This window comes from Tenacibaculum salmonis, assembly GCF_041053065.1.
Taxonomy (GTDB): domain Bacteria; phylum Bacteroidota; class Bacteroidia; order Flavobacteriales; family Flavobacteriaceae; genus Polaribacter; species Polaribacter pacificus_A.
Genome location: NZ_JBFCVV010000001.1, coordinates 462,501 through 577,843, shown reverse-complemented (window position 1 = coordinate 577,843; position 115,343 = coordinate 462,501). Strand labels below are relative to the sequence as shown.

Below are 115,343 nucleotides of genomic sequence, written 5' to 3'. Positions count from 1 at the left end.
AATCATTTGCTTGTAAAGTTTTAGGAATTGATGTTCCTCAAGTATATGCAACTTCTAAAGAAGTATCTATTGATGGACAAGGTTTAACAGCTGTTGAAAAAATATTCAATAAAAATGCAGTAGGAACTACACCTGGTAAAATTTTACACGCAGGCTCTAACGTTCGTATAGAGGTAAACATTGTAGGGTCTCAAGATACTACAGGTCTAATGACTTCTCAGGAATTAGAGATGATGGCAGCTACTGTAATTTCTCCAATTGTTGATACAGGTTATCAGTCAGGATGTCACACAGCTTCTGTTTGGGATGATAAGTCAAAAGCTAATATTCCAAGATTAATGAAGTTTATGAATGACTTCGGATTAGTTACTGCACGTCACCCTGAAGGGAAATATCATGCAATGACAGATGTGATTCATAAAGTATTAAATGATATTGCAGTTGATGATTGGGATGTTATTATTGGTGGAGATTCACATACACGAATGGCAAAAGGTGTTGCTTTTGGAGCAGATTCAGGAACAGTTGCTTTAGCATTAGCTACTGGTGAAGCTACAATGCCAATTCCAGAATCTGTAAAAGTAACTTTTAAAGGAGAAATGAAATCTTATATGGATTTCCGTGATGTAGTTCATGCTACTCAAGAACAAATGTTAAATCAGTTTGAAGGAGAAAATGTTTTTCAAGGAAAAATTATTGAAGTTCATATTGGTACGTTAACTTCAGATCAAGCTTTTACATTTACAGATTGGACAGCAGAAATGAAAGCAAAAGCTTCTATCTGTATTTCAGAAGATGAAACTTTAATTGAATCATTAGAAATATCTAGAGACCGTATCCAAATCATGATTGATAAAGGTATGGATAATCCGAAACAAGACCTTAAAGGATTAGTCGATAAAGCTAATAATCGTATTAAAGAAATTAAAACAGGAACTAAATCAGCATTAAAACCAGATGCAGATGCTAAATATTATGCAGAAGTAGTTGTAGATTTAGATAAAATTTCTGAACCTATGATTGCTGATCCAGATGTAAATAATGAAGATGTATCTAAACGTTATACACATGATAATATTCAACCTTTATCTTTTTACGGAGGAACTAAAAAAGTAGATTTAGGTTTTGTTGGTTCATGTATGGTTCATAAAGGAGATATGCAAATATTAGCACAAATGCTAAAAAATTTAGAAACGCAACAAGGTAAAGTAGAATTTAAAGCTCCTTTAGTTGTAGCACCACCAACATATAATATTGTTGATGAATTAAAAGCAGAAGGTGATTGGGAAGTATTAGAAAAATATGCAGGATTTGTATTTGATGATAATGCTCCAAAAGCAATTGCAAGAACTAAATATGAAAATAAATTATATTTAGAGCGTCCAGGTTGTAGTCTTTGTATGGGGAATCAAGAAAAGGCTGAAGCAGGAGATACGGTAATGGCAACTTCAACTCGTTTATTTCAAGGAAGAGTTGTAAGAGATACTGATGCTAAAAAAGGTGAATCTTTACTTTCATCTACACCTGTTGTTGTTTTATCTACAATACTTGGAAGAATTCCTTCTCTTGAAGAATACATTACAGCAGTAAAAGGAATTAACTTAACTAAGTTTAAACCTTCTAATAAATTATTAGTAAAATAAATTTCAAGTTGTTTTTTATAAATTAACTTAAAATTTGTAAAATATTAAAAACCAGTAATTAGCTTTACTGGTTTTTTAATGATATTTATTTTATTATTTATGTTTATAAAATAGAAGAAGTAAGTATACAACTATGAAAAAAAATTATATATTTGTAAAGTTACTACTTAATAAATTTTAGCCTATAACTAAACTTTATTATTTAATAAGATTATTTTTAAAAAATAATTTAGCCTATAACTAAATTATTTGGATACTATAATCACTAATTTTTTCGTAAAAAATAACACGAAAAAAAAATAAAACATAGATTATTTATACTTTATATTTATTAAGAGTATTAACTAAGTTTTATTTTTATATTTGATTTCTTAAAATAATAAATTACATGAAACTTTTAAAAGATAAAACAGCAATTATTACAGGAGCTACTAGAGGAATAGGTAGAGGTATTGCATTAGAATTTGCAAACCAAGGATGTAATGTTGCGTTTACTTATAGTTCATCAGTTGAAGCAGCAAATGCTTTAGAAAATGAATTATCAGATTTAGGTGTAAAAGCTAAAGGATACCAATCTAATGCTGCTGATTTTGATGCAGCTCAAGAATTAGCAAAAAATGTTTTAGAGGAATTTAAAACAATTGATGTACTTGTAAATAATGCGGGTATTACAAAAGATAATTTATTGATGCGTATTTCTGAAGATGACTTTGATAAAGTTATTAATGTTAATTTGAAATCTGTCTTTAATTTAACAAAAGCAGTTATTAGACCAATGATGAAACAACGTGCTGGTTCTATTATTAACATGAGTTCAGTTGTTGGGTTAAAAGGAAATGCAGGTCAAACAAATTATGCAGCTTCTAAATCTGGAATTTTAGGTTTTTCTAAATCGGTTGCTTTAGAATTAGGTTCAAGAAATATTAGAAGTAACGTAGTTGCTCCTGGTTTTATTGAAACTGAAATGACAGCAAAGTTAGATGAAAAAGTTGTAGATGCTTGGCGTAGTGAAATTCCTTTAAAAAGAGGAGGTACTCCAAAAGATATTGCAAATGCATGTGTATTTTTAGCTTCTGATATGAGTGCTTATATTACAGGACAAACATTATCTGTTGACGGAGGAATGTTAACTTAATTAAAATATATCAATAAAAAAAAGCGTAGCAATTTAAAATTGCTACGCTTTTTTTTATTGATTAAATTCATTGAAACTACCGTCATTATATAGTAAAACAATTTTTACTAATTTTTTACTGTTTTTTATTTCAGTTTCAACCGTTTTATCTGTTGAAACTTCTATATCAGAGAGTAGAGTAGGGCTTTCTTTTTTATTAATATTAACTTCTTTTGATTCTATTTTTTCAGGTTCAATAACTACTTCAGCTATAATTTCTTTCTTTTTTTCTTCTTTAGGGAAAACACCTTCACCATATAAAAACCAATATAAATCAACTTCAGGAAATTTATTGACGGTTTTCATAATAAAATCTAAACTTGGTTTATTTCTTCCTGATAAAAGGTGAGAAATACTAGATCGTTGAACATCTATTGTATCAGCAAAGGTTGATGATGTTAAATTATAATGAGAAAGTATTTTTTTTAATCTAGTTAAAATTTCCATTTCCATAATTATAGTGATTACAATTATTATATTTACTTGTTTGATACAAATATACACAAATGTAAAAGAAAATCAATGGTATTATTACATTTATTTTAATATACATATGTAAAGCGCATCGAAAGAGTGTTAGTTTTACATTAATCTTATTTTGATAGAGTAGGGATTATCATATAAAAAACATAGTTAAAACGTTGATTTACTTATGTAACATAGTCAATTACTTAAATAATTTACAATTATGTTCATTAGTTATGTGTATGTAATTACACATTTGTAAAATAAAAAAGTGGTTGCATTTTTGTATTAAAATGAATTAAAAAAAGAGTTGCAGTTACCTATTATAGACAAAAGGAAACAAGTAATAAATTCTGGTTCTGTATAAAGATATTGATTGAATTCTTTCTCTCATACTATTAATTAATAAGGAAATAAGGAAACGAAAAAAAAAAAAAGTGCTTAAAAATAATTTGTTTTTGTCTTCTAAATAAAAAATAATAATTGAGTTCAGTAATAACTTTATTTAAATGAGATATTAGATATCTTATCATATAAAAAACACCAACAACGTTAGTTTACCAATGTAAAGCAAAAGATACTCTGTATTAATGTGGATGAATTACTGAAAAGCAATTTAATATTGATTTACAATTGTGTCTGATTAATTTTTATACATTTGTAAAATGAAAAATTCGTTATATTTTTATCTTGTAAATTAATTAAAAAGGAAGAGGGAGTTGTTTATTAATTAGCTACTAGAAAGAAGTGCATGAAGAATAAATTAAAGTATGTAGGAAGATATTTAGTTCTCTCATAATTTTCTTATTAAGAAGTAAATAAAAAATGTAAGAGTTAAAAGAGTTAAGATTAGCGTAATAAAACATAGATTCTGTAAAAAATTTTAAGGCACTATTTTTTAATAAATTTATCAATTCAAAAACAAACAGATGTAAAAAAAAACAGCTTTTGAGAATTCAAAAGCTGTTTTTAATAAATAATAAATAGAATTTATTTCTTGTTTTCAATCCAAGTTTTAGCATTTACAAATGCTTCTAACCAAGGTGAAACTTCGTCTTTTCTTCCGGCAGGGTAGTTTGCCCAGTTCCATTGAAAAGTTGAACGTTCAATATGTGGCATTGTTACTAAATGACGACCTGTAGCATCACATAACATTGCTGTGTTATAATCTGAACCATTAGGATTATTAGGATAACCTTCATATCCATATTTAGCTACGATACTATAATTTGTTTCTGCTTCTGGTAAGTTAAATTTACCTTCACCATGAGAAATCCAAACACCTAATTCAGTTCCTGCTAAAGAAGATAACATTACCGAATTATTCTCTTGAATTTTAACAGAAGTAAATGAGCTTTCATGTTTCTTAGAATCGTTATGAACTAATCGACCATGTACTTTATGATCAGGATTAATTAAATCTAATTCCATCCATAATTGAGCACCATTACAAATTCCTACAGATAAAGTGTCTTCACGTTTAAAGAAATTCTTTAAAGCTGTATTTGCTTTTTCATTATATAAAAATGCTCCAGCCCAACCTTTCGCCGAACCTAAAACATCAGAATTAGAAAAACCACCAACAGCTCCAATAAATTGAATATCTTCTAGGTTTTCACGACCAGAAATTAAATCTGTCATGTGAACATCTTTAACATCGAAACCAGCTAAATACATTGCATTTGCCATTTCACGTTCAGAGTTAGAACCCTTTTCACGAATAATAGCTGCTTTTGGTCTGTCTTTTTTATCCGAAGAACCTAAAATATCTGCAATTTTTCCTGTAAAATTAGCAGGGAAAGTATATTTTAAAGGTTGATTTTTATAGTTGTCAAACCTATTTTTAGCTAAACCATTTGCAGTTTGTTTATCATCTAATAAATAAGAAGTTTTATACCAAGTATCTCTAACTTCAGAAACATCAAAAGAGAAATTATCTTCATTATTTTTAATGGTAACTTTACCTGAATTATTTGCTGTTCCAATAGTAAAGAACTCAATATTATTTTCTGATAAAATTGTTTCTACTGAAGCATCAGCTTGAAAAACAATTCCTGCATTTTCAGCAAATAAAACTTTTAATGAATCTTCTTCGTTTAAAGAAGAGATATCAAAATCAGCTCCTAAATTAACATCAGCAAAACACATTTCTAATAAAGTAGTTAATAATCCACCAGAAGCAACATCGTGTCCTGCAGAAATTTTATCAGCTTTAATTAAGTTTTGAATCGTATTAAAAGCATCTTTTAAGAAGCTAGCATTCTTTACATCTGGCGCTTCATTTCCAATAGTATTTAATACTTGATTGAAAGAACTACCACCTAATTTGAAAGAATCTTGCGAAATATTGATGTAATAAATGCTTTCTCCATTCTTTTGTAAAACAGGTTCTATTACTTTAGATAAGTCATTACAATTTGCTGTTGCAGAGATAATTACAGTACCTGGAGAAATCACTTCGTCTTCTTTGTATTTCTGCTTCATTGATAAAGAATCCTTTCCTGTTGGCACGTTGATACCTAAATCAATAGATAACTCAGAAATAGCTTTTACCGCTTTATATAAACGAGCATCTTCACCTTCATTTTTACAAGGCCACATCCAATTTGCTGATAAAGAAACCGAAGCTAAATTATCTTTTAAAGGTGCCCAAATAATATTTGTTAACGATTCTGCAATAGAATTTCTACTACCAGCAGCTGGGTTAATTAACGCAGAAATAGGCGAGTGTCCAATAGAAGTTGCAATTCCTTCTTTACCGTTATAATCTAACGCCATAACTCCAACGTTATTTAAAGGGATTTGTAACGGACCAACACATTGTTGTTTTGCAACTTTACCACCAACACATCTATCAACTTTATTGGTTAACCAATCTTTACATCCTACAGCTTCTAGTTGTAAAACTTGCGCTAAATAGATGTTTAAATTTTTAGTTTTATATCTTGAGTTTTTGTAATTTCTTACAATAGTTTTATCAGTTAAAACAGTTTTAGGAGAACTACCAAACATATCTTCTAAAGCTAAATCCATAGGTTTATCACCTTTAGTTTCAGATTCAAAAGTAAAACGATTATCACCAGTAACATCACCAACAGTATATATTGGAGAACGCTCACGTTCAGCAATTTTTTGTAAAGTATCAATATGTTTTTCAGCGATAACTAATCCCATTCTTTCTTGAGATTCGTTTCCGATAATTTCTTTTGCTGATAAAGTAGGATCTCCAACAGGTAAGTTATCTAAATTGATTTTACCTCCAGTATCTTCAACTAATTCTGATAAACAGTTTAAATGTCCACCAGCACCGTGATCGTGAATAGAAACGATAAAGTTTTCATCGCTTTCTACCATACCACGAACCGCATTAGCAGCACGCTTTTGCATTTCAGGATTAGAACGCTGTACAGCATTTAATTCAATTCCTGAAGCAAATTCACCAGTATCTGCAGATGAAACCGCAGCACCACCCATACCAATTCTATAATTTTCACCACCAAGAATTACAATTTTATCTCCTTCTTTAGGGGTGTCTTTTAATGCTTGCTCAGCTTTACCGTATCCAATACCACCAGCTTGCATTATTACTTTATCAAAACCTAATTTTCTAGGTTTTGCATCACTTGAAGCAGTGTTTTCTTCGTGTTCAAAAGTTAATACAGAACCTGTAATTAACGGCTGACCAAATTTGTTTCCAAAATCAGAAGCTCCATTAGATGCTTTTATTAAAATATCCATCGGAGTTTGGTATAACCAATCTCTAGCTTCAAATTTATTTTCCCAGAATCTTGTATTTTTAACTGAATCTATAGAAGCTTCTAAACGAGAGTAAGAAGTCATATAAACTGCTGTTCCTGCTAAAGGTAAAGAACCTTTTCCACCAGCAAGTCTATCTCTAATTTCTCCTCCAGAACCTGTTGCAGCACCGTTAAAAGGCTCTACAGTAGTAGGGAAGTTGTGAGTTTCTGCTTTTAATGAAATTACAGATTCAAACTCTTTAGTTTCATAAAAATCAGGCTTATCTGCTGTTTTAGGAGCAAACTGAGTTACTTTAGGTCCTTTTATAAAAGCAACATTATCTTTATATGCTGAAACAATATCGTTAGGAAATTGTTTAGATGTTTCTTTTATCAATTTGAATAAAGATGTTGGCATCTCTTCACCATCAATAACAAAAGTTCCGTTAAATATTTTATGACGACAGTGTTCTGAATTTACTTGGCTAAAACCAAAAACCTCAGAATCTGTTAATTTTCTTCCTATTTTTGTTGCTACTCCTTCTAAATACTCAACTTCTTCTGAACTTAAAGCTAAACCTTCTTTTTCATTGTAAGCCGCAATGTCTTCAATATTTAAAATTGGTTCTGGTTGAATATCAATCGTAAAACTATCTTGATTTAAACCATCGTATTTTTGAGAAATCATCGGGTCAAAATCAGAATAATCGGCTGAAACAACGTCAAATTCTTCTATTCTGATAATATCAGAAATACCCATATTTTGTGTTATCTCTACGGCATTGGTACTCCAAGGAGTAATCATTGCAGCTCTTGGACCAACAAACGAGAGTTCTAAAGATGTCTCATTTATTTTAGGTTGCTCCCCAAATAACCAGGTAAGTTTTGAAATAGTTTCTGTAGATAATTCTTTTGTTGTTTGAACAGTAAATATTTTACTGCTAACGTTTCCAAAGAAATGAATCATTATTTTGCTGTATTAGTGCTGTATTAATAAGTTATTTTCAATCTGCGAATTTACTTATTTTCAATTTAATATAAAATTAATTAAAGAGATAAAAAAACCAGCAATATTTGCTGGTTTTTTTTATTTAATTTCTAGTATCAGGTATTCGGTTTATTTCAATTTTACCTTTTTTAATAGCTTTATGATTTTCGTAGCAATTTAATACTGCTTCAATTATTTGTAAATCGCTTGCTTTTTTTATAAAATAATCTGAATATTCACAATCTATTAGTAATTTATTCAGTTCTTGCCTGTCCATTTCTAGGTATTCCATCATTACTTCTCTATCAAACTTACCTGCTAACATCTTACGTAAATCATCATCCTTTTTAAGTTTTTTGATTTTTTTAAGTTGATTAGGCTTTCTTCCGAAGAGATTATAGACTAAATCAACAGGGTTTAGTAATTTAGCAATAGGTGATGATATTTTTTGAGGTTTTCCAATTTCGTAAGTTTGTGGCAATCCGTTAATATGAATCCTTGTAAATCTATCTTGAGGAACTTGTTTAACATCAACTTCTAAAACACCAATTAAATCTGTTGATTTTATAACAACTTCTTTAACATCTTCAGGTTTTTCTCTTAATGATATTACTACTTCATTTCCTTTTAAAAGGTCGTTTGTCACTTTTAGCTTAATAGAAGAGAATCCTAAAAAAGAAACTAAAACAGTATCATTTGCTTTTGATGTCAATTCAAAAAGTCCTTTTTCATTAGTAATAGTACCAGTAACTGCGTTTAAATTTAAAATATGTGCAGCGCTCAAAGGTTTTTTAGTTTCCGAATCAATAACTTGTCCTTTCAGTTGTTGAGAGTAACTTGAAATTGATATAAATATAAATACGATAAGGGATAGGTAGTTTTTTTGCATGTTACAATAATAAGGATTATTGATATGAAATTAGTTAATAAATTGTGAAATTGAAATCAACAAACAAAAAGTAGTATAAAATGATATTTATTCCTGTTGAAGATAAAAAATATTAAAAAAGAGATAGGAGGTATTTTATATTTGTGCACGTAACAAGAGTCGAACTTGCACATTCTTACGAATACAAGCCCCTCAAGCCTGCGCGTCTACCAATTCCGCCATACGTGCTAAAAAATAAAAAAGCTAAGCAATTATGCTTAGCTTTTTGTGACCGGGCTGGGGCTCGAACCCAGGACCCTCTCCTTAAAAGGGAGATGCTCTACCAACTGAGCTACCAGGTCATTGTTGCTTATTTGTCTAAGCGGTTGCAAATATACAACTGTTTTTTGAATCTAAAAACATTTTTTGTAATTTTTTTTTAAGATATTTGTAATCGTTTAATTATTTATTTTTATGAAAACAGTATTAATAGGGTATATGGGGAGTGGTAAGTCTACTATTGGTAGGTTGTTAGCCGAAAAAAAGAACTTTTCTTTTATTGATTTAGATGATTATATCGAGGAAAAAGAAAATATGACCGTATCTGAAATTTTCGAAAATAAAGGAGAAATTTATTTTCGAAAACAAGAACACCACTATTTAAAAGAGATACTTGCATTAAAACAAGATGTAATTTTATCTTTAGGAGGTGGTACACCTTGTTATGCAGGAAATATGGACATCATAATAGCTGAAGATGATACAGATACTGTTTATTTAAAAACAAGTATCGAAACCATCGTACAGCGATTAATGAATGAAAAAAGCCAAAGACCTTTAGTGGCTCGATTAGAAAAAGGTGATTTACATGAGTTTATAGCTAAACATTTATTTGAGCGAAGTCATTTTTATAATCAAGCAAATCATAAATTAACCGTTGACGCTAAAAAAGTAACGGAAATTGTTACCGAATTAGCGCTTTTATTAGGTTAGATATACTACTGTTTCATTATTATCAAACTCAACAACAACGTGTTCTTTTGTTGATGTAGAAAGAGAAATCCCTTTAAAATCTGCTTTTACAGGGTATTTCTTGTGGTTTCTATTCACTAGCACAGCTGTTTTAAATCGTTTTAACGGAACATCTAAAAAATGCTTTATAGCATATATTAAGGTAGTTCCTGAACTTAAAACATCATCAATTAAAACTAACGACTTATTTTCGTATTCAGGAATAGTTAAAGAAGTTGTAATAGGTTTTCTGGGCTTTTTCTTATCAATAAAAACCTTACAAAGTTCAATTTTTAAAGGTGAAATCTCTAATAGTACTTTGTGTATTTTTTCAGCAAATAAATAGCCATTATTAGCAATTCCTGCAATTACAATTTCTTTTTCATTGCTATTGCTCTCGTAAATTTGAAAGGCAATACGACGAATTTTTTGTTCAACTTGTAAATTGTTTAATATAATAGAATCTGATACGTTCATTTTTTTATTTAAAAATTTAAAAAGAAAAGATAAAGATATTACAAATTAATGTCATTTTCTTCAGAATCGACACCATAATCATCAATATCTCGTCTATCTTTTTTGGTAGGTCTTCCTGCGCCTTTTTTTCTGTAATAATCTTTTGAATATTTTAATAAAGCTGTTTTATCAAACTCTTCTTTCGGAGTTAAATTTTTTCTGTATAAATCAACTAATTTAGCGCCAACACGGCTAGGAGGTATATCTAATATTTTTATTTTATAATTTATTTGATCTTTTCGAATTGTTATCTCTTCATTTCCAAAGATCTCTTTAGATGGTTTTAATTTGATACCATTAATTTTTATATGTCCTTTTTTACAAGTATCTGTAGCGATACTTCGTGTTTTAAATAAGCGGATGCACCACAAATATTTGTCGATTCTCATATTAAAAGTTAAAATTTATCTTTTTAGTTTTTACAAAGGTATAAAAATGGTAAATTGCAAGTTAAAATTTCAGAATTAAATGATAAAATTTAAACATCTTTTTTATTTCGTATTGGTAAGTATTTTTTTGTACTCATGTAGTTCAAATAATAATACAAATATTCCTAATTTCGATTATGAAGCACAGGCTGTAAAAGACAAAGATACTATTGTTAAGTTTTTAAAATCTCATTATTATAAAGATGATGTTGATTCAATTAAGCCTTTAATTACAGGTAAAACAGCTTTGTTTACAGATAATAGATTAAAAATGCAGACTGTAAATGAATATGATTTAGATTATACATATTATTACTTTGTGAAAAAACAAGGAATATCAGCTAAAAAACAAACGACTGTTGTTGATTCTGTTTTCACAACTTATAGACTAAGCTCTTTTGTTGATTCTGATGAATTAGTTAAAGAAAGTGATTTAGAAACTCCAACTTGGTTTAATGGTGATTACACAAGATTAATTAGAGGTTGGCTATATGGATTTTCACATTTTAAAGGAGGTACTTTAAAAACAAATGATGATGGAACTCCTATTAATGGTCCTGTTTCTTACAATAATATTGGAGAAGGTTTTTTCTTACTTCCTTCTGGTTTAGCATATAGAAATAATAATAAAAACTTATTATATATTATTAATTTACATGATATCGTAGAAGATACAGATCATGATTTAGATAATGTTCCTTCTATATTGGAAGATGTTGATGGCGACGGTAAACCATGGAATGATGATACTGATAGTAATCAAGTAGTAAATTATCTTGATAATGATGATGATGGAGATAGTAAATTAACAAAGAATGAAGTTGATAAAGAAGGTGGAAATCCACTTAATAACTTTAGCGACCCTAATAAACCATCTACTCCAGATTTTTTAAATAGAGATATTTACAAGTAAAAACTCACTAGGAGAAAATAAAAAAAGCCTGAATAATTAATTATTCAGGCTTTTTTTATAACTTTTATTTATTAGAACTTATAAGATAGACCTACAATTATTTGATTTATTCTTGTATCAAAACTTACTTCACTAGCATCTGTTTTATTAAGTAAACTGCTTTCGGTATCAGAAAATGCTCTTTCCCAACGTACATCAATACCAAATTTACCTAAATCAACACCAGCACCTAATTGTATTCCCATTGAAAAACCATCTGCTTCTACATCTTTAATTTCATCTGTTCCAAAATCTCCATCAATAATATATTGAAAAGCAGGTCCTGCAAAAACACGTCCAAATTTAAAAATTTTCTTACCTAATAACACAGGAACATCAATTTTATTTAAGGTGTATGATGTTTTTACAGCTACATATGATGTATTTGGCTTAAAAATTACATCGCTATTTAATTGTGTGTACACTAATTCTGGCTGAATATACATACCTAATATTGGTATTTCTCCTCGTAACCAAATACCAGCATGAAAACCAGTTTTACTTTCTCCTCCTGAAAGAACATCATCTTTTACATCTGAAAAAGAATTTGAATTATAATTAACACCAGCCTTTATACCGTAATTTATTTGACTTTGAGAGAACTGAATTCCTCCTATAAAAAGAAGAGTCGTTAAAATAATTTTTTTCATCTTTTTTGTTTTAGTTTGTTAGTTTGTTTTAAGATGATATAAAAGTAGTAAAATAGAATATATTGGCACATAAAAAAGCATCATTTATAATTATAAATGATGCTTTTTTATATATGTATAAAATATTATTTTCTAGAAATAACTTTTTCTACAGCTTTAACGATAGCTGCATCATTTAAACCGTATTTTTCCATTAATTGATCAGGAGTTGCAGATTCACCAAAACTATCATCTACAGCAACAAATTCTTGTGGAGTAGGTGTGTTAGTTGCTAAACAACGAGCAACACTTTCACCTAAACCTCCGTATTTATTATGCTCTTCAGCAGTAACGATACATCCTGTTTTTGCTACAGATTTTAAAATAATCTCTTCATCTAAAGGCTTAATCGTATGAATATTTATTACTTCAGCAGAAATTCCTTTAGTTTCTAATTGCTCAGCAGCTTGTAATGATTCCCAAACTAAATGACCAGTAGCAACAATAGTTACATCAGTTCCTTCAGTCATTTTAATTCCTTTTCCGATGATAAAAGGCTCATCAGTCATAAAAACAGGTACTTTTGGTCTACCAAAACGTAAATATACAGGACCTTCATGTTCAGCAATAGCAAGTGTTGCAGCTTTTGTTTGACTGTAATCACAAGTATTAATTACAGTCATACCAGGTAACATTTTCATTAACCCGATATCTTCTAAAATTTGATGCGTAGCACCGTCTTCACCTAATGTTAATCCTGCGTGTGAAGCACAAATTTTTACATTTTTATCTGAATACGCTACAGATTGACGAATTTGATCATAAACACGACCTGTAGAGAAGTTTGCAAATGTTCCTGTAAATGGAATTTTACCTCCAATAGTTAAACCAGCTGCAATACCAATCATGTTAGCTTCAGCAATTCCTATTTGAAAGAAACGTTCTGGGTGATTATTTTTGAAATCTCCCATTTTTAAAGACCCAGTTAAATCTGCGCATAAAGCAACTACATTAGGATTTGTCTTTCCTAATTCAGTTAAACCATCACCAAACCCAGATCGGGTATCTTTTTTTTCAGTATAAGTATATTTTTTCATCAGTTGTGTTGTTGTAAATATGTGTCAAAAATAATCTTTTAAAAAAAAATAGAACTACAAATTTATTAATTCTTTGTAAAGTTTATGAATAGGAAAGCCCATTACGTTAAAATAACTCCCTTCAATTTTAGTAATTGCTATTTTACCCATCCATTCTTGAATACCATAAGCACCCGCTTTATCAAAAGGTTGGTAATTTTTTATATAATAATAAACCTCATCATCAGTTAATTTTTTAAAAGTAACAGTAGTGGTATCATTAAATATTTTTTTGAAGTTTTTATTCGATATACATATAGAAGTAATAACTTGATGTGTATTATTCGATAAACTTTTAAGTATTTTAAAAGCATCATTATCATTTTTAGGTTTACCAAGTGCCTTATTATTGTGCCAAACAATGGTATCCGAAGTAATTAATAAATCTTTTTCTGTTAATTCATCTTCAAAAGGCTTTGATTTTAAATCAGAAAGAAAATCAGTAATTTCCGAAGCTTTTAAGTTTTCGGGATAAATTTCTTCAACTTCTTTTGTTTTAATGGTAAAAGGTACGTCTAAGTCTTTTATTAATTCTTGTCTTCTAGGTGAATTTGACGCTAAAATAATGTTGTAGTTTGATAATTTATTTGATAACATGTTTAAGGTAATAAGAGATTATGGGTATTGTTATAAAAGCGATAAAAAAAACAATCTTAAATATTTTAGATAATGTTTTGTAATCATCAGAACTTGAAGCATTCATTAAATAGTAAATAAAAACTAAATTCGGAACTGTGCCAAAAAATATGACTAAATAACGTATAGAAATATTATTCACGTATAAAAAAGTGATTGAAAAATAAATAAAACAAATAATAGTACTGATTATTATGGCTGTTTTTTTAGCTCTATTTCTACCTAATAAAATAGGTAAGGTTTTGTTATTGTTTTTATTATCGTGATTGACATTTTTTATATCTATAATTATTTCTTGAATAATATTAGCTAAAAAAGATGTAATTACATATAACGAAATAATTACCTGTATTTTAATAAATAAATCAAGATCTGATGATGAGGTTATATCTACAGGAGAATCAAACCAACAAACAAATAATATAAGAAAAGACCTTAAAAAAGGCCTTAATATATTACTCATAAATGTTTTTCCTACAATTTTCTTAGAATATATAAGTATAATAGGAAAACAAATAATAAACAGTAAACTATAAATTGGTTTTTGAATTTTAAAAGATAAAAAGGTACTTAATAAAAGACCTAATATCCCAAAAATAATAGCGTATTTTTTAGCGTATGGTAGAAAAAAATTATTTGTTATTGATTGTTGCTTTTCTGAATAAAAAACCACTAAATAATTAGAGGAAATAAATAGGAGTATAGCTATTGTTAAAATAGCTAAATCAAAAAAAGAAAGTATTGTTTTAAATCCATAACCGTATAAAAAAGAATATTTAAATAAAAAAAACACAAACCCTAAGTATAAAAGCATTTTCCAGCGAATAACCTTAAGTAATGTGCTAATCATCATTAATTAAAATCCTTTTTTATACGAGCTAAGTCTTTTTTATTATCTCTATCTTTCATTGTTTGACGCTTATCGTGATTCTTTTTTCCTTTCCCTAAAGCGATATCTAATTTTGCCCAACCATTGTCATTTAGAAACAATTTAAGAGGCACAATAGTATTTCCTTTAGCTTCAACTTCTCGTTCTAGTTTTCTTAACTCTTTTTTATTCAGTAATAAACGACGTTCACTAGTTGTTTTATGATTAAAGTTATTACCAAAAGAATATTCTTCAATATACATATTGATAACAAAAAGTTCTCCTTGCTCATTAAACTCACAAAAACTTTCAGTTATTCTAGCTTTACCAAGTCTTATTGATTTAATTTCAGTACCAGTAAGTTGAATTCCGGCAGTGTACTTATCTAGTATCTCGTATTCGAAACGAGCTTTTTTATTCTGTATGTTAATTTTTTTTTGCATAATAATGCAAATATATAACAAAAAAAGTCGGTGTTTTTAAAACACCGACTTTTTTAATATATAGATATAAAGAACAATAATTTTAATTAATTATTATTACCAATATTACTATCTGATTGATTTCTAAAAACTAATACCTCATCAAAAACATCTAATAAAATATTACTATCTGTAGTTACAGCACCTGATAATATTTCTTTTGATAATTGATTTAATACTTCTTTTTGAATAACACGTTTTACAGGTCTTGCTCCAAATTCTGGTTGATATCCTTTTTTAGCTAAATAGGTGATAGCTTCATCCGTAGCATTTAAAATTATATGTTGTTCAGCAATCATCTTTTTAATACTATTCAATTGTATTCTTACAATTTGTTCGATATCTTTTTCTGATAAAGGAGTAAACAAGATAATATCATCAATTCTGTTTATAAACTCAGGGCGTACGGTTTGTTTTAATAATCCTAAAACTTCCGTTTTAGCAAGTTCCATTGTTGCATCAACATCATCTTTTAAAATATCAAAACCTTCAAATTTCTCTTGAATTAAATGACTACCCATATTTGAGGTCATAATGATGATAGTATTTTTAAAATCAGCAACACGTCCTTTATTATCAGTTAAACGTCCTTCATCTAAAACTTGTAGTAAAACATTAAATGTATCAGGGTGTGCTTTTTCAATTTCATCTAACAAAACAACAGAGTAAGGCTTTCTACGAACTGCTTCTGTTAATTGTCCACCTTCATCATAACCAACATAGCCAGGAGGTGCTCCGACTAATCTACTCACTGAATGACGCTCTTGATATTCACTCATATCAATACGAGTCATCGCATTTTCATCATCAAATAAATAATCGGCTAATGCTTTTGCTAATTCTGTTTTACCGACACCTGTAGTTCCTAAAAACAAGAAACTTCCTAAAGGTTTATTCGGGTTTTGCAAACCTGCTCTTGAACGACGTACAGCATCAGAAACCGCTACAATTGCTTCTTCTTGTCCTACAACACGTTTGTGTAATTCATCTTCTAGTTTTAATAATTTTTCACGTTCTGATTGAATCATTTTAGTTACAGAAACTCCAGTCCATTTCTCTACAACTTCGGCAATATCATCATAAGTAACTTCTTCTTTAATTAAAGAATTTTCACTTTGATTCTCTAAAGCTTCTTGTTGAACTTCTAATAATTTTTGAGCTTCTTTTATTTTACCATATCTTAATTCTGCTACTTTACCGTAATCACCATTACGTTCGGCTTTATCAGCTTCAATTGAATAATTTTCAATATCTGTTTTTAATTGCTGAACAGCATCTACAACGGCTTTTTCTGATAACCATTTCGCACTTATTTCATTACGTTCTTCTTTAAGATTAGCAACATCTTCATTTAATGATTTTAATTTAATGGTATCATTTTCACGTTTTATAGCTTCAATTTCAATTTCTAATTGCATTATTTTACGATCAAGAATATCTAAATTTTCTGGTTTAGAATTCATTTCCATACGTAATTTAGAAGCTGCCTCATCCATTAAATCAATAGCTTTATCAGGTAAAAAACGATTGGTAATATAACGTTGCGATAATTCTACTGCGCCAATAATTGCTTCATCTTTAATACGAACTTTATGATGTGCTTCGTATTTATCTTTAATTCCTCGTAAAATAGAGATAGCGCTTTCAGTATCTGGTTCATCAACAATTACCTTTTGAAAACGACGCTCTAAAGCTTTGTCTTTTTCAAAATACTTTTGATACTCGTCTAAAGTAGTAGCTCCAATTGCTCGTAATTCACCACGCGCCAAAGCAGGTTTTAAAATATTAGCAGCATCCATAGCTCCATCACCGCCACCAGCGCCAACTAAAGTATGTATTTCATCGATAAACAAAACAATATCTCCATCTGATGAGGTAACCTCTTTTACTACGGATTTTAAACGCTCTTCAAACTCTCCTTTAAATTTAGCTCCAGCTATTAAAGCTCCCATATCTAAAGAGTAAATTATTTTACTCTTTAAGTTTTCAGGAACATCACCTCTAATAATTCTGTGTGCTAATCCTTCGGCAATAGCTGTTTTACCTGTTCCTGGTTCCCCAACTAATAGGGGATTGTTTTTTGTTCTTCTAGATAAAATTTGTAGTAATCTGCGGATTTCTTCATCTCTACCAATTACAGGATCTAATTTTCCGTCTTGGGCTAATTTATTTAGATTATTAGCATATTTATTTAATGAATTATAAGTTTCTTCAGCGCTTTGAGAAGTAACACGTTCACCTTTTCGTAATTCATCAATGGTTGCTGTTAAGCTTTTTTCAGTAACACCTTGATCTTTTAAAACTTGAGTTATCTGACTTTTTGATTTAAAAATAGCTAAAATTAAATGCTCTATCGAAACATATTCATCAGTCATTTTTTTAGCAATAATAGCCGCTTCGTTTAATGTTTTATTCGTTTCACGAGAAAGCATTAATTCCGCTCCAGAAACCTTAGGAAAGCTTTTTAATTGCTTTTCTAGAATCTGTTCTAAAATACTAATATTAATATTTAGTTTCTTTAATATAAATGGTAACACATTTTCATCAATAGTAAATAATGCTTTAAAAATATGCTCATTTTCTATTTGTTGATTTCCATAAGATTGCGCTAACTGTTGCGCCTGCTGTATGGTTTCTTGTGATTTTGTTGTATAATTGTTGAAATTCATAATTTTTTATTAATCGTTAACTTAACTTTTTCAGATATAAGGATAAGGTCAAAAGTAATACCAAGGATTTACACTTGCTAAAAGCAGACAAAGTGTCTTTAAATAAGTTGTTTTACTTAATTTAAAATGACGTTATGTCTGTTTCTTGTCAAAAAAAAGTAAAAAAGAAAGGTTTTAAAGAAAATATCGACAAATTTAAAAAACAATTAGTATGAGTATATTAAACACATTATTTGGAAATAATAAAGAAACTAAAAAAGAAAAAATTTCTTTTTTAAATTGGATTCCATTAACCTCATTAGAGCAGTTAGAAGAAATAAAAAATCAATCAAATGAAGAACCTATTGCTATTTTTAAACATTCAACACGATGTAGTATTAGTAGTGTAGCAATTAATCGATTTGAAAAATCTTTTGATGAATCATTAGAAGATTTTAAAGTCTATTATCTTGATTTGATTTCTTATAGAGAAGTTTCTAATGAAGTAGGATACAAATTTCAAGTAGTACATCAATCACCTCAGCTCTTAATTATTCAAAAAGAAGTAGCAATAGCACATGCTTCTCATTACGAAATTGCTGAAATTGATTTAAGAAAATTCTAAAAAAGATACCGTTTTTAACGGGATTTATTTAAATACGTCGTATTTTTGCGTACTACAAAAAAGCATAAAATTGAGCAACGAAAACACACCTACACAAGAAACCAAAGGAAAAAATTTATACGATTATCAGAAAGAAGCATTGTTTAAAATATTTAAATGTTTTGAGAATGCTCCTGAAAATTTTCACTTATTATACCAATTACCAACAGGTGGAGGTAAAACAGTGATTTTTTCAGAAATTACACGTCAGTTTATTAAACATTATCAAAAAAAGGTATTGATAATGACGCATCGTATTGAGTTATGTAAGCAGACTGCAAAGATGCTTGGCGAATTTGGTGTAGAGAATAAAATTATTGATAGTAAAGCTGATTTAGAAGATCAAGATAAATACGATTGTTTCGTTGCAATGGTAGAGACTTTAAACAATCGTTTAAATGATGAGATGTTAGATATATCTGATGTAGGCTTGGTTATTATTGATGAAGCACATTATAATTCATTTACGAAATTGTTTAAGTTTTTTGATAAATCGTTTGTACTTGGTGTAACAGCAACACCGTTAAGTTCGAATATCAAATTACCAATGAAAGACAATTATGATGATTTAATTGCAGGTGAAAGTATTGGTACCTTAATACAAAACGAATATTTAGCAAGAGCAAATGTATTCTCATATAATGTTGGTTTAACATCTTTAGAAATAGGAGCAAACGGAGATTACACCGTAAAATCATCAGAAGATTTATATACAAATACAGATATGTTATCGAAGCTTCTACAAGCTTACGAAGAACGTGCTAAAGGAACAAAAACATTGATTTTTAATAACGGGATTAACACATCGTTACACGTGTACGATACTTTTAAAAGAGGAGGTTACCCTATTGCGCATTTAGATAACACGAATACTAAAAAAGAACGTGATGCTATTTTGAAATGGTTTCATGAAACACCAGACGCAATTATTACCTCTGTAAGTATTTTAACAACTGGTTTTGACGAACCTTCAGTAAAATCAATTATTTTAAATAGAGCAACAAAATCATTAACTCTTTATTATCAAATGATTGGTAGAGGGTCTCGTATTTTTAAAGGAAAAAATGATTTTAATGTAATTGATTTAGGAAATAACTTTCATCGTTTTGGACCTTGGGGTGCTGATTTAGATTGGCATAAAATGTTTAGAGCTCCTAATTTTTATTTAGATAATTTATTATCTGATGAGGAAATTGAAAATGAATTTAGATATGAGTTACCAGCTAACGTTAGAGAAGAGTTTTCAAAATCTGAAGATTTATACTTTGATGTAAAAAAGGTTTATATCGAAACGATTCAGGCAGGACAATCTTCAAAAAAGGTTTTAGAAAAGTCAATAGACCATCATGCTAAAATTTGTGTAGAAAATAGTGAAGATGTTTTTGATGCTTTAATCTTAGCGAAAAAACTAGGAGGAGAAATTGATGATAGAATACATCGATATTCTAAATGCATCTGTAAGAGTACTCATAATTTTATTGATTGGTTACAAGATGACTATAGAAAGAAGTTAAATTCTCATTTACGTTCAAACTTTGATGAGATATATGAAGATATTTTTGGTCATCCGCCACCAGAAGAAGAGGATGAAGACGAAGAATAAAAAATAAAAAACCAGTTCATATTTTGAACTGGTTTTTTATTTTAAAATAGGGAATAAGTTGAGGTGTATTTAAATTAAAATTCAATAGCTGGTAAAACTTTACCTGTACATTCTCCAAAACCAATACGAACCTCATCATTTTCAGAGTATCCACGCATAATAACAGTATCATGATCGTTGATAAATTTACGCTCAGAACCGTCATTTAATTTTAATGGGTTTTGACCTCTCCAAGTTAATTCTAACATAGAACCAAAACTATCTTTAGTAGGTCCTGAAATGGTTCCAGACCCCATCATATCACCAGCGTTTATAGGACATCCATTTATAGTATGATGTGCTAATTGTTGTGCCATAGTCCAATACATATATTTAAAGTTTGAATTACAAACAACAGTTTCTTCTTTTCCCTCTGGTTGAATCGCCATTTGTAAATTAATATCAAAACTATCTTTTCCTTCTTTTTTCAGATAAGGTAAAGGCTCATGTACTTGCTTTGGGTTATCAACTCTAAAAGGTTGCAAAGCATCTAAAGTTACAATCCAAGGAGAAATAGTAGAAGCAAAGCTCTTTCCTAAAAATGGACCTAAAGGCACATATTCCCAAGCCTGTATATCACGAGCAGACCAATCATTAAATAAAACCAATCCAAAAATATATTCATCAGCATCTTCAATAGGAATTCTATCTCCTAAATCGTTTGCAACGGTAGTTATAAATGCCATTTCTAGTTCAAAATCTAATAATTTTGAAGCTCCAAAATTAGGTTTTGTTTCTCCTTCATTAGGTCTTTGTTGACCAACAGGACGACGAATAGGTGTACCTGAAGCGATAATAGAAGAGCTTCTACCATGATAACCAATAGGAATATGTAACCAATTTGGTAATAAAGCATTTTCAGGGTCACGAAATAAAGAACCAACATTTGTAGCGTGTTCTTTACTTGCATAAAAATCAGTATAATCACCAACTGCTACAGGAAGTTGCATTTCAACATCTTCCATTCTAAAAATTACTTGATACTTATGTTCTGCATTATCACGTAATTTACCATTAGTTACATCAAAGATTTCAGCAATTTTATTACGAACTAAACGCCAAGTTTTACGTCCATCAGCAATAAAATCATTTAAAGTATCTTGTAAGAAGATATCATCAGTTAAAGGAATATCTTCAAAATACCCTAATTGATGCAAAGCACCTAAATCGATAGCAAAATCACCAATTCTAGTACCAATAGTAATAATATCATCTTTCGTTATAAATACTCCGAAAGGAATGTTTTGAATAGGAAAATCTGATTTTTTATTAACAGTTAGCCAAGATTTTCTATTCGGATTATTTGCTGTTATTTTCATTTAGTGTTCTATTTAGTTTCCTTCAAACCTACATATTTTTTCAATTAAAACCAATATTCATTATGAAAAAAAAGTTAAAATAATACATTTTATAATAATATAGTATTAGTTCATTGTTATTAATAAAATTATTACATTTGGATAATTATTTAACAAAAGATAAGATGCAAAAAGATCATCAAATATTTGATTTAATTCAAGAAGAAAAAGAACGTCAGCTAAATGGTTTAGAATTGATTGCTTCTGAAAACTTTGTAAGCGAACAAGTAATGGAAGCTCAAGGTTCTATTTTAACAAACAAATACGCCGAAGGATACCCTGGTAAACGTTATTACGGTGGGTGTGAAGTTGTAGATGTTGTAGAGCAAATAGCAATTGACAGAGCTAAAGAATTATTTGGAGCTGAATACGTAAATGTTCAACCACATTCAGGTTCACAAGCTAATACGGCAGTTTTTGCGGCATGTTTAAACCCTGGAGATACTATTTTAGGCTTTGACTTGTCTCATGGAGGACACTTAACACACGGATCACCTGTAAATTTTTCAGGAAAATTATATAATCCTGTTTTTTATGGAGTAGATAAAGAAACTGGTCAAATTGATTATAATCATTTAGAACAACAAGCTAAAGAACATAAGCCAAAATTAATAATCGCAGGAGCTTCGGCATATTCTCGTGATATGGATTTTGCAAAGTTTAGAGAAATTGCTGATAGTGTTGGTGCTATTTTAATGGCAGATATTTCTCATCCAGCAGGTTTAATTGCTAAAGGAATTTTATCTGATCCAATACCTCATTGTCATATTGTAACGACAACTACTCATAAAACATTACGTGGACCACGTGGTGGAATTATTATGATTGGTAAAGATTTTGAAAATCCTTTTGGATTAAAATTAAAATCAGGAAAGTTAAAGAAAATGTCAACATTGATAAATTCTTCTGTTTTCCCAGGAAATCAAGGTGGACCTTTAGAACACGTTATTGCTGCTAAAGCTGTTGCTTTTGGTGAAGCATTAACTGATGAGTTTTTAGAATACCAAATTCAAGTAAAAGAAAATGCACAAGCAATGGCGAAAGCTTTTGTAGCAAAAGGATACAATATTATTTCTGGAGGAACAGACAATCACTGTATGTTAATCGATTTAAGAAATAAAGATATTACTGGTAAAGATGCTGAAATAGCATTAGGAAAAGCAGATATTACTGTAAACAAGAACATGGTTCCTTTTGATACTCAAAGCCCATTTGTTACTTCAGGTATTCGTATTGGTACTTCTGCAATTACTACTCGTGGTTTACAAGAAGAAGATATGCAAGTAGTTGTTGATTTAATTGATGAAGCTATTCAAAATGCAACAAACGAAGAAAAACTTAGTGAAATTAGTGAAGATGTTCATAATTTAATGCAACACCGTAGATTATTTATAATGTAAGGTGTTAAACACTTATTATAATCATAACTACTACTAAGTACAAAATAAAAAAAGCACTGATTTTAATTAAATCGGTGCTTTTTTGTATTGAATGAAAATTAAACACTTATTTATTAATACATATATATGAATTTTAACTATGAATGATATTTACATAATTTCAACTGTGCTAATTTTTTTATCCGCAATATTCGGATATATAAATGTTCGCTTTTTAAAGTTACCAAATACAATTGGTTTAATGATTTTAACCATCTTATTTACCTTAGCTGTTCTTTTACTTAGTACTATAGATCCAACATTATTAAACTTTGAGAAATCGATTATTTCTCAAATCGATTTTAAAACCTTATTATTAGATGAAATGCTAAGCTTCTTGCTATTTGCGGGAGCATTACACACTAATTTTGATCAACTTAAAATACAGCGTTGGCCAATATTGTTATTTTCAACATTAGGAGTATTAACCTCAACTTTTTTAGTAGGTATTGTTATGTTTTTTGCACTACAACTTATTAGTTTAGACGTTAGCTTTATCAATTGCTTGTTGTTTGGAGCATTAATTTCACCAACCGACCCAATTGCTGTGTTAGGTATTCTTAAAAAAGCAGGAGTTCCTAAAAAATTAGAAACTAAAATTGTTGGAGAATCTCTTTTTAACGATGGTGTAGGTGTTGTTATCTTTTTAACTATTTTTAAAATTGCAGAATCAGGTACAGCAAACGTAAGTACAATTGACGTATTACAGCTTTTCGGACAAGAAGTAATAGGAGGTATTGGTATTGGATTAATTTTAGGTTGGGTTACATATCGCTTGTTAAAATCTATTGATGATTTTGATATTGAAGTAATCATCACTTTAGCAACCGTAATGGGAGGAACAGTATTATGTCACAAATTTCATTTATCAGCTCCTTTAGCGATGGTTACTGCAGGTTTAATAGTAGGAAACGATACAGTAAGAGCTAATTCTATGTCTGAAACTACAGAGAAGTATGTCGATAAGTTTTGGGAATTACTAGATATCTTATTAAACGCCATTTTATTTGTATTGATAGGAATGGAAATGTTAGTGTTAGTAATAGAAGGGAGATTTGTTTTAGCAGGTTTATTAGCAATTCCTATCTGTTTAATATGCCGTTATATTTCTTTGTTTCTGCCGATAAAAATCTTTGAAAAAAAATTAGATTTCGTGAAAAACACCGATGTAATTATGACATGGGGAGGTTTGAGAGGCGGAATATCAATAGCTTTAGCTTTAGGATTATCTGTAAGTATGGAAAGAGATTTATTTCTAGTAATTACTTATATTGTAGTTGTATTTTCTATTATAGCACAAGGTTTAACAGTTGATAAATTAGTAAAACGGTTAAAAGAATAATTTTATTAGAGTGATAAAAAAACCTCAACTTTATATTTTTAAGTTGAGGTTTTTTTAATTTCAGGAGGATTTAATTTATTTTGGTTATTCAAATGAAATATTTTAATTTAAATTTTTGCCTGCGCTCTATTTAAAATACTATCAGGTAATGATTTTTTAGTTTTCACTCCCATTTTCTTTATTTTTTCAATACGATTGATAAGATTACCTGTACCATCTACTAATTTATTCATGGCGCTATTATAATCTCCTTTTGCAGCATCTATTTTTTTACCAATACCTATTAAATCTTGTAATAATCCGTAAAATTTATCATACAAAGCACCTGCTTGCCTAGCTATTTCTAAAGCATATTGTTGCTGTTTTTCATTATTCCACATAGTATCAATAGTACGTAAAGTAGCTAATAATGTTGTAGGAGTAACAATAACAATGTTTTTTTCAAAAGCTTTATTATATAGTGAATTATCTTGATTTAAAGCTATTGCAAATGCAGGTTCTATAGGGATAAAAAGTAACACGAAGTCAGGAGATTCAACTTTATAGATATCTTCATATTTTTTTTCGGACAATTGCTCTACATGACGACTTAAAGAGTTAATATGCTGTTTTAAGAATTGCTCTTTTCGAATATCATCATCTTCTGTATTTACAAATTCTTCATAAGCTTTAAGCGATACTTTTGAATCGATAATCATCTTTTTATTATTCGGTAAATGAATAACAACATCAGGTAATACTCTTTTTCCTTCATCATTTATAAATGATTGTTGTACGAAATATTCACTACCTTTTTCTAGACCGGATTTCTCTAGAACGCGCTCTAAAACTAATTCCCCCCAATTTCCTTGAATTTTATTATCACCTTTTAAAGCCTTTGTTAAATTAATGGTTTCTTTACTCATCTGTAAATTCATTTCTCTTAAACCAACAATTTGTTGACGTAAAGCAGCATGATAATCGATACTTTCTTTATGAGTTTTATCTACTTTATCTTCAAAAGTTTTAATTTTTTCATGAAGAGGGTTTAATATATTGTCGATATTTTCTTTATTTTGAGCAGTAAATTTAGTTGATTTTTCTTCTAATATTTTATTTGCTAAATTTTCAAATTCTTTAGTGAATTTATCCTGTAGCTTTGTCACTTCTTCTTTATTCTCATTAAATTTTAGTTGAAAATTTTTTAGTTCTTCCTTTTTAATGACTAGTTGAGTACTAACAATTTCCTTTTCTTTTAGAGCCTCATTTAAATGGTTTTGAATATCTTCTTTATGAGTTTCTAAGTTTGAAACATTAATTTTTAAGCCAGTTAATTCCTTTTCTAAATCAGTTGTTAATTGTTTGGCCTTTAATTTAGATAAAAGGTTTCCGATAATAAAACCAAAAAGCAAAGTGCTTGAGGCGATTAAAATAGATGTATTCATTAGATTTTCAGGTTTTTACGTGGTTAACCAAATATAAACTAAGATTTTTTATTTTTATCACATGAAAGTAGAAAAAATAGGTGCTAACGATGTAATAATAACATACTAGATCAATCGTGACCCATACCATTGAATAAAGCCGTATTTTTGACGTTTATTTATAAAATATGATATCAAAATTTATATTTACAAAAGTTTTAGGTTGGAAGTTTAATGGCGAATTTCCAAAAGAACTTAAAAAATATGTATTAATAGGTGCTCCACATACAAGTTGGCAAGATTTTATGGTTGGTTTGTTTTCAAAAAAAATTACAGGTACAAAACTTAACTTTGTAGGAAAAAAAGCACTATTTAAACCACCGTTTGGTTGGTTTTTTAAATCGCTAGGAGGTGCGCCAATCGATAGAAGTAAAAGTACTAATGTAGTTGAAGCAATTGTTAAAGTTTTTAATGAAAATGATGAGTTTCGTTTAGCAATATCACCAGAAGGAACTAGGCAATTTGTTGATAAATGGAAAACAGGTTTTTATTACATCGCAGAAGGTGCAAATGTGCCTATTGTAATGCTTGGTTTCGATTTTGAAAATAAAGAAGTAAAACTTTCAAAACCTTTTTACCTTACAGGGGATATCAAAGAAGATTTTGCTCATTTTTATCAATTTTATAAAAATATTAAAGGAGCAAAGCCTGAATTATTTAATAATCAATCTTTTTTATAATTTTCTGATAAAAAACTAAAATAAAAAGAAGTGTATTTTCCTATAAAGTGTGATTATCTTTGTCGAAAAATATTTTTATGCCAAAACAATTTTCAGATTTAGGAATTAATAAACAATTACAACAGCGTTTAGTTGATTTAAAAATTACTGTTCCAACAGATGTACAAGAAAAAACGATACCTGTTATTCTAAATCAAAAAGAAGATGTTGTTGTTTTAGCAAAAACAGGAACAGGTAAAACTGCTGCTTTCGGATTGCCTTTATTACAACTTATTGATACGGATAATACAACCATACAAACCTTAATATTAGCTCCAACAAGAGAGTTAGGGCAACAAATTTATAATAATTTAGTATCTTTTTCTACAAACCCTGAAGTAAGTATTGCTTCTATATGTGGAGGTATTCCTATAAAAACTCAAATTGAGCGTTTAGCTACTACTACGCATATTGTAATTGCAACACCAGGTCGTTTAGTCGATTTAGTAAAGCGTGGAGCTATCAATATAAAAGAAATAAAGTATTTTGTTTTAGATGAAGCAGATGAAATGGTAAGTGCTTTAAAAGATGAGGTAGATACTATTATTAAAGGAATTCCAAAAAATAGAAGAACTTTATTATTCACGGCAACCATGTCTGGAGTTATAAAACAACTGGTTCAGAATTACATGTCTAAACACGTAGCGCATATCGAAGCTGATATGACAACTGTTGGGCATCAAGGAATAGATCATCAATATGTAGTTGTAAAGCCTATTGAAAAATTAGAAGTATTACTTCATTTTTTAAACTCGAAAGAAGGACAGCGTGGTATTATCTTCTGTAAAACGAAAGCGGCTGTTAATAAATTAGCGAAGAACTTAGCTATTAATAAATTTTCATCAGGAGCAATTCACGGAAGTTTAACCCAAGGGATTCGTGATAGAATTATGGGACAATTCAGAGAAAGTTATATTGATATTTTAGTCGCTACAGATTTAGCTGCTCGTGGTATTGATGTAAAAGATGTTTCTTATGTTGTTAATTATCATCTACCTGATACTTATGATGCTTACGTACACAGAAGCGGAAGAACTGCAAGAGCAGGAGCAAAAGGGCTTTCTTTAACTATTTTACAAGAAGATGAGGTTAAAGACATTGCTGATTTCGAAAAAGAATTAGGAATCGTTTTTAAACCTTTTAAAAAGGCAGATGCTAAAAGTATCGAAGAGAATAACGGTTTAATTTGGGCTAAAAAAATATTCAAAACAAAGCCAAATAGAAATGTTTCTGAAGATTTTAAATCAAAAGTAAAAACTATTTTTCATCATTTAACAAAAGATGAGTTAGTTGATAAAATTTTAGCAAATTACTTAGCAGAATCAAATACAGTAACTCCAAAAAAGGAAGTTAAGAAATAAAAATGAACAAAATGTGTCATATGTGAAAATATGGTAGCATCTTTGCAAATAGATAAGTAAGTTTATAAATTATTTAATTACATTACAATGAATAAAGGAATAGTAAAATTTTTCAATGATACTAAAGGTTTTGGTTTTATCACTGAAGAAGGCGTAACAAAAGATCACTTTGTACACATTTCAGGATTAATCGATGAAATCAGAGAAGGTGACCAAGTTGAATTTGAATTAGAAGAAGGTAAAAAAGGACCAAATGCAGTGAACGTAAAAGTGATCTAAAAAAAATATTTCAAGTTTTAAAAGTCCATCATTTTTGATGGACTTTTTTATTTTATTATAAGCAGAAAAGCTTTTATTTTATTTTATAAAACACGAATTTTATAAAAATAAATAATAAAAATCACAAAAATTAACACAATTTGGGGTATATTGGGGCAATTCTAATGATTCCCTTTAAAAGAGGGCTTCATAATCTTATTCTAAATTAAAACTAGTAGTATAATTCTATATTAAATATTATGGCAAAATCTCAGCAATCATTTAACAAGAATGAAAAAGAGAAAAAGCGTTTAAAAAAACGTGAAGATAAAAGAAAGAAAATGGATGCTCGTAAGGCAGACATAAGAGAAAATGGTCCAACAGGAATTGAATTCGCATATACTGATGCTTATGGGAATTTATCTTCAACTCCTCCTGATCCAGATCAAAAACCAATAGTTATTAACGCTGAAGACATTCAAGTTAGCGTTCCTAAAACTTTAGAAGGCGATAAAGAAGCGTTTGATCCTATTAGAAAAGGAACTGTTTCATTTTTTGATTCATCTAAAGGATTCGGTTTTATTATCGATTCAGCAGATCAAGAAAAATATTTTACACACGTAAGTGGTATTATTGATGAAATTTCTGAAAATGACAAAGTAAGTTTCGAACTTGAAAAAGGGATGAAAGGAATGAATGCTGTAAAAGTTACTTTAGTTAAGTAGTTTTTTATTGATTTAAAATTAAACAAAAAAGAGATTAACCGTTAAGGTTAATCTCTTTTTTGTTTAATAAATTATGTTTTAGATGAGGTTTTAAAAGTAAATTTAGAATGATGATGATATCTAAATGTAAAAACTCGTTAAAAAGCAGTAATTTCGCGCCCGAATATAAATTATCGTCATAAAGACATTGTTTTATATCAAAAAAAATATACGTAAAACTAAAAAAACTAAAAAGTAGTTTGATATGAGTGAACAAAAATCGAGTATAGATATAGCATCTTGTATCGCTACATTACAACAATTATTAGCAGATACAAATCAGCTTTTTGAATTACCTGAAGAAGAAAGAGTCGCTCTTTTTAAAGCAGCAGGGGAATTAACAAGACCTAATAGAGCAGAGTTTGAGCGCAGAAGAAAAGACGCTAAAAAAGCTGCAAAACGTAAAATGATTGCCAAAGATACACATGCTAGAAAATCAACAGGAATTCGTTCAGCAAGAGAATCGGCATTATTTGTTGCTCCTAAATTATTGGCTGCTGCCGATTTATCCGAAGATACCTTAGAATTAGAATCGCCTAGAAATTGCTACGTTTGTAAAACAGTTTATACAAAATTGCATCATTTTTATGATACGATGTGTAAAGATTGTGGTGATTTAAATTATGCAAAACGTTTTCAATTAACAGATTTAACCGATCAAGTAGCTGTTATTACAGGTTCTCGATTAAAAATTGGATACCATATTACGTTAATGCTATTGCGTTCGGGGGCTAGGGTAGTTGCAACAACTCGTTTTCCTGCGGATTCAGCAATTCGTTTTTCTAAAGAAGAAGATTATAAAGATTGGAGTGATCGCTTACATATTCACGGACTTGATTTACGTCATATTCCGAGTGTAGAGATTTTCTGTAATTATATAGAGCAAAAATACGATAGATTAGATATCTTAATCAATAATGCGGCACAAACCGTAAGAAGACCTTCAGGTTTTTACTTTCATTTAATGGAAAATGAAAAGCTTCCTGTTGATAAACTTCCTAAGTTAGCCCAAACTTTATTAAAAGATCACATTAGCTGTTTAGAGGAGTTATCAAGTTTAAGTGTTCCTACGGATAAAACAAGTAAAAATAATGTATTACCAGTTACTTGGCACGGTCCTGAACCTGGAATTGGATTACGTAATTCAGCAGCATTATCTCAAATTCCATATAGTTTTGATAATTCGTTACAAACTGCTGAGGTTTTTCCAGAAGGTGAATTAGATGCCGATTTACAACAAGTAGATTTAAGAAAAACGAATAGCTGGCGTTTAAGATTAGGTGAAATTGAAACTACCGAAATGGTAGAGGTACAGTTAGTTAATGCTGTTGCTCCATTTGTGTTATGTAATCGTTTATCTAATTTAATGATGAAAGAAAACACAGGTAAAAAGCATATTATAAATGTAACAGCAATGGAAGGTAAGTTTCATCGATTTAAAAAAGTAGATAGACATCCGCACACAAATATGGCAAAAGCGGCTTTAAATATGTTAACACATACTTCAGCATCTACTTTTGCAAAATCTGGTATTTATATGAATGCAGTGGATACTGGTTGGGTTACTGATGAAGATCCTGCTGAGTTATCTAAAAAGAAAGTAGAAACACACGATTTTCAACCGCCTTTAGATATTGTGGATGGTGCGGCACGTGTTATGGATCCATTAATTGATGGTATAAATACAGGAAAACATTGGTCTGGTAAGTTCTTAAAGGATTATTTTCCTATTGATTGGTAAGACTTTTATAGTTTCTGGCATCATCTTTGCAATCTAGTTAGTAATTATTAAAATATTAAATAGAGTAACATTATGAGTATAGGAACAGTAAAATTTTTCAACGAAACAAAAGGATTTGGATTTATTACAGAAGAAGGAGTTGAAAAAGACCACTTTGTACACATTTCAGGTTTAATCGATGAGATTAGAGAAGGTGACGAAGTTGAATTTGATTTAGAAGAAGGTAAGAAAGGACCAAATGCAGTGAACGTAAAAGTAATCTAAGCATATATCTTTCATATATCTTTTCAAGTTATTTATAAAAAAGCCCATCATTATGATGGGCTTTTTACTTTTTATAAAATTATCAAAAAAGAAAATATTTTAATTTGAAGCAATTCCCCGCTTTCCGCACTCGCTTTTTTTGTTTTTTCGAAAAGAAAAACAAAAAAGAGCTCAAACAATGCTTCAATCGGGGCTAGGCTTTTTTACTTCATTTTAAAAATTGAAATTATTTTAAGCTTTCTAATAATTTTTCGGCAACTAATCAGAAGATGCTGGGTTTTGCCCTGTAATTAAATTACCATCTTGTATTGCATAAGCATTCCAATCTTCTTTTTTAGAATAGATTCCACCATTTTTAGTTAACATATCTTCTACTAAAAAAGGAACAACATCAGTAAGACCAACGGCAGCAGCTTCTTCTGTATTTTTACTTCTTTTAAAGCGGCAGGTGCGTGGCATACAAAAGCAATCGGTTTCTTTTGATTGTTGACTTCAATCAAAGTAATATGTTTGCTAATACCTTAGTTTAAATAAGGTTTGTTTAGTACGCCATTGAACTACTATTTCTTCTTGTTTAATGCTGTTTTATTCAATTACCGTTACTAATTCTTCCATAGGTTTTCTGACTTTTACTAAGTTTACCAACCAATCTTTGTCTTCAGCTCTGTATCCGATAGGTAACAAAACAGCACTACGTAATCCTTTTTCACGTAAGTTTAAAATTTCATCAACTGCTGTAGGATCAAAACCTTCTACAGGTGTAGCATCAACACCTTCATAAGCAGCGGCTGTAATTGCTTGAGAAAAAGCAATGTATGCTTGTTTAGCTGCATGATTAAAGTTTTCTTCTGAATCTTTCTGCGGATAAGAACTCAATAACATTTGACGGTAATTCTCCCAACCTTCGTTTTTAAAACCTCGAATTTTGTTTGTTAAATCGAACATATGATTAATTCTTTCTTCGGTATAGGTATCCCAAGCAGCAAAAACAATTAGGTGAGAGCAGTCTGTAATTACGGATTGATTCCAAGCGATAGGTTTAATCTTTTCTTTTATCTCTTGGTTTTTAATCACAAAAATCTCAAAAGGCTGTAATCCGCTTGATGTTGGTGCTAAACGAGCAGCTTCTAAAATACGAGTTATTTTATCTTCTGAAACTTTTTCACCGTTCATTGCTTTAGCGGCATATCTCCAATTTAATTTATCTAATAATTCCATAATTTTAATATTTATTTTAGTTGAGGTAATTTATCTACTACAAACTTTTATACTATTCCAAGCTGATTGGTAGGCTTCTTCAATATGAGTTTTATCTAAAGTAAATGCGCCACGTTTTTGAGAAATAATTAAAAATGATAAGGGGTTAATTGCATAAGCATATAATATGTAATCAGACATTGGTTTTATGATTCCTTCTTTTTTACCACGCCTCCAAAGATCTAGTAGGGGCTGTAAGTGTTTAATTCCTTCCTGACGACTTAGCTCATCAATCATTGGTGTATTATCGCATTGTGCTAAAAACATGGCGTTTTCACACTCTTTTAGTTTAAAATCGGCAATACGTTTCCATATGACTTCAAAACCAATTTCTACAGATACTTTATCGTTATAAGTTGCAAAAGCATAATCGGTATATTTTGATTTTACCTCTATGTAGGTTTGATTTACTAAATCTTGCTTATTTTCAAAATACAGATATATAGTTGCTGGAGATACATTTGCCATTTTAGCAATTTTACTCATCGGAGTTGCATGAAAACCGTTATTGTTAACTAACTCAATAGTTGCTTTTACAAGTGCATTTCGTTTGTCAATACTTTTTTGAAGTTTAGCCATTTTATTCTATTATAAATACAAAGGTATATAAATAAAAATGAATATTCATTCTTTTTTATTCGATAAGAAATAAAAATAATTTAAGAAGAGGAGAAAAGTACTTAAAAATGAGGTTTTAAATATGAAAAGGTAATCAGGAGTTTAAATTAAAACCTTGCTTATAAAACTGTGCAGGTTTTTTATTGCTCTCTGAAATATAATATATTGATTTACAAAGTCCTTTAGTAAGCGTAAAACATAAAAATACAAGTATTATTTATGGTAAAAAAATCACCAAAAGGGCAATAAGGCTGTGTTATAGTTAGTTAATTTTATTTTTTTTAGATAAAATAGAGTTATATCCTGCCATACTTTAGATTAATGGAACTATATTTGCAGTATTAATAAGTACTAACAATATAATTTACATTACAATGAGTAAAGGAATAGTAAAATTTTTCAACGACACTAAAGGATTTGGATTTATTACAGAAGAAGGTGTTGAAAAAGATCACTTTGTACACATTTCAGGTTTAATCGATGAGATTAGAGAAGGTGACGAAGTTGAATTTGATTTAGAAGAAGGAAACAAAGGACCAAACGCAGTGAACGTAAAAGTGATCTAATATATAATCCATATATTTTCAAAAAATCCCCATCATAAGATGGGGATTTTTATTTCCCCTAATTTAATTTTTATTTAATTTGTGTTGTTGAGGTTTTTAAATATTTATTATTATAAATGATATTCTGTTTTATCTATAATTTCTTTAAGAACAAAATAACTTTCAAGAATGCCAATATTATCAATTTTAGAAAGTTTTAAACGGACAAAATCATGATAATCTTCTAAATCCTTTAGGTTTATCTGTAAAAAAAAATCTACTTTTCCTGCCATATGATAGCATTTCTGAACCTCTTTTAGCTCTTTTATTTGTGCGTCAAATTTATCAATAAAACCTTCATCATGGTAACGAAGCGAAACCATACAGATAGCTGTAACCGGTACTTTTATGTTTTTTTTATCTAAAATAGCGACATACTTTTTAATGATACCTAGTTTCTCTAAGCGTTTAATTCTTTCATAAATAGGAGACACCGTTAAATTTAGTGTTTCGGAAATTTCTTTAGCTGTTTTTTTACAATCTTGTTGTAATATTCTTAATATTTTTAAATCAGTTTCATCTATTTTTATCATAATTGATTAGAAATTTGCAGTTAAAATTACTTTTTAAAATAAGTAAAACTATTTTTAAAAGTGATAAAGAATGTTTTTGTAGTTAAAAGTAGGTAAAATTACTTATTTTATATCAAAATAAAGTGTATTTTACTTTGAAATAGCTTGTATGTGTATTTTTGCACTGAAACAAAAATCGTATAAGATGAAAGTATTAGTTACAGGAGCAGGAGGGCAATTAGGTACGGTATTAACAAAATCTTTAAAAGAAAAATATGGTAAAGATGCAGTAATAGCATCAGATATTCGTACTATTGATTATGATGGGATTTTTGAAATATTAGATGCCACAAGTGAAGCTGATTTAGCAAAAATTGTAATAAAACATAAAGTTACTCAAATATATCATTTAGCAGCAATATTATCTGCTAATGGAGAAAAGAACCCTATTCAAACTTGGGACATTAATTTAAAATCACTTTTTAGTGTTTTAGAAGTTTCAGTAAAACATAGACTAGATAAAGTATTTTTTCCGAGCTCAATTGCTGTTTATGGAATTAGCGCACCAAAAGTCGACACAAAACAAAACGCATATTTAGATCCGACAACTGTTTACGGAATCAGTAAAGCAGCTGGAGAAAATTGGGCACAGTATTATTTCTTAAGATATGGCTTAGATGTACGTTCTATAAGATATCCTGGTGTTATTGGTTATCAATCTTTACCAGGTGGAGGAACTACAGATTATGCAGTTGACATCTATCATAAAGCAATTAAAAACGAAGATTTCACCTGTTATTTAAAAGAAGATGCTTGTTTGCCTATGATTTATATTGATGATGCAATTAGAGCAACTTTAGAAATCATGGAAGCTCCAAAAGAAGCTATCAAAATTAGAACATCTTATAATTTAGCAGGAGTGAGTTTTACGCCAAAAGAAATAGCTACTTCGATAAAAGAGTGGTATCCTGATTTTAAGATTAGTTACAAACCTGATTTTAGACAAGCTATTGCTGATTCTTGGCCTGATTCTATAAATGATGATGATGCCAGAGAAGATTGGAATTGGAAACCAAACTATTCTCTAAGAGAAATGTCTGAAGAAATGATTATCCAGTTAAAAAAACAATAGTAATAAATTATTTATAAGTTTTTTAAAGTTAAAGAATGAAAACAAATTTAATCAACATAAAAAAACAAATAGGTGCTGAACTAAAAAATTACGCACTTGTTTTTGTAGGAGCTCTTATAGTCGCTTTAGGATTTTCTTTATTTATAATACCTTATAATATTGTTCCAGGAGGTGTTTTTGGACTAGGTACTGTTCTTTTTGAATTAATTGGTATTTCATCTATTGGTATTATAGCTTTGTGTATTAATATTCCTTTATTGCTTTGGGGCACTAGCTTACTAGGAAAAAAAACGGGGCTTAAAACAGCTTTTTTCATGATTTTATCATCATTTTTATTAGATTTATTATTATCGATAACAAAAAGTCGTGTTATTGTAGATGATATCTTATTATCAGCAATTTTCGGAGGAATATCTATCGGTATAACTATTTTCTTAGTTAAAAAAGCAGGTGCTACAACTGGTGGTCAAGATATTTTAGCCAGAATTTTATCAAGCAAAATTAATATTGGATTCAATCAACTAATACTTATTATTGATGCTTTAATTATAATTTTAGGAGTTCTTACTTTTGGTAATTACACTATTGCTATTTATTGTTTGATAACGATTATCGCAACAAGTAAAACAATTGAATATTTTTTAAAACAAGACGTACAGAACAAAACATTGCTTATTTTTTCTAAAAAGAATGATTTAGTTCAGAAAAGTATTACTGATAATAAAAGTATGTATCAAAATACGATAAAAATAATGCATCAAGATTCTAGTGAAAAAATGATTTTGATTACAAAGAATAATAAAAATCTATCTGTTATTGAATCAATTATACACAATACAGACCCTGATGCAGAGATTATAACACTTCAATCTAATTTTAGTTTAGGAAACGTATAATTATCAGAACAGTAGAGTAGTAGTTCTATTTTTAAAACAAGAATGAGGTCATATATATGACCTCATTCTTGTTTTATGATAAAAAAAAATAATTATTTTACGCTACGCTAATTACTTTCGCGTATTTCATAAAATAATCTTCGAAACGTTTTATTGTTGGATTCATTTTATCAGAATATAACACAAATTGACATTTATTAATACTTTGAGTAATTGCCATTAATGCAGCATATGAGTTGTTGTCTTTTAAGAATTCTGCATCATCTATGTTGAAAATTATTAATTGAGATGGACTTATTCCGTTTAATAAGAATAATTTATTCATTCTTTTAGGAGTAGATATAAGAATATCGACACCTTCAAAAATTTCTGATTTTTGTAAATCTACATGCTCTTTTTCATCAGCAACATAAACACGTATAGATTTATATCTAGTATATACAGAAAAGGCATTATACACTTCTAAAGCTCTTTCGTTATTTTCTACAAGAACAAAAGCTCTTGGACTGGTACCGACATCTTGAAATTTTAATTTATGTAAGGTTGTAAGTACGAGTGTGGTTGTTTTTCCGCTACCTTCAGGACCTGTACAGTAAATATTAGCACCGCTTTTTATAGCAGGAATACTTTTTGTCTGTAAAGGTGTAGGTGTTATTATTTCTAGCGATTCTAACTTTTCTTTTATTTCTGGATTTAATTTTTTAAAAGGCATAGGAATTAAAAATACTGTTTTAGCGTTAGCGTGGATATGAAAACACAAATATACAATTAACTAAGTGAAACTATTTTTATTTAGTTAATCAAACACACACACAGATATAATAAAAAAAGAAAAAAAGTGAAGGGGATGAAAGAATAGACCAAAAACAAAAAAACAAACAAAATAAAAACCCTATTTAACATAATATTAATTATAGGACATGATATACATATCATATATCATATATATAATAGAAATAAATTAATGCTAACTAATATTAATGTTATGTTTATGTTTTTTTGTTTTATATGAAATTATATGAAAATGAAATGAAAATATGAAAAATGTTTTTTTGTTTTATTTATTTATGTTTTTGATTTATCAAAAAAACATAAATATAGATTAATTATCAATCAACAATCAATCATTCATATATCTTTGCTTTTTTTGACAAAAAAAAATAATTATTTATTATGAGCCTTACTATTCTTTTTGAAGATGAATATATAATCGGTGTTTCTAAGCCGAACAACATAGTTGTTCATCATGCCTATCACTCAAGAAATGTTTCTGAAGAAGATTCATTACTGCAATTACTGTTTAATCAATTTGGAGCTAAATTTTACCCTATTCATCGCTTAGATAGAAAAACTTCTGGTGTTATCTTATTAGCAAAAGAAACAAAATACGTTTCTAAGTTTCAGGAGCTTTTTACAGACAATGAAATTCAGAAAACCTATTACGGAATTGTAAGAGGACATTCTCCTGAGTCTAAAGTTATTGATTCTCCTGTAAAAGGAAGAGATTCTGATGTTTATAAAGAAGCTGAAACGCATTTAAAAACAGTAGCGAAAGTTATTGTTGATATTCCTGTAAAGCCTTACGAAAGCTCAAGATACAGCTTAGTTGAGATGAAACCTACAACAGGTAGATTACATCAATTACGTATTCATATGAATAAAATAAGTCACCCTCTTATCGGTGACCCAAAGTATGGTGATAAGAATCATAATACGATGTTTATTAATGAGTTTAACTGTGAAAATTTGTTTTTACATGCGTATTCACTTGAATTTACACATCCTTTTTCAAAAGAGAGATTGTTACTTAAATCAATTTTACCAAGTGATTGGAGTACTGTTTTCAATAGATTTAAATGGAGTCTTTAGTTATCTTTTTATTAATTTAAATAAAAAAATAAAAATCATAAAAAAAGGACTGTTGGATAGTCCTTTTTTTATGATTTTTAAAACACTTAAAAATTAAAAAATATTTTTAAATATCTTGAAAAATAGCGTGCATCAAACGTTTTTTATCATTAATGCTTTCTTCTAAAGAAATCATTGTTTCAGTACGATTTACTCCAGTAATATCATCTATTCTATAGATAATATCTTTAGCATCATTTGTGCTTTTTGCTCTTACTTTACAAAAAATATTGTATTTACCAGCTGTTACATAAGCAACAGTTACGTTTGGTATTAGTCTTAAATTATCTAAAACGTGTTGAGTCATAGATGATTTCTCTAAATAGACACCAACGTGAGCAATAAAAGTATATCCCATTTTATCATAATTCAACGATAATGTTGAGCCCTGAATAATACCTTCATCTTCCATTTTTTTAACTCGCACATGAATAGTACCTGCTGATACTAATAATTTTTTTGCAATGTCAGTAAAAGGAGTACGCGCATTTTCAATTAAAATGTCTAAAATTTGATGATCAATTTCATCTAATACAAACTTCTTCATTCTTTTTTTTTCTAATAGTATCACTTAAAATACAGTTTTTTATAATTTTAAAAGCCTTTTGTTGATTAATGTTTAAGGTTTACTCTTTTTTATTGAATTCTTGATGACCTAAGAATAATGATAAATCTCCTTTTTTCTCTTCAACTAAAGTTAGTGCAAATTTACTGTTTTCTATTTTCTCAACATACTGAAAAGCTACATCTTTTTTATTATTTTTTGATCTATAAATAACATCATAGAAATTCTTGATATTGTTAGGGATAGCAAAGTAATCTAAATACTTTGTGAAGTCTTTTTCTTTAGAAATATGATAAATTCCTTGTAAAAGAGCGTAAAAATTATATTTACGTACTGTTTCACGCTCATAATCATCAGGAAAATGACCAGCTTCAATAAGTACTGTATTATGTCCTAACTTCTGAAAATTATCTCCTGTTGCAGTCGGATAAAACTCATCAGTATATCTACCAATGTGATTCGGTATAAATTTTTGTAATAAATTATTCATTGAAACAATTACATTCATTGTTTCTTCACGACCCTTTGTCATTTTACGAGTAATTTCTTCTGATGGCGCTAAAAATGATATAGTTGCAGGGTTTTTAGTTCCTTCAACTCCAAAAATAGTTCTTTGATCATGAAGATTAAAACAAAACTGAGGATTTACAGTATCTAAAATTTCACGCAACAACTTACTTTCTTTAGCTTTTAAATCAACAGCATCTCTATTTAAATCAACTTGATTAGCATTTACACGAGTGTACACTTCTGCCCCATCAGGATTTAGCATTGGAACAATTGTAATATCACAATTAGTTAAAATTGATTTTACAACATCCGTATTCGCATATAACTTTATGAAATTTAAAAAATCAAATACAGCTTTTGTCCCTGTACTTTCATTTCCGTGCATCTGACTCCAAACAAGTATTTTTGTTTTTCCCGAACCTAACTTTAACTGATAAATATCTCTATCTTCTTCAGATTTACCTATTATTTTTGATTTAATATTTACATCTAAATCATTATAAAGTGGCTCAATATCTTTAAAAGTAACGTGCCTTCCTGATATTTTTGTTTCTTTTATTTTCGGGTAATTCTCTTCTAAAAAATCGGTACTTAGTAAATTCATATTATAAGGTAAACCAATCTGCTATTAATAATTTTTCAATAGGTTGGGCAGATATGTGTGTATAATCGTTTTTAATTATATTATATTGATAGTCTTTTGACCATTCTTCAATATTTTTAGTCAATGTAATTAATGAATTACAAATAAATTGCACTTCATCATCTGTAATAGTCGGATGTATTGATAAACGCACCCAACCTGGTTTGTCAGTATTACATCCTTCTAGGATTTTATCTTTAATTTTGTTTGAAGTATTTTGATCTACGTTTAATAAAAAATGCCCGTACGTACCCGCACAAGAACAACCTCCTCTTGTTTGAATACCAAATCTATCGTTTAGTAGCTTTACAACTAAATTAAAATGATGTTTTTCATAATAAAAAGAGAAAATACTTAAACGCTCTTTATGATTTGGTGCTAATATTTTTACACCTTCTAGGTTTTCTAAACACTTAAACATAACGAGATTTACCTCATCTTCACGTTTTTTAATATTATCAGTACCCATTTGATTTTTGACTTGAATAGCCAATGCAATTTTTATCGTTTGTAAAAAAGCAGGTGTTCCGCCATCTTCACGAGTTTCAACATCATCAAAATAATCATGACCACCCCAAGGATTTGTATAACTAACTGTACCTCCGCCTGGATTATCAGGAATCATATTTTTATATAATTTCTTATTGAAAATCAATACGCCAGAACTACCAGGTCCTCCTAAGAATTTATGAGGAGAAAAGAAAATAGCATCTAAATACTCATCTTCTTTCTTCGGATGCATATCTATATCGACATAAGGTGCAGAACAAGCGAAATCAACAAAACATAAACCACCGTATTTATGAATTAAAGAAGCTACTTTATGATATTTAGTTTTAATACCTGTTACATTTGAACCTGCAATTATAGACGCTATTTTGATAGGTCTATTGGCATATTTCTTAATGGTATCTTCAAAAGTATCTAAACAAATTAACCCTTCTTCGTTACAAGGAACTACAACTACCTCAGCAATAGTTTCTATCCATGAAGTGTGATTTGAATGATGCTCCATATGACTCACAAAAACAATAGGTCTTTTTTCATCAGGAATATTGGTGTATTCTTTTAAGTTTTCAGAAACCTTTAAACCTAAAATTCGTTGTAGTTTATTAACAACACCTGTCATCCCAGAACCTTCTGTAATTAACACATCGTCTTTAGAAGTGTTTACATGAGCTTTAATAATACTTCTTGCTTGGTTGTATGCTAAAGTCATAGCAGCACCTGCTGTTGCCGTTTCTGTATGTGTGTTAGCAACAAAAGGACCGAATTTATGCAACAATTTTTCTTCTATCGGTATATATAATCTTCCGCTTGCAGTCCAATCTGTGTACATCATTTTTTGCTCACCATATGGTGATTTATATATTTGATTGACACCTACAATTTGTTTTCTAAATTTTTGGAAATGCTCTTCTAAATTATTATTCATAAAAATAGATTTTTTTAATTGTTTTTAAATTCGGTTCTCGGTTCTTTTTTTTCCTTTCTATCTCTTATTTTTTAAAATTAAAGATTGAACTTACCTCCTATTAAAAGAGTGTTTTCAATGAAGAAAAAACTTTGCGAAGCACTATCCGAAGAATTATTTGTTGTTCTAATATCAGACATATATATATGTCCTCCTTTTAAATCAGCTTGTACAAAAAAGTGCTTTAAGAAAGTGATGTTTACACCAGCTCCTATAGAAGCTCCATATCCTGATAAATGAAATTCATCACTTCTATTGTTTCCTAACAGTTTTGAATTTGTCTTAGGATATAAAATTCCAACACCAACGCCTTCAGTTAAATTGATTTGTAAGTTTTCTAAATCTAAACCAAACCAATGACTAACATCATCAAAACGCTTAACCTCAACGTTTACATAATTTAAACCATCAGTATGTTCGAAAATTAAAAAATCATCAGTTAAAGTGATGTTATCGTTATTGTATGTTCCGTCGTATTTTGCGTTTCCTACGTTTATATCACCATTAATTTTAACATCTTGATCAGCAATCATAACATATTTCATGTGATCAACACCAATAGAAACGGTATAATTCTCTTTAAAGAAATATCCTATTCTGTAATTTGTTTGAGGAATGGTAACGTTAGCAGGATTAAAGTATTTATTAAAAGAAAATTTAGTTTGCCTATCCTGTGCTTTTACATCAGATAACGTAAAATCATAATTATCTCCTTTAAATCGAATATCAGAATCACTATAACTAGACCAATTCCATCCCCAATATGCAAAAAACTTTCCCTTATTAGTTACTTTGTTTTTTTTAATAATGAAATTCTCTTCATTATTATTACTCTTTTCTACCTCTTGTCCTATTACTGATGATGCCGTTAAAGCCGTCATCAGTAAACTCAAACTAATTGTTCTTAAATTCAAAATTTGTTGTTATTTTATTATTTGTTCTATTTCTGTAATGAATCTTTCAGCAAGTTTATCAGCCTTCTTTTGACTAGTACTTTCTGTGTAAATTCTTATAATTGGTTCCGTATTCGATTTACGTAAATGAACCCATTCTTTTTCAAAATCAATTTTTACACCATCAATGGTATTAACGTCTTCGCTTTGATATTTTAAAGTCATTTTTGATAAAATCTCATCAACATCAATTTTCGGAGTTAATTGAATTTTATTTTTGCTCATAAAATAACTTGGATACGAATCTCTTAATTCTTTACAAGACATTTTCTTTTTCGCTAAATGCGATAAAAACAAAGCAACACCAACTAAAGAATCACGTCCGTAATGAGATGCAGGATAAATAATTCCACCATTTCCTTCACCACCGATTACGGTATCGGTATCTTTCATCATTTGAACTACGTTTACTTCACCTACGGCAGATGCTGTATAAGTTCCACCATGTTTTTCGGTAACATCACGCAATGCTCTTGATGACGATAAATTAGAAACAGTATTTCCTCCTTTTAATTTACCTAATACATAATCCGCACAAGCAACTAAAGTATATTCTTCACCAAACATAGAACCATCTTCTGATATTAAAGCTAAACGGTCAACATCAGGATCAACAACAATTCCTAAATCGGCTTTCTTTTTAACTACTAATTTAGATATATCAGTTAAATTCTCTTTTAAAGGTTCAGGATTATGAGGAAACTCACCATTAGGTTCACAATATAATTCGATGCACTTAACGCCTAACTCTTTTAATAAAGCAGGAATAAAAATTCCGCCAGTAGAATTAACACCATCAACTACAACTTTAAATTTTGCTTTTTTAATAGCTTTTACATCAACTAAATCTAAGTTTAAAACTTCTTTGATGTGTTTCTTTAAATAACGCTTATTCTTTCTGTAAGTACCTAATTCATCAACCTCAGCAAATGTAAAATCTTCATTATCTGCTAAAGCTAAAATTTCTTCTCCATCTGCGCCGTTTAAAAACTCTCCTTTTTCATTTAATAATTTTAAAGCGTTCCATTGCTTCGGATTATGAGAAGCTGTTAAAATAATTCCTCCTTCGGCTTTTTCTAAAGGAACAGCAATTTCAACAGTTGGTGTTGTAGATAAACCTAAATCAACAACATTAATTCCTAATCCAACTAAAGTATTTGCTACTAAGTTGCTAATCATTTTACCAGAGATACGTGCATCTCTACCAATAACAACTTTAATTTTTTTAGCTGTAGGGTTTCTTTTGATGATAAAAGCTCCGTAAGCTGCTGCAAATTTAACAGCGTCTAATGGTGTAAGGTTTTCACTAGGCTTTCCTCCTATTGTTCCTCTAATTCCTGATATTGATTTTATAAGTGTCATAGTGTATTTTAAATTTTAGTACAAATATAAAATTATTTAAGTATTTATTGATTCCTAACACTTTCTTTAACACATCCTTTTAAAACTGTTTTATTTGATGAGGTTATTATTTATTAAAAAATAAGACATAAAAAAAACCCGCTACTTTCGTAACGGGTTTTAAGATTTTATGATAAAGAAATATTATTTCCCTTCCATTTTTCTTTTTAATTCAGCTAATCCACCAATATCTCCTAAAGTAGTTTTTTCTACGTCAGCAGCTTTTTTAGCAGCAGCCTTGATGTTTTTCTTTTCTTCTTCTTTGAAAAGAGAAGTATGAGAAACAACAATTCTTCTGTATTCTTTACTAAATTCAGTAACGATGAACTTTACAGCATCACCTTTTTCTAATTTAGAACCGTCTTCTTTTTCTAAGAAACGAGTTGGAGCGAATGCTTCGATACCATCTGCAAAAGTTACAGTTGCACCTTTATCATTCTTTTCCTTGATAGAACCTTCGTGAGTAGATCCGATTGCATACGTAGCTTCATGAGCATCCCAAGGGTTATCTTGAGTTTGCTTATGACCTAAGTTTAACTTACGGTTCTCAACGTCTAATTCTAAAACTTGAACTTCTAATTTATCACCAACAGTAACAAAATCAGAAGGATGCTTAATTTTCTTAGTCCAAGATAAATCAGAGATATAAACTAATCCGTCAATTCCTTCTTCTAATTCAACAAACACACCAAAGTTAGTATAGTTACGTACAGTACCAGTATGCTTAGAGTTTACAGGATACTTAGTAGTAATATCAGTCCAAGGATCTGGATGTAATTGCTTCATACCAAGAGACATTTTACGGTCTTCACGGTCTAAAGTTAAAATTTGAGCTTCAACCTCATCACCAACTTTTACGAAATCTTGCGCAGAACGTAAGTGAGTAGACCAAGACATTTCAGAAACGTGAATTAAACCTTCAACACCTTCTTCAACCTCAACAAAAGCACCATAATCAGCTAAAACAACAACTTTTCCTTTAACTTTATCACCAACTTTTAAATCAGTATTTAAAGCTTCCCAAGGGTGAGAAGATAATTGTTTTAAACCTAATTGAATTCTAGATTTGTTATCATCAAAGTCTAAAATTACAACATTTAATTTCTGATCTAATTCAACAACCTCATTCGGGTGGTTAATACGAGACCAAGATAAATCAGTAATATGAACTAAACCGTCAACACCACCTAAATCAACAAAGACACCATAAGAAGTAATGTTTTTAACAACACCTTCTAATACTTGTCCTTTTTCTAATTGACCGATGATTTCTTTCTTCTGATCTTCTAAATCAGCTTCAATTAATGCTTTATGCGATACTACTACGTTTTTAAATTCGTGGTTGATTTTCACAACTTTGAATTCCATAGTTTTCTCTACATACTGATCGTAATCACGGATAGGCTTCACATCAATTTGAGATCCTGGTAAGAAAGCTTCAATACCGAATACATCAACGATCATACCTCCACGAGTTCTACACTTAACAAAACCGTTAACGATTTCACCAGTTTCGTGTGCGTTATTAACACGTTCCCATGCTTTAATAACACGCGCTTTTTTGTGAGATAATACTAATTGACCAGAAGCATCTTCTCTTTTGTCAACTAATACCTCAACACTATCTCCAAGTTTTAAACCTGGATTGTAACGGAATTCGTTTAAAGAAATTGCTCCTTCTGACTTAGAGTTGATATCGATAATTGCATCTCTATCAGTAATTCTTGTAACTGTTCCTTCGATAACATCACGTTCGTTTACGAAACCTACTGTTCCTTCTAACGCTTTTTCGAATTCTTGTAATTTAGATTCATCAACTTCATCAATACCTTCTTCGTATTTATGCCAGTTAAATGTTGCTAAAAATTCTGCTGGGTTTACTGTTACTGCCTCAGCAGCTGTGTTTTTTTCTTCAGACATGTCTGAACTAGTTTTTGTATCTTTCTATTGATCAGATTCTTAGCGATATCAATATAAAAGAGAATTAAAATATAAATTTGTTTGCTGCCTTTGTTAAATCTGTTCTCGTAAAAAGGCGTGCAAATTTACGATGTTTAATTTTAAAAACCTATAAAGACCTTTGGTTTTAAGTAAGTTAAATATTGTGTTATTTATTTAATTACGATATTCTTAGTTTTTAGAGGTTTTATTTACGGTATTTAAAACACCTCTCCGAGCGGTGTTAAGGATTTCGTAAAATAAAAGAATATAAGTTCTTCTTGTTATTGATTTTTAAAACGATGAAAAAGGTTTTACGCTCCTATTTTTTTATCGTTTTAAATATTTTATCCCAAAAAACAGTATAAAACCCGTAATTACGATAGCTTAATTGATGATGTTTCTGATGAAAACTGTTTGTTGTGAATATCAAAAGGTCTTTTTCTTTTTGTACGTTTAAATGTGTAATGACTCCGTAAAGCCAGTTAAAAACAAGAAACACTATAAAACTATATAAATTAAATGAAAACAAGATTGATACCATAGTTAACAATAAACCAAACAAGACAGCTTCCCAAAGCGACATATAATACAAACTAACAGCATTGAATTCAATAGTGTGTTCGTGATGTTTTGCATGAATCGTATTTAAATAAGGTATATTATGAGAACACCAATGTAATATGTACATTAAAAAATCCATCAATATAAAAAGTCCTATAAAGGAAGTTGTAAAGTTATCCGAAGAAAAATTTATGATATCTATTTGCCATAATATATAACCAGGAATAGCAATAAGAATGTTTATCAATAATATTAGTAACGAATAAAGCACTTCTTTTTTAGAAGTGTTTGTATGATGTTTATGTCGCTTATCCCAAACTTTACTTATAATGATATTAAAAACATATCCTATTATATTTGCTGATATGAGTAATGAGAAAAATATAATAGGTTCTTTCATGATGATTTTTTTAATTAAAAACGAACTACTTTGTAACAAGGGGTTTAAACCCCTTGTTTTTTTGTTTTCGGTTGAGGTTAATCTTCTTCATCCATTCTTTTAATACTAACTTTAAACAGATTATCAAAAATATCAAAAATAGTTTGTGCGTCTTTTTTACGAACCGATATTGTGTATTGACAATCCATTTCTAGTTTTTGAGCTGTTATATTTAAGTTTCGTTCTTTAATAACACGTTGCACTTTATTCATCATATCGTAACCAAAGTTCAATTGATATTCAATATCGATTGTTTTTTCTTTGATATCAGAAGCTTCTAAAGCAATTTTTGCTGAGGTTCTGTAAGCGTTTATCAATCCGCCAACTCCTAGTTTTGTTCCACCGAAGTAACGAACCGATACAATTAATATGTTTGTTACATCAAAAGCTTGAATTTGTCCATAAATAGGCATTCCTGCCGAGTTACTTGGTTCTCCGTCATCGTTTGCTCTGAAACGCATTTTTTCTGCTTCAATTCCAAATTGCCAAGCGTAACAAAAATGACGTGCCGTATGATGTTTTTTTCGTAATCCATCTATTGCTTCTTTAACCTCATCTTCTGATGAAACAGGAAAAGCATATCCGAAGAATTTACTATTTCTATCTTTAAACAATGTTTCTTCGGATGAAACATCAATTGTTTTGTAGGTATCTTTTATTTCGTTTATATCACTCATTATGCTGTGGCTACTAATAAAATACTAATTATTGCTAATCCTATTCCTATCCAATTCTTTTTAATTAGCTTTTCTTTAAAGAATACCAATGCAAAAATGGTTGTTAAAATAACCACTGATACATTGTTGATGGTAAATAATGTAGAACTTTCTAAGCCTTCTGTTTTTAGAGCTTTTAATAAAAACGCCATAGAATAGTAATTCGGAATTCCTAAAGCTATTCCTGCTAATATGTTTTTCCAATGAATTTTAAGTGTTCTTTTATATAATTGTGTTATCATAAAAAAACATCCGAAGATAAAAGCGAAACCAAAAATAGTTGTTAAAAACAGTGGAATCTCGTTTTTAGAAACATGATTTGTTTCTATATATTTTAATAAAGTATCAATACATCCTGAGCCTAAAAACAATAATATAGGATATTTTAAGTTTTTTAAGCTAACTGAATTTATATCGTTGTTTTTTACAGATGATAAATAAACAGCTATAAGTGCTAATAGCACTCCTATTATTTTTAAAGCACTAATGCTTTCATTATATAGATATACACCAAAAACAATAGGAATAGCTACAGACATTTTACCAGCCACAGAAGCAACCGTTAATCCATTTTTTTGCGCTGTAATTCCCATCACATTAAATATCGAAATAAATAATACTCCCAATATAAAAGCGCCAATAAACCAAGGTCGATGAGGTATTTCAGAAATTGATGTTTCTGTATTTGAATACAATCCAAATAACAAAGCAATTGCATAGTTAATAACAATTGCTTGTAAGGTGTTTATTTTAAATATTGCAAATAATTTGAATATTACAAATAATAAACTTGATATTAAAATACTTATGATGAGGTATGTCATTTAAAACTCTTCTCTTTCTAATAACGAAACTACATCTTCTTTTCCAGGAATTAAATTCCAAACTTGAATTCCAGATTTTTTAGCACTATCAGTGTTTTCTTTTAAATCATCAACAAACATAGTTTCTGAAGCTATTAAGTTATTTTCATTTAAAACAAACTCGTAGATATTTGCATCTGGTTTTCTGAAATTTATTTCATGTGACAAATAAAATTTTTCAAAACAGTTTTTAAACTCATTGTATAATTCTGCTCCCCAATTATTTTGAATCCATGAAATATGTAAATCGTTTGTATTACTCAATAAGAATAATCTATATTTTTTTGATGCTGAAAGTTCTTTTAAAAACGCCAATCTATTTTTAGGGAAATCTAATAGAATAGCATTCCAAGCATTTATTAAGTCGGTACGACTTAAATTCGAAAATTTACTTTGATAAAAAGCAACAAATTCATCCGTAGAAATTAAACCTTTTTCATATTGATGATATGTTGTAATCATATCATCAGAAATAGTTGTTACTCCTAGTTTAGCCATTTCTTTATAAGTGGCTTCTTTATCTAAGTTGATGAAAATATCACCAAAATCGAAAATTATATTTTTAATCATTTATATATGTTTTTAAAACATCTCCTTCGATGTTTTCTTTTTTCTTTAACTTATGTAAGCTTCCTTTTAAACTAGGCGCTACTACTCCACTTTCAAACATTGTTTTACCAACAAACACAAGTGATTCATCCCATAAATTTTCATCAATAAAAGTTTGAAGTGTTTGTGTTCCGCCTTCAATAATTACAGATTGAATTTTATGTTTTTGTAAAACTTCACAAATTTGTTCCGCTACGCGGGATGAAAAATTTATTTGTTGATATAGAATATCATTAGCGTTTTTTTCTTCGGATAAAACCTCATCTTGTTTTTTTGTTATTTTTTCTGTTAAAACGAGTGTTTTTACTTTTTTATCAAAAACAGTTGCGTTTAAAGGAATTCGATTATTTCTATCTAAAACAATTCTCACAGGATTATTTCCAGCCCAACTACGAACCGTTAAAGATGGATTATCTGCAATAGCTGTATTTGTTCCGATTAAAATAGCGTGTTCTTCGCTTCGCCATTTATGAACTAGTTGTTGTGAGTATTGATTAGAAATCCAAATAGGTTTTTGTGAATCTTTTTTTCGCGGAGCGATAAAACCATTTGCAGTTTCTGCCCATTTTAAAATAATGTACGGACGTTTTTTATTCTGAACAGTAAAAAATCGTTTATGATGTTTTTTACATTCATCATTTAAAACTCCAACGGTTACGTTTATTCCTGCATTTTTTAAACGTTCGATTCCTTTTCCTGCAACTAAACTATTTGTATCTACAGAACCGATAACAACATTTGGTATTTTATGTTTTACGATTAAATCGGCACAAGGTGGTGTTTTCCCAAAATGCGAACAAGGTTCAAGAGTGACATAAATAGTTGCATCTTTTAAAAGCGTTTTATCTTTTACAGAATTTATAGCATTTACCTCAGCATGACTTTCTCCATACTTACTTGTGTAGCCTTCTCCTATAATAGTATTTTCATAAACGATAACAGCTCCTACCGAAGGATTAGGTCTTGCTGTTCCAATTCCGTTTTTAGCGAGCTGTAAACAGCGTTTTATATATTTTTCGTTTTGATTCAAGAAGTCAGTTTTTAGAATTTTATTTTAATATCTTCTGTTTTATCAATAGTATAGACGTGAGAAAACCCTAAAACTTTATAACGTAAATCTCCTTTAAACTGAACTTTTACACTTTTGTTTAATAATGAATTTAATAAACCGCCTAAGATTCCGTTTTTATTATTTTCAAATACTTTTTTAGCAGGAATTGCTACATTTAAAGGAATTGAAAACTCATTACGTGCAGGAACTTTAAATTCTTCGGATGAAACTTGTGCTAATTGAGTTCCGTTTACAATTACTTTTATTTCGTCTGTGGCTAGTTTTCCGCCAATATCATTTGGATTCTTAAAAAAGGCGTTTGCTTTTAAGCGAATTGTATCCGATGCTACAGACATCACTTTGATATCATCTACTTTTAAAAATATTGGTTTCTTTTTTACAGAGCAACTTACAATACTTAACGAAATGATAAAAAACAGTAATTTCTTCATATGGGTTCTTATTTTTTTAGGTAATTTGCGACACAAAAATAAGTTACTTTAATTTATTAAATCCGTCAAGCTGAATTTATTTGAGTTCACACATTTTTAAATTTACATATTTTCCTTTTGATGAGGTTTTTTTTCTGATAATTGATAAATAAAAGATTTATTTATCAGAACTATATTTTATATAAAAAAATTATAACTTTTATAAATCTTTATGAATTTACAACATTTTAAAACTATTTTTTCTGATGATTTAAAATCTATTTATCCTCAGACAGAAATAGATACTTTTTTCTTTTATATAATCGAAGATTATTTAGGTTTTCAAAGAATTGATGTTATCATGAAATCTGATTTTAAAATTACTAAAGAAAAACAACTACTGTTTAACAATGTAATTCAGAGATTAAAAAATGAAGAACCGATTCAGTATATTTTAGGAAACACTGAATTTTATGGATATCCTTTTTTAGTAAATAAAAACACCTTAATTCCTCGTCCAGAAACCGAAGAATTAGTAGAATGGATTCTTTCTGAATTTTCTAATATTAAAAACTTGCAACATGATGAGGTTTTAAAACCCCTCACTATTTTAGAAATTGGTACAGGAACGGGGTGTATTCCTATTAGTTTAAAAAAGAACTTATCTAATTCTGATGTTTCAGCAATTGATATTTCTAAAGAAGCTTTAAAAATTGCGAAAGAAAATGCAAAATTAAATTCTGTTGATGTTAATTTTATAGAACAAGATATTTTAAAAACTGATGATTTGAATTTTGTAAGCTCTACTTCTACTGATTTGAAGTTTGTAAGCTCTACTTCTACTGATTTGAAGTTTGTAAGCTCTACTTCTACTGATTTGAAGTTTGATGTTATCGTTTCTAATCCTCCTTACGTTAGAGAATTGGAAAAAGTTGAAATCAAAAATAATGTATTAAAAAATGAGCCACATTTGGCGTTGTTTGTTGATGATAATAATCCATTAATTTTCTATGATAAAATTGCCGATTTAGCTAAAAAACATTTAACAAAAAATGGTTTATTATTTTTTGAGATAAATCAATACTTAGGAAAAGAAACCGTAAAGATGTTAACTGATAAAGGATTTAAAAATATCGAATTGCGTAAAGATTTTTCTGGAAACGACAGAATGATAAAAGCAAGTTTTTCTAATAAATCAGCATAAAAAATATCAATATTGAATACAACTATTTTACATAAAGAGCCACAGGAATTTATTGATAATAATTTAAATTCGGACATCACAAAATTAATTTTAAAAGGAAGTCCTTTTGATACTATTTCAATACAAGAATTATCAAATCAAATTATTAGTAAGCAAAAATCAAAAACAAAATTACCTACTTGGTTTAATAAAAAAAACATTTATTATCCTGCTAAAATTAGTATTGAACAAACTTCTTCTGAAGCAACAGCGATTTATAAATCAAATTTAGTTTCAGGGAAATTATTAATTGATATTACTGGCGGATTTGGAATTGATACTTTTTATTTTTCTAAAAAATTTGACAAAGTAATTCACGCTGAAATCAATGAAAATCTTTCTAAAATAGTTACTCATAATTATAAGAAATTAGAAGTAAATAATATCGAAACAATTGCTGTAAATGGATTGGATTATTTAAAAAAATCTTCTCAAAAATTTGACTGTATTTATATTGATCCATCTCGCAGGGATGAAATAAAAGGAAAAGTTTTTTTATTAAAAGATTGCTTACCAAATGTACCTGAAAATCTTGATTTTTTATTTGAAAAATCAGATACAATTTTAATTAAAAACTCACCGATGCTAGACATCAAAGCAACCTTAAATGAGTTGAAATTTGTGAAAGAAATTCATGTTGTAGCTGTAAATAACGAAGTAAAAGAGTTACTTTTTTTGTTATGTAAAAAATCTAATGTAATAATTGAGATAAAGACTATTAATATACTGAAATGCAACACTCAAAGATTTAATTTTTACTTAGAATCTATATGTAAAAAACGATACTTATCTCCTGTTAATTTTTTGTATGAGCCGAATTCTGCAATTTTAAAATCAGGTGGTTTCAATCAAGTTTCAAATTCTTATGATGTTTATAAATTACATCAACATTCACACCTATATACTTCAGAGAAAGTTGTAAGTGATTTCCCTGGAAGAACTTTTAAAATAATACAGGTTTATCCCTATAATAAGAAAAAAATAAAGAAAGTTTTAACAATGTTAAAAGCTAATATTACTACACGAAATTTCCCAAAAAGTGTTACTCAAATTAGAACTGAAACAAAGTTAAAAGACGGCGGAGATACTTACTTATTTTTCACAACAAATAGTGATAATGAACTCATCGTAATTCAGTGTTCTAAAATACTGGAATAGTTTAATTTTAAGCATGATTTAAATTTATAAACTCACCTATTTTTAAATATATTTGTTACCATATGAAACAATCAAATGTTTACGAATCTATAAAATTATCAGAAAATACATCTTTAAAAATAGATGATAATCTTGTTATTGAAGCACCACTTCAAATTAATATAAATAGTGAATCTTATACTGTTGTAATGAGAACTCCTGGTGATGATAATGAATTAATCAGAGGTCTTTTGTATGCTGAAGACATTTATAAAAGTAGCGATAAATTAGAGATTATCGTTATTGAAATAAACACAGATACTTCGGTTATTTTAAATGTTATAATACCTATCGATAAATTAAGAAAAGGTTATTTAAATAAACGCACACTTTTATCAGTTTCTTCTTGTGGTATTTGCGGGAAAAAAGAACTAAAAGACTTAAAAACAACTGATAAACCACTTATAAATAAATATGATAAATCAATTAACGTAACATTTGATATGTTTTTAAAAATGAGTGACTTACAATATCTATTTAAAAAAACTGGAGGAAGTCATGCTTGTGCTTTATTTAATAATAAAAAAGAAATATTAACGATTAAAGAAGATATTGGTCGTCATAATGCTGTTGATAAATGCATTGGAGATTTAATCAATAAAAAGCAATTAAAAGAAGTAAGTTATATGCTTGTTAGCGGACGTGTTTCCTACGAAATTGTTTCTAAAGCTTTTTTTGCTAAAATCCCTATTATTATTGCTGTTTCCGCCTGTTCTTCTTTAGCTGTTGATTTTGCAAAAGAGTTCGGGATTTGTTTAATTGGCTTTAGTAGAAATAATAAAATGACGGTTTATACAAATCCTCAATACATAGATTATGAGTGATAAAAAACAAAACATACAACAGGCACAACCTACTGAAACTTTAACAGGAATAAAACTTATTGATATACCTAAAAAAGCAGTTGGAACAAAAGCAATACAATCAGCTTTAAATCATGTATTTACTGAGTCTGGAGTTGTAAAAGGTATTCAGCTACTTAAAAACATTAATCAACTAGATGGTTTCGATTGCCCTGGTTGTGCATGGCCAGACCCTGATCAAAAAAGAGCTTTTTTAGCAGAATATTGCGAAAATGGCGCAAAAGCAATTGCCGAAGAAGCTACGACAAATCGAGTGTCCCCACTATTTTTCGCAACACATACGGTTCAGGAATTATCTGAATGGTCAGATTATGAAATCGGAAAAAGTGGACGTATCACACATCCCATGATTTTACGAGAAGGTGCTACTAATTACGAAGAAATTTCATGGAAAGATGCTTTTGATACTATTGGTAGTGAGTTAAATAATTTAAAAAACCCTAACGAAGCAATATTCTATACCTCTGGTAGAACAAGTAATGAAGCTGCTTTTTTATATCAATTATTTGTACGTAAATTCGGAACAAATAATCTGCCTGATTGCTCAAATATGTGTCATGAAAGTAGCGGAAGTGGACTTTCGGAAACACTTGGTATAGGTAAAGGTTCCGTTACGTTAGATGATTTCAATCACACTGACTTAGTGATAGTTATAGGTCAGAATCCTGGAACAAATCATCCTAGAATGCTTAGTGCTTTACAGAATACAAAGCAAAATGGTGGTAAAATAATCACAATAAATCCATTACCAGAAGTTGGATTGATGAATTATGTTGATCCTCAGAATCCTTTAAAATGGTTTGGCTCTGGTGATAAGTTAACAGACTTATTTCTTCAAGTAAAAATCAATGGAGATGTTGCTTTACTTAAAATTATCTTGAAGATAATGAAAGCTCAAGAAGAAGAAAAAGGTGGAGTTTTTAATCATCAATTTATAAAAGAAAAAACACACGGTTTAGATGATTTTTTAATTGATTTAGAATCTTATACAATTGAAGAACTACTTCCTCAAACAGGTTTATCTTTAGAAATAATTAAAGAAGCTACTGAAATAATTATCAATAATGATAAGATAATTATTTGTTGGGCAATGGGATTAACTCAACATAAAAATGGTGTAGATAATATTCGTGAAGTCGTAAATTTATTATTATTAAAAGGAAGTATCGGTAAAAAAGGCGCAGGAACTTGTCCTGTTCGTGGGCATTCTAATGTACAAGGAGATCGTACGATGGGGATTTGGGAAAAACCAAAACCTTCATTTTTAGATAGTTTAGAAAAAGAGTTTAAATTTAAAGCACCACGTAAAAATGGTTACGATGTTATCTCAGCTATTGAGGCTATGTATCAGAAAAAAGCATCCGTTTTTGTAGGTATGGGCGGTAATTTTATCTCTGCAACTCCAGATACTGAATACACCGCAGAAGCATTAAGAAATTGTGATTTAACAGTGCAAATTTCTACAAAATTAAATAGAAGTCATTTAATCCATGGAAAAAAAGCGTTGATTCTTCCTTGTTTAGGACGCTCAGAAAAAGATATTCAAGAATCTGGTGCGCAATTTATTACCGTAGAAAATTCGATGGGAGTTGTTCATCAATCGAATGGACATTTAAAACCTAGTTCTAAACATTTATTAAGCGAACCCGCAATTGTAGCAGGTATTGCCAAAGCAACTTTAAAAAATACCAAAATAAATTGGTCGTTATTTATTACTAACTATGATTTCATTAGAAATAAGATTGAAGCGACTATTCCTGGGTTTGAAAATTACAACGAAAAAGTCAGAATAAAAGGTGGTTTTTATCTTCCAAATAATGCTAGAAATAATGACTACACTCCTACTTTAACAGGAAAAGCGAACTTTTCAAAGAATTTACCTTCGGATATTATTTTAGATAATAATCAATTTATGATGATGACAATTAGAACTCATGATCAATATAATACGACTATTTATGGTTTAGATGATCGTTATAGAGGTGTTTTAAATGAGCGAAGAGTTATTTTTATGAATCCTGAAGATATGAAAAAACAAGGATTATCAAAATTAGATAAAGTGAATTTAACAAGTCATTTTCAAGGAGAAAAAAGAAATGCTTTTGGATTTTTAGTCATTCCTTATAGCATTCCTAAGCAATGTACAGCTACTTATTTCCCTGAAACAAACGTATTAGTTCCGATAAAAAGCAAGGCTAGAATTAGTCATACACCCGCTTCTAAAACGGTGATTATTACTGTAATTAAACAATAGTAAAAAAAGATTTGTACTTTAGACAAAATTTAAATTAACATTTAAAATAAATTTACATTATGCCTTTTATAGAAGAAGAAAAGCTTGTTTTAATGCAAGAAGACTTAGATAACAACAAGTTAAAAAGAGAAGAAGCTGAAAATGAATTAAGTGAAACGCAAAAAATATTAACATCTTCTCAGAAGAAATCTAAAATTACGACAATTTTATTAGGTTTATTACTAGGTCTTTCATTAGGAGCTTGTTATTATTTTTATACTAATACAGGAGGAGCTACTTCTTTTAGTGAAGATGATATTGCAGTTATAAAAAACAAAGAAAATAGTAGAGTTTTAGATAGTGTTAAAAGAGCTAATATAAGAGCTTTAAGAGCTTTGGAAAATTCTAGTTCAACAAATTCAAATTCAGGAATTGACTCTGAAAATCTAGAAAATACTATTGATGAAGTAAAGAATAATACAACAGGTGAAACAATGTACTCTGTTCAGATAGGGGTTCTTTATGATAAAAAATTCCCTTTATTATCATCTAAAACAATACCATCGATAATTACTTCTAAAGACGGGTATTTTAAATATTCATTAGGCTTATTCACTACTCTAGAAGAAGCAAAAGAGTTAAGACAAGAACTAATTACACTTGGAATTGAAGATGCTTTTGTTGCTTCTTATATTGATGGAAAACGTCAAAAAATACACGATTAAAACACTTTTTAACAACATAACAATTAATAAAATGTTATTTAAATTTATTAAACGAACACTTATAGTAGCATTTACTATGAGTGTTCATTTTTTTTACGGACAAAAAACACCTAAAAAAGAAACTCAAATAGGATTTGGACAAGTTGATTTCTTATCAATAAAAATGCCTGATAATGAAAAAAACATGGGTTTTACTGGTGTTCATTATAACTTAAAACTAAATGATTGGAGTTATGCAGGTGCTGGTATTTATGGAGCTATAAGCGGAATCCGTGGTGGTTTTTTTACTTTGGGAGTTAATGCTGGTGTACAACAAAAAATCACCGAAAACCTATTTATTGATGCTGGTTTTCATTTTGGCGGTGGTGGCGGTGCTTCTGCTCCTGATGGCGGTGGTGCTTTTATTTTGCCTCATCTAAATTTAGGTTATAATTTCAAGTATTTTTCAACAACTGCTGGGTATAGTTATATTGATTTCTTTGATAAAGGAGCAATTAAAAGCAGTCAATTTAACGTTGCTATTCAAATACCTTTGTCTTTTGAAACAGTAGATTTTAAAGAACGTGAAAGCTCTTTTATACTAGATGATTTAAAAAATACTCTTTGGAATAACCCTAGTAATAGAGTTTCTTTACTAGTTCATTTAAATAATTTAGATGTTACTAAAGGTAGTTATAAAGATAAAACAATACGCTTAGCTGGTTTTGAATTTAACTCTTATTTGAATAAAAACATCTTCTATTTTATAAAAGCTGATGGTGCATATCATGGAATAAAAGCGGGTTATATGGATGTTTTTTTAGGTGCAGGATATCATACTTCAATAAACAAAAACCGTACAAATATCCTAGCTAAATTTGGTATTGGAGCAGGTGGTGGCGGTGGTGTTGATACTAAAGGTGGTTTCTTAATCTATCCTGATATTTCTATAGAACAAAAGTTATTTGATAATATATATGTATCAATTAATAAAGGGTTTTTAATGAGTCCTGATGCTCACTTTAGCTCTTCTACCTTAGGTTTTGGATTGAAATATTATATCGATAAAGACGGAACTAACTCTTCTACACAACAGAAAAAAACATTTTCAAAAGCTAAATTGAAAGGTTTAGAAGCAATCATAAAACAAGATTTATATATGAATGCGGCAAGAGATGATGATAAAGGTGGTTTTACTCAAGATATGCATCAAATATCGTTACAAATTAACTTCTTCTTGAGTAAATATGTGTACGGAGCAGGTCAAACTTCGTTTGCGAATTTTGGTGCGGCAGGTGCTTATGCAGAGGGTATTGTTGGTTTAGGAGTGCAATCAAATACTTTTTTTAACGATACAATATCGATATTTGCACAGCTTTTAGGAGGTGCTGCTGGTGGTGGTGGAATTAGTACAGGGCAAGGTTTAATCGTAAAACCGAGTATTGGAATTAATTATAAACTGACAGATAAATTAGATATCCGTAGCGGTTTAGGTTATGTAAAAGCACGTGGAGGTAACCTAAGTAATGCTTACTTTAACTTAGGTATTAATTATCATTTTTCATTTTTAAGTATTAAATAAATAATATAAGTATTTTAAATTACTTTTGTTTTGATTGATTATATTTGAAAAAATCACATCAAAAAACGGCTTTATTTTTACCTGTTATTTTTTAGCAGATAAAAATAAAGTCGTTTTTTTTAGATAAATTTAGATATATGTTGTTATCAATAAATAGTAATATGATTATAATTATCTCGGTAATATTCTATTCAATTGTAGTTTTAATAGCTTTAAAAAAATATGCAAACATGCCTTTTTCGGGTAACGAAGCTGCTGGAAATGCAATAGCTAAAGGTTTAACTTTCTTCTATGGATTAGGAATTATTTTTTTAATTGCAGTTTTTTTGACAATTATAAATGCTTTTTTCTATAAAGGAATTAGTAATAATTGGATTAAATTTCTTTTTTTCATCCCTATAGGATTCCCTTTATTAATTCTTACGCTTATGTTTTTTAACGTAAGACTCCCCCCATTTCAACGTTGATATTAGTAGTTCAAAAGATAAGAAATTAAAAGAGAATTGGTTTTTGAAATCAGAACAAAAGAAAATTTAAATAATACTGGTTTAGTATTTTATACTATCAAAATAAATCTGTATTCATATATGTTAGCTAAAAAAATAGAAAACGGTTTCTATATATATGAACATAAAAATGTCTTTATAGAAATAACTCATTTTATATTAGCACCGATAAATACAGGACAACCGTTTCTTATTTATCAATACCTAATGATTTTTTAATCATTCCTTTTTTTACTTCTTGGGAAAGAATTTATGAAATATAGATGAAGAAAATAAAAACTCTGTTGACTGTTGAATTAAAATTTAAACGCAAAAGTAATTTTTTTTAAAATCAGTATCTTACTTGACCAGGATCAATTCTTTTTACAAAAGTAATCAATCTCTAACTCTGTGTGACCACCATTTTTTGAAAATAAATTACTTAAAAATAAAAGTTTAAGTAGTGTTACATTTGTTAATCGTGTGATTTCTGAGTGTTAGTAAACTTTTTAATTTAATCATTCACAAATATATAAACCCTAATAAAATAAACCGGCTACAGCTAATAAATAAGATGAAATAAAGTTCCCTACTCTCTTTCTTTAACTCGAGCAGTTTCTAGCCTTTTAGGGTAGGTCAAGGTTTGAAAAAACAATATAAGAGTAATAAAATTTCAAACTTATTTTTATACATATGTAACTTATTGCGATTTTAGATAATTCGATACGCTAATGACAATAGTAAACAGGAGTAAGATGTGTTAAATGTTAACTAGTAATGTGTTTTGGTTGATATTTGTAAATATCAGTAAGTCAGCGATTATGTTATTTTTGTTTTTAAACTTAAAAATACAAACTCCTCTGCTCTTACTTACACTTATCTTATCTTGGTTTGTTCATTTAATTTAATTTAGATAAAATAAGTACTTCCATTCATAAAGAAGGTCTATTTATTTTAGACAATTTAAAGAGTTCTTAATAATCTAGTGTTTTGAATACTCATCTCTTATTTAAAAAAAAGAGTACATCTCTACCCTACCTTATTTTATAATGAAAATATAATTTTATAGTAGATGAATGAGATTAATAAAGTAGTAAATAAAATAAGTTCAAAAAAAGTATATTTGCTTAAAACAGTCACTCTATTTTGAACACACATTTTCAATATTTTTCTAGTCCTATAAATGAAATACAACTTCCTAAGAAATTTACTTTCCCATTTTATTATGAACCACACCCTTTATGTAAATTAGCTACAAAAGAAATAATTAATTATTTAAAAAATCAAACTGATTTTGAGCATAACTTCGGGTTAAATTCATCTAAAAAAGGGATTCCTATTGGTAAAATGTTTGGAGTTTTAGTTGTAAAAAACAAAGAAAATGAAATTGGATATATTACAGCTGTTTCAGGGAAATTGGCTGAGACAAATACACATGTAAAATTTATTCCCCCTGTTTATGATATGCTTTCAGAAGATTCTTATTACTTAAAAGAAAAAAAAACATTAATAGAAATAAATTACGAATTAGAATCTTTAGTTGCAAATATTGAATACAAAAAATTAGTTATTGAAAATGAATTAGAAAGTAAAAGAGCTATATCTGATATTCAAGAAAAAAAAGAAGCACTACAAATTGCTAAGAAAAATCGAAGTTTAAAAAGAGATAAAGCGATAAACAAACTATCCCCTGAAGAATTTATTGTTTTAAAAAGTAAATTAAGTAAAGAAAGTATAGAGTCTAAACATTTTTTTAATAACGTAAAACGTTACTGGGAACATACTTTAAAACCTACAAAAGAAAAACTTTTACTTTTTACACATAAAATAAATAGTCTAATAGATAAACGCAAAGCTAAATCCATTGAATTACAAATGTATATAGCGAAACAGTATCAGTTTTTAAATTCAAAAAAAGAAACAAAAAATTTAACTGAATTGTTCTCAGGAGTTTCTCTTCACAATTTACCGGCTGGTTCTGGAGAGTGTGCGGGGCCTAAACTACTACAGTATGCTTTTTTACATGATTTAAAACCAATTTCAATGGCAGAATTTTGGTGGGGAAAATCACCAAATAAAGAAATCAGAAAACATCAGCAATTCTACCCTGCTTGTCAAGGAAAATGTAAGCCTATTTTAACACATATGTTATCTGGAATTGAAATGGACACAAATCCTTTGTTAAAAAATCCTGCTATTGGTAAAGAAATTGAAATTATTTTTGAAGATAATGAGCTTATAGTAGTATATAAACCTGAAGATTTTTTGTCAGTACCAGGAATTCATATTAAAGATTCTGTATATACTCGAATAAAACAACAAATAAAAAATATTTCAGGACCTATTATTGTACACCGTTTAGATATGGCTACTTCAGGTTTATTAGTTTTAGCTAAAAATAAAGAGTCTCATAAATTTTTACAAAGTCAGTTTATTAATAGAACAATTGAAAAAAGATATACAGCTTTATTAGATGGAATTGTTACTAAAAATAAAGGCACAATTACGCTTCCTCTTCGTGTAGATTTAGATGATAGACCCAGACAATTAGTATGTTATGAGTACGGAAAACCCACAAAAACAAACTGGGAAGTTATAGAACGAAAAGAAGGGAAAACAAAAATTTACTTCTACCCTATTTCAGGAAGAACACATCAATTAAGAGTGCATGCCTCTCATAGTTTAGGTTTAAATACTCCTATTGTTGGAGATGATTTATATGGGAAAAAATCAAAAAGATTACATTTACATTCAGATACTTTAGTCTTTTTACATCCAATAACTAAGAAAAAAATGTATTTTAATAAAAAATCTGAATTTTAGACAAAAAAAAGATTAAATAGATGTGTTTTTTTTCGATAATTATAAAAATTTAATACAATGATATATTAAATATATTAAAGTCCTAAATAACGAATATTTTTAATAAACTAATAATTATACACTTTTTATTGTTTTAATCTTAAATAATTTATTACAATAATAAATATTTATTAAAATTTAATTATCAATAACATTCTGTAATATTGTGTTTTAAAAAATATACAAAATGAAATTTAAAGAATAAGCTTACTATACTTTAAATAAAGTAAAAATGAACTGGAGTATTAAAAACTCTTATTTATTGATTTAAAAGTATTTTTTGAATATGCTAATTTTTTTTAATATTTATTTCACCACTAATATTAACCGTTAAAAATCAAAAAAAACCTCTCAAATATTTGAGAGGTTTTTTTAAAAAAAAGTATTTAATCTAATTTCTTAGCATTTTTTACTTTTTGCTTTGTAAGTGCAATATCAATTACTTCATGCATTTCAGTTACATAATGAAAAGTTAAACCTTTTAAATAACTTTTCTTAATTTCTTCAATATCCTTTTTATTATCAGCACATAAAATAAGTTCTTTAATATTAGCACGTTTAGCTGCTAATATTTTTTCTTTAATTCCACCTACTGGTAATACTTTTCCTCGAAGCGTAATTTCACCAGTCATTGCTAATCTATTTTTAACTTTACGTTGTGTAAATACAGAAACCAATGAAGTTAACATAGTAATACCAGCACTTGGTCCATCTTTAGGAGTTGCTCCCTCTGGTACATGAATATGTACATCATTTTTTTCTAAAACTTCAGGATTAATACCAAATTCTTCTGCATTTGCCTTAATGTATTTCATTGCTATTGTAGAAGATTCTTTCATTACTTTACCTAAATTACCAGTAATAGAAAGTGCACCTTTTCCTTTTGAAATAATAGATTCGATAAATAAAATATCTCCACCAACACTTGTCCAAGCTAAACCTGTTACAACACCAGCAACATCATTATTTTCATATTTATCACGTTCTAAACGAGGTGAACCTAAAATAGTTTCAATATCTTCATTGGTTACATCAATATTATACTCCTCTTCCATCGCTATTGATTTCGCTGCAAAACGAACAACCTTAGCAATTTTTTTATCTAAACCACGTACACCTGATTCACGTGTATATCCTGCTACAATTTTTTCTATTTGTTTTTTACTAACAGTTAAATGCTTCGTAGATAATCCGTGTTCTTTTAATTGCTTTGGTAATAAATATTTTTTAGCTATTTCAATTTTTTCTTCAATAGTATATCCTGTAACATTAATAAGCTCCATACGATCACGTAATGCCCAAGGAATTTGACCTAAATTATTTGCGGTCGCAATAAATAAAACTTTAGAAAGATCATAAGGAACTTCTAAATAATTATCATAAAACTCTGTATTTTGCTCAGGGTCTAAAACCTCTAACATTGCTGAAGAAGGATCTCCTTGATTGCTCTGACTTAACTTGTCAATTTCATCTAAAACAAAAACAGGGTTTGAAGTTCCCGATTTTTTAATATTCTGAATTAAACGACCAGGCATAGCACCAATATAAGTTTTACGATGTCCGCGAATTTCAGCTTCATCACGTAAACCACCTAATGACATACGAACATATTTGCGTCCTAATGCTTCAGCAACTGATTTCCCTAACGAAGTTTTACCAACACCTGGAGGTCCGTATAAACAAATAATTGGCGATTTCATATCTCCACGTAATTTTAAAACGGCTAAATGTTCTATAATACGTTCTTTTACTTTTTCTAAACCAAAATGATCTCTATCTAATATTTTTTGAGCTCTCTTTAAATTAAATTTATCTTTAGAATAAATATTCCAAGGTAATTCTAACATTAACTCTAAATAATTACGTTGTACACCATATTCTGCCATTTGAGGGTTCATTCGTTTTAAACGATTTAATTCCTTTTCAAATGTTTCACTAACTTTTTTATTCCATTTTTTTGTTTTAGATTTTATCCTCATTTCATCTAATTCCTGATCATGAGAAACACCACCTAATTCATCTTGAATGGTTTTTAATTGCTGATGTAAATAATATTCACGTTGTTGTTTATCTAAATCAGAACGAGTTTTAGATTGAATATCATTACGTAATTGTAATTTCTGAAGTTCATTATCTAAGTTACCTAATGTTAAAAGAGCACGTTCTCTTAAATTATCTTCTTCAAGTAATACTTGTTTTTTGGCGACACTTAATTCCATATTAGATGAAATAAAATTTACCAAAAATGAATTCGATTGAATATTTTTAATAGCAATTGAAGCTTCAGAAGGTAACATTGGATTTTCTTTAATAACCTCTAATGCTAGTTCTTTTATAGATTCTATAATTGCTTCAAATTCTTTTTCATCTTCAATTTCCTTATATTCAATAACTTCATTAACTGTTGCTTTTAAATAAGGGTTTTCTTGTGTAATTTCATCAATTACAAAACGTTTTTGTCCTTGAATAATAACAGTTACGTTACCATCAGGCATTTTAAGAACACGTAAAATTTTTGCGACAACACCTGTTTTATGAATATCATTTAAACTAGGATTTTCAATAGCAACATCTTTTTGTGCAACAACACCAATGATTTTATCACCTTTATTTGCATCTTTTATTAACTGAATAGATTTATCTCTACCAGCGGTAATAGGAATTACAACACCAGGAAATAACACAGTATTTCTTAGTGGTAAAATTGGTAATTCAGCAGGAATTTTTTCTTTATTAATTAATTCTTCATCTTCAGGAGTTAATAATGGGATTAATTCTGAATCCTCATTAAAAGCATCTTGAAGCGACAAATTGTCTAAATGTATTATTTTTGATTTGCTCATATTTTTTATAGGTGTCATAGTGACATTTTTATACTATTTAAAATACTATAAAACGCACTTTTAAACTTTTAATTAACTAGTAAACAGTATTTTAGTAATATTCTTAATTAAAGTACTATTTTGATGTTTATATAAAACAATTGTTATGCCAAGTAAATATTTTTTTTACATAACAGAATTATACTAATATAAAAATACGGATAGTTTTATTAAAAATATTATTAGCTACTGTTTTTTTTAATATTGATAAAAATGTAGCTTAATACTGGGATAGGTTCTTTTATAAGTAATACTATTATTATACATATCTAGTTGAAAATAAGCTTTTTAATGCTAATAAATATAATTAAAAGAAATTTTGTATTTTTACGTAAAATAATAAAATGCTATTTATTATTAAAGTTCAGATAAAATATTGAAAATATGATACGAAACTACAGAAATGAAATGTGGAAAGAAATAATATTTGATAATAAAATCTCTGAAAAAGAAAATTTTAAAATATCCAATTACGGTCGAATTATTAATTGTAAAACCGAAGAAGAATTATTAGTAAAAGTATCTTTTATTAATGGTTACCAAAACCTACCTTTAAAACAACGTGTAAATGGAAAAACAACTAGTAGGTATGTTCATAAACTAGTTGCTGAAACTTTTTTACCTCGTAAAGAAGGTGATCAATATGTCATTCATTTAAATTATGATAAAAAAGACAATAGACTTGAAAATCTTAAATGGGCTACAAAAAGAGAAAAAGAAGTACATCAGTTTACAAATCCTGAGTATGTAAATAAGGTTCATAAACACAGACCTAATACAGCAAAACTCACAGAAACAAAAGTAATGTTAATCAAAAGAAAATTAAATGACCCTAATAGAAGGACTCGTTTAAAAATGATTGCAAAACAATTTGGTGTTTCAGAAATGCAACTTCACAGAATTAAAACTGGTGAAAATTGGGGATATGTTAAAGAAGGCTAATTTTATAATAAAATTAATATTGCTATCCCTATAAAAACAATTATTTGCGCCCATTTTAGGTACACACCTATTTGGGCATTTTTTTTTATGTTTTTTGAAATGGAACCTGCTAAAAATGCAATAGCTGAAAAAATAATAAATGAAATTAATATAAACAATCCACCTAATATATAAAACTGAACAACAGTTGATAATGTTTTCGAAAACAAAAACTGAGGGAAAAAAGCTAAAAAGAAAATCGTTACTTTCGGATTTAATACATTCATCCAAAAGCCTTTTTTAAATAATTGAAATGTAGATTTTTTAACAATATTATTTGTTGAAAAAGTAATTTTAGCATCACTCTTATATACTTGATAAGCTAAGTATAATAAGTAACTAGCACCTAATAATTTGATACTGAAAAATAAATTTGGTTGTTGCTTTATCAATTCTGAAATTCCAAAAGCCACTAAAGTTGTGTGAATAATACAACCAGTCATTAAACCAGCTACAGTTGCTAAACCATATTTTTTACCATTTACAATACTTTGTGTTAATACAAAGATATTATCAGGTCCTGGTGAAATAGCCAAAGTTACTGTTGCTACAGAAAAAGAAAGTAATATTTCTAACATTTTTAGTGTTTGTTTTTTATGCAAAAAAAAATGAAGTAACTATTGTATAGATTACTTCATTCTTATTTTTATTTTTTTTTGAAAAAGTATTTATCTAGTATCTGGATAAAATAGCTTTGTTTATTTTTTTAACTAAACTTGGTCCTTCATAAACAAATCCTGTATAAATTTGAACTAAATCAGCACCTGCATCAATTTTTGCTAAGGCATCTTTTTCAGAATGAATACCTCCAACTCCAATTATAGGAAATGCTTTTTTAGAATTATCTGCTAAATATTTAATTACTTTTGTACTTTTATCTTTCACTGGCTGACCGCTTACTCCACCATTACCAATTTCACTTAATCTTTCTTTCGAAGCTTTTAAGTTATTTCTATGTACAGAAGTATTCGAAGCAATAACACCATCAATTTTAGTTACTGCAACTAATTCAATAATTTCATCTAATTGCTGATTATTTAAATCTGGTGCAATTTTCAATAAAATTGGTTTTTGTTTTACTTCTTTATTATTTAATTTTTGTACTTCTGTAATTAATTCTTTCAGATAAGAAACATCATCCAATTTTGCATGACTACCAACATTTGGACAACTTACATTTAAAACAAAATAATCTACATAAGGATGTAACCCTTTAAAACAAGTTAAATAATCAGCTGTATAATTTTCTGGAGTTGTATCCGTATTTTTTCCAATATTTCCTCCAATAATTATTTTTCCTTTATTCTTTTTTAATTGTTGAATTGCAAGTTCTAATCCTTCATTATTAAAACCCATTCGGTTGATAATTCCTTGATCATCCTTTAAACGAAATAATCTTTTCTTCGGATTTCCCGCCTGACCTTTTGGAGTTACAGTTCCTATTTCAACAAAACCGAAACCAAAATTTGCTAACTCATTATATAGTACTGCATTTTTATCGAAACCTGCAGCTAAACCAACAGGATTTTTAAATGTTAATCCGAATAAATTACGTTCTAATTTTTTATCATTCACTTGATACATGCTTCTAAATATTGAAGAAACAAATGGTATTTTAGATAGTGTTTTTACTAATGAAAAAGTAAAATAATGAACTTTTTCTGGATCAAAAAGAAAGAAAATTGGACGAATTAATAATTTATACATATTTTTTTATTGAATTGACTGCTACTAATTTATTTTTAAATATAAAAAAAGCTCCAAACGGAGCTTTTAAATTATCTTAAAACAGCTTCTAAGTTTTTCTCAAAAGTTGTTTGTAGTTTTTGCATTATTTTATCAATCTGTTTATCGTTAAGTGTTTTATTTTCATCTTGTAAAACAAAACTTACTGCGTATGATTTTTTACCTTCTGGTAATTTATCACCTTGATACACATCAAATAAATCAACTTCTTTTAATAATTTCTTTTCCGATTGAAAAGAAAGATTATAAATTTCTTTAAACTCTACTTTATCATCTAATAATAAGGCTAAATCTCTTTTTACCGATGGAAATTTTGCTAATTCAGAAACTTTAATTTTCTTATTTCCTGCTAAATTTAAAATATTTTGCCAATTAAAATCCGCAAATAATACTTCTTGTTTAATAGAAAACTCTTTTAAAATTTTTGTTTTTAAAACTCCAAATTCTACTAATTTTGTTTTTCCTAAACTTAATACTAATCCTTCAGAAAATAAATCTGATTTTATAGGTGAAGCTTTTAAATTATCAAAACCTAATCTGCTAAATAAATTAGTTACAATTCCTTTTAAATAAAAGAAATCAGAAGTTTTATTAGCTAAATTCCAAGTATCTTTTGTTCTATTTCCTGTAACAAATAAGGTTAAATGTTTATCTTCTTGATATCCGCTTTCATATTTATGATATGTTTTACCAAATTCATAAAATTTCAACGCATTATTTTTTCTGTTGATATTATAAGAAATAGATTCTAAACCGCTAAACAATAAAGATTGACGCATCACTTTTAAATCGTTACTTAACGGATTTAACATTTCTACATTATGCGCTTCATTTAAATTTTCTGATAAATCAATATAATCAGCTTTTGTTAAAGAATTTGCCATTGTTTCGTTAAAACCTAATGAGGTTAACTGATTTGCAACAATGTTTTCTACTTTAACATTTTTATCATTATCAAAAGAAATCGATGTATTTAATTTGTGAGAAAATTCAATATTATTATATCCGTAAACTCTTAATATTTCTTCAATAATATCAGCTTCACGTTGTACATCTACTCTGTAAGAAGGAATTGTTAAACCTAAACCACCTTCAGTAATACTATTTATTTTAATATCTAAAGAAGCTAAAATATTTTTAATAGTTTCTTTAGGAATTTCTTGTCCTATTAATTTATACGTGTTTTCAAAAGATAAGAATACTTCAAAATCTTCTATTTTATCAGGATAAAACCCTAAAACATCAGAAGATATTTTTCCTCCAGCATATTTTTCAATTAATAAAGCAGCACGTTTTAAAGCATATTCTGTTAAACTAACATCAATTCCTCTTTCAAAACGGAAAGAAGCATCGGTATTTAAAGCGTGTCTTTTAGCTGTTTTACGAATAGAAATAGGATTAAAATAAGCACTTTCTAAGAAAATAGAAGTAGTATGTTCTGTTACTCCAGATTTTAATCCACCAAAAACACCTGCAATACATAAAGGATTATCATCTGCATCACAAATCATAATATCATCAGCTGATAATTCTCTTTCAACCTCATCTAAAGTTGTAAATTTAGTTCCTTCTTCTAAGGTTTTTACAACAATTTTATTTCCTTTAATTTTATTAGCATCAAAAGCGTGTAATGGTTGCCCTAATTCATGTAAAACATAATTTGTAATATCTACAATATTATTTTTAGGAGCAATTCCAATAGCTTTTAATCTATTTTGAATCCATTCTGGAGAATCTTTTATTTCAACATCAGTAATAGTAATTCCACAATAACGAGGAACAATATTTTTATCTTCTACTTCAATATCAATTCTTAAAGTACGTTCATCTACATGAAAATCAGATACAGAAGGCGAAATTAATTCTAAATTTGTTCCTTGATGCATTAACCCTGCACGTAAATCACGAGCTACACCAAAGTGACTCATTGCATCTGCACGGTTTGGAGTTAAACCGATTTCAAAAACATAATCTGTTTCTATCTTAAAAACGTCAGCACATGGTGTTCCAGAAACTAAGTTTTCATCTAAAACCATAATTCCGTCATGACCTTTTCCTAAACCTAATTCGTCTTCGGCACAAATCATTCCGAAGCTTTCTTCACCTCTTATTTTTCCTTTTTTAATGGTAAAACTTTCTCCATTATCATCATACAAAATTGTACCAACAGTAGCTACAGGTACTTTTTGACCAACATCTACATTAGGAGCTCCACATACTATTTGAATAGGATTTCCATCACCTAAATCTACTGTAGTTACTTTTAACTTATCAGCATTTGGGTGTTTTATACATGTTTTTACTTCACCAACTAGAATACCTTTTAGGCTTCCTTTGATGCTTTCAACAGTTGCTATTCCTTCTACTTCCAAACCTAAGTCTGTCAATAATTCTCCTGTTTTTTCAGCTTCCCAGTCAGTTTGTAAAAATTGTCGTAACCAATTGTATGATATTTTCATAGTCAATCTATAATTTATGACTGCAAATTTACGGAAAATAAAGCAAAAAACTACCCTCCTTTTATTATAGGATTTACCCTACTGATTTTTAACTATTTAATATATAAACAGTACTAAATAAATGTTTGTTATACTAGTGTTAAGCTAGTAAAATTGACTTTTATTGTTGATATAAAAGAGTTATTAAATTGTCTTTGATTCTAATTTTTTAGGTTTGTTTAAAATATATGTATACAACCACATTATTGTAAAAGTTGGGATTATATCTAAGCCAGGGATTGCTTCTTCAATAAAAGAAATACCAGCGGCTATTTTACCTTTATTTCCTTTATACATTTTTGTCATTAAATATGCTGATGCTGGTGCCCAAACAACATCGGATAATTCACCTAAAGCAGGTATGGCATAAGAGATTAATCCTATTGCATCAAATAATAAACTGAGTGCTAATTTTGTGTATTTATTTTCTCTATTCATTTAATTAAAATTAGTTATAATTTAATAATATCAAATTCCAAGCCAAGTTACTTTATTTATAAGTTTATAAATATGTATTTTTACTTTAACTAAAAATCTAAAATAAAAAATGATTTTTTCTGATTTTAAAAATAAAATTGAAGATTTACAGAACAAACCTTTAGGTGGCTTAGCTTCTCAATTAAAACTTGCACCAAAATTAAGAACGCAATTTTCTGAAGAATTAATTGAAAGTAAAAACCCAAAAAAGGCAGCTATTTTAGCATTATTTTATCCAGATGAAAATAATCAAACACGTTTTTTATTGACTTTAAGAGCTAGTTACAAGGGCAAACATTCTGCTCAAGTTAGCTTTCCTGGAGGAAAAATAGATGAAAAAGATTCAAATCTTAAAGAAACTGCTTTAAGAGAAACTTTTGAAGAAGTAGGTATTCTTTCTAATGATATTAAAATTGTCCGCCAAATTTCAGATTCTTACATACCTCCAAGTAATTTTTTAGTGACACCTTTTATTGGAATTACTCAAAAAAAACCAGCTTTTAAAACAAATTATGAAGTTGAGAACTTAATAGAAGTTTTAATAAGTGATTTGTTAAATGATTATAATTTAACATCAAAAGAAATGGAGACCTCTTATATGAAAAAAATTAATGTACCATGCTTTAAATTAAATGATTATATTGTTTGGGGTGCAACGGCTATGATGTTATCTGAAATTAAAGATTTATTAAAACAGTAATATTTTCTATTTCTTTTGTAATTTAGCTGTTACAATTAAAAACTAACTACAAATGCCTTTATTAAAAAGGAATCCTTTTGGACATATATTGTTTGTTAAAAGGCTTCTTATTCAAGCACTTGGTATTATTTCTCATGGTAGATACCGAAAATTTAATGAACTACAAATCGAAGGATCTGAAATTTTAAGAAACCTTCCTGATAAAAACGTATTATTTATTTCAAATCATCAAACTTATTTTGCTGACGTAGCTGCTATGTTTCATGTTTTTAATGCTTCTTTAAAAGGTCGTGATGATAACATTAAAAACTTAGGATACTTATGGACTCCAAAATTAAACACCTATTATATAGCTGCTGGTGAAACAATGCGTTCAGGTATATTACCTAAAATATTTGCTTATGCAGGTTCTATTTCTGTTGAAAGAACTTGGAGAAGTAAAGGTCAGGATGTAAAAAGACAAGTTAAAATGTCGGATATTTCTAATATTCGTAAAGCTTTAGATGATGGTTGGGTTATTACTTTTCCGCAAGGAACAACAACACCTTTTAAACCTGTTCGTCGTGGTACTGCTCATATTATTAAAACATACAAACCTATTGTAGTTCCTATTGTTATTGATGGTTTTAGACGTTCTTTTGATAAAAAAGGATTGGTCATAAAAAAACGTAATGTTTTACAATCAATGGTTATTAAAGAACCTTTAGATATTGATTATGAAAATGAAGATGTAGCAAGTATTATTGAAAAAATTGAATATGCTATAGAACAACATCCTTCTTTTTTAAAGGTGTTAACACCAAAACAATTGAAAGAACAAGAAGAGTTTATTGAAAAGCGTAGTTTTTGGGGAGTTGATAACCCGCAAGAATAAAAGCAAGAATAAAAAAGAACAAGAAAATAAAACCTAAATAAATCAATTATGGCTAAAAATAAATCAATTTTAAATGAGAAATCAATAGATTTCTTAGCTAAATATTTAAATAACGCTGCTCCTACTGGTTATGAATGGGAAGGACAGAAAATTTGGATGGACTATCTAACGCCTTATGTTGATGAATTTATTACTGATACTTACGGTTCTGCTGTTGGTATTATTAATCCTGATGCTAAATATAAAGTGGTTATTGAAGGACATGCTGATGAAATTTCTTGGTATGTAAATTACATTACTGATGATGGATTAATTTACGTAATTCGTAATGGAGGTTCTGATCATCAAATTGCACCTAGTAAAATTGTAAACATTCATACTAAAAATGGTTTTGTAAAAGGTGTTTTTGGTTGGCCAGCAATTCATACAAGAAATAAAGCAAACGAAGAAGCTCCAAAACCTGATAATATTTTTATTGATACAGGTTGTAGTACTAAAGAAGAAGTTGAAAAATTAGGTGTTCATGTAGGTTGTGTAATTACATATCCAGATGAATTTCATATTTTAAACGGAGACAAATTCGTATGTCGTGCTCTAGATAACAGAATGGGTGGATTTATGATTGCCGAAGTCGCTCGTTTATTAAAAGAAAATAAAAAAGATTTACCTTTCGGTTTATATATTACAAATTCTGTTCAAGAGGAAATAGGTTTACGTGGTGCTGAAATGATTACGCAAACTATAAAACCAAATGTAGCTATTGTTACCGACGTAACACATGATACTACTACTCCAATGATTGATGAAAAAAAAGCAGGTCTTTTAGAGATTGGTAAAGGACCGGTTATTGCTTACGCACCAGCTGTACAGCAAAAATTACGTGATTTAATTATTGATGCTGCCGAAGAAAATAACATTCCTTTTCAACGTTCTGCGTTATCAAGAGCAACAGGAACTGATACGGATGCTTTTGCTTATAGCAATGGTGGTGTTGCTTCTGCATTAATCTCATTACCGTTACGTTATATGCATACAACGGTTGAAATGGTACATCGTGATGATGTTGAAAATGTTATTAAAATGATTTATGAAAGTTTATTAAAAATAGAATACGGAGAAGATTTTTCTTATTTTAAATAATTAGAAATATTATATTTTCTAAGAGCCTCAATAATTATTGAGGCTTTTTTTTATGCTAAATTTTTATCTAAAAATTAACTTAATTACAAGTTTAATTAGAATATAGACTCTTATTAAAATAAATAAGAATCTACTGAGTACTTGACCTTTATGTTAATAAACCGTTACGTTACAGTTAATTAACATGCTTAAAAAACGTATATTGTGAGCGAATTTTTTTAATTAAAAACCCTTAAAAATGAGAAAAAAAATTATTCACTTATTAGCACTAAGTGTAGTATTGTTAATTTCTAAGAATGTAAATTCTCAAGAATTTAATAAACGTACTTGTGGTACAGACCAAGTTATGGAGGACTTGTATAAAAAAAATCCAAATGCAAGAAATGAAGCACAACAATTAAGAAAAACATCAGCAAAACAATCTAAAAAAGTAGCACCTTATGTAGTACCTGTTGTTTTTCATGTTTTTGGTACTGAATTTAATAATGGTTCTATTGTTGATTTAGATATTATTAAGGAAGCTTTAACATTAACTAATGAAGATTTTCAAGGTTTAAATGCAGATTACACAACAATTGATGCTCCTTTTGATGTAATAAAAGCTCCTTTAGATATTACTTTTAAATTAGCACAATTAGATCCTGATGGTAATCCAACTACAGGTGTGGTTTTTCATAGTGAAGCTTCTGGTATGGGTAACTATGGTTCAACTGTTGTACAAAATGTTGCTTGGGATAATTATAAATACTGTAATGTTTATATAGCAAGAGATTTATATGGAGATGGTGATTATTATAATTCAGGAGTTGCTTGGTATCCAAGTAAAGACATGTCTGATCAAAATATAGCAAGAGTTGTATATAATGGTAGTTTTTTAGGTACTAATACAGGTGAAAACTTTCGTTCTGTATTAACTCATGAATTTGGACACTACCTAGATTTAGCGCATACTTTTGATAAAGGTATTTGTAATAATGACCCTAATGATGGTGATGGTGTTGCAGATACACCTTCATTATCTAGTAATTCTTCAGGAACTGGCTGTGCTGTATTACAAAACTGTTTAAACCAAGAAATAAACAGTGAAAACTTCATGGATTATACTGATTGTTATAAAATGTTTACACAAGGGCAAGTTGCTAGAATGACAAATGCTTTAGAGAATTCTGTTTCAAGAAATACTTTATGGACAGAAGCTAACTTAATAGCAACAGGACTTTCATCTGATTTAGGAGCAAGAATAATTTCTTCTTCTAATGCCTTAGAAGAACGTTATTTAAATGATGGTGTAATTGAGGCTACTGTTGATTTAAATTGTGTTGATTGTACTTTTACTAACAACTCAGGTAACTTAACTTTAGGTACTGATTATACAATTTCTAATTTACCTGCTGGTTTAACGTCAAGAATTACATTAAATAGTAATACAAAAGCTGTTTTATATTTAGAAGGTACAGCAACTAATAATGAAGCTGTAAATTCAGTTGCTGATTTAGTAATTACATTTTTAAATCCTATGGTAAATGGTAATGTTGCTGATTTATATAGCGATAACTTAAAATTAAATATAAATTTTAAAGATACTTATACTGAGTTTTGTAATGTTAGTATAGGGTACCAACTCTACACACATATTACTAAAGTAGATTTTAATGGTACTACTAATGAAACTGGATATGATGGGATTTCTAATTATATTCCTAGCTTAAAGTTTAAAACTAAACAAGGACAAACATACCCATTAACAATTACTGCTAATAAAGGTGCTGGAGGTACTAATGATAATGCAAGAATACAAATTTGGTTTGACTGGAATAAAGATTTTATTTATGATGATTCTGAATTATACGCAACAAAATCATATATTAATTCTGAAGTTGATACTGATGGTAACTATGTATTTACTACTGATGTTACAATTCCTGTTGATGCTGAATTAGGTGATATTGCTTTTAGAGTATTAGCTCATTATGTACAAGGTACAGATGGAGACACAGCTTGTTCTTATATAGATAGTGGTGAATCTGAAGATTATGGGGTTTCTATTTTAGCTGCTGACACACCTTTTACTGTTGACTTTTTTGCAGATAAAACTAATGTTAACTTTGCTCAACAAGTAAACTTCTCTGACTCTTCTATTCCTGCTAATGATGATACAATTACAGCATGGAGTTGGTCTTTTCAAGGAGGTGTTCCAAGTACTTCAACTCTTAGAAATCCACAAAATATTATTTTCCCTGAAGCTGGTGTTTTTGACGTTAGTTTAGAGGTTACAACCGCTAATGGAGATAAAAAAACAATAACAAATGTAGCATATATAACTTCTGCGCTTTCATATTGTGATAGTAGTCCTAATTTTGGAGGATATTTTAATGTAAATAATGTAACTTTAAATACTATTAATAATCAACCATATTTAAGTCAATCTCATAGTTTTTATGATACTGTTTCTACTGAACTAAAAGCTGGAGATACTTATCCTATAACTATAAAAACTCAAAAAGGTGCTGGAGGTAGTGCTGATGTTAACAGAGTAAGAATATGGGCAGACTGGAATTTTGATAGTGAGTTTTCTATTGATGAATTATTAGTTTCAAAAGAAGTAATTTCTTCTAATTATAATGCTAGTGGTGAATTTGAATTTACTGAAAATATTACTGTACCTGCTAATGCAGCTGTAGGTAAAAGAGTTGCTCTTAGAGTAATGGGACATTATGTTGAAGGTACTGATGGTGATTTACCATGCGGTAATTATGATAGTGGAAATACTAATGATTATGCTATTGTTATTACAAAAGAAACTTCTAAATGGACAGGAGCTAGTGATAATAACTGGAATAATGCAGCAAACTGGGAAGGAAATACTTTACCTGCTAACGATAGTGATATAATTATTTTAGCTACTGCTAATATGTTTCCTATAATTAACACTGCTACTACTGCAAATACAGTTGTTATAGAATCAGGAGCTTCTTTAATAGCAAATGCAGAATTAACAGCTACTGTTACTTACAAAAGAAACCTAGCTACTGATAACTGGTATTTAGTAAGTTCTCCTTTAAAAAATGAAACTATTGAAAACGTTTTAGCTAATAATATTTTTGCATTAGGAAACAGTGGTAACGTAGGTTTAGCATCATATAATAATAATGGTACTGTTTGGAATTATCAAAATGGAACTTCAACAGGAAGTGCTACTTCAGGTAAAGGTTACTCTGTTAAATTAAACACAGCAGGTGAACTTGTTTTTACTGGGGCTATAAACTCTAATACTGTTACACTTCCTATAACAACAGCTACAAATAGCTATAATTTAGTAGGTAACCCTTATACTTCTTACATTAATTTAGGTGAGTTTTTTAACGCGAATCCTTTAACAAATGTTGTATCTGAAGGTACTGCCTGGGTATGGAATCAAGCAACTAATAGCTATGATTTAAAACTAGCAGGTATTGATACTAATTTTGAAATTGCTCCAGGGCAAGGATTTTTTATTAGTGCTGCTACAAATACTAATGTAACTTTTGATAAAGCTAATCAATCACATAGTACTGATGCTTTTCAAAAACAAGCAAATACTAAAACTCAAGTTAACATAACTGCTACTTCTAGTAACGGAGCTGTTAAAACTACTAAATTATATTATTTAGAAGGAGCTACAACTGGTTTTGATAATGGTTATGATGGTACTGTTTTTAAAGGAGCTAAAAGCAACTTTAATATGTATTCTAAATTAGTTAGTAAAGAAAACACTAAAGAATATGCTGTTCAGTCTTTACCTAAAGAAAACTTAGAAACAACTATCGTTCCTGTTGAATTAAAAGTAGCTACTGATCAAACAATTGTTTTTTCTGCTGATTCATTTAACTTACCTAATGATACACAGGTTTTTATAGAAGATAAAGAAAATAACGAGTTTGTTAATTTATCTGAAGGAAATTATAGTGTAGCTTTAAAAGGAAATGCTAATACAGCTAATCAATTTTTTGTACACACTTCTAATAAAGTAAATGACGAAGAAATTACTTTAAGTAATATTTCTGTATATCAATCGGCTAAAAACGAGTTAACTATTACAGGTTTACAATCTGAAGGTAATTCAATTACTATTTACTCTACAATAGGAAAACAAGTAATGGCTAAAACTTTTAACTCCAACGGAACTACAATAATAAACTTACCTAAAGTTTCTTCAGGAGTTTATGTTGTAAATGTAACAAGTGGAGCTAAAAAGGTTAACAAAAAAGTTATTTTAAATAATTAAGAAAAAATTCAAAATGAAAAAACAAGATATATCTAAAGACACAAACATAAGCCGTGGAGAGGCTTTAAAGAAAATGGGAAAATACAGTAAGTATGCAGCTTTAACAGCTATTGGTACTTATATTGTATTAAACCCTCAAAAGGCACAAGCAGCTAGTCCTGCTGGACCTGAAGCTCCAGGTACAGCTTTTTAATAAAGCTTTTATTTAATCTTTATTTATCTCCAAGAACCGAAGTTCTTGGAGATTTTTTTTTGGTATGATTATTGATTATATCTTTCAAATTTAATTAACAAATATGGAAAACTATTTACAAAATGTTTCAAATTGTTGATGGGAGAATTGTTAACCTGAAAAAGAAAAAAACTCGAAGCTTGCTAACTTCGAGTTTTATTTTTTATCAAAATAAGAGTTCATTTAAAACCTTTTATCTCTAGAAAATCGAATTCGTTAAACTGAATTTATTTCAGTTTCGCATCCTGATTTTCTGTAATTCTTTTTTTTTTTATCTAAAAAATACTTTATTTGAAATTTAAACAGGTTCTAAATATTGATTATTTTAATAGAAACTCCATATGAAAGCTGTAAAAAACATTTACTTTACTACCTTCATGCTCACCTGGAATAAATTTAGGAAGTAATGAAATAATTCTTTTTGCCTCTTCCTTTAAGATATCACTATTATCACAGGCTGCTTTAATAGCTTTTATTTCGCCAGCTGTATCAATTATAAAACTTACTTTAACAATCCCTTGAAGTTTATGGATTATAGCATTTGTAGGGTACTTTAAATTATTATCTATATGATTTGCTATTTTTTTATTAAAGTTATCAAAAGAATCCTCTTCTTTTTTATCTGAAATAAACAAAGGAATTTGATCAACATCTACAACTGAAATTATTTTTTTTGTTTCACTTATAGATAAAGCAATATTTTCTATATTGTTTTTAATTTCTTTAATTTTAACAGGATCAAAAGAAGTTTTATTTAATTGAAAATTTCTTTTTTTACCTCTTTTACTTTTAACTAACCTTCTTTTTTTTATAACAACAAAATCTTTATTTAATTTTTCTTTTTCTTTAACGTCTGTTGCACATTTATCTACTGTTATTATTTCATTAAAATCTACTTCATTATTATTTTGATCAGAAAGACAAACTTTTTGACCAAAAGTATTTTGAAAAATAAAAATAATTAGTATTAAGATTAGTTTTTTCATAGTATTTTTTTTGACGTTTAATAAGCTCTTTTTTGTTTATTAGACAACAAGATAAAATAAAAGTCACATACAATGTTAATAAAACGTTATTAATTCACCTTAAAAAAATCTAAACTACTATAAAGTATATTTATTTTTAATCTTTGATAATAAGACGTTAAGGAGGTTAATCTCAGTAAAAATCACTACGAGTTGATATTTAATAGTTTGTTTTTCATTAAAAAAGACTATTTTTTTTAAAATAAAAATTATTTAATATTTGTAATAAATTTAATCTAAAAAATAATCATCTTGAAACCCTATTAAATATAATTTATTTTGAGCTCTAGTAATAGCAGTATATAACCAACGTAGATATTCTACACTTTGTCCGTCTGGCAAATAAGGTTGTTCTATAAAAACGGTATCCCACTGCCCTCCTTGAGATTTATGACAAGTCATAGCATACGAAAACTTTACTTGAAGTGCATTAAAGTATTTATTCTTTTTTACTTCCATAAACTGTTTATATTTAGTTTCTCCAGCAAAATCTTCTTTTACAGCTTCGTATAACTTATTAGACTGTTCGTAAGTTAAAGAAGGGCTTTCACTAGAAAGGGTATCTAATAATAAAACGGTTTCAAAAGCAGGCATATCTGGGTAATCAATCATACGAACCTCAACTTCAGCAAATTTAAAGCCGTATAATTCTTTAATTGAATTGATTCGCATTACTTCACAAATATCTCCATTGGCTATAAAACCTGCGGATGAAGATTCTTTTAGCCAGAAATAATTATTTTTTACAATCATCACATAATCACCTGTAGAAATTTCGTTTTCTTGTCCACGAATTTTTGTTCTAATCTGATCATTATATTGATTTGCTCTTTTGTTAGACCTTACAATAAAAGCGGTGTCCTCTACTCCAGTATCACCATCATATGCTGTAGTAATAGCATCTTGTATATCGTAACTATCTTCTAATCGAATAATATCAGGATAATTTATATTAAATTGAAAATCAGTAGTATTATATTGTATCAACATACGCAAATCAGTTGCGTTGGCTAAAATACCTGAGTTTTGCTCTTGACGTACTACTTCATCTAATTCAATTTCGATAACATCTTTATTAAAATCAATAGAAAGTCTATCTGACTCTAAAGCAGGGCTTATCGTTAATTTTACAGGTGGTAGTTGGGCTGTATCTCCTATAAAAACAAGTTTACAGTTTTTACCAGAATATACATATGAAATTAAATCATCTAATAAAGAACCATTTTCAAACAATTTTGAATTTTGTTGTGCATCAGAAATCATAGAAGCTTCATCTACTATAAAAATGGTATTAACATGTTTATTAGGTTGCTTTACAAAACTCATTCCGCTATTTCCTTGTTTTTTAGCGAAATAAATTTTTTTATGTATTGTAAATGCTTTCTTTTTAGAGTATCCTGAGATAACTTTCGCGGCACGTCCTGTAGGCGCGAGTAAAACTCCTTTTCTATTTGCTTTTTCTAGATTATTAACAACTGTACTTATAATAGTTGTTTTACCTGTACCAGCATACCCTTTTAATATAAATAAGGCATTATCGTTGTTATCGAATATAAAACGGGCTAATTTATCTAATAGTAATTCTTGTTTTAAAGTGGGTTGATATGGAAAATCTTTAAGAACTTCTTTTGTAAATTGTCGAGCAGTTTCTATCATAGAATAAATATTGGCAAAGATAAATCTATTTAATTAATAAATATTTTTATGATTGAAAAAAAATTGTAGATTTGCGTATATCACATATTAAAACAAAAAAAATGAATTTATTATTAATGATTTTAGCAGCTACTGTAGTTGCAATTCTTTTAGCGTTGCTTATCGTTAAGTTTGTACCGTTGAAAATTAGATGGTTAGTGTCTATTTTGTTATTAGGAGCTACGGTTTTTTTAACATATAAAATTTACTCTGGTATTATGGAACCTATCCATTTTGCTAAGGAAAAAGAAATAAGATACGCCAAAGTTATTACAAATTTAAAATTAATTCGTGATGCTGAAGTAAAGTATATAGAAGTTAATAGGTCATATACTGATAATAAAGACTCTTTAGTTAACTTTATTGAAAAAGGACAACTAGTTTTAACACAAACTACAAATGTTGAAGAAAAAGTAGATAGAGGTGGTGGAATTTTCGTTACTGTATCTAAAAAACAAGTTGATACGATTGGTACTGAGCCAGTATCAAAATATTTTGCTGGTAAAGACTACAAAGGAATGTTTAAAATTCCTGGAACTGATAAAGAATTTAAATTAGCAACTGGTAAAGTTGAAAAAGTAGCTGGTTTATTTGTTCCTGTTTTCGAAGTTAAAGCTGATAAAAAAGATATTCTTAAAGGAATGAGTAATTCTTTAGTAAAACAAGAATTAGAAGCTAAAGAAACTGACCAAATTAAAGGAGCTTTTGTTTCTGTAGGTTCTTTAGATGACGTAACTACTGGTGGTAACTGGCCTCCTTCTTACGATAAAGCTGAAATTATTGCTAATAATAAAAAGCACTAATATTAATAGCGATAAATAATATTTTTCGCAAATAAAACAAAATCCATCCAATTAATTTTGGGTGGATTTTCTTTTTATAAAAGATAATACTTCTTTTTTAGTATCAAAATTAAACTTCTTTTACTATATTTAGAATAGTAAACAGTTTTTAAATTAAATCATTTTAATTTTATCTTAGTATCCTCATGAGAATTATTTCAGGAAAATATAAAAGCAGAAGACTTTCTGCACCTAAAAAATTGCCCGTACGACCAACAACCGATATGGCGAAAGAATCTTTATTTAATATTTTAAATAACGATTATTATTTTGATAGTATTGCTGTATTAGATTTATTTGCTGGTACAGGAAATATCAGTTACGAATTTGCCTCACGTGGTACTTTAACAATACATTCTGTTGATGCAAATTTCGGATGTGTAAAATACATGAACGAAACAGCAAAAGAGCTTGATTTCGACATGAACATCTATAAAAGCGATGTATATAAGTTTTTAGAAAAAACAGCTTTAAAATCGGATGTTATTTTTGCTGACCCACCCTATGATTTTGACCAAGATAAATTTTTAAAAATTGCCGATTTAGTTTTTGAACGTCAGCTTTTAAATGAAGATGGTACATTAATTATTGAACACGATAAACATACCGATTTAACTCAGCATCCTAATCATAGTTACGACAAGCGTTATGGTGGTAATGTGTTTAGCTTTTTTAGTAATGACTAATTTTAAACTGTCATTTCGAGTGATTTTAATGACTGGAAGGAATTAAAATTGTATCGAGAACTGACAAGTTATTTGTGAATTTTTGTAATAAAACAATAAAAAAGGCGAACCGTATGTGTTCGCCTTTTTTTATGGTTTTATAAATATAATTTTTAACATAGATTATTTGGGCGTTACCTAAAGGTCGGGCTTTACGCACTCACTCTTTTTTTGAGAAAATTCAAAAAAGGAGTTCAAACAATTGCTTCAATCCCTAACGCAAAACAAGTAGCTATAAAATTTAGAACTTATTTATTTTATAGCATAAAACCAAATCCATCAAAGGGATTTTATTTCAGTTTCGCATACTGATTTTCCGTAGTTATTCACTTTATGCGATGCTGAAATAAATTCAGCATGACGTTATTTTATCAAATATTTTATTTCTCGTCATTTTCTATAAAATCAATCAAATCAATTTCTTTCATTATTTTGTCGGTTTGTGTTAAGGCTACGATAATTTTATTATAATGAAAAATATCTTCGTAATCTAATTCTCGTCCTTTGCGGTCTTTTAACCACTTTTGAGCAGGTTGATAACCACCAATATAAAACTCCCAAGCAACTAAAGGAACATTATCAAAATAATTGATATCGTTTATCCAAACTTTTCCGTGTGTATCGGTTACAGCTTCATAACCAATATCGGTTTTTGTTAATTTTCGAGTAATTATATTATCGCCATCGCCTAAATATTGCGTAATTGCATCTTCTACAATGGGGCTTTCTAATAAATGAATTTCACGTATTTCTCCGCCTAATTTTACCAAGTCCCAAAATGTTTTTTCATCTTTAGGAAAAGGAACTCTAGGGAAATCTATCTTTAAAAATTCTTTGTAGGTTTCTCTATAATTTGGCGAGTGTAAAACGGCATAGATATAATCTAAAACATCAATTGGGGCAAAAGTTTTTGCGGTTTCTTCTTTCTCATTCGTGAATTTTAAACCTAATTTTCGAGCTATTTTTTGGATGATTTTTTTATCTAAATTGGGAACTCGTGCTATTGCTTCTCCTTTTTTATCTTCAGAAAAAATATCAGTATCTTTTTTTTCTTCGGGATATAAATATAGAGGAGTAAAATAAGTACCGTTAATATCCATAGATATAGCTGTAGGTATTGATTTTGTTATTAAAGAATGGTTCCATGTAACTTTAACTATTTTAGCAATGTTTAAAACTAGATTGTCTTCATTAATGTTTTTACCAACGTTTTTTCTTGTTCTGTCAACAAAATTATCATTGTAATAAATATACCTTTCATCAAAAGGTCTGTATGTAAGTTTTCTTATTTCTTCTTCTTTAAATTTTTGTTCTTTTTTGATTACGGATTTTAGCTCCCAGTGTTTAGATTCTTTTATATTATATTTATTAATAACATCGGTTAGTTCTTCGGATTTAAAAATATCAGTCAAACGGTTAATTAAGTCGGTATAACAAAAATCAACAACTAAATCATCTCTATGTGTTTGAACTCCAATTGTTGATTTTATAAATAATTCTTTTACTGAAAACCCTTTATTATAGTTATCTTCAGCTTCAAAATCTTTTTGCACCATAAAATAATTGGGTGCTTTGTTGGGCAATTCAACAAAATTTATTGATTTTAAATTATTATCTTTTAAAAAATCATATTTAAGAGTACGTTTTCCGAATAAATCATAATGAAAAACTTTTGCTAATTCATTTGGTTTTTTCTTTCCTGTTTTAATAAGAAACGTAATTGCTACGCCTTGCATAATATCAAACACATTTTGGTCGGGCGAACCATCGGGGCAGGTTTCTTTTTTCTTTGAATTTCCGTGTAAATCTATGGTATAAATTTTATCGTAGGTTTTTAATAAATTCCAACGCATTCCTCTAAAAGTTGGATTGTCTAAAAAACCATGCGGATTGATAAAAGCTAAAACACCGCTTTCATTTTTTTCAATAAAGTGTTGCCCAAAACGCATAAATTTTACATAATCATCATTTATCCATTTCGGATTACGTTCTTTTAATTTAATTTTTCCACCAGGTTCTTTTTTATAATCTTGCATTAAATCCATAATCCAGTCACTTTTATTAGAACTTTCCCCACTATACGGCGGATTTCCAATAATACACATTACAGGTGCATCTCTTTTAATGGCATTTGCTTGGTCGGCTTCATCGGCTAACCAGCTACTAAATAACGTCCCGCTATCTTTGTGAGCTTCTTCTAAACTATTGGTTAAAAATATATTAAAACGCTGGTTGTCTTTGGGTTTGTAGCCAGTTTCTGTGAGTAGCATATCCATTTTAAGATGCGCCATTGCATAACTTGCCATTAACAATTCAAAGCCATTTAAACGAGGAATTAAATCTTTAGAAACGTAGTTGCTCCAAATTCCTTGTTGTCCTTTAAATTTTTTGTGAAGGTGTTTTACAACCTCAGCTAAAAAAGTTCCTGTACCAGTTGCGGGGTCTAAAATTTGTACTTTGTGAACTTGTTTATCGACTTCTTTATAACCGCTTTTAAAGTTTTTATTAGCAATATCTGTTTTTACTCTGATAGTTGTTTTACTGGTATCTGCTAAACCTTTCGAGAGTTTAAATTCTGATTTTAGCACATCGTCCACTGCTCGAACAATAAAATTAACCACAGGTTGCGGTGTGTACCAAACACCACGAGCTTTGCGCAAAGCAGGATTGTATTCTCCTAAAAACGTTTCGTAAAAATGTACAACAGGGTCTTCTTGTTTGGTGCTTTTACCGAAATTTTTCATGATGTCGGCAACATCGGAAGCTAAAAATATTTGTACTAATTCATCTACAATCCACGCAATACGGTCATCTAAATCGAAGCCCGCAATATCTTGAAAAAGTTTACGTAAAAACGGATTACTTTTAGGGATTAATTCGGCAGCTTCTTGTCTTGAAAAATTTTCTAATGTTGGGTCGTGATATCGGGCAGCAAACATTCCGTAAGCGATTGTTTGTGCATAAATATCGGCAAAAGCTTTGTTATCAATATCATGAATTAACATTTGTTGAAACGACAACATTTGCGATTTTATATTCGAGCGATGTTCGTTTTGGTCGTCTTTATCTAATGATTTTTCAATGATATTCGCCATTAATTTGGCTTTACCCGCCATCATTTGCGCCAATACGGTTGGCGACTTTATGGTTTGCGATACTATTTGCGCAAAGTTTTTTATCAGTTGTGTAAACTGTTTAAAATTTTCAGGGATTCCAACAATTTGCTCATTTTCAATTTTAGCGATGGCAATTTTTGTGGTTAATTCACCATTTATATAAAACTGAAATTCTAGATAATCGGTAAACGCTAAGTTTGTTAAACCAGCTTTGTATCTGTCGAATTGTTCTTTTAGGGTTTTACTTTTTAAATCAACACCGATATCTTTAGCTTCAATATACCCGATAGGAATATTTTTACGTGTTAATACGTAATCAGGCGCACCACAGGCAACTCTTGCGGGTTCGTTGGTTACTAAAACATCGGGCAAAATTGCCATAATAAGATTTTGTAAATCGCCTCTGTAAGAGTGTTCTCGGGCATTACCAGTTATAAAAAGTGTATTTATTTTGGTAATGTATTCTTGTATGGTCATAGCGTTTTTTTTCTAAGCAATTCAAATGTAATCAAATAATTATTTTGATTTTCTTTAGAGTTTGTTTAAACTTCATTTTAAAAAAATTCCTGTTCGGGTATTCATCTTTTTCATAGAAAGCACTCTTTATTTTTACGGATAAAAGTATTATTTTATATGTAAAAATCATCAAATAAAGATGTAAAACTAACATAAAATTAGATTAACGGATTGCCTAGCCCCGATTGAAGCATTTGTTTGAGCTCTTTTTTGTTTTTTTCAAACAAAAAAAGCGAGTGCGGAAAGCGGGAAATTGCTTCAAAAAAAAGCACAAAAAAAGGAAGTACAATTATTGCACTTCCTTTTTATAAATATGTGGTAAAAATATTATGAATACATTTTCTTTCTTAATTCTTTAACTTTTGGGTCAGCAAGATAATCATCAAAAGTTGAATACTTATCAATTACACCTTTTGGCGTTATTTCAATAACTCTGTTTGCTACGGTTTGTGCAAACTCGTGGTCATGAGTAGAAAATAAAACCGTTCCTTTAAAGTTAATTAAAGAGTTGTTTAATGCTTGAATAGATTCTAAATCTAAGTGATTTGTAGGTTCATCTAACATAACGATGTTCGCTCTTGTCATCATCATTCTAGATAACATACAACGAACTTTTTCCCCTCCAGATAAAACATTACTTTTCTTTAAAGCTTCTTCTCCAGAGAAAATCATTTTACCTAAAAATCCTCTTAAAAATACTTCTTCTCTTTCTTCTTCAGTTTGTGCGTATTGGCGTAACCAATCTACTAAATCTAATTCTCCATTTTGGAAAAATGATGAATTATCCGAAGGTAAATACGATTGCGTAGTTGTTACTCCCCAATTATATTTTCCTGAGTCTGCTTCTTCGTTACCTGATATAATTTGATAAAAAGTAGAAACAGCTTTCGAACTTTTAGAAATAATTGCAACTTTATCTCCTTTATTTAAATTGATGTCAACATTAGCAAATAATGGTTCACCTTCAAATTCTTTAGATAATCCTTCGATGTTTAAAATTTGGTCTCCAGCTTCTCTATCTCTATCAAAAATAATTGCAGGATAACGACGACTAGAAGGTTTAATTTCATCAACATTTAATTTATCTATCATCTTCTTACGAGAAGTAGCTTGTTTAGATTTTGCCATGTTTGCAGAAAAACGACGAATAAATTCTTCTAATTCTTTCTTTTTGTCTTCTGACTTTTTATTTTGTTGCGCTCTTTGTTTTGCCGCTAATTGACTAGATTCATACCAGAAAGTATAATTTCCTGAAAAATGATTAATTTTAGCAAAATCGATATCAGAAATATGTGTACAAACAGCATCTAAAAAGTGACGGTCATGCGATACAACGATTACCGTGTTATCAAAATTAGCTAAGAAATTTTCTAACCAAGCGATTGTTTCAAAATCTAAATCATTGGTAGGTTCATCCATAATTAATACATCAGGATTACCAAATAATGCTTGTGCTAATAAGATACGTACTTTTTTCTTAGAATCTAAATCGGCTAATAAAGTATAATGGTCTTCTTCTTTAATACCTAAATTAGATAATAAAGTTGCAGCAGCAGAATCGGCATTCCAACCATCCATTTCTTCAAAACGAACTTGTAACTCGCCTATTTTCTCTGCATTTTCATCGGTGTAATCGGCATATAAGGCATCAATTTCCGATTTAATTTGATATAATTCTTTATTTCCTTTTAATACAGTATCTAAAGTAGTAAACTCATCAAAAGCATAATGATCTTGCGTTAAAACAGACATTCTTTTACCTGGTTCTAAATGAACATGACCAGATGTTGCCTCTTGTACTCCTGATATAATTTTTAAAAAAGTAGATTTTCCTGCTCCATTTGCTCCGATAATACCGTAGCAATTTCCTTGTGTAAACTTAGTATTTACTTCATCAAACAAAATACGTTTACCAAACTGAACTGATAAATTAGAAACTGATAACATTTATAGTTTTTTTTAATTCGAGTGCAAAAGTATAAAATATACTTGCGTAAAAAGAATTTGCAAGGAAATATTTAACACATTACATTTGATGCCGATAATTCGTTTTAACAACGAATTAACAACGAAACTATGAAGATTTGTTTATTTTTGAACAGAATTCTTTATAAAGTTAATAACTACTAGCGTATGACTAAATATATAACTCCCTTTATATTAATTTCATTATTTATTGGATGTAATATACCTAAAAAACCAGAAATCACTTATTTTGGAGGTAAAATTATAAATCCGAAGTGTGGTTATATTACTTTATCAGACAATTATAAATTTAACGATACTATTTATTTAAAGAAAGATAATAGTTTTTTAGGCTCTTATAAAAATTTTAAAAAAGGATTATATGTTTTTGGACATGGTCCTGAACATCAATATGTTTATTTAGAACCTAAAGACAGTTTACTTTTTAGATTGAATACTTGGGATTTTGATGAATCGTTGGTTTTTAGCGGAAAAGATGCAGAAAGAAACAACATGTTAATTGAAGCTTTTTTAGAAAAAGAAGAAGATGAAAAGAATTTTTATAGACTTTATAACCTTTCTCAAGATAAATTTTTAAAAAAAATTGATTCTATAAAAAAAATTAAACAAGAAAAACTTGTTTTTTTTAAGGAAAATGCTAAAAATAAAGTATCAAAAGAGTTTATAGAAATACTAAATATAGCTTTACTATATCCTGTTTATACTTATTTAGAGCAATATGCTATTCATAACTTTACTAAAAAAGTTCCTGAAAAATTAGTACCTTCTTATTTTGATTACCGTTCTAATATCAATTCAAAAAAAGATTCTTTAATTTTTTATAGTCCTTATTATGCTTTAATGATTGATAAATTATATAATGATGTATATCTTAAAGAAGGCAATTCTGAAAACTTTACATTAGATTTATTAAATAATATTAATTCAAATATTTCTTCTGAAGAAATAAAAAACAAACTGTTATATAATACTGTTATTAGTCATTTTTTTAAAGAACCTAATAGTCAAGATAAAAATAAAACATTTTTTACTTTCTTTAAATTAAATACAGATATAGACCAGAAGAAAAATATTCAACGTTTAGTTAATGACCTTAAATTATTAAATAAAGGCCATAAACTACCTCCTTTTAAGTTAATAAATGCAAAAGGAGAATTAAAAAGTATATCTAAAATTATAAAAGGTAAAAACGCAGTTATTCTACTTAAAGATAACAAATATGCTTCAGATGACTGGATTGCTTCAAGAACTAACTATTTGATAAAAAACAATCCTAATATAACCTTTATTGTAATCAATTTATGCGATACATCTAATAAATACACCAAGGAAATACCTATTAAACATCAATATACACTACCTAAAAATAGTAAAGTTTGTGATTTTTCTACAAGTAAGTTTCCACGTATGGTACTAATTGATAAGCAAGGTATTATCAAAAATGGATATACAAGTTTATCAGCTAAAAACATTAATACAGAGGTAAGCAATTTACTAAAAAATAAATAATATTTGTTACTTCGTGTAATTTAGCGTAAATTTGCGGGATTTTATTCTTGTATTAGAATAAAGTTTAGATTATTAACTACCAGATTATTAGCCATATAATCTATTGTCCAAATTAAAAATCAGATTTACAGATACTGGCATCTGCGAATCTAAAAGAACACAGACGTATATATGTCAACATTTTTAGATTTAGGCTTAAAAGAGCCTATCAACAAAGCATTAACAGATTTAGGTTACGAAAAACCAACTGTAATTCAAGAAAAAGCAATTCCTCAAATTATTTCATCTACGGCTGACTTAAAGGCATTTGCTCAAACAGGAACAGGTAAAACAGCCGCATTTAGTTTACCTATTATAGAGCAAATAGATGCTTTAGATAAAAATACACAAGCTATTATCTTATCTCCTACTCGTGAACTTGCTGTTCAAATAGGAAATAACATTAAAGATTTCGCTAAATACATACCAGATTTAAAAGTGGTAACCGTATATGGTGGTTCTAATATTGAAGAACAAATAAGAGGCTTAAAAAGAGGCGCTCAAATTGTTGTAGGAACTCCTGGAAGAACTGTCGATTTAATAAATCGTAGAGCTTTAAGATTAGGAAACGTAAAATGGTTAGTTTTAGATGAAGCTGATGAAATGCTTAACATGGGGTTCAAAGATGAACTTGATAAAGTATTAGACGCTACTCCTGAAACAAAACAAACTTTATTGTTTTCAGCAACTTTCCCAAGAGAAGTAGAAGCAATTGCTAGAAACTACATGGATAACCCTGTTGAAATAACATCAGGAGAAAAAAACCAAGGTTCTGATAACGTTACTCATGAGTATTATGTAGTAAACGAAAGAACTCGTTACCAAGCATTAAAAAGAATTGCAGATGTAAATACTGATATTTACGCAATTATTTTCTGTAGAACAAGACGTGAAACTCAAGAAGTAGCTAACAATCTTATTAAAGATGGTTATAGTGCTGATGCGTTACATGGAGACTTATCTCAACAACAAAGAGATAGTGTTATGGGTAAATTTCGTAAGAAAACAATTCAAATTTTAGTTGCAACTGATGTTGCTGCTCGTGGATTAGATGTTACTGAATTAACACACGTAATTAACCATAAATTACCAGACCAAATTGAAAACTACAATCACCGTAGTGGAAGAACTGGTAGAGCAGGTAACAAAGGTATTTCTGCTGTTTTAGTTAACAATAAAGAAAAAGGTAGATTACGTTCTATTGAGCGTATTATCAAAAAGAAATTTGACGCTAAAAAAGTACCTACTGGAAAAGAAATTTGCCAAAATCAATTAATGCATTTAATTGAAAAGGTAAAAGCTACAGAGGTTAACAACGAACAAATTGAAGAGTTTTTACCTAGTATCTATGAGAAATTAGAAGACTTAACTAGAGAAGAATTAATTCAAAAGTTTGTTTCTTTAGAATTTAATAAGTTTTTAACTTATTATAATAAATCTGATGACTTAAACGATATATCTAATAAAGATAGTTCAAGAGCTAGAGCAACAGATGAAAACATGACTCGTTTCTTTATCAACTTAGGTAGAAAAGATAAATTAAATCCAGCTACATTAATTGGATTAATTAACGATCAGAAAATTGCTGATAAAATAGAAATCGGAGCGATTGATATTTTAGATACTTTCTCTTTCTTTGAAATAGATAAAAACTTTGAAAAAGAAACTCTAGAAGCTTTTAGCGCTAATGGTGCTGATTTTAACGGAAGATCTGTAAACATTGAAATTACCAAATCTAATCGCGGTGGCGGTGGCGGAAGAAAACCTCGTGGTGGTGGATTCGGTGGAAGAAAACCTCGTAGTGGTGGAAGTGATAGAGCACCTAGAGGAAGAGCTCCTAGAGATAGAGACTCATCTTCATCTAGTAGAAGTGGTGGTGATTCAAGAAGGCGTAGCGATACAGGTTCTTCACCAAGAAGAAGTAGTGGTGATGGTAATGCATCTTCAGGTTTTGGAAGAAGACGTAGTAGAGATTAATTTCTTATATCATAAAACAAAAAAAGACAGCTCAATTGAGCTGTCTTTTTTTGTTTTATTTTTTTATCAAAAGAAAATAAGAATAAAACTCCTCTCCTATTTTTATAATTTTCACTTAAAACATACTACTTTTTATCTATTAAAAAAGTACTTTAGATGTGAAAACTTATAACAAAAATTAATGATATCTAAATTAACTACAGAAAAAATAGACTTTTTAAAAAATCATTTTAAAACATGGATTGTTACTGATAAGTGTCAAGAAACATTTGAACATATTTTAAAAAGAATTCAAAATTTTAGAGTTTTAGAAGAAGGCGAAAAAATATCTTTAGAATGGGAAAAAGGTTCTTTATTTATAGAATTTCAAGGTACAAATTGGAGTGATGAACCAGAACCTGTATGGGCTATATTTTCCCCTACTAATAAAAATTATACAGGGACTAAAGATTCTATAACCAATTTACATAAAGATATATTACTTTTTAAACCTGAATCAGACTATAAAAGATTGAATTTTCCGTCTTTTATGTACGAACATTTTATTGAAGATCAAGAAGAAGAAGATATAGAACGTTATGTCGATTTTTGTGATTTAGCACAAGATTGTGTAGTTGCTGATACGGAGAATTTAAATTCATTTAATGAACCAAAACTTTGTTTTTTCAGTCATGGTGATGATTTAAATGATCTTGATCCATACGAAGGACAAGATGCTGACGCTAAAGAGTCATATAATTATGGTGGATTTATTCTTCGAATGTTAGCACATATAATATATGATAATGATGCATCATCAGAAATGGAAGAATTATATGAAGAGTTTTCTTCTTAATCTAAAATAAAAAAACCTGAACAAATAATTGTTCAGGTTTTTTTATGCTGTTTGTAATATTTTTATTGATTTCCTAAAATAATTGGCATTCCACTTTTACCAGCACCAATTAATACAACTTTACTATTTGGAGATTCTGCTAATTTTAAAGTAGCTTCAATACCTTTATCTTGTAAAATTTTATCTGTTAAAGAAGCACTTAAAATTTTATTTGCATCAGCTTTACCTTTTGCTTCAATAATTTGTTTTTCTGCTTCTTTTTGAGCTGTAACTAATCTAAACTCATATTCTAAAGATTCTTGTTCTTGTTTTAATTTACGTTCAATTGCTGTTTTAATTGTTGTAGGTAAAGTAACATCTCTAACTAAAACTTCATTTAATTGAATAAACTGCTTATCTAAAATCTTTTTAGTTTCTACAAAAATTTCAGTTTGAATTACATCTCTTTTACTAGAATATAATTGTTCAGGAGTATAACGTCCTACAACACTACGAGCTGCTGAACGAATAGCTGGCTGAATAACTCTTGAAATATAATTCTCTCCTTTTTCCTGATGTAAAGAACCTATTTTATCAGATTGAGGTTGAAACCAAGCAGAAGCTTCTAATCTAATTTCTAATCCATTTGATGATAAAACTTGCATTTTTTCAAAAATCTCTTGCTGACGTACTTCGTAAATAAAAACTTTATTCCAAGGTGCTACAATTTGAAATCCCTCACCCATTGCAGGTTCATCGGTTACGACACCACCGCCAAATGTTTTATATAAAACACCTGCTTGTCCTGATTTAATAGTTACAGTTGATTTATTAAAACCTATAATTGCGATTACAGCGATTATTCCTAAAAGAAGAGCTCCTTTTGGTAATTGAAAATCTAATTGTCTATTATTATTCATTTTTATAGTTTAATTTATTTAAACTCAAATGTACAATTAATCTTTTTTAAATTTGAGTAAACCTAAAGCATTAAAATAATTAATGTACATGACCTCCTACAGCTCCTGCTTGTTGCAATAATTTTCCTTTTAAAATATGTGCTCCTTCGGTAACTATTTTAATATCAAAATTATTTCCTTGAATGGTTTTTATAGCGACAAAACCACTATCATTATTACCTAAAGTAACTTTTAAAGGAATAAATTCAACAGTACTTTCTGCCATAAAAACAAAGCTTCCTCCGTCTTTTTCTATAATTGCGGTTTCAGGAACAGTAAATTTTTTTTCACCACCTAATAACACATCGGCATTAATAAACATTCCCGATTTTAAGATGTTTTTTTCATCATCAAAATGACCATGAACATTTACTGTTTTAGTTTTATCATTTACTTTCTGACTAATTAATTTAATGTAACCTTTATATTCGGTATCAATTCCCGAAGGTTTAAAAATAAACTCATCCCCTTTCTTAATTTTGGTAATATCAGTTCCAAAAATATTTAATTCTGCATGCATATGATCGGTGTCAATAATTTCCATCATTTCGAAATTTGCTGATAAAAACATCCCTTTATTTAAATTATTTTCTACAACATAACCAGAAATCGGTGATTTTATGTAAACATATTGTTGAATCCCATTTTTTGAAATACTACTTGGCGATAAATTTGCCATCTTTAATTGTGAAGCATAACTATCTACTAAACTTTTTGCCGAATTATATATTCCTTCTGATATTTGAAACGATTTCTTAGAAGTAATTTCATTTTCTAATAACATTTTTTTACGCTCATAATCGGCCTTTGTAACCTTGTAATTATTAATTGATTCTAAATACGAATATTGCAATTTTATAAAATTAGGATGCTGTAATATTGCAACGGTTTGTCCTTTTTTAACTTTATCACCAGGTAATAAATCGGTTTTATATACAAACGATTCTAAAGGAGCGTAAATAGTTGCTTTACTTTGTGGAGGCACTTCTATTGTACCTGTTACAGCAATTCTATTTCGTATTTTTCGTTGCGAAATTTCGGCTACTTTTATATTTCCAGATGCTACTTGTGCGGTTGTTAAATGCAATTCATTTTCGGTGTGTTTTTCTTCTAATTTTTCATGTTTTATTTCTTTTTCTTCGGATACATGGTCATGTCCTGTATGGTCTTCTTTTTTTGAATTACAACTGATAATCAATATTATTAAAACTAGTATTATGATAAATTTTTTCATCTTTTTATATTTTTATTTGGCTAAATCGACTAAATAAAAGCTGAGCCTTTTTAATCTTTATTATTTTTGTGTGTAAAATTCGTAGTTAATTACTGTTTGATTATAATTATTAATCAATAACAAATAATTTTGCATCACTTGAAAATATGTATTAAAACTTTGATTATATTGATACGCATCTATTTCGCCAGCCGTATATGCTAATTTTAGTTTTTTAATAAATTTATCAGCCTTTATTTTCATTGTTCCAATAGATACTAATTCAGTTTTTAAATATTTTATTTGTTCTTGTAAGCTTTTAAAATTATTCTGAATAGCCACTTTACTAGCTTCATTTTCGTACGCTATTTCTTCGGATATAATTTTTTGCTGTTTAATTTTAGCATTGTTAGACCAAAATGATAACGGAACATTTAATCCGATATTAAAACCTGTATAATCTGTTGAATTCCCTGTTTTTCTATTAATAATTCCAGCAGTTATTTCAGGAAAATAAGATGACTTTGCTACTAAAATATTCTTTTCAGCTACTTTTTTTCGTTTTACTAAAATTGTTAAAAAATCTGTTGAAAGACTATCTTTTTCACTATTATTTTGAAGGAAAACTATTTTTTTTATAGGGAATTTTGTTTCAGGAATTATAGCAGTTTTAATTTGTAATAATTCTTTCAGTTTATTTTCTATCTGTGTAAAACTCTTATAAATAGTACTTTTTTTAGATTGAGTTCCTAAAGATTGTAAGATTGTTAAATCATTTTCTAAACCTCCTATTTCTCCTGTATCGTATAATTTATTAGAAATATTTTTTATCAGATTACTATTTTCAGTTTGTTCTTCAAGTAATGAAATAAGCCCATATAAATAATGCCATTGCTGATATAAACTTCTAGTATTTCTGATAATTTCTTTTTTAGAAATTTCATTTTCTGAAATAGCTAATTGATGTTTTGCAATCGCTAATTTTCTTTTTTGAAGATGCGTTAAAACAGCTCCGAAATTTTGATTTGCAGACCATTCTTTTTCCGATAAACCAGCACTAACTCCAACATATTGATATTTCAAAGAAAGAGGATTTAAAGTAATTGCACTTGCAATACCTGCTTTTTTCTTATTGATATTTAAATCAGATTTATAACTAGCTACTGATTTTTTTAAAGCGATATTAATTGCGTCTTTCTCACTTAATTTCTGAGTATTTTTGCTTGTTATTTCTTGTGATTGAACAAATAAACTTCCTGATAATATAAAGAATAAACTCAGTGTTTTTGAATTTATTTTTATTGATTTTCTTTCAGAAAATAGATATAAAACTGGTAAAATTAATAAGGTTAATAACGTTGCCGATATTAAACCACCAATAACCACGGTTGCCAATGGTTTTTGCACCTCTGCACCTGCTGATGCTGAAATTGCCATGGGTAAAAACCCTAATGAAGCTACCATTGCCGTCATAATTACGGGGCGTAATCGAACAGAAGTTCCTTTTTTTATAATTTCTTTTACATCAGTTATTCCACTTTTTTTCAAACGATTAAATTCTGCAATTAATACAATTCCGTTTAAAACAGCCACACCAAATAAGGCTATAAATCCTATTCCTGCCGATATTGAAAAAGGCATATCTCTAAGCCATAAAGCAAAAACCCCACCAATTGCCGACATTGGAATTGCTGTATAAATTAAAAAACTTTGTTTAATCGATTTAAAAGTAAAATATAATAATAAAAAAATCAATAATAAGGCAACAGGAACTGCTATTCCTAATCTTTCACGGGCTTCTTCTAAATTTTTAAAAGTTCCACCGTAGGTGATATAATATCCTGTATCGAATTGTATTTTTTCACTAACTTTTTGTTGTAATTCAGTAACAATACTTGCTACATCACGCCCTCTAACGTTAAAACCAACGGTAATTCTTCGTTTTGCATCATCTCTTTGTATTTGATTTGGTCCTGTTTTAAAACTTACATCAGCAACATTTTCTAACGGAACTTGTGCGCCATTCGCTGTGGTTACATACAATTTACGAATATCATTAATATTTGCTCTATTTTCTTTTGCCATTCGCACGACCAAGTCATAACGTTGCTCACCTTCATATACAGAACCTGTAATTTGACCAGCAAATGCAGTATTTACAGCCGTATTTACATCAGAAATATTTAAACCGTATAATGCTAATTGATTTCGTTTATAATCAATAACAATTTGTTTTAAACCTGTCATTTTTTCGATATACAAATCTTCAGCACCAGCTACTTCAGGAATAATTTCACCTAATTCATTTCCGTATTTTACTAATTTATCTAAATCTTCTCCGTAAATTTTTAATACAACATCTTGCCTTGCTCCTGTCATCAATTCATTAAAACGCATTTGTATTGGCTGTTGAAATCCGAAATTGACACCTAACATATTTTCATCTAATAAGTGATTCATTTTTTCGGTCAACTCATTTTTAGTATGTGCTTTTGTCCAATCACTTTTATTTTTTAAGATGATAATAATATCAGCCACTTCAACAGGCATTGGGTCGGTAGGTATTTCTGATGAACCTATTCGGCTTACAATTTGTTCAATTTCATCAGGAAATTCTGCTAATAATAATTTTGAAGATTTATTAGTAATATCAATCGTATATGATAATGAACTCCCTGTAGAAACGGTTGCTTGAACGGCTAAATCTCCTTCATCTAAAGACGGAATAAATTCAGAACCCATATTTTTAAATGTAAAAAGGCTCAATAAAAAAGTAAGAACAGCAACAATAAGAACCGATTTTTTATAGTTTAAAACAAACTCTAAAATAGGTGTATAAACATTTTGTAATGCTCCTATTATTTTATCAGAAATATTCTTTTTATCAGAAATTGTTTTCTTTAAAAATAACGCACTAATCATCGGAACGTATGTTAATGATAAAATAAATGCTCCTAAAATAGCAAAACTTACAGTTATTGCCATCGGTTTAAACATTTTCCCTTCAATACCAACTAAAGCCAAAATAGGAAGATATACAATTAAAATAATAATTTCTCCAAAGGCCGCACTCGTTCTAATTTTTGAAGCTGATTGATATACTTCTTCATCCATTTCGGATTGTGTTAATTTTTTTCCTGATTTTTTCATTACTAAATAATGCAATGTTGCTTCCACAATAATCACCGAACCATCAACTATAATTCCAAAATCAATTGCTCCTAAACTCATTAAATTTCCTGAAACTCCAAAAAGATTCATCAATATAATAGCAAATAACATTGCCAACGGAATTACCGATGCAACAATTAAACCCGCACGTAAGTTTCCTAATAATAATACCAAAATAAGAATCACAATTAAAGCTCCTTCAATTAAATTAGTTGATACAGTACTAATTGCTTTATCGACTAATTTTGTTCTATCTAAAAAAGGTTGGATAATAACTCCTTCGGGTAAACTTTTTTGAATTTGAGAAACTCTATCTTTTACACGTTTTATTACTTTTGATGAGTTTGCTCCTTTTAGCATCATTACGATTCCACCAACAACTTCTCCTTCGCCGTTTCTGGTCATTGCTCCGTATCTGATAGCACTTCCTAATTGTACTTTTCCGATATCTTTAATTAAAACAGGCGTACCATTTTGAGTGTTTTTAATAACAATATTCTGAATATCTTGCGAGTTTTGTATTAATCCTTGGCTTCGGATAAAATATGCTTTTGGGTTTTTATCGATATAAGCACCTCCTGTATTTTGATTATTTTTAGATAAAGCTTCTAAAACTTCGTTGATACTTACACCCAATGTTTGCAATCTTTCGGGCTGTAAAGCAACTTCGTATTGTTTTAAAAAACCACCAAAACTACTCACATCTGCAATTCCTTCAATTCCTAATAATTGACGGCGAACAATCCAATCTTGAAGAGAACGCAATTCCATAATAGGAAACTTTTCTTTAAAACCTTCTTCGGTAAATAATGTATATTGATAAATTTCTCCTAAACCAGTAGTTACAGGCGCCATTTCGGGCGAACCAACTCCGTCTGGAATATTATTTTTTGCTTCGTTTAAGCGTTCGCTAATTTGTTGACGTGCCCAATAAATATCTACATCATCTTTAAAAACAATAGTAACAACGCTTAGTCCGAAACGAGAAAAAGAACGAACTTCTTCAATGTCAGGAATACTAGACATGGTCATTTCTATGGGAAATGTTACTAATCTTTCTATATCTTGTGCCGATTGTGATGGCGCTGAAGTAATAATTTGCACCTGATTATTGGTAATATCTGGCACTGCATCGATAGGTAATTGTTTTAAAGAATAAATTCCCCAACCAATTAACACCAATACAAAAGCACCAATAATCAATTTATTTTTAATTGAAAATTTGATAATGTTATCTAACATTTTTTGTTTATTTAATACTGTTTTTAATATAAGTTTTATCGATATAATTTTTAAAATGAATAGTATTTTTCTCTAGTTCAGAAAAAGCCTAGCCCCGATTGAAGCAATTGTTTGAGCTCTTTTTTATTTTTTTCTTTTGAAAAATAAAAAAAGCGAGTGCGGAAAGCGGGAAATTGCTGCAAATAAAAATTATACGAAATAACAATATGTTTTCCTGATGTTTAAAAACAACGGAAATATATTATTACAAAATAAAAAAAAAGGATTAAACTATTGGAGGTTGGAAAAGTTGGTCTAAATAACTAGCCGTATTTAGTACTTTATGAAAATGAGTTTTCTTGTTTGTTTGAAATATCTGAACAAACTGAAATTGAAATTCTGCCGTAATAATAGCACTTGAAATACCTAAAAAAATACAATGATGATGATGTTCTTTGTTTTTTTCTTCTTCCGTATCGTTTTGATGATGCGTTTGAGAATGTGCATCGTCCATTGAATTAATATGAGTTACTTCTCCGTCGTTAAAAATAATAGCATCCGAATGCGCCTGAACGGGAGGCACAAACAACAATAATGTTAATATGAGGATGCTAATAATTTTCAAATTATTGATTTAATTGAAGATGTATTTCTAACAAATATATAAAAAAAATAACCCAAATTATTTTTTTAACCTGTCTTTAACATATTCAACTTTTGTTTTTCCATGGCTCATTCGGGTTCCGTCTTCACCTAAACTAACCATTATAATTTTGTCTATTTCTATAATTGTTTTATGCGTTAGCTTGTTTCGCACCTGACAATTTAAGGTTATTGAAGTGTTTCCAAATTTTACAACTTCGATACCAATTTCAATAATATCGCCTTGTTTTGCAGAACTTACAAAATCTATTTCAGACATAAATTTAGTAACGGTTCGGGGTATTTCTAATTGAATAATGGCATAAATACCTAATTCTTCATCAATCCATTGTAATAAACGACCGCCAAATAAAGTTCCATTTGGATTTAAATCTTCTGGTTTTATCCATTTTCTTGTATTGAATTTCATAATATTTTGTTTTTTACAAAGTACATAAACAATACGTTATTAAACAATTAAAAGCGATTCGTTTTCTATATTTTACCATCAAATTTTCTGATAAACCATTCTATTGAAAGCAAAATAATAACTAAAAACAACAGATATTTCCAATCAATTAAATGTTGTTTTTTTGTGATTGATTTTTGAGTCGTATAATACGCTGTATCTTCTGATAATTGAGTTAATAAGTTGTCTATTTTATCGATATAAAATACGTTTCCTTTTGTTTTTAAGGCTAACGAATTTAATTTTTTATGATTCGCATTCGTAAATTGTTCTTCTATATTAAAATCGGTAATTTTAAACTTTCCGTAACTTTTTATTTTTTGATTTGCCACAGTAACTTCATACGAATAATCGCCAGAAGAAAGCCCTTCTACTGATACTTGATAAGAATTATTTACTAACGAAAATGGCAGTGTTTTTTTCTCTTTTGAATTATTATTTGTTAGTGTTAATTCTAATGAAGATCTAGCGTCGAATAAATAATTTTTATCTACATAAAATGCCGAAATAGTTATCGGAGCATTTGCTAAATATGTATGTTTATTTTTTACGTCTAATCTTTTTCTTTTTTTGTTTGATGCTAAATATTGAACTAAATTACCTAAAAAAGCATCAAAAACTTCAAAAGATTGCTCTTTAAGAAAGCTGTTTGCACGCCATTTCCAGATTCCTTCACCAAATAAAACAGCCTGTTTTTGATTATTTTTTTCGATAGTAGTTAATAAAGGTTGCGTAGTTTCAATGCCTGCATATTTTTGATATAATAACGTTTGCGCATCACTTGTTAATTGCACATCACCAAAAACATCATTTAAAGGAGGAAATTCATCAAAATGGATATTTTCCTGTAAAAAAGGCAAAAAACTCGTATTATAAATCGCTGTGTACGCTTCTTTTTGATTTATTGCTTCTTTTTTAACGCCTAAATTCTGAGTATTTAAAAAATTCCAATTAGTTTTTGTTCCTGAAACGATTAAATAATTAGATTTCACTTTTTCAAAAACCTTTTTAAAAGAACTATTTGGTTGATAAAAAACAAAAAATTGATAATCTTGATATTTAATGTTTTTATCATTTATAAGAGCGATATCAACTTTTCGTTGTTTATTGCTTTCTATCGATTTTTTAATAGCTCCTACATCAGGATGTAAAAAAGAACTTAAAATTAATACTTTTGTTTGCTCATCGATAACTTCAACTGAAAAATTTTTGTAATTATTTTTAGTGTTTTTTTCATTTTCAATTTTACTAATTGAAGTTTTATAATATTGAATTCCTTTTTTATCCGAAGTTAAATTTGTAATAACCGTTTGCGCAGGTTGTGAAGGCGAAAAATTAAGTCTTTTTGAAAATACTTTTTTTCCGTTATGTTGTATTAAAAAAGTTGCTTTTACATTTTCTTTTCCTTCATAATATAATAATGTTTCAACAGGGAATTTATTTTTTATGTAATTATATTTATTTACGTTTACTTGTGATATTTGTAAATCTTTATATAAGGTTGTATCGCCTACAACAACTGGGAAAAATTTGTTTTTAGAATTTATATAGTCATAATCATTTCCTGTTGTTTGATTTCCATCAGTAATTAAAATGGTTGTATTTAAACGTTCTTTTTGCAACTCATTCACAGAATTTATAGCTTGATAAATATCTGTTTGAGTTCCTGAAAAACTCAAACTATCAGAAGTTAAAACAGCCGTTTTTTTATCAAAAGATAAAAATTGCACTTCAAATTTATCTTGAATTTTATCGGATTTTTTCAGCGTTTTTAAAACTGATGCAACCTTTTCTTCTGCCTTAAAATATTTTATAGAACTTGAATTATCAACTAAAACACTTAAAACAGGTTTACTATTTTTTGTTTCAAGTGTATTTATTTGAGGATTGATAAAAAGTAAGAACAATAAAAATAAGCTCAATGTTTTTAAAACAAAAAGCAAATTATTTCTTTTAGATTTTCGAGTTGTTTTATAGAAATATTGAAAAAAAGCGATTGCTACACTCAATAAAACAGCCAAAACAATATAAATGATAGTTATCTTTTCCACTAAAAATATTTTAATTTGTGAAGATAAAAAAAGCTATCAAATAAAATAGATTAACAGAAGTATTTATGAATTCGTTTCTTTTGGCTTTGCATCAAACATTCTGAAAAACAACGTAGAAGCTATATTTCTAGCTCTTTCTTTAGCTTCATTTGCTTTTGCTCCGTTAAAATTTTCATCTAATGTTTCAAACCATAATTGCAACCACCTTCCAAAATGCTCTTGATAAATACTATGATTAAAATCTTTATCGACATCTTTATGTGCTTTCATCGGGTTTCCTTTGAATTTTCGAACGAAAAAAAGATTTGACTCCCAAAAATCAGTTAATTTTTGCAAGTGACTTTCCCAAGCATCCGCAGGAATTGTTTTTAAAAAAATAGGACCTATAAAATCATCCTCTTTAATTTTATCATAAAAAGTTGATACTAATAAATAAACATCTTCTCTATTTTCAATTTCTTTCTTATTCATTTTATTTATCTAATAAGGTACAAAAGTATCTTTTTATTGGTTAGTAAATTATGACTAAAATCATAAATTATAGTAAATACTGATAAAAAATAGATATTTAAATTCTTTAATTTTGATAAAATGAAAAGGTTCTCTTTAAATTTCCTAGTATTAATAAGTCATAAAAGAATAGGATTTTCTATTTTTGCGGGGTACAATACAACTACAAAAGATGAACTTAACACAATTAAACGCAATCTCTCCTATTGACGGAAGATACCGTAATAAAATTGCTAATTTAGCAAACTATTTTTCTGAAGAAGCTTTAATTAAATACAGAGTAAAAGTTGAAATAGAGTATTTTATTGCTTTATGTGAAATTCCTTTACCTCAATTAGCTGATTTCAATAAAGAATTATATCCTAATTTACGTAAAATTTATGAGGGTTTTTCTACTGAAAACGCTCAGAAAATTAAAGACATTGAAGCAATTACAAATCATGATGTAAAAGCTGTTGAATATTTTATCAAAGAAGAATTTGACAAATTAGAATTACAAAAATATAAAGAGTTTATTCACTTCGGATTAACTTCTCAGGATATTAATAACACAGCAATTCCATTATCTATTAAAGATGCTATGGATGAAGTTTATTATCCTGCTTTAGATGAATTAGTATCTAAATTAGCTGATTTATCGGAAGAATGGGATCATATTCCAATGTTAGCACGTACGCACGGACAACCTGCTTCTCCTACTCGTTTAGGAAAAGAATTTTTTGTTTTTGTAGAGCGTATTAATAATCAGGCGATACATATTCAACACACGCCTCACGCTGCCAAATTTGGTGGAGCAACAGGTAATTTTAACGCACATAAAGTAGCGTATAAAGATATCGACTGGAAAAACTTCGGAACTCATTTTGTTGAAGATATTTTAGGTTTACACCATTCTTTCCCTACTACTCAAATAGAGCATTACGACCATATGGCGGCTTTATATGACGGTTTAAAGCGTGTAAATAATATTTTAATTGATTTAGATAGAGATGTTTGGACGTATGTTTCAAACGATTATTTCAAGCAAAAAATTAAAGCTGGAGAAGTTGGTTCATCAGCAATGCCACACAAAGTTAACCCTATTGATTTTGAAAATTCTGAAGGAAACTTAGGTTTAGCAAATGCTATTTTTGAGCATTTATCAGCAAAATTACCAGTTTCAAGATTACAACGTGATTTAACTGATAGTACTGTTTTACGTAATGTAGGTGTTCCTTTCGGACATACTTTAATTGCTTTTTCATCTACTTTAAAAGGATTGAATAAGTTATTATTAAACGAAGCTAAATTTGCTGAAGATTTAGAAAATAACTGGGCAGTTGTAGCAGAAGCTATTCAAACAATATTACGTCGTGAAGCGTATCCTAATCCTTACGAAGCTTTAAAAGGATTAACTCGTACTAACGAAAAAATAAATCAAAAATCAATTGCTAACTTTATCGATACTTTAGAGGTTTCTTCTGAAATTAAAGATGAATTAAAAGCAATTACACCAGCTAATTATACAGGAATTTAATGAGATATTTATTTGTTTTTTTAGTAAGTTTTTTAATTATTTCTTGTAATTCTTCTGCGGATAAAAAAGGAGATCCTACACGTTTTAAATATGGAACTTTTGAGATACCAGGTAGCGATAATTACGGAAAAACAACTATTGTAAGAACCGATAGTTTACAAATTGAAGAATATACTAAAAAAATAAGTGTTTCTTCTTCTGATAATGTAATTACTGAAAAAGAAGAAAAACATATTGATACGCTCTTTATCAAATGGAAAAATAGTTTTGCTTATTCATTGCGAATGAAAAATCCAAAAAATGATTTAGATAAAGATCCTATATTTGTACAAATAACTAAAGTAACTGATAGTTCTTATAGTTTTACTGCAAAAATTGGGTATTCAAATTTTAAACAAAATGGAACTGTATATAAAGTAAACTAAATACTAGCATTTAGTATTAAAGAAACTTTTAAAATTATTTTAAAGACCTTACCGTTATTTAGCGGTCAGGTCTTTTTTTTTATACTTTTTTTTGATATATTAGCGGATTAAATGTATTTTTTCAAAAAACATATCGCCTTTTTTAGTATATTGTTGTTGCTACTTCCTTCAGTAATACAGCTAGCACATACTTTTGAAAACCATGAACATACTGTTTGTACTTCTGTAGATGAGCATCATTTTCATGAACAAGAAGCAGATTGTTCTTTACTTGATTATCATTTTCAAGATTTTTCATATACAGCAACTTCAAATTACGCTGTAATTCCAGCACATTTCTACAAAAAGCAATATAATGAGCAACCACAAGTAATTTCGGTTGTTTATACGGCTAAAAAACGAACTCGAGGACCACCAAGTTTATAATAAATTACGTAAATCTTTTTATTCAATTATTATAACTAAAATTAAAATGAACTTTAAATATATTGTTCTAATGTTATTGTTATGGAGTTTTTCTTCGTTAACAGTAGCACAAAACTGTGCGTATACTTTATCTGGATTAGTAGATGATTTTCATGATAAATCACCAATAGTTGGTGCAACGGTTTTTATAAAAAATCAAAATAAGTATACAACTACAGATGTTAATGGAAAATTTACTATTAATAACCTATGCAAAGGTACTATTACTGTCGAAGTTTCTCATTTAGCTTGTGAGCCCAAAATTTTAACTTTTAACATCAATAAAAATCTTTATCAAATAATTGATTTAGAACATCATTTAGAAGAATTAAATGAAGTAAGTGTAAAGGTTAAAACAGGTTTAAAAACTAAAACCTCACAAGAAACCTTAATAACTAGTCAAACTTTAGAAAAATTCAGTGCTGGTAGTTTAGGTGATGCTATAAAAGATATCGCAGGTGTGTCTTCTATTAACACAGGGAATACAATTATTAAACCAGTTATAAACGGTTTACACAGTAGTAGAGTGCTTATTTCTTTTAATAATGTTCGTTTGCACGATCAGGAATGGGGTATAGAACATGCTCCTAATATCGATATAAATGCAGCCGAAACAGTTTCAGTAATAAAAGGAGCAAATGCATTACAATATGGTGGAGATGCTATAGGAGGTGTTGTTATTGTTAATCCTGCAAAAGTTATCATTAATAAAGATACTTTATATGGTAAAACAATTCTTTCTCAGCAATCAAATGGAAGACTTTTTAACCTTAGTACTAGTATGCAAAAAAATTATGCAAAAGGCTGGTATTTTAATGGTCAGGCTTCTTACAAAAGATCAGGTGATTTTAAAGCTCCTGATTATTATTTGTCAAATACAGGAATAGATGCGAAAGCATTTACTTTTGCTACAGGTTACAAAAAGTTTAATAAAGGTTTTGAACTTTTTTATAGTCATTTAACAAATAAAGTAGGAATTTTAAGTGCTTCTCATGTAGGTAATGCATCTGATTTAAAAAATGCTATAAATAGTAATACTCCATTAATAATTAAAGATTTTAGTTATTCAATAAATAATCCTAAACAAAAAGTTACACATCAACTTTTTAAAAGTAGTTTTTATAAACGCTTTAAAGGTGTAGGTAAATTATCATTACAATACGATTTTCAAAGAAACAACAGATTAGAGTTTGATATACGAAGAGGTGACAAAAAAAACTTACAAGCTACCGATTTATTATTAAAAACTCATTCTTTTAGAGCAGATATGAAATTAGATGCTAAATCTTCAAGAACTTATAAATTTGGTGTTTCGGGTAATTATCAAAATAATTATACTGATCCTATAACTGAGGTAAAAAGGATAATTCCTGATTACAATAAGTATAGCTTAAGTGCATATGGAATAGGTAATTTTAAATTTAATGATATATTATTATCTACAGCTGTTAGATATGATTTTGATTATATTAATGCTAAAAAGTACTACTATAATTCTGATTGGAATAATGCAGGGTATCAAAATAGTTTTAACCATTTAATAATAGATAATAACATAAAAGGTTCTCAATTATTAGCAAATCCTATTTTTAAATACCATAACATTTCAACATCTTTAGGTATTTCTTATAACATTAATAAAAAAAGTGCTTTAATTGCTAATTACGGATTAGCAAACCGAGCACCTAATGCTTCAGAATTATTTAGTGATGGTTTGCATCATTCTGCAGCTAGAATTGAATTAGGAGATTTACGTATTCAACCAGAAACGTCTAACAGATTTTCTGCTACTTATAAATTTAATCACAAAAAGGTTAGCTTTTTTATTGAAGGTTTTTTAAATCATATAAATGATTTTATTTATATAGAACCTTCTGGAACTAAATTAACACTACGTGGTACTTTTATTACTTGGAGTTATAAACAAGTTAATGCCAAATTATTTGGTGTTGATAGTAAAATTAACTACCAATTTAGCAATAATATAAGTATTAGTAATAAATCTTCGTTTCTTAGAGGAAAAGATACAAGTAATAAACGTGATCTTGTTGATATTCCTTCTTTTAAAATGGTAACGCAACTTACTTTTAACAAAGCTATATGGCATGATTTTTATGCTTCAGTTGAAAGTGAATTTAATGCTAAACAAAACAATTTTCCTAACAATAATTTTGATGTTTATATACCTCAAACAAACACTCATGAACTTGTTGATATTAGCACACCACCTAATGCTTACCATTTATTAAATTTTTCATCGGGTATAAAGTTTAATCTATCTGAAACCAATATAGGATTAACATTTTCGATAGATAATATACTAAATACCTCATATAGAAATTACTTAAACAAACAACGCTATTTCACTGATGATTTAGGCAGAAACTTTAACATTCAAATTAAAATTAATTATTAAAACAAACACTATGAAATTTATCAAATTATTTTCAATCTTAAGTATTTTTACATTAGCTTTAACTTCTTGTTCAGATAATGATGTTATTCCAGAACAAATACATGAAGAAGAAGTTATTACAACTATGAACGTTGTTTTAACAGAAAATGGAACAAATAACACTGTTACTCTAAAAAGTGAAGATTTAGATGGTGATGGTGGTGATGAACCAAAAATAACAGTTGATGGTACTTTAAAAGCAAATACTACTTATAATGGAGTTATTACTTTATTAAATGAAACAGAAGAAGAACCTGAAAACATTACTGAAGAAGTTGCTGAAGAAGCTGATGAACACCAATTTTTTTACAGTGCAACAGATATTACTAGTGAATTTAATTACGCAGGTGATAATGATTCTAATGGAAATCCAGTAGGAATTGAATTTACAATTCAAACAGGTGAAGCTGGTGAAGGAACTTATGTAATTACTTTAAAGCATGAACCAAGTAAATCAGCTGATGGAGTTAAAATAGGTGATATTACTAATTCAGGAGGATCTACTGATTTTGAAGCTGTTTTTCCTATAATAATTGAAGCGCAAGCACTTCAAGTTATTAAAGAAATTAAGTAACAAACATTTAAATTAAACTAAAAACTCCTCAATTTTATTGAGGAGTTTTTTTATGTTCTTTTAAAAAACTAATCTTTACCTTTTTTTTAGTAATTCAGGAAATTTTCGTTTGAATTTATTTAACCTCGGAATAGAAACATTTTTTACATACCCATTTTCAGGATGTAAACGTTCATAATTTTGATGGTATTCTTCTGCAGGATAAAACTTCTTAATTTTGGTAACTTCGGTTGCTATTCTATCTTTATAAACTTCTTTATTTAATTTTTTGATAGTATTTTCTATCACTTGTTTTTCTTCAGAAGTATTATAAAAAGCTATTGATCGATATTGCGAACCATAATCAGGGTACTGTCCGTTTTTAGTAGTTGGATCATGAGAGCCATAAAACACATCAACTAATGTTTGAAAACTCACTTTTTTAGGATTGTAATACACTGCTACCGTTTCAGAATGTCCAGTACGTCCTGTTCCTATTTTCTGATAAGTAGGATTTTTAGTATGCCCGCCAGCATATCCAGAAACAGCTTCCTCTACTCCTATTACACTTTCAAAAATTGCTTCTACACACCAAAAACATCCGCTTGCAAAATAAGCGACTTTAGTTTCTTTTAAATAGTCTACAGGTATTTTATTGTTGGAAATATTTCTTTTTGTAAAACTAAAAAAAACACTGATTGATAACAGTAAAGCAACTACTATTATTGATTTTATAAACTTCATAAATATTTAATTTGATAACGACTTAGTCGTATAAAAAAACAAGTATTTACAATTGTTCACAACTTTAGATTTTCATTATATAATTAGTTGTGAGTTGCATGTAGGTTTTCTATTTTTGTTGATATAAATTTTATCAATTAATGGAACATTTTATAGTATCGGCACGTAAATATCGTCCTCAAATTTTTGAAGATGTAATTGGGCAACAAGCAATTACAAACACGCTTGAAAACGCTATAAAAAATGACCATTTAGCACAAGCATTATTATTTACAGGTCCTAGAGGTGTTGGTAAAACTTCTTGTGCACGTATATTAGCAAAACGAATAAATCAAGAAGATGCTGGTGTTAACCCTGATGAAGACTTTGCTTTTAATATTTTTGAATTAGATGCAGCTTCAAATAATTCAGTAGATGATATCCGTAGCTTAACCGATCAAGTTCGTATTCCCCCACAAACAGGAAAATATAAAGTTTATATTATTGATGAAGTTCATATGCTTTCTCAAGCTGCTTTTAATGCATTTTTAAAAACACTAGAAGAACCACCAGCACATGCTATTTTTATTTTAGCAACTACTGAGAAACATAAAATTATACCAACTATATTATCTCGTTGTCAAATATTTGATTTTAAAAGAATTAGTGTTTTAGATGCAAAAAAGTATTTAAAAACTATTTGTATCAAAGAAAATATTACTGCAGATGATGATGCATTGCATATTATCGCTCAAAAAGCAGATGGTGCTATGCGTGATGCTTTATCAATTTTTGATAGAGTAGTTAGTTTTTCAGGGAAAAATCTAACTCGTGAAGCAGTTACTCAGAACTTAAATGTTCTAGATTATGATGTATATTTTAACATTACAGATTTATTAATAGAACACAAAATCCCACAAGTTTTAATAGCTTTTAATGATGTTTTAAGTAAAGGTTTTGAAGGACATCATTTTATAAATGGATTAGCATCTCATTTTAGAGATTTATTAGTTGCCAAAGACGCTTCAACTATTTCTTTACTTGAAGTTGGAGATACCACTAAGAAAAAATATTTTGAGCAATCAAAAAAAGCAAATATGCAATTTTTACTTCCAGGAATTGACAAAGCAAATGATTGTGATTTAAAATATCGAGGAAGTAAAAACCAACGATTACTGGTCGAATTAACTTTAATGCAAATAGCCTCTATCAATTTTGATGGAGCAAAAAAAAAATCTGGTAACTACATAATTCCTGCTACTTTTTTTACTTCTTTATCTCCAATAAATAAAAAAGCAAAAAAAGATACTGTAGAAATAACTACTAAAAAACCAGTAGTTAAAAATATTGTAACAACTACTACAGAGTTAAAAAAACCTCTATTAAAAAATATAAAACGTCGAGCTTCTGCTTTATCTTTAAAAAGTATTCATCAGAAAAAAGAAGTTAAAATATCTTTAGATGAATATGAAAATTTTGATAATCATCCAAAAACACCTTTTACTCAGCAAGAATTAAAAGATGCTTGGGTAAAATATTCATTAAAAACACAAAAACTTGGTGAACATAGTATTGCATCTGTTTTAGTATCTAGTGAACCAGTATTAGGAAAAGATTATACGATTACATTTTCGATTCCAAATGATTTGATGCAAGTACAATTAGAACGTATTAAATCTAAACTTACTCATTTTTTACGTGAAAAATTAAAAAATTACGGAATTAAAATTATTATTGTTGTCAATAAAGTTGAAGAAAAGAAATTTGCATATACTCCTCAAGAAAAATATGCAAAATTAAAAGAAAAAAATCCATTAATAGAAAAGTTAAAAAGTGTTTTTGGTTTAGATCTTTAATTAAAAAGGTAAACCATTTTACTTCTATCATATATCTTTTTATACTAAAAAAAAAGATACAATTAATTAAATCTTCTAATTTTTTTTAACAACAAGAATATTATATCTTCGATTCTTTAAATTTTATATTTTGATAAAAAACATTCTTATTGGTATTGCTTTTTCTCCTAATTTAAAAGCAAACTTATTTGAAACCATTAGGTTATCGAATATGTTTAATGCTCAGTTAATTGGAGTTCATGTTGGTCATAAATCCAACGAAAAAGAAAAACAACTACAACAGTTACTAGATGAAGCTCCTAAGTTAAAATTACCTTTAAAAGTAATTTGGCAAGAAGGAAAACCTGTTGACGTAATTTTAAAAACAACAATAGATGAAAATGTAGATCTATTAATACTTGGTGCTTTAGAAAAAGAAAAGATGTACACCTATTATGTCGGTTCTATAGCTAGAAAACTGACAAGAAAAGCGCCTTGTTCCGTATTATTATTGATAAAACCTTCTGTTGAAAGACTTAATTGTAAACATATTGTTATAAGTGGATTACAAGATGAAAAGACTGAAGAAACTATAAAATCTGGTTTTTATTTTTCTAAATATTTAGATTGTAAAAGAGTTACAATAGTAGAAGAAATTAGTGCAGGAGAATTAAATGTTAATGTTAGTGATGATGTATCGTTACGTAAAGCAACATTAACAAAAGAACGCATGCAAAAACGTGAAGATGCTCGGGTAAATAATATGATTCAATATATTGATACAGATGACATTACAATAAAAACACAAAGTATTTTTGGTCGTAGAGGATATTCTATAGGTCATTACGCAAAAGTAAAAAGAGCAGATTTATTAGTGATAGGTGCTCCTAAAAAAACGGGGATTTTAGATCGTATATTTCCTCATGATTTAGAGTACATTTTATCAGAATTACCAACCGATGTTTTAATAGTTAAGTAAATGGGAAAAGGAAAACGTTTCAAAATATTTTTAAGTGAAATACCGCAAAATATTTTTGCTGGTTTTGTTGTATCGTTAATCGCTCTTCCTTTAGGATTTGGATTAGCTTTAGCTTCAGGTGCTCCACCAATTTCAGGAATCATTGCAGCAATAGTAGGTGGTACTGTTGTTGCTGTTTTAGGAGGTTCTAATGTAACAATTACTGGACCTGGTAATGGATTAGTAGTTGTTGTACTTGCTGCAATAACTACCCTAGGAGCTGGAGATATGCATCAAGGATATTTATATACACTTGCTGCAATTGTTCTTTCGGGTATAATAATGGTTATTCTTAGTTTCCTTCGGATGGGAGCTTTAGGAGATTATTTTCCTTCTTCTGCTATTCAAGGAATGTTAGCTGCTATTGGTATTGGTATTTTTGCCAAACAAATACATGTAATGTTAGGTAATTTAAATGCAAAAGGAAGTATTATAGAGCTTCTTTTACAAATGCCTAGTGGAATAATAGATTTTATAAAAACAGATAATACAAGTGTATTTTATGCGGGTTTAGTCGGTATTATAAGTTTATTAATTATGATTTTTTATAGTAAAATACGTAATAAATATTTTCAATTAATCCCTGCTCCTATGTGGATTGTTGTTTTAAGTATTGGTATGTATTATTATTACGATTTATTTTCACCTGAAATATATCCTATTCATAAGAGCTTACTTATAGAATTACCTAATGATGTTTTATCTAACTTTGCTTTTCCTAATTTCGGTAAAATTTATCAATTCGAATTTATTAATGCTGTAATTGCTATTACTTTAATTGCTAGTATTGAGAGTTTGTTAAGTATTAAAGCTGTTGATAAATTAGACACATTAAAGCGACGTTCTAATGTAAATAAAGATATTAGAGCTTTAGGATTAGCTACTGTAATTAGTGGTTTTTTAGGAGGTTTAAATGTTGTTACTGTAATTGCTCGTAGTTCTGTAAATGTAAATAATAAAGGAAGTAATCGTTCTGCAAATTTTTTTCATGCATTATTTTTAGTTGCTTTTATTTTACTTTTTGCTACAGAATTACGTAAAATACCTTTACCTGCTTTAGCTGCAATTTTAGTATATACAGGTTATAAATTAGCTTCTCCAGAAAATATTGTCAAAGTATTTAAAATAGGAAAAGAACAATTAATTATATTTTTAGTTACTTTATTAACGACTATTGCAACTAATTTAATAACAGGTATTTTAGCAGGGATATGTATTACTTTTATTATTCATGTTTTTATTAATAGAAATTTTATGTTTTTCATTACAAATTTATTAAAACCAAATGTTTTAATGTTTAAGGAAGATGATAAGTATTATGTTTCTGTTAAAAACTTCTCTAGTTTTTTAAATTTCACAAAATTAAAATCAAAATTAGATCAAATACCTGAAACTGAAGAAGCTATTATTGATTTTTCCTTATGCGATTTTATAGATCACTCTGTAATGGAAAATCTGAATAATTATGCAGAAACTTTTAAACGTAAAGGTGGTTATTTTGAGGTTATTGGTTTAGATGGATATAAAACAGAAAGTAAACATCCTTTTGCTTTAAGAAAAAATATACCTATAGAAGGTGATGGAAATAATAATTTAACAAAGAGACAGAAATCATTGCAAAATATTTGTAATGATTTAAAATGGACTTATAATGCTTTACCTAAAAAACCTCTTACTGAAATTCCACATTTTGGTTATTTTAAAACACGTAAAATTAATAAAGTTTCAAATATTTTATCAAATGAAAACTGTAGTTTATTTGATGTTGAATTTTCTGAAGGTGAATTAATTGCTAAACAAATAATTAAAGGTACAATGATGTATATTGATATTGAAAAATATACTCCTGAATTTACGTTAGATAAAGAAGGTATATTTGAATACATTTATCATTTTGCTGGATTTAAAGATATTCATATAGAAAACCATATTGATTTTTCTAAACGATTTTACTTATCAGGAAAAAATTCAAATCAGATAAAAGATTTTTTTACAGATGAGCTTATTTTATTTTTTGAAAGCAATAAATACTATCATATAGAAGGAAATAATAAAGGTTTATTAATAATTGGTAGAGAGCGATTGGCTGGTATTAAAGAAATAAAAACTTTAGCTGATTTTGGTGTTCGATTGAAAAAAATAATTTGTGCATAATAATAATTAGAAGCTAATCCCGCTTTCCGCACTCGCTTTTTTTGAAGAAAAATAAAAAAAGAACTCAAACAAATGCTTCTTCAATCGGGGATATCAAAATTATGAACTTTAAATATTAGATTAGGCTTCACATCTTTTAAAAAAAAGATGTGAAGTTTTTAATTTTATAACTTATACTATTAATAATAGTTTTGTTATAGAAGAAGGAAGACACTATTATTATTATTTCTTCATTATATGAATTAATAGTATCTTCTGTAGTTTTCAAATTTCAAACTTATTTATTAAAGTAAACAAATATTTTTTTCTATAATAAACATTATCACGGTTTTTTTAGTATTGATTTCTGAGTGAGCATCTAAAATTATGTAATCCAACGGCAATTCTCATAATTTGTTCTCTTTTTTCAAAAGTTTTAATTCTTATTTTTTCATGAATAATTCTTAATCTTTTCACTCCAGAAAAGGCATGTTCAATTTTAATTCGAATACTAGAAATGGTTTTATTTGTTTCTTTTTGGATTTTATTTATTTACCATTTTTTGGTTTTTTATATGGAGTTATGGCATTTTCAAATTCATTTTGAACTCCCTGAAATCCTAAATCAAAAAGTAGGCTTATATTGGCAATTTTAATGTTCAAATCATCTAAAATTGATTTGTCATGTTTTGTTCCAAAATAAGCAGGACTCAAATAATAAATAAATCTTTTTTCATTGCTAATTGCCAAATATTTCATGGTATGCATTTTTTTTACCACTATATTCTTCTTTTTGATTTTCAAGGTTTACTTGCCTTGTTATTTGATTTTCAATAACATCAAAAAGTAAAACCTCCTCTTTTATTTTATGCGTATAACAATATCCTGTTTTGGGCATTATTTTTAATTCTGCTAATGATGCTTCGAGTAATGGGTTTAAAAAATGCACCCAATCATTCACTTTTGATTGAGATATTTTAAATAATTTTGCACAATATTCTTGCGTAGGGTTTTCTTTTAAATACATCAAAATAAACTCTAATTTTAGCAAACTCCCTTTTAAACTACTGTTTTTTGCTTCTTTAAATTTTGGGATTTTACGAGGAAATCCTTTCAAATTGAAGTAAGTAATTTTTTTGCTATATGGTTTGAAAAAACGGATAATAATAGTTTAAATTCTCTTTGTTTTAATGTTGTTAATGGATTAATTTTGCCCAAGACTTCTTTTATTTTTTTCGTTTTGTCGTAAAAATAAATTTAATAAATTGAAGTCTTTTTTATGCGTTAATTTTAACCCATATGAAAAAAACCGTGATAATGTTTAATATTTTGTTTTTTATTTATGATTTTTATGAAAAATAGATAGCAAAAAAAATATTTTTATTGAATTGACTCACCTTAATATTAATAATCTCTGTTTATTATATCAAATCAGCAAGTTTACTTTCATAAAATTTAGCTTTTAGCTTTTAGGTTTTTGTAAGTAAATATTCATAATTTTCATACTTTTAACACCTTAGTAAGTAAGTAATATCTTCTTTTTTTGTTATTGTTACTTAATAATAAGAAATAATTGAAATTTGACTAAATAAAAAGAAAATAAATAAATATCAATATTATAATATATTTTATTTTTATTTAGAGCAATTAGAGCAAAAAAAACCTCAATCTAAAAAGATTGAGGTTTTAAAAGAAAGGCAACGACCTACTCTCCCACCATTGGCAGTACCATCGGCGCAAATGGGCTTAACTTCTCTGTTCGGGATGGAAAGAGGTGAGCCCCATTGCGATAATCACCTTAAAATGTTTCAGTATATTTCAACTGTATAAGTTAACATATTGGTAAAAATTATATCGTAGTAAATAATCAAAAGAGTTGGTGCTTGCGCCCTTTTGAGCGCAAGACTTCTACATAAGCCTATGGGTTATTAGTAATACTCGGCTATGACATTACTGCCTTTACACCTGTATCCTATCAACGTGGTAATCTTCCACGACCCTTTAAAGAAATCTCATCTTGTGGTGGGTTTCGCGCTTATATGCTTTCAGCGCTTATCCCTTCCCAACGTAGCTACTCTGCAATGCTCCTGGCGGAACAACAGATACACCAGAGGTTAGTTCAACTCGGTCCTCTCGTACTAAAGTCAAATCCACTCAAATTTCTAACGCCCACAGCAGATAGAGACCGAACTGTCTCACGACGTTCTGAACCCAGCTCGCGTGCCACTTTAATGGGCGAACAGCCCAACCCTTGGGACCTTCTCCAGCCCCAGGATGTGACGAGCCGACATCGAGGTGCCAAACCCCCCCGTCGATGTGAGCTCTTGGGGGAGATCAGCCTGTTATCCCCGGAGTACCTTTTATCCTTTGAGCGATGGCCCTTCCATGCGGAACCACCGGATCACTATGCTCTACTTTCGTACCTGATCGACCTGTATGTCTCTCAGTCAAGCTCCCTTATGCCATTGCACTCTACGCACGGTTACCAAACGTGCTG

The 115,343-nt window shown here is 28.7% G+C and carries 94 protein-coding genes, 2 tRNA genes, 2 rRNA genes and 1 pseudogene (2 of these 99 cut by a window edge); 45 read left to right on the top strand and 54 right to left on the bottom strand.

Annotated elements, in window-relative coordinates:
* Together AB0T67_RS02345 and fabG are read left to right on the top strand one after the other, a co-directional pair.
* Positions 1 to 1,643, top strand: partial view of a bifunctional aconitate hydratase 2/2-methylisocitrate dehydratase gene (locus tag AB0T67_RS02345; protein WP_369218985.1) — the 3' portion only. The gene continues 1,135 nt to the left of window position 1, outside the view; 1,643 of the gene's 2,778 nt are visible here — the last part of the coding sequence; its start codon lies off the left edge, out of view; its stop codon occupies positions 1,641 to 1,643.
* Positions 1,644 to 2,031: 388 nt separating this feature from the next.
* Positions 2,032 to 2,778 carry a 3-oxoacyl-[acyl-carrier-protein] reductase gene (fabG, locus tag AB0T67_RS02340; protein ID WP_271231972.1) on the top strand — a complete coding sequence of 249 codons (747 nt, stop codon included), beginning with the start codon at positions 2,032 to 2,034 and terminating at the stop codon, positions 2,776 to 2,778.
* Between the two features lie 54 nt (positions 2,779 to 2,832).
* Here the strand turns inward: fabG and AB0T67_RS02335 are convergent, their stop codons facing one another.
* The 5 genes from AB0T67_RS02335 to AB0T67_RS02315 form a co-directional block, all read right to left on the bottom strand.
* On the bottom strand, positions 2,833 to 3,270 hold the full coding sequence (locus tag AB0T67_RS02335) for a helix-turn-helix transcriptional regulator (RefSeq protein ID WP_369218984.1): 438 nt from the start codon (positions 3,268 to 3,270) through the stop codon (positions 2,833 to 2,835).
* Between the two features lie 1,002 nt (positions 3,271 to 4,272).
* The gene (gene purL, locus AB0T67_RS02330) at positions 4,273 to 7,986 is read right to left on the bottom strand and encodes a phosphoribosylformylglycinamidine synthase (RefSeq protein ID WP_369218983.1); all 3,714 of its coding nucleotides are present in this window, start codon (positions 7,984 to 7,986) and stop codon (positions 4,273 to 4,275) included.
* A 124-nt stretch (positions 7,987 to 8,110) separates the two neighbouring features.
* Positions 8,111 to 8,896 carry a carboxypeptidase-like regulatory domain-containing protein gene (locus AB0T67_RS02325; RefSeq protein ID WP_369218982.1) on the bottom strand — a complete coding sequence of 262 codons (786 nt, stop codon included), beginning with the start codon at positions 8,894 to 8,896 and terminating at the stop codon, positions 8,111 to 8,113.
* Positions 8,897 to 9,040: 144 nt separating this feature from the next.
* Positions 9,041 to 9,124, bottom strand: a tRNA-Leu gene (locus AB0T67_RS02320).
* Between the two features lie 40 nt (positions 9,125 to 9,164).
* Positions 9,165 to 9,237: transfer RNA gene (locus AB0T67_RS02315), tRNA-Lys, on the bottom strand.
* A gap of 112 nt (positions 9,238 to 9,349) precedes the next feature.
* Here AB0T67_RS02315 and AB0T67_RS02310 point away from each other — a divergent pair.
* Complete coding sequence (locus AB0T67_RS02310) at positions 9,350 to 9,868, top strand: shikimate kinase (protein WP_369218981.1); 519 nt, start codon at positions 9,350 to 9,352, stop codon at positions 9,866 to 9,868.
* On the opposite strand, the gene AB0T67_RS02305 is transcribed toward AB0T67_RS02310, so the two are convergent.
* Together AB0T67_RS02305 and AB0T67_RS02300 are read right to left on the bottom strand one after the other, a co-directional pair.
* Complete coding sequence (locus tag AB0T67_RS02305) at positions 9,860 to 10,363, bottom strand: phosphoribosyltransferase domain-containing protein (protein WP_369218980.1); 504 nt, start codon at positions 10,361 to 10,363, stop codon at positions 9,860 to 9,862. The two genes, AB0T67_RS02310 and AB0T67_RS02305, sit on opposite strands and share 9 nt — an antisense overlap.
* A gap of 38 nt (positions 10,364 to 10,401) precedes the next feature.
* A complete protein-coding gene (locus AB0T67_RS02300) occupies positions 10,402 to 10,791 on the bottom strand; it encodes an RNA-binding S4 domain-containing protein (RefSeq protein WP_369218979.1) in 390 nt (129 codons plus the stop codon).
* 79 nt (positions 10,792 to 10,870) lie between these two features.
* Here AB0T67_RS02300 and AB0T67_RS02295 point away from each other — a divergent pair, with 79 nt between their 5' ends.
* Positions 10,871 to 11,743, top strand: a complete 873-nt coding sequence (locus tag AB0T67_RS02295; RefSeq protein ID WP_369218978.1) for a peptidylprolyl isomerase — start codon at positions 10,871 to 10,873, stop codon at positions 11,741 to 11,743.
* Positions 11,744 to 11,814: 71 nt separating this feature from the next.
* Here the strand turns inward: AB0T67_RS02295 and AB0T67_RS02290 are convergent, their stop codons facing one another.
* The 6 genes from AB0T67_RS02290 to clpB all read right to left on the bottom strand — a co-directional run bounded on the left by AB0T67_RS02290 (position 11,815) and on the right by clpB (position 18,202).
* Positions 11,815 to 12,432: a porin family protein gene (locus AB0T67_RS02290; protein WP_369218977.1), complete on the bottom strand. Its 618-nt coding sequence runs from the start codon at positions 12,430 to 12,432 to the stop codon at positions 11,815 to 11,817.
* 125 nt (positions 12,433 to 12,557) lie between these two features.
* Complete coding sequence (locus tag AB0T67_RS02285) at positions 12,558 to 13,508, bottom strand: transketolase family protein (protein WP_369218976.1); 951 nt, start codon at positions 13,506 to 13,508, stop codon at positions 12,558 to 12,560.
* Between the two features lie 54 nt (positions 13,509 to 13,562).
* Positions 13,563 to 14,144, bottom strand: a complete 582-nt coding sequence (locus tag AB0T67_RS02280) for a Maf family nucleotide pyrophosphatase (protein ID WP_369218975.1) — start codon at positions 14,142 to 14,144, stop codon at positions 13,563 to 13,565.
* Positions 14,131 to 14,997 carry a UbiA family prenyltransferase gene (locus AB0T67_RS02275; RefSeq protein ID WP_369220484.1) on the bottom strand — a complete coding sequence of 289 codons (867 nt, stop codon included), beginning with the start codon at positions 14,995 to 14,997 and terminating at the stop codon, positions 14,131 to 14,133. Before AB0T67_RS02275 ends, AB0T67_RS02280 begins: the two co-directional genes overlap by 14 nt.
* A gap of 38 nt (positions 14,998 to 15,035) precedes the next feature.
* Positions 15,036 to 15,494 (bottom strand): SsrA-binding protein SmpB, encoded by a 459-nt coding sequence (gene smpB, locus AB0T67_RS02270; protein ID WP_271231982.1) that lies wholly within the window; start codon positions 15,492 to 15,494, stop codon positions 15,036 to 15,038.
* Between the two features lie 86 nt (positions 15,495 to 15,580).
* Complete coding sequence (clpB, locus tag AB0T67_RS02265; RefSeq protein WP_369218974.1) at positions 15,581 to 18,202, bottom strand: ATP-dependent chaperone ClpB; 2,622 nt, start codon at positions 18,200 to 18,202, stop codon at positions 15,581 to 15,583.
* A gap of 211 nt (positions 18,203 to 18,413) precedes the next feature.
* On the opposite strand from clpB, the gene ytxJ reads away from it, so the two are divergent.
* Both ytxJ and AB0T67_RS02255 read left to right on the top strand, forming a co-directional pair.
* Positions 18,414 to 18,806, top strand: coding sequence for a bacillithiol system redox-active protein YtxJ (gene ytxJ, locus AB0T67_RS02260; RefSeq protein WP_369218973.1), 393 nt, complete (start codon positions 18,414 to 18,416; stop codon positions 18,804 to 18,806).
* A gap of 70 nt (positions 18,807 to 18,876) precedes the next feature.
* Positions 18,877 to 20,448 (top strand): DEAD/DEAH box helicase, encoded by a 1,572-nt coding sequence (locus AB0T67_RS02255; RefSeq protein WP_369218972.1) that lies wholly within the window; start codon positions 18,877 to 18,879, stop codon positions 20,446 to 20,448.
* 74 nt (positions 20,449 to 20,522) lie between these two features.
* Here the strand turns inward: AB0T67_RS02255 and fahA are convergent, their stop codons facing one another.
* Entirely contained in the window at positions 20,523 to 21,806 is a 1,284-nt protein-coding gene (gene fahA / locus AB0T67_RS02250) for a fumarylacetoacetase (RefSeq protein WP_369218971.1), read from the bottom strand.
* Between the two features lie 164 nt (positions 21,807 to 21,970).
* On the opposite strand from fahA, the gene glyA reads away from it, so the two are divergent.
* Positions 21,971 to 23,245, top strand: a complete 1,275-nt coding sequence (gene glyA / locus AB0T67_RS02245) for a serine hydroxymethyltransferase (protein WP_369218970.1) — start codon at positions 21,971 to 21,973, stop codon at positions 23,243 to 23,245.
* A 139-nt stretch (positions 23,246 to 23,384) separates the two neighbouring features.
* Positions 23,385 to 24,626: a cation:proton antiporter gene (locus tag AB0T67_RS02240; protein WP_369218969.1), complete on the top strand. Its 1,242-nt coding sequence runs from the start codon at positions 23,385 to 23,387 to the stop codon at positions 24,624 to 24,626.
* A gap of 107 nt (positions 24,627 to 24,733) precedes the next feature.
* On the opposite strand, the gene rmuC is transcribed toward AB0T67_RS02240, so the two are convergent.
* Positions 24,734 to 26,050 carry a DNA recombination protein RmuC gene (rmuC, locus tag AB0T67_RS02235; protein WP_369218968.1) on the bottom strand — a complete coding sequence of 439 codons (1,317 nt, stop codon included), beginning with the start codon at positions 26,048 to 26,050 and terminating at the stop codon, positions 24,734 to 24,736.
* A 167-nt stretch (positions 26,051 to 26,217) separates the two neighbouring features.
* On the opposite strand from rmuC, the gene AB0T67_RS02230 reads away from it, so the two are divergent.
* The 6 genes from AB0T67_RS02230 (at position 26,218) to AB0T67_RS02205 (ending at position 31,196) form a co-directional block, all read left to right on the top strand.
* Complete coding sequence (locus AB0T67_RS02230) at positions 26,218 to 26,769, top strand: 1-acyl-sn-glycerol-3-phosphate acyltransferase (RefSeq protein WP_369218967.1); 552 nt, start codon at positions 26,218 to 26,220, stop codon at positions 26,767 to 26,769.
* A 77-nt stretch (positions 26,770 to 26,846) separates the two neighbouring features.
* On the top strand, positions 26,847 to 28,169 hold the full coding sequence (locus AB0T67_RS02225; protein ID WP_369218966.1) for a DEAD/DEAH box helicase: 1,323 nt from the start codon (positions 26,847 to 26,849) through the stop codon (positions 28,167 to 28,169).
* A gap of 87 nt (positions 28,170 to 28,256) precedes the next feature.
* Positions 28,257 to 28,448, top strand: coding sequence for a cold-shock protein (locus AB0T67_RS02220; RefSeq protein WP_271231991.1), 192 nt, complete (start codon positions 28,257 to 28,259; stop codon positions 28,446 to 28,448).
* A gap of 239 nt (positions 28,449 to 28,687) precedes the next feature.
* Positions 28,688 to 29,152: a cold-shock protein gene (locus AB0T67_RS02215; RefSeq protein WP_232125376.1), complete on the top strand. Its 465-nt coding sequence runs from the start codon at positions 28,688 to 28,690 to the stop codon at positions 29,150 to 29,152.
* Positions 29,153 to 29,396: 244 nt separating this feature from the next.
* Positions 29,397 to 30,932, top strand: a complete 1,536-nt coding sequence (locus AB0T67_RS02210; RefSeq protein WP_369218965.1) for an SDR family NAD(P)-dependent oxidoreductase — start codon at positions 29,397 to 29,399, stop codon at positions 30,930 to 30,932.
* A 72-nt stretch (positions 30,933 to 31,004) separates the two neighbouring features.
* Positions 31,005 to 31,196 carry a cold-shock protein gene (locus AB0T67_RS02205; RefSeq protein WP_271231993.1) on the top strand — a complete coding sequence of 64 codons (192 nt, stop codon included), beginning with the start codon at positions 31,005 to 31,007 and terminating at the stop codon, positions 31,194 to 31,196.
* Positions 31,197 to 31,422: 226 nt separating this feature from the next.
* Here AB0T67_RS02205 and AB0T67_RS02200 read toward each other — a convergent pair.
* The 3 genes and pseudogenes from AB0T67_RS02200 to AB0T67_RS02190 all read right to left on the bottom strand — a co-directional run.
* Positions 31,423 to 31,702 (bottom strand): annotated as a pseudogene (locus AB0T67_RS02200) (type 1 glutamine amidotransferase domain-containing protein); the annotation flags it as partial.
* A gap of 79 nt (positions 31,703 to 31,781) precedes the next feature.
* Positions 31,782 to 32,414 carry an NAD(P)H-dependent oxidoreductase gene (locus tag AB0T67_RS02195; RefSeq protein WP_369218964.1) on the bottom strand — a complete coding sequence of 211 codons (633 nt, stop codon included), beginning with the start codon at positions 32,412 to 32,414 and terminating at the stop codon, positions 31,782 to 31,784.
* A gap of 30 nt (positions 32,415 to 32,444) precedes the next feature.
* Positions 32,445 to 33,032, bottom strand: coding sequence for a TetR/AcrR family transcriptional regulator (locus AB0T67_RS02190; protein ID WP_369218963.1), 588 nt, complete (start codon positions 33,030 to 33,032; stop codon positions 32,445 to 32,447).
* A 413-nt stretch (positions 33,033 to 33,445) separates the two neighbouring features.
* On the opposite strand from AB0T67_RS02190, the gene AB0T67_RS02185 reads away from it, so the two are divergent.
* The gene (locus AB0T67_RS02185; RefSeq protein ID WP_101918271.1) at positions 33,446 to 33,637 is read left to right on the top strand and encodes a cold-shock protein; all 192 of its coding nucleotides are present in this window, start codon (positions 33,446 to 33,448) and stop codon (positions 33,635 to 33,637) included.
* Between the two features lie 110 nt (positions 33,638 to 33,747).
* Here AB0T67_RS02185 and AB0T67_RS02180 read toward each other — a convergent pair whose 3' ends face one another.
* The gene (locus AB0T67_RS02180; protein ID WP_369218962.1) at positions 33,748 to 34,209 is read right to left on the bottom strand and encodes an Lrp/AsnC family transcriptional regulator; all 462 of its coding nucleotides are present in this window, start codon (positions 34,207 to 34,209) and stop codon (positions 33,748 to 33,750) included.
* Positions 34,210 to 34,393: 184 nt separating this feature from the next.
* Here AB0T67_RS02180 and AB0T67_RS02175 point away from each other — a divergent pair, with 184 nt between their 5' ends.
* Complete coding sequence (locus AB0T67_RS02175) at positions 34,394 to 35,320, top strand: NAD-dependent epimerase/dehydratase family protein (protein WP_369218961.1); 927 nt, start codon at positions 34,394 to 34,396, stop codon at positions 35,318 to 35,320.
* Between the two features lie 35 nt (positions 35,321 to 35,355).
* Positions 35,356 to 36,216 carry a YitT family protein gene (locus tag AB0T67_RS02170; RefSeq protein ID WP_369218960.1) on the top strand — a complete coding sequence of 287 codons (861 nt, stop codon included), beginning with the start codon at positions 35,356 to 35,358 and terminating at the stop codon, positions 36,214 to 36,216.
* Between the two features lie 97 nt (positions 36,217 to 36,313).
* Here AB0T67_RS02170 and AB0T67_RS02165 read toward each other — a convergent pair whose 3' ends face one another.
* Positions 36,314 to 36,928: a DEAD/DEAH box helicase gene (locus AB0T67_RS02165; RefSeq protein ID WP_369218959.1), complete on the bottom strand. Its 615-nt coding sequence runs from the start codon at positions 36,926 to 36,928 to the stop codon at positions 36,314 to 36,316.
* Positions 36,929 to 37,389: 461 nt separating this feature from the next.
* Here AB0T67_RS02165 and AB0T67_RS02160 point away from each other — a divergent pair, with 461 nt between their 5' ends.
* The gene (locus AB0T67_RS02160; protein ID WP_369218958.1) at positions 37,390 to 38,085 is read left to right on the top strand and encodes a pseudouridine synthase; all 696 of its coding nucleotides are present in this window, start codon (positions 37,390 to 37,392) and stop codon (positions 38,083 to 38,085) included.
* A gap of 106 nt (positions 38,086 to 38,191) precedes the next feature.
* Here AB0T67_RS02160 and AB0T67_RS02155 read toward each other — a convergent pair whose 3' ends face one another.
* The 12 genes from AB0T67_RS02155 to AB0T67_RS02100 form a co-directional block, all read right to left on the bottom strand.
* Positions 38,192 to 38,671, bottom strand: a complete 480-nt coding sequence (locus AB0T67_RS02155) for an Lrp/AsnC family transcriptional regulator (RefSeq protein ID WP_369218957.1) — start codon at positions 38,669 to 38,671, stop codon at positions 38,192 to 38,194.
* A 79-nt stretch (positions 38,672 to 38,750) separates the two neighbouring features.
* Entirely contained in the window at positions 38,751 to 39,803 is a 1,053-nt protein-coding gene (locus AB0T67_RS02150) for a M14 family zinc carboxypeptidase (protein WP_369218956.1), read from the bottom strand.
* Between the two features lies 1 nt (position 39,804).
* Entirely contained in the window at positions 39,805 to 41,277 is a 1,473-nt protein-coding gene (locus AB0T67_RS02145; RefSeq protein ID WP_369218955.1) for an aminotransferase class V-fold PLP-dependent enzyme, read from the bottom strand.
* Positions 41,278 to 41,354: 77 nt separating this feature from the next.
* Positions 41,355 to 42,230, bottom strand: a complete 876-nt coding sequence (locus tag AB0T67_RS02140) for a hypothetical protein (RefSeq protein ID WP_369218954.1) — start codon at positions 42,228 to 42,230, stop codon at positions 41,355 to 41,357.
* Between the two features lie 9 nt (positions 42,231 to 42,239).
* Complete coding sequence (gene glmM, locus AB0T67_RS02135; protein ID WP_369218953.1) at positions 42,240 to 43,631, bottom strand: phosphoglucosamine mutase; 1,392 nt, start codon at positions 43,629 to 43,631, stop codon at positions 42,240 to 42,242.
* A 183-nt stretch (positions 43,632 to 43,814) separates the two neighbouring features.
* Complete coding sequence (gene rpsA / locus AB0T67_RS02130; RefSeq protein WP_369218952.1) at positions 43,815 to 45,590, bottom strand: 30S ribosomal protein S1; 1,776 nt, start codon at positions 45,588 to 45,590, stop codon at positions 43,815 to 43,817.
* A 340-nt stretch (positions 45,591 to 45,930) separates the two neighbouring features.
* A complete protein-coding gene (locus AB0T67_RS02125; RefSeq protein WP_369218951.1) occupies positions 45,931 to 46,572 on the bottom strand; it encodes a sterol desaturase family protein in 642 nt (213 codons plus the stop codon).
* A gap of 77 nt (positions 46,573 to 46,649) precedes the next feature.
* Positions 46,650 to 47,288 carry an IMPACT family protein gene (locus AB0T67_RS02120; protein WP_369218950.1) on the bottom strand — a complete coding sequence of 213 codons (639 nt, stop codon included), beginning with the start codon at positions 47,286 to 47,288 and terminating at the stop codon, positions 46,650 to 46,652.
* A complete protein-coding gene (locus tag AB0T67_RS02115) occupies positions 47,288 to 48,151 on the bottom strand; it encodes a GRP family sugar transporter (RefSeq protein WP_369218949.1) in 864 nt (287 codons plus the stop codon). The genes AB0T67_RS02120 and AB0T67_RS02115 overlap by 1 nt, the downstream gene beginning before the upstream one ends.
* Positions 48,152 to 48,760, bottom strand: a complete 609-nt coding sequence (locus AB0T67_RS02110) for an HAD-IA family hydrolase (protein ID WP_369218948.1) — start codon at positions 48,758 to 48,760, stop codon at positions 48,152 to 48,154. It lies immediately after the preceding gene.
* The gene (gene ribD, locus AB0T67_RS02105) at positions 48,753 to 49,829 is read right to left on the bottom strand and encodes a bifunctional diaminohydroxyphosphoribosylaminopyrimidine deaminase/5-amino-6-(5-phosphoribosylamino)uracil reductase RibD (RefSeq protein WP_369218947.1); all 1,077 of its coding nucleotides are present in this window, start codon (positions 49,827 to 49,829) and stop codon (positions 48,753 to 48,755) included. Before ribD ends, AB0T67_RS02110 begins: the two co-directional genes overlap by 8 nt.
* 11 nt (positions 49,830 to 49,840) lie before the next feature.
* Positions 49,841 to 50,302, bottom strand: a complete 462-nt coding sequence (locus tag AB0T67_RS02100; protein WP_369218946.1) for an LEA type 2 family protein — start codon at positions 50,300 to 50,302, stop codon at positions 49,841 to 49,843.
* Between the two features lie 211 nt (positions 50,303 to 50,513).
* On the opposite strand from AB0T67_RS02100, the gene prmC reads away from it, so the two are divergent.
* From prmC to AB0T67_RS02060, 8 genes are all read left to right on the top strand, one after another.
* Complete coding sequence (gene prmC, locus AB0T67_RS02095) at positions 50,514 to 51,485, top strand: peptide chain release factor N(5)-glutamine methyltransferase (RefSeq protein ID WP_369218945.1); 972 nt, start codon at positions 50,514 to 50,516, stop codon at positions 51,483 to 51,485.
* 12 nt (positions 51,486 to 51,497) lie between these two features.
* On the top strand, positions 51,498 to 52,682 hold the full coding sequence (locus AB0T67_RS02090; protein ID WP_369218944.1) for a THUMP-like domain-containing protein: 1,185 nt from the start codon (positions 51,498 to 51,500) through the stop codon (positions 52,680 to 52,682).
* A gap of 62 nt (positions 52,683 to 52,744) precedes the next feature.
* Positions 52,745 to 53,545 (top strand): formate dehydrogenase accessory sulfurtransferase FdhD, encoded by an 801-nt coding sequence (gene fdhD / locus AB0T67_RS02085; protein ID WP_369218943.1) that lies wholly within the window; start codon positions 52,745 to 52,747, stop codon positions 53,543 to 53,545.
* Positions 53,538 to 55,838 (top strand): FdhF/YdeP family oxidoreductase, encoded by a 2,301-nt coding sequence (locus AB0T67_RS02080; protein ID WP_369218942.1) that lies wholly within the window; start codon positions 53,538 to 53,540, stop codon positions 55,836 to 55,838. Before fdhD ends, AB0T67_RS02080 begins: the two co-directional genes overlap by 8 nt.
* Before the next feature lie 59 nt (positions 55,839 to 55,897).
* The gene (locus AB0T67_RS02075; RefSeq protein ID WP_369218941.1) at positions 55,898 to 56,542 is read left to right on the top strand and encodes a hypothetical protein; all 645 of its coding nucleotides are present in this window, start codon (positions 55,898 to 55,900) and stop codon (positions 56,540 to 56,542) included.
* Positions 56,543 to 56,618: 76 nt separating this feature from the next.
* Entirely contained in the window at positions 56,619 to 58,103 is a 1,485-nt protein-coding gene (locus AB0T67_RS02070) for a hypothetical protein (protein WP_369218940.1), read from the top strand.
* A 161-nt stretch (positions 58,104 to 58,264) separates the two neighbouring features.
* Positions 58,265 to 58,570 (top strand): hypothetical protein, encoded by a 306-nt coding sequence (locus AB0T67_RS02065; protein ID WP_369218939.1) that lies wholly within the window; start codon positions 58,265 to 58,267, stop codon positions 58,568 to 58,570.
* A gap of 1,164 nt (positions 58,571 to 59,734) precedes the next feature.
* Positions 59,735 to 61,411 carry an RluA family pseudouridine synthase gene (locus AB0T67_RS02060; RefSeq protein WP_369218938.1) on the top strand — a complete coding sequence of 559 codons (1,677 nt, stop codon included), beginning with the start codon at positions 59,735 to 59,737 and terminating at the stop codon, positions 61,409 to 61,411.
* Positions 61,412 to 61,836: 425 nt separating this feature from the next.
* Here AB0T67_RS02060 and lon read toward each other — a convergent pair whose 3' ends face one another.
* Complete coding sequence (lon, locus tag AB0T67_RS02055; RefSeq protein ID WP_369218937.1) at positions 61,837 to 64,293, bottom strand: endopeptidase La; 2,457 nt, start codon at positions 64,291 to 64,293, stop codon at positions 61,837 to 61,839.
* Positions 64,294 to 64,716: 423 nt separating this feature from the next.
* Here lon and AB0T67_RS02050 point away from each other — a divergent pair, with 423 nt between their 5' ends.
* Positions 64,717 to 65,274: an HNH endonuclease gene (locus tag AB0T67_RS02050; protein ID WP_271232021.1), complete on the top strand. Its 558-nt coding sequence runs from the start codon at positions 64,717 to 64,719 to the stop codon at positions 65,272 to 65,274.
* A gap of 2 nt (positions 65,275 to 65,276) precedes the next feature.
* On the opposite strand, the gene AB0T67_RS02045 is transcribed toward AB0T67_RS02050, so the two are convergent.
* The 4 genes from AB0T67_RS02045 to AB0T67_RS02030 form a co-directional block, all read right to left on the bottom strand.
* The gene (locus tag AB0T67_RS02045; RefSeq protein WP_369218936.1) at positions 65,277 to 65,891 is read right to left on the bottom strand and encodes a LysE family translocator; all 615 of its coding nucleotides are present in this window, start codon (positions 65,889 to 65,891) and stop codon (positions 65,277 to 65,279) included.
* Positions 65,892 to 65,985: 94 nt separating this feature from the next.
* Positions 65,986 to 67,020 carry a quinone-dependent dihydroorotate dehydrogenase gene (locus AB0T67_RS02040; protein WP_369218935.1) on the bottom strand — a complete coding sequence of 345 codons (1,035 nt, stop codon included), beginning with the start codon at positions 67,018 to 67,020 and terminating at the stop codon, positions 65,986 to 65,988.
* A gap of 71 nt (positions 67,021 to 67,091) precedes the next feature.
* Positions 67,092 to 69,518 (bottom strand): phenylalanine--tRNA ligase subunit beta, encoded by a 2,427-nt coding sequence (pheT, locus tag AB0T67_RS02035; protein WP_369218934.1) that lies wholly within the window; start codon positions 69,516 to 69,518, stop codon positions 67,092 to 67,094.
* A 183-nt stretch (positions 69,519 to 69,701) separates the two neighbouring features.
* Complete coding sequence (locus AB0T67_RS02030) at positions 69,702 to 69,995, bottom strand: hypothetical protein (RefSeq protein ID WP_369218933.1); 294 nt, start codon at positions 69,993 to 69,995, stop codon at positions 69,702 to 69,704.
* Positions 69,996 to 70,104: 109 nt separating this feature from the next.
* Here AB0T67_RS02030 and AB0T67_RS02025 point away from each other — a divergent pair, with 109 nt between their 5' ends.
* From AB0T67_RS02025 to AB0T67_RS02005, 5 genes are all read left to right on the top strand, one after another.
* Positions 70,105 to 70,734, top strand: coding sequence for an NUDIX hydrolase (locus AB0T67_RS02025; protein WP_369218932.1), 630 nt, complete (start codon positions 70,105 to 70,107; stop codon positions 70,732 to 70,734).
* A 52-nt stretch (positions 70,735 to 70,786) separates the two neighbouring features.
* Entirely contained in the window at positions 70,787 to 71,608 is an 822-nt protein-coding gene (locus tag AB0T67_RS02020) for a lysophospholipid acyltransferase family protein (protein ID WP_369218931.1), read from the top strand.
* A 48-nt stretch (positions 71,609 to 71,656) separates the two neighbouring features.
* On the top strand, positions 71,657 to 72,748 hold the full coding sequence (locus AB0T67_RS02015; RefSeq protein WP_369218930.1) for a M42 family metallopeptidase: 1,092 nt from the start codon (positions 71,657 to 71,659) through the stop codon (positions 72,746 to 72,748).
* Positions 72,749 to 72,986: 238 nt separating this feature from the next.
* On the top strand, positions 72,987 to 77,012 hold the full coding sequence (locus AB0T67_RS02010; RefSeq protein WP_369218929.1) for a M43 family zinc metalloprotease: 4,026 nt from the start codon (positions 72,987 to 72,989) through the stop codon (positions 77,010 to 77,012).
* A 13-nt stretch (positions 77,013 to 77,025) separates the two neighbouring features.
* On the top strand, positions 77,026 to 77,205 hold the full coding sequence (locus tag AB0T67_RS02005) for a hypothetical protein (RefSeq protein ID WP_369218928.1): 180 nt from the start codon (positions 77,026 to 77,028) through the stop codon (positions 77,203 to 77,205).
* 359 nt (positions 77,206 to 77,564) lie between these two features.
* On the opposite strand, the gene AB0T67_RS02000 is transcribed toward AB0T67_RS02005, so the two are convergent.
* Together AB0T67_RS02000 and AB0T67_RS01995 are read right to left on the bottom strand one after the other, a co-directional pair.
* A complete protein-coding gene (locus tag AB0T67_RS02000; protein ID WP_369218927.1) occupies positions 77,565 to 78,230 on the bottom strand; it encodes an energy transducer TonB in 666 nt (221 codons plus the stop codon).
* 270 nt (positions 78,231 to 78,500) lie between these two features.
* Positions 78,501 to 79,925 (bottom strand): ATP-dependent DNA helicase, encoded by a 1,425-nt coding sequence (locus AB0T67_RS01995; protein WP_369218926.1) that lies wholly within the window; start codon positions 79,923 to 79,925, stop codon positions 78,501 to 78,503.
* A 101-nt stretch (positions 79,926 to 80,026) separates the two neighbouring features.
* Here AB0T67_RS01995 and AB0T67_RS01990 point away from each other — a divergent pair, with 101 nt between their 5' ends.
* Positions 80,027 to 80,767: a hypothetical protein gene (locus AB0T67_RS01990; protein WP_369218925.1), complete on the top strand. Its 741-nt coding sequence runs from the start codon at positions 80,027 to 80,029 to the stop codon at positions 80,765 to 80,767.
* 185 nt (positions 80,768 to 80,952) lie between these two features.
* The gene (locus AB0T67_RS01985; protein ID WP_369218924.1) at positions 80,953 to 81,492 is read left to right on the top strand and encodes an RsmD family RNA methyltransferase; all 540 of its coding nucleotides are present in this window, start codon (positions 80,953 to 80,955) and stop codon (positions 81,490 to 81,492) included.
* Between the two features lie 419 nt (positions 81,493 to 81,911).
* On the opposite strand, the gene AB0T67_RS01980 is transcribed toward AB0T67_RS01985, so the two are convergent.
* Both AB0T67_RS01980 and AB0T67_RS01975 read right to left on the bottom strand, forming a co-directional pair.
* Positions 81,912 to 85,124: a type ISP restriction/modification enzyme gene (locus tag AB0T67_RS01980; RefSeq protein WP_369218923.1), complete on the bottom strand. Its 3,213-nt coding sequence runs from the start codon at positions 85,122 to 85,124 to the stop codon at positions 81,912 to 81,914.
* 366 nt (positions 85,125 to 85,490) lie between these two features.
* Entirely contained in the window at positions 85,491 to 87,110 is a 1,620-nt protein-coding gene (locus AB0T67_RS01975) for an ABC-F family ATP-binding cassette domain-containing protein (RefSeq protein WP_369218922.1), read from the bottom strand.
* Positions 87,111 to 87,296: 186 nt separating this feature from the next.
* Between AB0T67_RS01975 and AB0T67_RS01970 the strand changes: the two genes are divergently transcribed.
* The 3 genes from AB0T67_RS01970 to AB0T67_RS01960 all read left to right on the top strand — a co-directional run bounded on the left by AB0T67_RS01970 (position 87,297) and on the right by AB0T67_RS01960 (position 91,509).
* A complete protein-coding gene (locus AB0T67_RS01970; protein WP_369218921.1) occupies positions 87,297 to 88,658 on the top strand; it encodes a hypothetical protein in 1,362 nt (453 codons plus the stop codon).
* Between the two features lie 171 nt (positions 88,659 to 88,829).
* On the top strand, positions 88,830 to 90,674 hold the full coding sequence (locus AB0T67_RS01965; protein WP_369218920.1) for a DEAD/DEAH box helicase: 1,845 nt from the start codon (positions 88,830 to 88,832) through the stop codon (positions 90,672 to 90,674).
* A gap of 181 nt (positions 90,675 to 90,855) precedes the next feature.
* Entirely contained in the window at positions 90,856 to 91,509 is a 654-nt protein-coding gene (locus tag AB0T67_RS01960; RefSeq protein ID WP_369218919.1) for a hypothetical protein, read from the top strand.
* A 62-nt stretch (positions 91,510 to 91,571) separates the two neighbouring features.
* Here the strand turns inward: AB0T67_RS01960 and AB0T67_RS01955 are convergent, their stop codons facing one another.
* The 7 genes from AB0T67_RS01955 to AB0T67_RS01925 form a co-directional block, all read right to left on the bottom strand.
* Positions 91,572 to 92,408, bottom strand: a complete 837-nt coding sequence (locus AB0T67_RS01955) for a prohibitin family protein (protein ID WP_369218918.1) — start codon at positions 92,406 to 92,408, stop codon at positions 91,572 to 91,574.
* A gap of 79 nt (positions 92,409 to 92,487) precedes the next feature.
* The gene (locus AB0T67_RS01950) at positions 92,488 to 93,681 is read right to left on the bottom strand and encodes an efflux RND transporter periplasmic adaptor subunit (RefSeq protein WP_369218917.1); all 1,194 of its coding nucleotides are present in this window, start codon (positions 93,679 to 93,681) and stop codon (positions 92,488 to 92,490) included.
* Positions 93,682 to 93,741: 60 nt separating this feature from the next.
* Positions 93,742 to 98,073, bottom strand: coding sequence for a CusA/CzcA family heavy metal efflux RND transporter (locus AB0T67_RS01945; RefSeq protein ID WP_369218916.1), 4,332 nt, complete (start codon positions 98,071 to 98,073; stop codon positions 93,742 to 93,744).
* A gap of 265 nt (positions 98,074 to 98,338) precedes the next feature.
* Positions 98,339 to 98,635 (bottom strand): hypothetical protein, encoded by a 297-nt coding sequence (locus AB0T67_RS01940; protein ID WP_369218915.1) that lies wholly within the window; start codon positions 98,633 to 98,635, stop codon positions 98,339 to 98,341.
* 99 nt (positions 98,636 to 98,734) lie between these two features.
* Positions 98,735 to 99,124 (bottom strand): acyl-CoA thioesterase, encoded by a 390-nt coding sequence (locus AB0T67_RS01935; RefSeq protein ID WP_369218914.1) that lies wholly within the window; start codon positions 99,122 to 99,124, stop codon positions 98,735 to 98,737.
* Between the two features lie 65 nt (positions 99,125 to 99,189).
* A complete protein-coding gene (locus tag AB0T67_RS01930) occupies positions 99,190 to 101,214 on the bottom strand; it encodes a VWA domain-containing protein (RefSeq protein WP_369218913.1) in 2,025 nt (674 codons plus the stop codon).
* Positions 101,215 to 101,277: 63 nt separating this feature from the next.
* Positions 101,278 to 101,685 carry a group III truncated hemoglobin gene (locus tag AB0T67_RS01925; protein ID WP_369218912.1) on the bottom strand — a complete coding sequence of 136 codons (408 nt, stop codon included), beginning with the start codon at positions 101,683 to 101,685 and terminating at the stop codon, positions 101,278 to 101,280.
* 211 nt (positions 101,686 to 101,896) lie between these two features.
* Between AB0T67_RS01925 and purB the strand changes: the two genes are divergently transcribed.
* From purB to AB0T67_RS01900, 5 genes are all read left to right on the top strand, one after another.
* Complete coding sequence (gene purB / locus AB0T67_RS01920) at positions 101,897 to 103,240, top strand: adenylosuccinate lyase (protein ID WP_369218911.1); 1,344 nt, start codon at positions 101,897 to 101,899, stop codon at positions 103,238 to 103,240.
* A complete protein-coding gene (locus tag AB0T67_RS01915; RefSeq protein WP_369218910.1) occupies positions 103,240 to 103,665 on the top strand; it encodes a hypothetical protein in 426 nt (141 codons plus the stop codon). Before purB ends, AB0T67_RS01915 begins: the two co-directional genes overlap by 1 nt.
* Before the next feature lie 111 nt (positions 103,666 to 103,776).
* Positions 103,777 to 104,091, top strand: coding sequence for a hypothetical protein (locus AB0T67_RS01910; RefSeq protein WP_369218909.1), 315 nt, complete (start codon positions 103,777 to 103,779; stop codon positions 104,089 to 104,091).
* Positions 104,092 to 104,137: 46 nt separating this feature from the next.
* The gene (locus tag AB0T67_RS01905; RefSeq protein ID WP_369218908.1) at positions 104,138 to 106,546 is read left to right on the top strand and encodes a TonB-dependent receptor; all 2,409 of its coding nucleotides are present in this window, start codon (positions 104,138 to 104,140) and stop codon (positions 106,544 to 106,546) included.
* A gap of 10 nt (positions 106,547 to 106,556) precedes the next feature.
* The gene (locus tag AB0T67_RS01900) at positions 106,557 to 107,159 is read left to right on the top strand and encodes a type 1 periplasmic binding fold superfamily protein (protein ID WP_369218907.1); all 603 of its coding nucleotides are present in this window, start codon (positions 106,557 to 106,559) and stop codon (positions 107,157 to 107,159) included.
* Positions 107,160 to 107,234: 75 nt separating this feature from the next.
* Here the strand turns inward: AB0T67_RS01900 and msrA are convergent, their stop codons facing one another.
* Positions 107,235 to 107,882, bottom strand: a complete 648-nt coding sequence (msrA, locus tag AB0T67_RS01895; RefSeq protein ID WP_369218906.1) for a peptide-methionine (S)-S-oxide reductase MsrA — start codon at positions 107,880 to 107,882, stop codon at positions 107,235 to 107,237.
* Between the two features lie 140 nt (positions 107,883 to 108,022).
* On the opposite strand from msrA, the gene dnaX reads away from it, so the two are divergent.
* The 3 genes from dnaX (at position 108,023) to AB0T67_RS01880 (ending at position 112,868) form a co-directional block, all read left to right on the top strand.
* The gene (gene dnaX / locus AB0T67_RS01890; RefSeq protein ID WP_369218905.1) at positions 108,023 to 109,717 is read left to right on the top strand and encodes a DNA polymerase III subunit gamma/tau; all 1,695 of its coding nucleotides are present in this window, start codon (positions 108,023 to 108,025) and stop codon (positions 109,715 to 109,717) included.
* Positions 109,718 to 109,847: 130 nt separating this feature from the next.
* On the top strand, positions 109,848 to 110,675 hold the full coding sequence (locus tag AB0T67_RS01885; protein ID WP_369218904.1) for a universal stress protein: 828 nt from the start codon (positions 109,848 to 109,850) through the stop codon (positions 110,673 to 110,675).
* Complete coding sequence (locus AB0T67_RS01880; protein ID WP_369218903.1) at positions 110,676 to 112,868, top strand: SulP family inorganic anion transporter; 2,193 nt, start codon at positions 110,676 to 110,678, stop codon at positions 112,866 to 112,868. It abuts the gene before it with no gap.
* A 333-nt stretch (positions 112,869 to 113,201) separates the two neighbouring features.
* On the opposite strand, the gene AB0T67_RS01875 is transcribed toward AB0T67_RS01880, so the two are convergent.
* From AB0T67_RS01875 to AB0T67_RS01855, 5 genes are all read right to left on the bottom strand, one after another.
* Complete coding sequence (locus AB0T67_RS01875; protein WP_369220483.1) at positions 113,202 to 113,390, bottom strand: transposase family protein; 189 nt, start codon at positions 113,388 to 113,390, stop codon at positions 113,202 to 113,204.
* Between the two features lie 5 nt (positions 113,391 to 113,395).
* On the bottom strand, positions 113,396 to 113,605 hold the full coding sequence (locus AB0T67_RS01870; protein ID WP_369218902.1) for a hypothetical protein: 210 nt from the start codon (positions 113,603 to 113,605) through the stop codon (positions 113,396 to 113,398).
* Complete coding sequence (locus tag AB0T67_RS01865) at positions 113,586 to 113,963, bottom strand: helix-turn-helix domain-containing protein (protein ID WP_369218901.1); 378 nt, start codon at positions 113,961 to 113,963, stop codon at positions 113,586 to 113,588. Before AB0T67_RS01865 ends, AB0T67_RS01870 begins: the two co-directional genes overlap by 20 nt.
* A 575-nt stretch (positions 113,964 to 114,538) precedes the next feature.
* Positions 114,539 to 114,647: ribosomal RNA gene (gene rrf, locus AB0T67_RS01860) — 5S ribosomal RNA — on the bottom strand.
* Between the two features lie 108 nt (positions 114,648 to 114,755).
* Positions 114,756 to 115,343 (bottom strand): 23S ribosomal RNA (locus AB0T67_RS01855) (it continues 2,288 nt past the right edge of the window).

Excerpts from the sequence above, each read along its gene's own strand:
- fabG (WP_271231972.1), top strand. The coding sequence starts at position 2,032 with ATGAAACTTTTAAAAGATAAAACAGCAATTATTACAGGAGCTACTAGA.
- AB0T67_RS02335 (WP_369218984.1), bottom strand. The coding sequence starts at position 3,270 with ATGGAAATGGAAATTTTAACTAGATTAAAAAAAATACTTTCTCATTAT.
- purL (WP_369218983.1), bottom strand. The coding sequence starts at position 7,986 with ATGATTCATTTCTTTGGAAACGTTAGCAGTAAAATATTTACTGTTCAA.
- AB0T67_RS02325 (WP_369218982.1), bottom strand. The coding sequence starts at position 8,896 with ATGCAAAAAAACTACCTATCCCTTATCGTATTTATATTTATATCAATT.
- AB0T67_RS02310 (WP_369218981.1), top strand. The coding sequence starts at position 9,350 with ATGAAAACAGTATTAATAGGGTATATGGGGAGTGGTAAGTCTACTATT.
- AB0T67_RS02305 (WP_369218980.1), bottom strand. The coding sequence starts at position 10,363 with ATGAACGTATCAGATTCTATTATATTAAACAATTTACAAGTTGAACAA.
- AB0T67_RS02300 (WP_369218979.1), bottom strand. The coding sequence starts at position 10,791 with ATGAGAATCGACAAATATTTGTGGTGCATCCGCTTATTTAAAACACGA.
- AB0T67_RS02295 (WP_369218978.1), top strand. The coding sequence starts at position 10,871 with ATGATAAAATTTAAACATCTTTTTTATTTCGTATTGGTAAGTATTTTT.
- AB0T67_RS02290 (WP_369218977.1), bottom strand. The coding sequence starts at position 12,432 with ATGAAAAAAATTATTTTAACGACTCTTCTTTTTATAGGAGGAATTCAG.
- AB0T67_RS02285 (WP_369218976.1), bottom strand. The coding sequence starts at position 13,508 with ATGAAAAAATATACTTATACTGAAAAAAAAGATACCCGATCTGGGTTT.
- AB0T67_RS02280 (WP_369218975.1), bottom strand. The coding sequence starts at position 14,144 with ATGTTATCAAATAAATTATCAAACTACAACATTATTTTAGCGTCAAAT.
- AB0T67_RS02275 (WP_369220484.1), bottom strand. The coding sequence starts at position 14,997 with ATGCTTTTATACTTAGGGTTTGTGTTTTTTTTATTTAAATATTCTTTT.
- smpB (WP_271231982.1), bottom strand. The coding sequence starts at position 15,494 with ATGCAAAAAAAAATTAACATACAGAATAAAAAAGCTCGTTTCGAATAC.
- clpB (WP_369218974.1), bottom strand. The coding sequence starts at position 18,202 with ATGAATTTCAACAATTATACAACAAAATCACAAGAAACCATACAGCAG.
- ytxJ (WP_369218973.1), top strand. The coding sequence starts at position 18,414 with ATGAGTATATTAAACACATTATTTGGAAATAATAAAGAAACTAAAAAA.
- fahA (WP_369218971.1), bottom strand. The coding sequence starts at position 21,806 with ATGAAAATAACAGCAAATAATCCGAATAGAAAATCTTGGCTAACTGTT.
- glyA (WP_369218970.1), top strand. The coding sequence starts at position 21,971 with ATGCAAAAAGATCATCAAATATTTGATTTAATTCAAGAAGAAAAAGAA.
- AB0T67_RS02240 (WP_369218969.1), top strand. The coding sequence starts at position 23,385 with ATGAATGATATTTACATAATTTCAACTGTGCTAATTTTTTTATCCGCA.
- rmuC (WP_369218968.1), bottom strand. The coding sequence starts at position 26,050 with ATGAATACATCTATTTTAATCGCCTCAAGCACTTTGCTTTTTGGTTTT.
- AB0T67_RS02230 (WP_369218967.1), top strand. The coding sequence starts at position 26,218 with ATGATATCAAAATTTATATTTACAAAAGTTTTAGGTTGGAAGTTTAAT.
- AB0T67_RS02225 (WP_369218966.1), top strand. The coding sequence starts at position 26,847 with ATGCCAAAACAATTTTCAGATTTAGGAATTAATAAACAATTACAACAG.
- AB0T67_RS02220 (WP_271231991.1), top strand. The coding sequence starts at position 28,257 with ATGAATAAAGGAATAGTAAAATTTTTCAATGATACTAAAGGTTTTGGT.
- AB0T67_RS02215 (WP_232125376.1), top strand. The coding sequence starts at position 28,688 with ATGGCAAAATCTCAGCAATCATTTAACAAGAATGAAAAAGAGAAAAAG.
- AB0T67_RS02210 (WP_369218965.1), top strand. The coding sequence starts at position 29,397 with ATGAGTGAACAAAAATCGAGTATAGATATAGCATCTTGTATCGCTACA.
- AB0T67_RS02205 (WP_271231993.1), top strand. The coding sequence starts at position 31,005 with ATGAGTATAGGAACAGTAAAATTTTTCAACGAAACAAAAGGATTTGGA.
- AB0T67_RS02195 (WP_369218964.1), bottom strand. The coding sequence starts at position 32,414 with ATGGAATTATTAGATAAATTAAATTGGAGATATGCCGCTAAAGCAATG.
- AB0T67_RS02190 (WP_369218963.1), bottom strand. The coding sequence starts at position 33,032 with ATGGCTAAACTTCAAAAAAGTATTGACAAACGAAATGCACTTGTAAAA.
- AB0T67_RS02185 (WP_101918271.1), top strand. The coding sequence starts at position 33,446 with ATGAGTAAAGGAATAGTAAAATTTTTCAACGACACTAAAGGATTTGGA.
- AB0T67_RS02180 (WP_369218962.1), bottom strand. The coding sequence starts at position 34,209 with ATGATAAAAATAGATGAAACTGATTTAAAAATATTAAGAATATTACAA.
- AB0T67_RS02175 (WP_369218961.1), top strand. The coding sequence starts at position 34,394 with ATGAAAGTATTAGTTACAGGAGCAGGAGGGCAATTAGGTACGGTATTA.
- AB0T67_RS02170 (WP_369218960.1), top strand. The coding sequence starts at position 35,356 with ATGAAAACAAATTTAATCAACATAAAAAAACAAATAGGTGCTGAACTA.
- AB0T67_RS02165 (WP_369218959.1), bottom strand. The coding sequence starts at position 36,928 with ATGCCTTTTAAAAAATTAAATCCAGAAATAAAAGAAAAGTTAGAATCG.
- AB0T67_RS02160 (WP_369218958.1), top strand. The coding sequence starts at position 37,390 with ATGAGCCTTACTATTCTTTTTGAAGATGAATATATAATCGGTGTTTCT.
- AB0T67_RS02155 (WP_369218957.1), bottom strand. The coding sequence starts at position 38,671 with ATGAAGAAGTTTGTATTAGATGAAATTGATCATCAAATTTTAGACATT.
- AB0T67_RS02150 (WP_369218956.1), bottom strand. The coding sequence starts at position 39,803 with ATGAATTTACTAAGTACCGATTTTTTAGAAGAGAATTACCCGAAAATA.
- AB0T67_RS02145 (WP_369218955.1), bottom strand. The coding sequence starts at position 41,277 with ATGAATAATAATTTAGAAGAGCATTTCCAAAAATTTAGAAAACAAATT.
- glmM (WP_369218953.1), bottom strand. The coding sequence starts at position 43,631 with ATGACACTTATAAAATCAATATCAGGAATTAGAGGAACAATAGGAGGA.
- rpsA (WP_369218952.1), bottom strand. The coding sequence starts at position 45,590 with ATGTCTGAAGAAAAAAACACAGCTGCTGAGGCAGTAACAGTAAACCCA.
- AB0T67_RS02125 (WP_369218951.1), bottom strand. The coding sequence starts at position 46,572 with ATGAAAGAACCTATTATATTTTTCTCATTACTCATATCAGCAAATATA.
- AB0T67_RS02120 (WP_369218950.1), bottom strand. The coding sequence starts at position 47,288 with ATGAGTGATATAAACGAAATAAAAGATACCTACAAAACAATTGATGTT.
- AB0T67_RS02115 (WP_369218949.1), bottom strand. The coding sequence starts at position 48,151 with ATGACATACCTCATCATAAGTATTTTAATATCAAGTTTATTATTTGTA.
- AB0T67_RS02110 (WP_369218948.1), bottom strand. The coding sequence starts at position 48,760 with ATGATTAAAAATATAATTTTCGATTTTGGTGATATTTTCATCAACTTA.
- AB0T67_RS02100 (WP_369218946.1), bottom strand. The coding sequence starts at position 50,302 with ATGAAGAAATTACTGTTTTTTATCATTTCGTTAAGTATTGTAAGTTGC.
- prmC (WP_369218945.1), top strand. The coding sequence starts at position 50,514 with ATGAATTTACAACATTTTAAAACTATTTTTTCTGATGATTTAAAATCT.
- fdhD (WP_369218943.1), top strand. The coding sequence starts at position 52,745 with ATGAAACAATCAAATGTTTACGAATCTATAAAATTATCAGAAAATACA.
- AB0T67_RS02080 (WP_369218942.1), top strand. The coding sequence starts at position 53,538 with ATGAGTGATAAAAAACAAAACATACAACAGGCACAACCTACTGAAACT.
- AB0T67_RS02075 (WP_369218941.1), top strand. The coding sequence starts at position 55,898 with ATGCCTTTTATAGAAGAAGAAAAGCTTGTTTTAATGCAAGAAGACTTA.
- AB0T67_RS02070 (WP_369218940.1), top strand. The coding sequence starts at position 56,619 with ATGAGTGTTCATTTTTTTTACGGACAAAAAACACCTAAAAAAGAAACT.
- AB0T67_RS02065 (WP_369218939.1), top strand. The coding sequence starts at position 58,265 with ATGATTATAATTATCTCGGTAATATTCTATTCAATTGTAGTTTTAATA.
- lon (WP_369218937.1), bottom strand. The coding sequence starts at position 64,293 with ATGAGCAAATCAAAAATAATACATTTAGACAATTTGTCGCTTCAAGAT.
- AB0T67_RS02050 (WP_271232021.1), top strand. The coding sequence starts at position 64,717 with ATGATACGAAACTACAGAAATGAAATGTGGAAAGAAATAATATTTGAT.
- AB0T67_RS02045 (WP_369218936.1), bottom strand. The coding sequence starts at position 65,891 with ATGTTAGAAATATTACTTTCTTTTTCTGTAGCAACAGTAACTTTGGCT.
- AB0T67_RS02040 (WP_369218935.1), bottom strand. The coding sequence starts at position 67,020 with ATGTATAAATTATTAATTCGTCCAATTTTCTTTCTTTTTGATCCAGAA.
- pheT (WP_369218934.1), bottom strand. The coding sequence starts at position 69,518 with ATGAAAATATCATACAATTGGTTACGACAATTTTTACAAACTGACTGG.
- AB0T67_RS02030 (WP_369218933.1), bottom strand. The coding sequence starts at position 69,995 with ATGAATAGAGAAAATAAATACACAAAATTAGCACTCAGTTTATTATTT.
- AB0T67_RS02025 (WP_369218932.1), top strand. The coding sequence starts at position 70,105 with ATGATTTTTTCTGATTTTAAAAATAAAATTGAAGATTTACAGAACAAA.
- AB0T67_RS02020 (WP_369218931.1), top strand. The coding sequence starts at position 70,787 with ATGCCTTTATTAAAAAGGAATCCTTTTGGACATATATTGTTTGTTAAA.
- AB0T67_RS02015 (WP_369218930.1), top strand. The coding sequence starts at position 71,657 with ATGGCTAAAAATAAATCAATTTTAAATGAGAAATCAATAGATTTCTTA.
- AB0T67_RS02010 (WP_369218929.1), top strand. The coding sequence starts at position 72,987 with ATGAGAAAAAAAATTATTCACTTATTAGCACTAAGTGTAGTATTGTTA.
- AB0T67_RS02005 (WP_369218928.1), top strand. The coding sequence starts at position 77,026 with ATGAAAAAACAAGATATATCTAAAGACACAAACATAAGCCGTGGAGAG.
- AB0T67_RS02000 (WP_369218927.1), bottom strand. The coding sequence starts at position 78,230 with ATGAAAAAACTAATCTTAATACTAATTATTTTTATTTTTCAAAATACT.
- AB0T67_RS01995 (WP_369218926.1), bottom strand. The coding sequence starts at position 79,925 with ATGATAGAAACTGCTCGACAATTTACAAAAGAAGTTCTTAAAGATTTT.
- AB0T67_RS01990 (WP_369218925.1), top strand. The coding sequence starts at position 80,027 with ATGAATTTATTATTAATGATTTTAGCAGCTACTGTAGTTGCAATTCTT.
- AB0T67_RS01985 (WP_369218924.1), top strand. The coding sequence starts at position 80,953 with ATGAGAATTATTTCAGGAAAATATAAAAGCAGAAGACTTTCTGCACCT.
- AB0T67_RS01980 (WP_369218923.1), bottom strand. The coding sequence starts at position 85,124 with ATGACCATACAAGAATACATTACCAAAATAAATACACTTTTTATAACT.
- AB0T67_RS01975 (WP_369218922.1), bottom strand. The coding sequence starts at position 87,110 with ATGTTATCAGTTTCTAATTTATCAGTTCAGTTTGGTAAACGTATTTTG.
- AB0T67_RS01970 (WP_369218921.1), top strand. The coding sequence starts at position 87,297 with ATGACTAAATATATAACTCCCTTTATATTAATTTCATTATTTATTGGA.
- AB0T67_RS01965 (WP_369218920.1), top strand. The coding sequence starts at position 88,830 with ATGTCAACATTTTTAGATTTAGGCTTAAAAGAGCCTATCAACAAAGCA.
- AB0T67_RS01960 (WP_369218919.1), top strand. The coding sequence starts at position 90,856 with ATGATATCTAAATTAACTACAGAAAAAATAGACTTTTTAAAAAATCAT.
- AB0T67_RS01955 (WP_369218918.1), bottom strand. The coding sequence starts at position 92,408 with ATGAATAATAATAGACAATTAGATTTTCAATTACCAAAAGGAGCTCTT.
- AB0T67_RS01950 (WP_369218917.1), bottom strand. The coding sequence starts at position 93,681 with ATGAAAAAATTTATCATAATACTAGTTTTAATAATATTGATTATCAGT.
- AB0T67_RS01945 (WP_369218916.1), bottom strand. The coding sequence starts at position 98,073 with ATGTTAGATAACATTATCAAATTTTCAATTAAAAATAAATTGATTATT.
- AB0T67_RS01935 (WP_369218914.1), bottom strand. The coding sequence starts at position 99,124 with ATGAAATTCAATACAAGAAAATGGATAAAACCAGAAGATTTAAATCCA.
- AB0T67_RS01925 (WP_369218912.1), bottom strand. The coding sequence starts at position 101,685 with ATGAATAAGAAAGAAATTGAAAATAGAGAAGATGTTTATTTATTAGTA.
- purB (WP_369218911.1), top strand. The coding sequence starts at position 101,897 with ATGAACTTAACACAATTAAACGCAATCTCTCCTATTGACGGAAGATAC.
- AB0T67_RS01915 (WP_369218910.1), top strand. The coding sequence starts at position 103,240 with ATGAGATATTTATTTGTTTTTTTAGTAAGTTTTTTAATTATTTCTTGT.
- AB0T67_RS01910 (WP_369218909.1), top strand. The coding sequence starts at position 103,777 with ATGTATTTTTTCAAAAAACATATCGCCTTTTTTAGTATATTGTTGTTG.
- AB0T67_RS01905 (WP_369218908.1), top strand. The coding sequence starts at position 104,138 with ATGAACTTTAAATATATTGTTCTAATGTTATTGTTATGGAGTTTTTCT.
- AB0T67_RS01900 (WP_369218907.1), top strand. The coding sequence starts at position 106,557 with ATGAAATTTATCAAATTATTTTCAATCTTAAGTATTTTTACATTAGCT.
- msrA (WP_369218906.1), bottom strand. The coding sequence starts at position 107,882 with ATGAAGTTTATAAAATCAATAATAGTAGTTGCTTTACTGTTATCAATC.
- dnaX (WP_369218905.1), top strand. The coding sequence starts at position 108,023 with ATGGAACATTTTATAGTATCGGCACGTAAATATCGTCCTCAAATTTTT.
- AB0T67_RS01880 (WP_369218903.1), top strand. The coding sequence starts at position 110,676 with ATGGGAAAAGGAAAACGTTTCAAAATATTTTTAAGTGAAATACCGCAA.
- AB0T67_RS01870 (WP_369218902.1), bottom strand. The coding sequence starts at position 113,605 with ATGAAATATTTGGCAATTAGCAATGAAAAAAGATTTATTTATTATTTG.